This window comes from Serratia sp. MMO-28, from assembly GCF_037199905.1.
Classification (GTDB): domain Bacteria; phylum Pseudomonadota; class Gammaproteobacteria; order Enterobacterales; family Enterobacteriaceae; genus Chania; species Chania oryzae.
In genome coordinates this window covers 56704-172046 of record NZ_JBBCVB010000007.1, presented here as the reverse complement: position 1 = coordinate 172046, position 115343 = coordinate 56704, and the positions used below count along the sequence as shown (strand labels likewise).

102 protein-coding genes, 11 tRNA genes, 1 other RNA gene, 1 pseudogene and 1 riboswitch (2 of these 116 only partly in view) are annotated in these 115343 nt (G+C 54.1%); of the genes and pseudogenes, 44 read left to right on the top strand and 71 right to left on the bottom strand.

Features of this window, described 5'->3' with window-relative positions; genetic code table 11:
• The 4 genes in view from hlyD to WG891_RS08540 are tightly spaced (at most 9 nt apart) and all read left to right on the top strand, a layout consistent with a single transcriptional unit that may run on beyond the window.
• Positions 1 to 357 carry the 3' end of a secretion protein HlyD gene (gene hlyD, locus WG891_RS08555; RefSeq protein ID WP_337262117.1) on the top strand. It extends 627 nt beyond the left edge of the window, so 357 of the gene's 984 nt are visible here — the last part of the coding sequence; its start codon lies beyond the left edge, outside the window; it ends in the stop codon at positions 355 to 357.
• Between the two features lie 9 nt (positions 358 to 366).
• Positions 367 to 2103, top strand: a complete 1737-nt coding sequence (locus WG891_RS08550) for an ATP-binding cassette domain-containing protein (protein WP_337262116.1) — start codon at positions 367 to 369, stop codon at positions 2101 to 2103.
• Positions 2100 to 3236: an ABC transporter permease gene (locus WG891_RS08545; RefSeq protein WP_076940971.1), complete on the top strand. Its 1137-nt coding sequence runs from the start codon at positions 2100 to 2102 to the stop codon at positions 3234 to 3236. Before WG891_RS08550 ends, WG891_RS08545 begins: the two co-directional genes overlap by 4 nt.
• 9 nt (positions 3237 to 3245) lie before the next feature.
• Positions 3246 to 4352: an ABC transporter permease gene (locus tag WG891_RS08540; protein ID WP_076940970.1), complete on the top strand. Its 1107-nt coding sequence runs from the start codon at positions 3246 to 3248 to the stop codon at positions 4350 to 4352.
• 93 nt (positions 4353 to 4445) lie between these two features.
• Here the strand turns inward: WG891_RS08540 and WG891_RS08535 are convergent, their stop codons facing one another.
• The 6 genes from WG891_RS08535 to moaA all read right to left on the bottom strand — a co-directional run bounded on the left by WG891_RS08535 (position 4446) and on the right by moaA (position 8204).
• A complete protein-coding gene (locus WG891_RS08535; RefSeq protein ID WP_076940968.1) occupies positions 4446 to 5153 on the bottom strand; it encodes a Bax inhibitor-1/YccA family protein in 708 nt (235 codons plus the stop codon).
• A gap of 250 nt (positions 5154 to 5403) precedes the next feature.
• The gene (gene moaE / locus WG891_RS08530) at positions 5404 to 5856 is read right to left on the bottom strand and encodes a molybdopterin synthase catalytic subunit MoaE (RefSeq protein WP_337262115.1); all 453 of its coding nucleotides are present in this window, start codon (positions 5854 to 5856) and stop codon (positions 5404 to 5406) included.
• Positions 5857 to 5858: 2 nt separating this feature from the next.
• Positions 5859 to 6104, bottom strand: coding sequence for a molybdopterin synthase sulfur carrier subunit (gene moaD / locus WG891_RS08525; RefSeq protein WP_337262114.1), 246 nt, complete (start codon positions 6102 to 6104; stop codon positions 5859 to 5861).
• A complete protein-coding gene (moaC, locus tag WG891_RS08520; RefSeq protein ID WP_337262113.1) occupies positions 6101 to 6580 on the bottom strand; it encodes a cyclic pyranopterin monophosphate synthase MoaC in 480 nt (159 codons plus the stop codon). Before moaC ends, moaD begins: the two co-directional genes overlap by 4 nt.
• 3 nt (positions 6581 to 6583) lie before the next feature.
• Positions 6584 to 7096: a molybdenum cofactor biosynthesis protein B gene (moaB, locus tag WG891_RS08515; protein ID WP_076940961.1), complete on the bottom strand. Its 513-nt coding sequence runs from the start codon at positions 7094 to 7096 to the stop codon at positions 6584 to 6586.
• 121 nt (positions 7097 to 7217) lie between these two features.
• A complete protein-coding gene (gene moaA, locus WG891_RS08510; RefSeq protein ID WP_337262112.1) occupies positions 7218 to 8204 on the bottom strand; it encodes a GTP 3',8-cyclase MoaA in 987 nt (328 codons plus the stop codon).
• Positions 8191 to 8332: riboswitch (molybdenum cofactor riboswitch) on the bottom strand. Its footprint overlaps the gene before it by 14 nt.
• Positions 8333 to 8593: 261 nt before the next feature.
• On the opposite strand from moaA, the gene WG891_RS08505 reads away from it, so the two are divergent.
• Positions 8594 to 9514: a gluconeogenesis factor YvcK family protein gene (locus tag WG891_RS08505; RefSeq protein ID WP_337262111.1), complete on the top strand. Its 921-nt coding sequence runs from the start codon at positions 8594 to 8596 to the stop codon at positions 9512 to 9514.
• A gap of 1 nt (position 9515) precedes the next feature.
• Here WG891_RS08505 and WG891_RS08500 read toward each other — a convergent pair whose 3' ends face one another.
• From WG891_RS08500 to WG891_RS08490, 3 genes are all read right to left on the bottom strand, one after another.
• Positions 9516 to 9761, bottom strand: coding sequence for a VF530 family protein (locus tag WG891_RS08500; protein WP_337262110.1), 246 nt, complete (start codon positions 9759 to 9761; stop codon positions 9516 to 9518).
• Positions 9762 to 9858: 97 nt separating this feature from the next.
• Positions 9859 to 11871 carry an excinuclease ABC subunit UvrB gene (gene uvrB, locus WG891_RS08495; protein ID WP_337262109.1) on the bottom strand — a complete coding sequence of 671 codons (2013 nt, stop codon included), beginning with the start codon at positions 11869 to 11871 and terminating at the stop codon, positions 9859 to 9861.
• 595 nt (positions 11872 to 12466) lie between these two features.
• A complete protein-coding gene (locus WG891_RS08490; protein WP_337262108.1) occupies positions 12467 to 12706 on the bottom strand; it encodes a hypothetical protein in 240 nt (79 codons plus the stop codon).
• Between the two features lie 284 nt (positions 12707 to 12990).
• Here WG891_RS08490 and WG891_RS08485 point away from each other — a divergent pair, with 284 nt between their 5' ends.
• Complete coding sequence (locus WG891_RS08485; protein WP_337262107.1) at positions 12991 to 13701, top strand: ABC transporter ATP-binding protein; 711 nt, start codon at positions 12991 to 12993, stop codon at positions 13699 to 13701.
• Positions 13702 to 13710: 9 nt separating this feature from the next.
• Here WG891_RS08485 and bioD read toward each other — a convergent pair whose 3' ends face one another.
• From bioD to bioB, 4 genes are read right to left on the bottom strand one after another with little or no spacing between them, the layout of a single operon-like run.
• A complete protein-coding gene (bioD, locus tag WG891_RS08480; RefSeq protein ID WP_337262106.1) occupies positions 13711 to 14397 on the bottom strand; it encodes a dethiobiotin synthase in 687 nt (228 codons plus the stop codon).
• Positions 14390 to 15157, bottom strand: coding sequence for a malonyl-ACP O-methyltransferase BioC (bioC, locus tag WG891_RS08475; protein WP_337262105.1), 768 nt, complete (start codon positions 15155 to 15157; stop codon positions 14390 to 14392). Before bioC ends, bioD begins: the two co-directional genes overlap by 8 nt.
• Positions 15141 to 16292 carry an 8-amino-7-oxononanoate synthase gene (gene bioF / locus WG891_RS08470; protein WP_076940947.1) on the bottom strand — a complete coding sequence of 384 codons (1152 nt, stop codon included), beginning with the start codon at positions 16290 to 16292 and terminating at the stop codon, positions 15141 to 15143. The genes bioC and bioF overlap by 17 nt, the downstream gene beginning before the upstream one ends.
• Positions 16292 to 17329 carry a biotin synthase BioB gene (bioB, locus tag WG891_RS08465; protein ID WP_337262104.1) on the bottom strand — a complete coding sequence of 346 codons (1038 nt, stop codon included), beginning with the start codon at positions 17327 to 17329 and terminating at the stop codon, positions 16292 to 16294. Before bioB ends, bioF begins: the two co-directional genes overlap by 1 nt.
• A 91-nt stretch (positions 17330 to 17420) precedes the next feature.
• Between bioB and bioA the strand changes: the two genes are divergently transcribed.
• Positions 17421 to 18695: an adenosylmethionine--8-amino-7-oxononanoate transaminase gene (gene bioA, locus WG891_RS08460; RefSeq protein WP_337262103.1), complete on the top strand. Its 1275-nt coding sequence runs from the start codon at positions 17421 to 17423 to the stop codon at positions 18693 to 18695.
• Positions 18696 to 18774: 79 nt separating this feature from the next.
• Complete coding sequence (locus tag WG891_RS08455) at positions 18775 to 19257, top strand: kinase inhibitor (RefSeq protein ID WP_337262102.1); 483 nt, start codon at positions 18775 to 18777, stop codon at positions 19255 to 19257.
• Between the two features lie 142 nt (positions 19258 to 19399).
• Here the strand turns inward: WG891_RS08455 and WG891_RS08450 are convergent, their stop codons facing one another.
• From WG891_RS08450 to pgl, 4 genes are all read right to left on the bottom strand, one after another.
• Entirely contained in the window at positions 19400 to 19774 is a 375-nt protein-coding gene (locus WG891_RS08450; protein ID WP_337262101.1) for a hypothetical protein, read from the bottom strand.
• Positions 19775 to 19971: 197 nt separating this feature from the next.
• Complete coding sequence (locus WG891_RS08445; protein WP_337262100.1) at positions 19972 to 20361, bottom strand: lysozyme inhibitor LprI family protein; 390 nt, start codon at positions 20359 to 20361, stop codon at positions 19972 to 19974.
• Positions 20358 to 22652: a pesticin C-terminus-like muramidase gene (locus tag WG891_RS08440; RefSeq protein WP_337262099.1), complete on the bottom strand. Its 2295-nt coding sequence runs from the start codon at positions 22650 to 22652 to the stop codon at positions 20358 to 20360. The genes WG891_RS08445 and WG891_RS08440 overlap by 4 nt, the downstream gene beginning before the upstream one ends.
• 345 nt (positions 22653 to 22997) lie before the next feature.
• Positions 22998 to 23993: a 6-phosphogluconolactonase gene (gene pgl / locus WG891_RS08435; protein ID WP_337262098.1), complete on the bottom strand. Its 996-nt coding sequence runs from the start codon at positions 23991 to 23993 to the stop codon at positions 22998 to 23000.
• Positions 23994 to 24168: 175 nt separating this feature from the next.
• Between pgl and WG891_RS08430 the strand changes: the two genes are divergently transcribed.
• Positions 24169 to 24990 (top strand): pyridoxal phosphatase, encoded by an 822-nt coding sequence (locus WG891_RS08430; protein ID WP_337262097.1) that lies wholly within the window; start codon positions 24169 to 24171, stop codon positions 24988 to 24990.
• A gap of 36 nt (positions 24991 to 25026) precedes the next feature.
• On the opposite strand, the gene modC is transcribed toward WG891_RS08430, so the two are convergent.
• The 4 genes from modC to WG891_RS08410 all read right to left on the bottom strand — a co-directional run bounded on the left by modC (position 25027) and on the right by WG891_RS08410 (position 27849).
• On the bottom strand, positions 25027 to 26094 hold the full coding sequence (gene modC / locus WG891_RS08425; protein WP_337262096.1) for a molybdenum ABC transporter ATP-binding protein ModC: 1068 nt from the start codon (positions 26092 to 26094) through the stop codon (positions 25027 to 25029).
• Positions 26095 to 26784 (bottom strand): molybdate ABC transporter permease subunit, encoded by a 690-nt coding sequence (modB, locus tag WG891_RS08420; protein ID WP_076940933.1) that lies wholly within the window; start codon positions 26782 to 26784, stop codon positions 26095 to 26097. It abuts the gene before it with no gap.
• Positions 26781 to 27554, bottom strand: a complete 774-nt coding sequence (modA, locus tag WG891_RS08415) for a molybdate ABC transporter substrate-binding protein (protein ID WP_337262095.1) — start codon at positions 27552 to 27554, stop codon at positions 26781 to 26783. The genes modB and modA overlap by 4 nt, the downstream gene beginning before the upstream one ends.
• A 151-nt stretch (positions 27555 to 27705) precedes the next feature.
• Positions 27706 to 27849, bottom strand: a complete 144-nt coding sequence (locus WG891_RS08410; RefSeq protein WP_076940928.1) for an AcrZ family multidrug efflux pump-associated protein — start codon at positions 27847 to 27849, stop codon at positions 27706 to 27708.
• A gap of 179 nt (positions 27850 to 28028) precedes the next feature.
• On the opposite strand from WG891_RS08410, the gene modE reads away from it, so the two are divergent.
• The 9 genes from modE to gpmA all read left to right on the top strand — a co-directional run bounded on the left by modE (position 28029) and on the right by gpmA (position 37140).
• Positions 28029 to 28820 (top strand): molybdenum-dependent transcriptional regulator, encoded by a 792-nt coding sequence (modE, locus tag WG891_RS08405; protein ID WP_337262094.1) that lies wholly within the window; start codon positions 28029 to 28031, stop codon positions 28818 to 28820.
• Positions 28821 to 28910: 90 nt separating this feature from the next.
• Complete coding sequence (gene modF, locus WG891_RS08400) at positions 28911 to 30383, top strand: molybdate ABC transporter ATP-binding protein ModF (RefSeq protein WP_337262093.1); 1473 nt, start codon at positions 28911 to 28913, stop codon at positions 30381 to 30383.
• A gap of 119 nt (positions 30384 to 30502) precedes the next feature.
• On the top strand, positions 30503 to 31075 hold the full coding sequence (locus WG891_RS08395; protein WP_337262092.1) for a cysteine hydrolase family protein: 573 nt from the start codon (positions 30503 to 30505) through the stop codon (positions 31073 to 31075).
• Between the two features lie 195 nt (positions 31076 to 31270).
• Positions 31271 to 32092 carry a CPBP family intramembrane glutamic endopeptidase gene (locus WG891_RS08390; protein ID WP_337262091.1) on the top strand — a complete coding sequence of 274 codons (822 nt, stop codon included), beginning with the start codon at positions 31271 to 31273 and terminating at the stop codon, positions 32090 to 32092.
• Positions 32093 to 32367: 275 nt separating this feature from the next.
• A complete protein-coding gene (galT, locus tag WG891_RS08385; protein ID WP_337262090.1) occupies positions 32368 to 33417 on the top strand; it encodes a galactose-1-phosphate uridylyltransferase in 1050 nt (349 codons plus the stop codon).
• Positions 33417 to 34568, top strand: a complete 1152-nt coding sequence (gene galK / locus WG891_RS08380) for a galactokinase (protein ID WP_337262089.1) — start codon at positions 33417 to 33419, stop codon at positions 34566 to 34568. Before galT ends, galK begins: the two co-directional genes overlap by 1 nt.
• Entirely contained in the window at positions 34562 to 35605 is a 1044-nt protein-coding gene (gene galM, locus WG891_RS08375) for a galactose-1-epimerase (RefSeq protein ID WP_337262088.1), read from the top strand. Before galK ends, galM begins: the two co-directional genes overlap by 7 nt.
• Positions 35606 to 35800: 195 nt before the next feature.
• Entirely contained in the window at positions 35801 to 36139 is a 339-nt protein-coding gene (locus WG891_RS08370) for a PsiF family protein (RefSeq protein ID WP_337262087.1), read from the top strand.
• Between the two features lie 248 nt (positions 36140 to 36387).
• Positions 36388 to 37140, top strand: coding sequence for a 2,3-diphosphoglycerate-dependent phosphoglycerate mutase (gene gpmA, locus WG891_RS08365; RefSeq protein WP_156293694.1), 753 nt, complete (start codon positions 36388 to 36390; stop codon positions 37138 to 37140).
• Between the two features lie 71 nt (positions 37141 to 37211).
• Here the strand turns inward: gpmA and aroG are convergent, their stop codons facing one another.
• The 28 genes from aroG to sdhC form a co-directional block, all read right to left on the bottom strand.
• The gene (aroG, locus tag WG891_RS08360) at positions 37212 to 38264 is read right to left on the bottom strand and encodes a 3-deoxy-7-phosphoheptulonate synthase AroG (RefSeq protein WP_337262086.1); all 1053 of its coding nucleotides are present in this window, start codon (positions 38262 to 38264) and stop codon (positions 37212 to 37214) included.
• A 289-nt stretch (positions 38265 to 38553) separates the two neighbouring features.
• Positions 38554 to 39279: a nicotinamide riboside transporter PnuC gene (gene pnuC, locus WG891_RS08355; protein WP_337262085.1), complete on the bottom strand. Its 726-nt coding sequence runs from the start codon at positions 39277 to 39279 to the stop codon at positions 38554 to 38556.
• 32 nt (positions 39280 to 39311) lie between these two features.
• Positions 39312 to 40373 carry a quinolinate synthase NadA gene (gene nadA, locus WG891_RS08350; RefSeq protein WP_337262084.1) on the bottom strand — a complete coding sequence of 354 codons (1062 nt, stop codon included), beginning with the start codon at positions 40371 to 40373 and terminating at the stop codon, positions 39312 to 39314.
• A 299-nt stretch (positions 40374 to 40672) separates the two neighbouring features.
• Positions 40673 to 40799, bottom strand: a non-coding RNA gene (locus WG891_RS08345) — RtT sRNA.
• A tRNA-Lys gene (locus WG891_RS08340) sits at positions 40795 to 40870 on the bottom strand. Before WG891_RS08340 ends, WG891_RS08345 begins: the two co-directional genes overlap by 5 nt.
• Before the next feature lie 7 nt (positions 40871 to 40877).
• Positions 40878 to 40953: transfer RNA gene (locus tag WG891_RS08335), tRNA-Val, on the bottom strand.
• A gap of 95 nt (positions 40954 to 41048) precedes the next feature.
• Positions 41049 to 41124, bottom strand: a tRNA-Lys gene (locus WG891_RS08330).
• Between the two features lie 96 nt (positions 41125 to 41220).
• Positions 41221 to 41296, bottom strand: a tRNA-Lys gene (locus WG891_RS08325).
• A gap of 97 nt (positions 41297 to 41393) precedes the next feature.
• Positions 41394 to 41469 (bottom strand) — tRNA-Lys (locus WG891_RS08320).
• A gap of 364 nt (positions 41470 to 41833) precedes the next feature.
• The gene (gene cpoB, locus WG891_RS08315; RefSeq protein WP_337262083.1) at positions 41834 to 42622 is read right to left on the bottom strand and encodes a cell division protein CpoB; all 789 of its coding nucleotides are present in this window, start codon (positions 42620 to 42622) and stop codon (positions 41834 to 41836) included.
• A gap of 9 nt (positions 42623 to 42631) precedes the next feature.
• Positions 42632 to 43141, bottom strand: a complete 510-nt coding sequence (gene pal, locus WG891_RS08310; protein WP_076940904.1) for a peptidoglycan-associated lipoprotein Pal — start codon at positions 43139 to 43141, stop codon at positions 42632 to 42634.
• 44 nt (positions 43142 to 43185) lie between these two features.
• Positions 43186 to 44478 (bottom strand): Tol-Pal system beta propeller repeat protein TolB, encoded by a 1293-nt coding sequence (tolB, locus tag WG891_RS08305; RefSeq protein WP_076940903.1) that lies wholly within the window; start codon positions 44476 to 44478, stop codon positions 43186 to 43188.
• Between the two features lie 193 nt (positions 44479 to 44671).
• A complete protein-coding gene (gene tolA / locus WG891_RS08300; protein WP_337262082.1) occupies positions 44672 to 45862 on the bottom strand; it encodes a cell envelope integrity protein TolA in 1191 nt (396 codons plus the stop codon).
• A gap of 78 nt (positions 45863 to 45940) precedes the next feature.
• A complete protein-coding gene (tolR, locus tag WG891_RS08295; RefSeq protein WP_076940899.1) occupies positions 45941 to 46369 on the bottom strand; it encodes a colicin uptake protein TolR in 429 nt (142 codons plus the stop codon).
• 12 nt (positions 46370 to 46381) lie between these two features.
• Positions 46382 to 47065 (bottom strand): Tol-Pal system protein TolQ, encoded by a 684-nt coding sequence (gene tolQ, locus WG891_RS08290; RefSeq protein ID WP_076940897.1) that lies wholly within the window; start codon positions 47063 to 47065, stop codon positions 46382 to 46384.
• Complete coding sequence (gene ybgC, locus WG891_RS08285; protein WP_076940895.1) at positions 47062 to 47466, bottom strand: tol-pal system-associated acyl-CoA thioesterase; 405 nt, start codon at positions 47464 to 47466, stop codon at positions 47062 to 47064. Before ybgC ends, tolQ begins: the two co-directional genes overlap by 4 nt.
• A gap of 131 nt (positions 47467 to 47597) precedes the next feature.
• On the bottom strand, positions 47598 to 47894 hold the full coding sequence (gene ybgE / locus WG891_RS08280) for a cyd operon protein YbgE (RefSeq protein ID WP_076940893.1): 297 nt from the start codon (positions 47892 to 47894) through the stop codon (positions 47598 to 47600).
• On the bottom strand, positions 47894 to 48007 hold the full coding sequence (gene cydX / locus WG891_RS08275; RefSeq protein ID WP_076940892.1) for a cytochrome bd-I oxidase subunit CydX: 114 nt from the start codon (positions 48005 to 48007) through the stop codon (positions 47894 to 47896). The genes ybgE and cydX overlap by 1 nt, the downstream gene beginning before the upstream one ends.
• Positions 48008 to 48024: 17 nt before the next feature.
• Positions 48025 to 49164 carry a cytochrome d ubiquinol oxidase subunit II gene (gene cydB, locus WG891_RS08270; RefSeq protein ID WP_076940890.1) on the bottom strand — a complete coding sequence of 380 codons (1140 nt, stop codon included), beginning with the start codon at positions 49162 to 49164 and terminating at the stop codon, positions 48025 to 48027.
• A gap of 14 nt (positions 49165 to 49178) precedes the next feature.
• The gene (cydA, locus tag WG891_RS08265) at positions 49179 to 50747 is read right to left on the bottom strand and encodes a cytochrome ubiquinol oxidase subunit I (RefSeq protein WP_337262081.1); all 1569 of its coding nucleotides are present in this window, start codon (positions 50745 to 50747) and stop codon (positions 49179 to 49181) included.
• Positions 50748 to 51523: 776 nt separating this feature from the next.
• Positions 51524 to 52396 carry a succinate--CoA ligase subunit alpha gene (gene sucD, locus WG891_RS08260; protein ID WP_076940887.1) on the bottom strand — a complete coding sequence of 291 codons (873 nt, stop codon included), beginning with the start codon at positions 52394 to 52396 and terminating at the stop codon, positions 51524 to 51526.
• On the bottom strand, positions 52396 to 53562 hold the full coding sequence (sucC, locus tag WG891_RS08255) for an ADP-forming succinate--CoA ligase subunit beta (RefSeq protein WP_076940885.1): 1167 nt from the start codon (positions 53560 to 53562) through the stop codon (positions 52396 to 52398). Before sucC ends, sucD begins: the two co-directional genes overlap by 1 nt.
• Positions 53563 to 53674: 112 nt before the next feature.
• Positions 53675 to 54895 carry a 2-oxoglutarate dehydrogenase complex dihydrolipoyllysine-residue succinyltransferase gene (gene odhB / locus WG891_RS08250; protein ID WP_076940883.1) on the bottom strand — a complete coding sequence of 407 codons (1221 nt, stop codon included), beginning with the start codon at positions 54893 to 54895 and terminating at the stop codon, positions 53675 to 53677.
• A 144-nt stretch (positions 54896 to 55039) separates the two neighbouring features.
• Positions 55040 to 57847, bottom strand: coding sequence for a 2-oxoglutarate dehydrogenase E1 component (gene sucA, locus WG891_RS08245; RefSeq protein ID WP_337262080.1), 2808 nt, complete (start codon positions 57845 to 57847; stop codon positions 55040 to 55042).
• Between the two features lie 402 nt (positions 57848 to 58249).
• Positions 58250 to 58966: a succinate dehydrogenase iron-sulfur subunit gene (locus WG891_RS08240; RefSeq protein WP_337262079.1), complete on the bottom strand. Its 717-nt coding sequence runs from the start codon at positions 58964 to 58966 to the stop codon at positions 58250 to 58252.
• A gap of 16 nt (positions 58967 to 58982) precedes the next feature.
• Positions 58983 to 60749, bottom strand: a complete 1767-nt coding sequence (gene sdhA, locus WG891_RS08235) for a succinate dehydrogenase flavoprotein subunit (RefSeq protein WP_337262078.1) — start codon at positions 60747 to 60749, stop codon at positions 58983 to 58985.
• A complete protein-coding gene (gene sdhD, locus WG891_RS08230; protein WP_337262077.1) occupies positions 60750 to 61097 on the bottom strand; it encodes a succinate dehydrogenase membrane anchor subunit in 348 nt (115 codons plus the stop codon).
• Complete coding sequence (gene sdhC / locus WG891_RS08225) at positions 61091 to 61480, bottom strand: succinate dehydrogenase cytochrome b556 subunit (RefSeq protein WP_337262076.1); 390 nt, start codon at positions 61478 to 61480, stop codon at positions 61091 to 61093. Before sdhC ends, sdhD begins: the two co-directional genes overlap by 7 nt.
• A gap of 633 nt (positions 61481 to 62113) precedes the next feature.
• On the opposite strand from sdhC, the gene WG891_RS08220 reads away from it, so the two are divergent.
• On the top strand, positions 62114 to 63403 hold the full coding sequence (locus WG891_RS08220; RefSeq protein ID WP_076940871.1) for a citrate synthase: 1290 nt from the start codon (positions 62114 to 62116) through the stop codon (positions 63401 to 63403).
• Positions 63404 to 63460: 57 nt separating this feature from the next.
• Here WG891_RS08220 and nei read toward each other — a convergent pair whose 3' ends face one another.
• From nei to WG891_RS08160, 12 genes are all read right to left on the bottom strand, one after another.
• Positions 63461 to 64252 carry an endonuclease VIII gene (nei, locus tag WG891_RS08215; RefSeq protein WP_337262075.1) on the bottom strand — a complete coding sequence of 264 codons (792 nt, stop codon included), beginning with the start codon at positions 64250 to 64252 and terminating at the stop codon, positions 63461 to 63463.
• 67 nt (positions 64253 to 64319) lie between these two features.
• Complete coding sequence (gene pcp, locus WG891_RS08210) at positions 64320 to 64964, bottom strand: pyroglutamyl-peptidase I (protein WP_337262074.1); 645 nt, start codon at positions 64962 to 64964, stop codon at positions 64320 to 64322.
• Positions 64965 to 64972: 8 nt separating this feature from the next.
• Complete coding sequence (locus tag WG891_RS08205; protein WP_337262073.1) at positions 64973 to 65980, bottom strand: DUF979 domain-containing protein; 1008 nt, start codon at positions 65978 to 65980, stop codon at positions 64973 to 64975.
• Entirely contained in the window at positions 65977 to 66708 is a 732-nt protein-coding gene (locus tag WG891_RS08200) for a DUF969 domain-containing protein (RefSeq protein WP_337262072.1), read from the bottom strand. Before WG891_RS08200 ends, WG891_RS08205 begins: the two co-directional genes overlap by 4 nt.
• Positions 66709 to 66857: 149 nt before the next feature.
• Entirely contained in the window at positions 66858 to 67595 is a 738-nt protein-coding gene (gene pxpA, locus WG891_RS08195; protein ID WP_076940864.1) for a 5-oxoprolinase subunit PxpA, read from the bottom strand.
• On the bottom strand, positions 67585 to 68517 hold the full coding sequence (pxpC, locus tag WG891_RS08190) for a 5-oxoprolinase subunit PxpC (protein ID WP_337262071.1): 933 nt from the start codon (positions 68515 to 68517) through the stop codon (positions 67585 to 67587). Before pxpC ends, pxpA begins: the two co-directional genes overlap by 11 nt.
• Positions 68511 to 69167: a 5-oxoprolinase subunit PxpB gene (pxpB, locus tag WG891_RS08185; protein WP_337262070.1), complete on the bottom strand. Its 657-nt coding sequence runs from the start codon at positions 69165 to 69167 to the stop codon at positions 68511 to 68513. Before pxpB ends, pxpC begins: the two co-directional genes overlap by 7 nt.
• Positions 69168 to 69301: 134 nt before the next feature.
• Positions 69302 to 70045, bottom strand: coding sequence for a type 2 GTP cyclohydrolase I (locus WG891_RS08180; protein ID WP_337262152.1), 744 nt, complete (start codon positions 70043 to 70045; stop codon positions 69302 to 69304).
• 291 nt (positions 70046 to 70336) lie between these two features.
• Positions 70337 to 71317, bottom strand: coding sequence for an MBL fold metallo-hydrolase (locus WG891_RS08175; protein WP_337262069.1), 981 nt, complete (start codon positions 71315 to 71317; stop codon positions 70337 to 70339).
• Between the two features lie 22 nt (positions 71318 to 71339).
• Positions 71340 to 72764: a deoxyribodipyrimidine photo-lyase gene (gene phrB / locus WG891_RS08170; protein ID WP_337262068.1), complete on the bottom strand. Its 1425-nt coding sequence runs from the start codon at positions 72762 to 72764 to the stop codon at positions 71340 to 71342.
• Positions 72765 to 72779: 15 nt separating this feature from the next.
• Positions 72780 to 73733: a YbgA family protein gene (locus tag WG891_RS08165; RefSeq protein WP_337262067.1), complete on the bottom strand. Its 954-nt coding sequence runs from the start codon at positions 73731 to 73733 to the stop codon at positions 72780 to 72782.
• A gap of 134 nt (positions 73734 to 73867) precedes the next feature.
• Complete coding sequence (locus WG891_RS08160; protein ID WP_076940854.1) at positions 73868 to 74074, bottom strand: DUF2517 family protein; 207 nt, start codon at positions 74072 to 74074, stop codon at positions 73868 to 73870.
• A 430-nt stretch (positions 74075 to 74504) separates the two neighbouring features.
• Between WG891_RS08160 and WG891_RS08155 the strand changes: the two genes are divergently transcribed.
• The 6 genes from WG891_RS08155 to kdpE all read left to right on the top strand — a co-directional run bounded on the left by WG891_RS08155 (position 74505) and on the right by kdpE (position 82435).
• On the top strand, positions 74505 to 74594 hold the full coding sequence (locus WG891_RS08155; RefSeq protein WP_037398280.1) for a K(+)-transporting ATPase subunit F: 90 nt from the start codon (positions 74505 to 74507) through the stop codon (positions 74592 to 74594).
• A complete protein-coding gene (gene kdpA / locus WG891_RS08150) occupies positions 74594 to 76282 on the top strand; it encodes a potassium-transporting ATPase subunit KdpA (RefSeq protein ID WP_337262066.1) in 1689 nt (562 codons plus the stop codon). The genes WG891_RS08155 and kdpA overlap by 1 nt, the downstream gene beginning before the upstream one ends.
• Positions 76283 to 76304: 22 nt before the next feature.
• Positions 76305 to 78374 carry a potassium-transporting ATPase subunit KdpB gene (gene kdpB / locus WG891_RS08145; RefSeq protein WP_337262065.1) on the top strand — a complete coding sequence of 690 codons (2070 nt, stop codon included), beginning with the start codon at positions 76305 to 76307 and terminating at the stop codon, positions 78372 to 78374.
• A gap of 18 nt (positions 78375 to 78392) precedes the next feature.
• Positions 78393 to 78962 carry a potassium-transporting ATPase subunit KdpC gene (kdpC, locus tag WG891_RS08140; RefSeq protein WP_337262064.1) on the top strand — a complete coding sequence of 190 codons (570 nt, stop codon included), beginning with the start codon at positions 78393 to 78395 and terminating at the stop codon, positions 78960 to 78962.
• Positions 78963 to 79038: 76 nt separating this feature from the next.
• Complete coding sequence (gene kdpD, locus WG891_RS08135; RefSeq protein WP_337262063.1) at positions 79039 to 81732, top strand: two-component system sensor histidine kinase KdpD; 2694 nt, start codon at positions 79039 to 79041, stop codon at positions 81730 to 81732.
• 13 nt (positions 81733 to 81745) lie between these two features.
• A complete protein-coding gene (gene kdpE / locus WG891_RS08130; RefSeq protein ID WP_076940845.1) occupies positions 81746 to 82435 on the top strand; it encodes a two-component system response regulator KdpE in 690 nt (229 codons plus the stop codon).
• 60 nt (positions 82436 to 82495) lie between these two features.
• Here the strand turns inward: kdpE and pgm are convergent, their stop codons facing one another.
• The 5 genes from pgm to WG891_RS08105 all read right to left on the bottom strand — a co-directional run bounded on the left by pgm (position 82496) and on the right by WG891_RS08105 (position 89490).
• The gene (gene pgm / locus WG891_RS08125) at positions 82496 to 84139 is read right to left on the bottom strand and encodes a phosphoglucomutase (alpha-D-glucose-1,6-bisphosphate-dependent) (RefSeq protein WP_337262062.1); all 1644 of its coding nucleotides are present in this window, start codon (positions 84137 to 84139) and stop codon (positions 82496 to 82498) included.
• A gap of 76 nt (positions 84140 to 84215) precedes the next feature.
• The gene (seqA, locus tag WG891_RS08120) at positions 84216 to 84755 is read right to left on the bottom strand and encodes a replication initiation negative regulator SeqA (protein ID WP_337262061.1); all 540 of its coding nucleotides are present in this window, start codon (positions 84753 to 84755) and stop codon (positions 84216 to 84218) included.
• A 453-nt stretch (positions 84756 to 85208) separates the two neighbouring features.
• The gene (locus tag WG891_RS08115) at positions 85209 to 85883 is read right to left on the bottom strand and encodes an autotransporter outer membrane beta-barrel domain-containing protein (protein WP_337262060.1); all 675 of its coding nucleotides are present in this window, start codon (positions 85881 to 85883) and stop codon (positions 85209 to 85211) included.
• A complete protein-coding gene (locus tag WG891_RS08110) occupies positions 85828 to 88512 on the bottom strand; it encodes an autotransporter outer membrane beta-barrel domain-containing protein (protein ID WP_337262059.1) in 2685 nt (894 codons plus the stop codon). The genes WG891_RS08115 and WG891_RS08110 overlap by 56 nt, the downstream gene beginning before the upstream one ends.
• Before the next feature lie 561 nt (positions 88513 to 89073).
• Positions 89074 to 89490: a hypothetical protein gene (locus tag WG891_RS08105; protein ID WP_337262058.1), complete on the bottom strand. Its 417-nt coding sequence runs from the start codon at positions 89488 to 89490 to the stop codon at positions 89074 to 89076.
• A gap of 638 nt (positions 89491 to 90128) precedes the next feature.
• Between WG891_RS08105 and WG891_RS08100 the strand changes: the two are divergent.
• The 6 genes and pseudogenes from WG891_RS08100 to fur all read left to right on the top strand — a co-directional run bounded on the left by WG891_RS08100 (position 90129) and on the right by fur (position 95593).
• Positions 90129 to 90762: pseudogene (locus WG891_RS08100) on the top strand (LuxR C-terminal-related transcriptional regulator).
• The gene (locus WG891_RS08095; RefSeq protein ID WP_337262057.1) at positions 90759 to 92549 is read left to right on the top strand and encodes a hybrid sensor histidine kinase/response regulator; all 1791 of its coding nucleotides are present in this window, start codon (positions 90759 to 90761) and stop codon (positions 92547 to 92549) included. Before WG891_RS08100 ends, WG891_RS08095 begins: the two are co-directional and overlap by 4 nt.
• Positions 92550 to 92659: 110 nt before the next feature.
• Complete coding sequence (gene ybfF / locus WG891_RS08090; protein WP_337262056.1) at positions 92660 to 93421, top strand: esterase; 762 nt, start codon at positions 92660 to 92662, stop codon at positions 93419 to 93421.
• Between the two features lie 313 nt (positions 93422 to 93734).
• Positions 93735 to 94022, top strand: a complete 288-nt coding sequence (gene ybfE / locus WG891_RS08085; protein ID WP_156293567.1) for a LexA regulated protein — start codon at positions 93735 to 93737, stop codon at positions 94020 to 94022.
• Positions 94023 to 94282: 260 nt separating this feature from the next.
• Positions 94283 to 94822, top strand: coding sequence for a flavodoxin FldA (gene fldA / locus WG891_RS08080; protein WP_337262055.1), 540 nt, complete (start codon positions 94283 to 94285; stop codon positions 94820 to 94822).
• A gap of 324 nt (positions 94823 to 95146) precedes the next feature.
• Complete coding sequence (fur, locus tag WG891_RS08075; protein ID WP_337262054.1) at positions 95147 to 95593, top strand: ferric iron uptake transcriptional regulator; 447 nt, start codon at positions 95147 to 95149, stop codon at positions 95591 to 95593.
• Positions 95594 to 95783: 190 nt separating this feature from the next.
• Here fur and WG891_RS08070 read toward each other — a convergent pair whose 3' ends face one another.
• From WG891_RS08070 to nagE, 4 genes are all read right to left on the bottom strand, one after another.
• On the bottom strand, positions 95784 to 98447 hold the full coding sequence (locus tag WG891_RS08070) for a beta-N-acetylhexosaminidase (protein ID WP_337262053.1): 2664 nt from the start codon (positions 98445 to 98447) through the stop codon (positions 95784 to 95786).
• 189 nt (positions 98448 to 98636) lie between these two features.
• Complete coding sequence (gene chiP / locus WG891_RS08065; RefSeq protein ID WP_337262052.1) at positions 98637 to 100082, bottom strand: chitoporin ChiP; 1446 nt, start codon at positions 100080 to 100082, stop codon at positions 98637 to 98639.
• 596 nt (positions 100083 to 100678) lie between these two features.
• Entirely contained in the window at positions 100679 to 102343 is a 1665-nt protein-coding gene (gene glnS, locus WG891_RS08060) for a glutamine--tRNA ligase (protein WP_337262051.1), read from the bottom strand.
• Positions 102344 to 102532: 189 nt separating this feature from the next.
• Entirely contained in the window at positions 102533 to 104569 is a 2037-nt protein-coding gene (gene nagE, locus WG891_RS08055; protein ID WP_337262050.1) for an N-acetylglucosamine-specific PTS transporter subunit IIBC, read from the bottom strand.
• Positions 104570 to 104949: 380 nt separating this feature from the next.
• Between nagE and nagB the strand changes: the two genes are divergently transcribed.
• The 12 genes from nagB to WG891_RS07995 all read left to right on the top strand — a co-directional run bounded on the left by nagB (position 104950) and on the right by WG891_RS07995 (position 113638).
• Positions 104950 to 105750 carry a glucosamine-6-phosphate deaminase gene (nagB, locus tag WG891_RS08050; RefSeq protein ID WP_337262151.1) on the top strand — a complete coding sequence of 267 codons (801 nt, stop codon included), beginning with the start codon at positions 104950 to 104952 and terminating at the stop codon, positions 105748 to 105750.
• Between the two features lie 17 nt (positions 105751 to 105767).
• Positions 105768 to 106922: an N-acetylglucosamine-6-phosphate deacetylase gene (gene nagA, locus WG891_RS08045; protein WP_337262049.1), complete on the top strand. Its 1155-nt coding sequence runs from the start codon at positions 105768 to 105770 to the stop codon at positions 106920 to 106922.
• Between the two features lie 136 nt (positions 106923 to 107058).
• Positions 107059 to 108279 (top strand): DNA-binding transcriptional regulator NagC, encoded by a 1221-nt coding sequence (gene nagC / locus WG891_RS08040; protein ID WP_337262048.1) that lies wholly within the window; start codon positions 107059 to 107061, stop codon positions 108277 to 108279.
• Positions 108280 to 108401: 122 nt separating this feature from the next.
• Positions 108402 to 109154 carry an HAD-IIA family hydrolase gene (locus WG891_RS08035; RefSeq protein ID WP_076940813.1) on the top strand — a complete coding sequence of 251 codons (753 nt, stop codon included), beginning with the start codon at positions 108402 to 108404 and terminating at the stop codon, positions 109152 to 109154.
• A 215-nt stretch (positions 109155 to 109369) separates the two neighbouring features.
• Positions 109370 to 110833 (top strand): carbohydrate-binding protein, encoded by a 1464-nt coding sequence (locus WG891_RS08030; RefSeq protein ID WP_337262047.1) that lies wholly within the window; start codon positions 109370 to 109372, stop codon positions 110831 to 110833.
• Between the two features lie 324 nt (positions 110834 to 111157).
• Positions 111158 to 112822, top strand: coding sequence for an asparagine synthase B (gene asnB / locus WG891_RS08025; RefSeq protein ID WP_337262046.1), 1665 nt, complete (start codon positions 111158 to 111160; stop codon positions 112820 to 112822).
• A gap of 217 nt (positions 112823 to 113039) precedes the next feature.
• Positions 113040 to 113116 (top strand) — tRNA-Met (locus WG891_RS08020).
• A 7-nt stretch (positions 113117 to 113123) separates the two neighbouring features.
• A tRNA-Leu gene (locus tag WG891_RS08015) sits at positions 113124 to 113208 on the top strand.
• Positions 113209 to 113237: 29 nt separating this feature from the next.
• A tRNA-Gln gene (locus WG891_RS08010) sits at positions 113238 to 113312 on the top strand.
• A gap of 47 nt (positions 113313 to 113359) precedes the next feature.
• Positions 113360 to 113434, top strand: a tRNA-Gln gene (locus WG891_RS08005).
• Between the two features lie 36 nt (positions 113435 to 113470).
• Positions 113471 to 113547: transfer RNA gene (locus WG891_RS08000), tRNA-Met, on the top strand.
• A gap of 16 nt (positions 113548 to 113563) precedes the next feature.
• Positions 113564 to 113638: transfer RNA gene (locus WG891_RS07995), tRNA-Gln, on the top strand.
• A gap of 91 nt (positions 113639 to 113729) precedes the next feature.
• On the opposite strand, the gene ubiF is transcribed toward WG891_RS07995, so the two are convergent.
• Positions 113730 to 114911 carry a 3-demethoxyubiquinol 3-hydroxylase gene (ubiF, locus tag WG891_RS07990; protein WP_337262045.1) on the bottom strand — a complete coding sequence of 394 codons (1182 nt, stop codon included), beginning with the start codon at positions 114909 to 114911 and terminating at the stop codon, positions 113730 to 113732.
• Between the two features lie 197 nt (positions 114912 to 115108).
• Between ubiF and miaB the strand changes: the two genes are divergently transcribed.
• Positions 115109 to 115343: the 5' portion of a tRNA (N6-isopentenyl adenosine(37)-C2)-methylthiotransferase MiaB gene (gene miaB, locus WG891_RS07985; RefSeq protein WP_337262044.1), read on the top strand. The gene runs 1190 nt beyond the window's last position; 235 of the gene's 1425 nt are visible here — the first part of the coding sequence; the start codon lies at positions 115109 to 115111; its stop codon lies beyond the right edge, outside the window.

Genomic DNA, 115343 nt, shown 5'->3' with positions numbered 1-115343 from the left:
TCTGCCGCTACCGTGCTGACGCGAGCGGTTGAGCCAGGCACCATGCTCGGCGCAGGCAGCACGGTGTTTACCCTGTCGCTGACCCAGCCGGTATGGGTACGCGCCTATATCAATGAGGCCAGCCTGGGTAAAGCGGTTCCGGGAACGGAACTGCGTATTTATACCGACAGCCGCCCTGGTAAGCCCTTCCACGGCAAGATTGGCTTTGTCTCCCCAACCGCCGAATTTACGCCAAAAAGCGTCGAAACCCCGGATTTGCGCACCGATCTGGTTTATCGCCTGCGGGTGATTGTCACCGACGCCGACGACGCGTTACGCCAAGGTATGCCGGTCACCCTGCGCTTCACACAACCCTGAGGAAAGGTGATGGAACAGGCACATACCATTGAACTGGTGGCGTTGGAAAAGCGCTTCCCGTCACTCGCCAAACCGGCGGTTGCCAGCCTGACCACCACTTTGCGCAGCGGCGCGGTCACCGGGCTGGTCGGCCCCGACGGCGCGGGCAAAACCACCCTGTTACGCATGCTGGCCGGGTTGCTGAAGCCCAGCAGCGGCCAACTGCGCGTCGCCGGGCTGGATCCGATCGCAGAAGACCGGCAACTGCACGCCATTCTCGGCTATATGCCGCAAAAATTCGGCCTGTATGAAGACCTGACGGTGATGGAAAACCTGACGCTGTACGCCGATCTGCGCGGCGTCATCGGCGATCTGCGCAAGCAGACCTTCGAGCGGTTGCTGGCCTTTACCGATCTGACGCGCTTCAACGAGCGCCTGGCGGGCAAACTTTCCGGCGGCATGAAGCAGAAACTCGGGTTGGCCTGTACGCTGCTTGGCCAACCGCAGGTGTTATTGCTGGACGAGCCCGGCGTCGGCGTCGACCCCATCTCGCGCCGCGAACTGTGGCGCATGGTGCATGAACTGGCCAACGACGGCATGCTGATCCTGTGGAGTACTTCGTATCTGGACGAAGCGGAACAGTGCCGCGAAGTCTTGCTGATGAACGAGGGCGAATTACTGTTTAGCGGCGCGCCGCAGGAGCTCACCCAACGCATGGCCGGGCGCACCGTGCTGATTAGCGCACCGGCAGGCAGCCACCGGGCGCTGCTGCAACGGGCGATCTGCCTGCCAACCGTCAGCGATGGCGTGATCCAGGGGAAATACCTGCGGCTGATCCTAAAACCCGGCGAAGATCACCGCCAGGTCTTGCACGATCTGGATCTGCCCACGGCTGAACTCACCGAGGCGGAGCCGCGCTTTGAAGATGCCTTTATCGACTTGCTCGGCGGCGGCCCCAACAGCGCCTCGGTGCTGGCGGAGATTATGCCCAACGTGGAAGGCGATGGCACGGAAACGGTGATTGAAGCACAGGGGTTAACCAAAAAATTCGGCCACTTCGCCGCCACCGATCATGTGGATTTCAAGGTGCAACGCGGGGAAATCTTTGGCCTGCTCGGGCCTAACGGGGCCGGTAAGTCCACCACCTTCAAAATGATGTGTGGCCTGCTGGTGCCGAGCAGCGGCAAGGCGCTGGTGCTGGGGATGGATCTGAAAACCAGCTCCGGCAAAGCGCGCCAGCACCTGGGTTATATGGCACAGAAGTTCTCGCTGTACGGCAACCTGACGGTGGCGCAGAACCTGAAGTTTTTCTCCGGCGTGTATGGCCTCAGCGGCAAGGTGCAGCGCGACAAAATCCATGAGATGTCTACCGCCTTCAACTTCGGCCCGATCCTCAACCAGACGCCGGACTCACTGCCGCTCGGTTTTAAACAGCGGCTGGCGCTGGCCTGCGCGCTGATGCATGAGCCGGATATTCTGTTCCTTGATGAACCCACCTCAGGGGTGGATCCCCTCACCCGCCGCGAGTTCTGGTTGCACATCAACGGCATGGTGGATAAAGGCGTCACGGTGATGGTCACCACCCACTTTATGGACGAAGCGGAGTACTGCGATCGTATCGGGCTGGTGTACCGTGGCAAAATTATCGCCGCCGGTACGCCGGACGATCTCAAACAGCAGATCGCCAGTGCTGACAACCCCAATCCTTCAATGGAACAGGCGTTTATCGAGCTGGTGCAGGGTTACGATCGGGAGGAAACCTCATGAGCGATAACAGCGGCTTTTCCTGGCGGCGCCTGCGTGCGTTGTGTTTGAAAGAAACGCGGCAAATCCTGCGTGACCCAAGCAGTGGCCTGATCGCCTTCGTCATCCCGCTGATGCTGCTGTTTATTTTCGGCTACGGCATCAATCTGGACTCCAGCAAACTGCGTTTGGGGATCCTGCTGGAGCAGCACAGCGAAGACGCGCGCGATCTGGCCAACGCCTTTGCCGGTTCGCCCTATATTCAACCGACCATTAGCGATAACCGCCAGCAGTTGATGCAAATGATGCAGGCGGGCAGCATTCGTGGGCTGGTGGTGATCCCGAGCGATTTCGCCGAGCATATGGCACGGCCGTCCGATCGCGCTCCGTTGCAGGTGATTACCGACGGCAGCGAACCCAATACCGCCAACTTTGTGCAGGGCTATACCCAAGGGGTTTGGCAGATCTGGCAGCAGCAGCGCGCCAGCGATGGCGGGCGGGAAGATAAACCGCTGATCGAGATCCAGATGCGCTACTGGTTTAACCCGGCGGCGATCAGCCAGCACTTTATTATCCCAGGGGCGATCACCATCATCATGACGGTGATCGGCGCGATTCTGACCTCACTGGTGATCGCCCGTGAATGGGAGCGCGGCACCATGGAGGCACTGCTGTCCACGCAGGTGACGCGCAGCGAACTGCTGCTCTCCAAGCTGGTGCCTTACTACTTCCTCGGCATGATCGCTATGGTGTTGTGCATGGTGGTTTCGGTGTTTGTGCTCGGCGTGCCCTACCGGGGTTCGTTGCTGATCCTGTTTGTGATCAGCAGCCTGTTCCTGGCCAGCACCCTCGGTATGGGGCTGCTGATTTCCACCCTCACCCGTAACCAGTTCAACGCGGCGATGGTGGCGCTGAACGCCGCTTTCCTGCCTTCGATTATGCTTTCCGGCTTTATTTTCCAGATCGACAGCATGCCCGCGATCGTGCGCGCGGTGACCTATATCATCCCGGCTCGCTACTTTGTCAGCACGCTGCAAACGCTGTTTCTGGCGGGCAATATCGGCAGCGTTCTGCTGGTTAACCTGCTGTTTCTGATCGCTTCTGCGGTAGTGTTTATCGGCCTGACCGCCTGGAAAACCCCACGTCGGCTGGATTGAGGAGAGAATATGTTTCACCGCCTCTGGACTCTGATCGTCAAAGAAATGCAATCGCTGCTGCGCGATCCGCAAACCCGCGCCATTCTGGTGATGCCGGTGATCCTGCAGGTGCTGCTGTTCCCGTTCGCCGCCACGCTGGAAGTGACCAATGCCACCATTGCGGTGTACAGCGAGGACAGCGGTCAGGCATCGATCGAGCTGACCCAGCGCTTTGCCAAAGCTAAAGCGTTTTCACACGTCCTGCTGCTGCGCAGCCCGCAGGAGATCAAACCCACCATCGATAACCAGAAAGCGCTGCTGCTGATCCGCTTCCCGGCCAACTTCTCGCGCGATATCGCCAGCGGCAATACGGCGGCGTTGCAGCTGATCCTGGATGGGCGCAACTCCAACAGCGCGCAGATCGCCGCCAACTATGTGCAGCAGATTGTGCAGGATTATCAGAACGAGCTGATCGGCGGGCGCGCCAAACCTAATAACAGCGAACTGGTGGTGCGCAACTGGTATAACCCGAATCTGGATTACAAGTGGTTCGTGGTGCCTTCGTTGATTGCGATGATCACCACCATCGGCGTGATGATTGTCACTTCGCTTTCAGTGGCGCGTGAACGTGAGCAAGGGACGCTGGAGCAGTTGCTGGTGTCACCACTGACCACCTGGCAGATCTTTATCGGCAAAGCGGTACCCGCGCTGATCGTCGCCACTTTCCAGGCATCGATCGTGCTGTTTATCGGCATCTTTGCCTATCAGATCCCGTTTGCCGGTTCGCTGCTGCTGTTCTACGCCACCATGCTGATTTACGGGCTTTCGCTGGTCGGATTCGGGCTGCTCATTTCGTCACTGTGCGCCACGCAACAGCAGGCATTTATCGGCGTGTTCGTGTTTATGATGCCGGCGATCCTGCTTTCCGGCTATGTTTCGCCGGTAGAGAATATGCCGGTGTGGTTGCAGCATCTCACCTGGGCTAACCCTATCCGCCATTTCACCGATATCACCAAACAAATCTACCTCAAGGACGCCAGCTTCAGCATTATCTGGCACAGTCTGTGGCCACTGCTGGCGATCACCGCCACTACCGGCAGCGCGGCGTATGCGATGTTCAGAAGGAAGATTGCTTAACCAAGAAAAAAGGGTATTCAGCGAGCTGTCACCGAATACCCTATGGATTGCGAACCGCAGCCAACAACGCTGCGGCTTGAAAGACGAGAGGAATCAGCGGCGGTTGCCCAGAATACGCAACAACATCAGGAACAGGTTGATGAAGTCAAGATACAGCGTCAACGCGCCTACGATGGCGTATTTGCGAAAGCCGTCGCGGTCGTCAGCATTCAACTGCTCGCCCAGGGCCTTCAGTTTTTGCGTGTCATACGCGGTCAAACCGACAAACACCACCACGCCGATATAGGTAATCGCCCAGGTCAGCGCCGGGCTTTTCAGCCAGATGTTAACCAGCGAAGCCAAAACAATGCCGATCAGCCCCATAAACAGCATGCTGCCAAGGCCGCTCAGATCGCGCTTGGTGGTGTAACCGTATAAGCTCATAGCACCGAACATCCCGGCGGTGACCACGAAGGTGCTGGCGATCGACGCGCCCGTATACACCAACAGGATACTGGACAGAGTGAGCCCGGTTAACGCCGAATAAAGCATAAACAGCCCGGTGGCCGCCGTGCCGCTAAGGCGGTTCACCATGCCGGAAATCACAAACACCAGCCCCAACTGGGCAATAATCAGGCCGAAGAACGTAATCTTGCTAGAGAAAATAAAAGACATGATCGCTTCACTTTGTGAAGCATACCAGGCCACAAAAGCGGTCAACAGCAAACCACAGGTCATCCAGCCATAGACCTGCGCCATATATGCCTGAATGCCGCTGTTGGCACGCTCAACGATCGAACCATTACGTGGATATCGGTCCATGACGGTTACCTTTTACATGTGAACTAAGTTTTGGGGAAACACCCCTGCCAGTAGTAAGCGTATCACAGAAAACGTTATGCGGAACCGGCAAAGGTATTGATTTATACTCGTCATACTTCAAGTTGCATGTGCGTTAGCTGCGCTCGTTCACCCCAGTCACATAGTGTTCTATGCTCCTGGGGCTTCACTCCCTTGCCGCCTTCCTGCAACTCGAATTATTTAGAGTATACTTCCGCTGTTGATACGGGATTTACCAACGCTTTGCGGCCTGCCGATCGGAATCACGGGCTTCAACCCAGCGCTCACCTTGATCGGTGGCTTCACGCTTCCAGAACGGCGCGCGGGTTTTCAGATAATCCATAATAAACTGCGCAGCTTCAAACGCTTGGCTGCGGTGCCCGCTGGTCACGCCAACCAGCACAATCTCATCACCGGGGAACAGATCGCCGACGCGGTGGATCACCGTCACCCGCTGCAACGGCCAACGTGCGCGCGCTTCGGCCACAATTTCTGCCAACGCTTTTTCGGTCATGCCGGGATAATGCTCCAGCGACAATGCGCTGACGCCATCCCCCAGATTATGGTTACGCACCTTGCCGGTGAAGGTGACCACCGCACCATCATCGTCACACTGCGCCAACCATAGGTACTCTTCGCCGACGCTGAACGGGGCCACGCCCACGCGGATACGGGTATTTTCCACGTTTAGCCCCCGGTGACCGGTGGGAAAAACGCCACTTCGTCGCCCGCCTGCAGCGGATGTTCACTCGCGACCAAGGATTGGTTGACCGCCATCAGCAGCTTGCCAGACTCCAGCGCCAGCGCCCAGCGCTCTCCGCGCTCGCACAGCGCCTTGCGCAACGACTCGACCGTTGGATATTGCGCCGGTACGGCCAGGGTTGCAGTGCCCACCAGTTCACGCACCTGGGCGAAAAAAAGAATATTGATCATAGCTCCACCTTGAAATCACCGGATTTGCCGCCGCTTTTCACCAGCAGCCGTACCGGCCCGATCACCATGTCTTTCTGCACCGCTTTACACATGTCGTAAATGGTGAGCGCCGCCACCGAAGCGGCGGTGAGTGCTTCCATTTCCACCCCGGTTTTCCCGGTCAGGCGGCAGCAGGTTTCGATACGCACGCGGCTATGTTCCGGCTGTGCCTCAAGCTGCACTTCAACTTTGCTCAGCATCAACGGGTGGCACAGCGGGATCAGTTCCCAAGTGCGTTTCGCCGCCTGAATACCGGCAATGCGTGCGGTGGCAAACACATCCCCTTTGTGATGGCTGCCGTCGATTATCATCGCCAGCGTTGTAGCATGCATTGCAACAAAAGCCTCGGCGCGCGCTTCACGCACCGTCTCCGCTTTAGCAGAAACATCCACCATATGGGCTTCGCCAGCGGCATTGATATGGGTTAACTGGGTCATAAATTATTTCTTCATATGGGGCAGGAAGTTGCACGGACGATGTCGGGCATCCAACTGCTCTTCAATAATGCGCTCCCACGCGGTGCGGCAGGCGCGGGTGGAGCCCGGCATGGCAAAGATCACCGTCTGGTTGGCAATACCGGCCAAAGCACGCGACTGAATGGTGGCTGTGCCTATCTCTTCAAACGACACCATGCGGAACAGCTCACCAAACCCTTCCACTTCGCGATCAAACAGCGGCAACAGGGCTTCAGGTGTGTGATCACCCGCGGTAAAACCGGTGCCGCCGTTGATTAACACCGCCTGCACCGTCTCGCTGGCAATCCACGCAGAAACCTGCGCACGGATCTGGTAAATATTGTCTTTGACGATGGCACGCGCCACCACCTGATGCCCGGCTTCCTGTGCGGCGTCCTGCAGGTATTGGCCGGAGGTATCTTCCGCTTCGCTGCGGCGATCCGAGACGGTCAGAATAGCAATCTTTGCCGGAATAAATTCGCTGCTGGTCTGGCTCATAGTTAAATGTGCTCCCCTATTATGGATACCCGCTAGGTTTCAAGCCGTAGCCTGACAAAGGGATCGGCGCATAGCCCCTCACCCTAACCCTCTCCCCCAGGGAGAGGGAACTTGGTTAGTATCAGCCACCGATAAACGATAAGTTCTGCGTGATCCCGCTGTTGCCCTGATGCAAGAAATGCGTCTGCTTTTTAGTACGCAATCCCCCCTGAATCCGCATCTTCAACTCTTCGAGCTGAGCGTCATCCGCCAGCAGATCGCGCAGGGTAATGCCCTGTTCACCGAACAGGCACAGATGCAGATTGCCAATGGCAGAGACCCGCAGCCGGTTGCAACTGGCACAGAAATCTTTCTCATAAGGCATGATCAGCCCAATCTCGCCCTGGTAGTCCGGATGGCTGAACACCTGCGCCGGGCCGTCGCTGTAGCCGCGTGCCAAACGCTGCCAGCCCTGTTGTTCTAACTGTTGGCGGATCACGTTGCCGGAAATATGGTGCTTGCGGAACAGCTCACTGCCTTCGCCAGTTTCCATCAGCTCAATAAAACGCAGTTGGATCGGGCGATCTTTAATCCAGTGCAGAAAGGCGGCCAGTTGCTGGTGGTTAACGTCACGCATCAGCACCACGTTGACTTTCACCTTGTGGTAACCGGCGGCAAAAGCGGCGTCGATACCTTCCATCACCTGACGGAATTTGTCCTGCCCGGTGATGGCGTGAAACTGGCGCGGATCGAGGCTGTCAACGCTGACGTTAATCGCCGTCAGGCCCGCATCGCGCCAACGGGCGACGTCACGCGCCAGGCGGTAACCATTAGTGGTCACTGCCAGCGTGCGGATCGCCGGGTTTTCGCGCACGGCGGCGACGATCTCGGTAAAATCGCGGCGTAACGACGGCTCACCACCGGTCAGGCGTACCTTTTCGGTACCCAATTCGGCAAAAGCGCGGCTGACGCGGCGAATTTCATCCAACGAGAGGAAGGTATTGGGATGGCCGCTCGGTTTATAACCGTCCGGCAGGCAATAGGTGCAACGGAAGTTACACACGTCGGTAATCGACAGGCGCAAGTAATAAAACTTGCGCTCAAAAGCATCAATGAGTTGCGGTACCATAACACCTTCCAAATACGGGAGATGCGAGCGTTTCCACTCTGCACCCTGGTGGCTGACTTCGCCACGGCCCAGGCACCCTATTGTTCGTGGAACAACGTAGGCACAAAGGCTAGGAGTTTGGATTTCAATCCTGATTACCCGAGGTAACCTGAATGAAACCGTGGTTTTCAACAGAATTCTAGCGCGAAACAAATGCGATAGCCATCGCGCAATTTCGCTATATAATTTTATATACAGCGATTACTGCAGCGCCAAGTCTGGTTATCCATACTAAACATCTCTTACGCCGGCGAATTGATTATAATCACGCAAATCACACTCTTTTTCGCGTTTCACCGCCAAATCCGCTACGTTATGCGGGCAGTTAACGCCCAGTATTAAGGAATTTTATGCGCAATCGAACCCTTGCCGATCTCGATCGGGTGGTGGCATTAGGTGGCGGCCATGGTCTTGGCCGCGTGATGTCGTCTCTGTCGTTTTTAGGATCCCGCTTAACCGGTATTATCACGACAACCGATAATGGAGGCTCTACCGGCCGTATCCGCCGTTCCGAAGGGGGGATCGCCTGGGGGGACACCCGCAACTGCCTGAACCAGTTGATTACCGAACCGAGCGTGGCATCTGCAATGTTCGAATACCGTTTCAGCGGTAATGGCGAACTGGCGGGGCATAATCTGGGGAATCTGATGCTGAAAGCCCTGGATCATCTCAGCGTGCGCCCGCTGGAAGCGATCAATCTGGTACGCAACCTGTTGAAGGTCGACGCGGCGCTGATCCCAATGTCGGAACAACCGGTGGACCTGGAAGCACACGATCACGAAGGCCATCAGATTTATGGCGAAGTAAACATCGATCAACTGGCGCAGATGCCGCAGGAACTGATGCTCTCCCCGCATGCGGTGCGTGCCACGCGTGAAGCAGTAGATTCCATCGCGCAGGCCGAACTGATCCTGATTGGGCCTGGCAGTTTTCTCACCAGCCTGATGCCGCTACTGCTGCTTGAGGATCTCACCCAAGCGCTGCGCCGCAGCAGCGCCAGCATGATCTATATCGGTAATCTGGGCCGTGAGCTGAGCGTGGCCGCAGCCGCACTGACGCTCAAGCAGAAACTGGAACTGATGGAAGAGAAGATCGGCCGGAAAATGATTGATGCAGTGGTGGTGGGCCCGCATATCAACACCGACGAAATGCACGATCGCATCGTGGTAAAACAGCCGCTGGAAGCCGCCGACGTCCCTTACCGCCACGATCGCCAGTTACTGCGCCAGGCGCTGGAGCAGGCGCTGGTGCAACTGGCTACCCGCACCTAGATCAGTCCCTGCCGCGATGCCAAGGGTTATCGCTGACGGTGCTGATATAGAGATCTTCCACCTGCTTGCGCGCCCACGGCGTGCGGCGTAAAAACTTCAGGCTGGACTTGATGCTCGGATCGCTGCTGAAGCAGTTGATGCGGATGCGTTCAGCCAGCCCGCTCCAGCCATAATGCTCCACCAGCGTGTTCAGTAATTGTTCCAGCGTAATGCCGTGTAGCGGATCTTTTGATGAATGTGCAGTCATGATCGGCAGCTCGTCTCAGTAATCGGGGCGCATACCTTAATCAGCAAACTCGCAGGCGGCAAGGAGTTTATCCCCGCCGCCGTTCACACAGGCATACTTATGAAATCGCAATAAACTGCTCGCGCAGTTGATGAATCTCGTCACGCACCGCAGCCGCCTGTTCGAACTCCAGGTTTTGCGCATGAGAATACATCTGGCCTTCCAACTCGCGGATTTTCTGCTCCAGCGCTTTTGGTGTGAGGTGCTGGTAGCGAGCCGCGCTTTCCGCCGCCTTGCCTTTCCCTTTGTGTTTGCCGCGTGAACTCGGCTGCCCCAGTTGCATAATATCGGCAACCTTCTTGTTCAGCCCCTGCGGGACAATACCGTTGGCTTCGTTATGCGCCTGCTGCTTGGCACGGCGGCGTTCGGTTTCCCCTATCGCCTTGGCCATGGAGTCGGTAATGCGGTCACCGTACAGAATCGCCTTGCCGTTGAGGTTACGCGCCGCACGGCCAATGGTCTGAATAAGCGAGCGTTCCGAACGCAGGAAGCCTTCTTTGTCTGCGTCCAGGATCGCCACCAGCGACACTTCCGGCATATCCAGCCCTTCCCGCAGCAGGTTGATCCCCACCAGCACGTCGAACTCGCCAAGGCGTAAATCACGGATGATTTCGACACGCTCTACGGTGTCGATATCGGAGTGCAGATAACGCACCCGTTCACCGTGTTCCTCAAGGTATTCCGTCAGGTCTTCCGCCATCCGCTTGGTCAGCGTCGTCACCAGCACGCGTTCGTTGATCGCCACCCGCTTGCGGATCTCGGAAAGCAGATCGTCAACCTGGGTAGCAACCGGGCGGACCTCCACTTCCGGATCCAGCAGCCCGGTTGGGCGCACCACCTGATCGATAATATCGCCACCGGATTTCTCCAGCTCATATTTGCCCGGCGTAGCGGAGACGTAGATGGTTTGCGGTGCCAGCGCTTCAAACTCTTCAAAGCGCATCGGCCGGTTATCCAGCGCCGAAGGCAGGCGGAAGCCGTATTCCACCAGCGTTTCTTTACGCGAGCGGTCGCCTTTGAACATCCCGCCGATCTGCGGGATGGTAACGTGCGATTCATCCACCACCAGCAGGCCATCGGCGGGCAGATAGTCAAACAGCGTCGGCGGCGGCTCGCCCTCGCCGCGCCCGGAGAGATAGCGTGAGTAGTTTTCGATACCCGAGCAATAACCCAGTTCGTTCATCATCTCCAGATCAAACTGGGTACGCTGCGTCAGCCGCTGCTCTTCCAACAGCTTATTGTTGGCCAGCAGCACTTTACGCCGCTGCTCCAGTTCCACCTTGATCTCTTCCATCGCCTGCAGGATGCGTTCCCGCGGTGTGACATAGTGGGATTTCGGGTAGATGGTGAAACGCTGCACCACCTGCTCGATCTGGCCGGTGAGCGGATCAAACAGCGACAGGCGTTCCACTTCCTCATCGAACAGTTCAACGCGCAGCGCCAGCTCGTCCGACTCCGCCGGGAAGATGTCGATCACTTCCCCGCGCACGCGGAAGGTGGCGCGCTGGAAAGCCTGATCGTTGCGGGTATATTGCAGCTCGGCCAGGCGGCGCAGGATCGAGCGCTGATCGATGATCATGCCTTTGGTCAGGTGCAGCATCATCTTCAGGTAGAGATCGGGATCGCCCAAACCGTAGATGGCGGAAACCGAAGCCACTACCACCACATCACGCCGCTCAAGCAGCGCCTTGGTGGCCGAAAGACGCATCTGCTCGATATGCTCGTTCACCGAGGCATCTTTCTCGATAAAGGTATCAGAACTCGGAACGTAGGCTTCTGGTTGGTAGTAATCGTAGTAGGAGACAAAATATTCCACCGCATTCTCGGGAAAGAACTCTTTCATCTCGCCGTAAAGCTGTGCCGCCAGGGTTTTGTTCGGCGCCAACACCATGGTTGGCCGGTTGAGATCGGCGATCACGTTGGCGATGGTAAACGTCTTGCCCGATCCGGTCACCCCCAGCAGGGTCTGGTGAGCCAAACCATCTTCCAGCCCCATTTCCAGTTTGCGGATAGCTTCTGGCTGATCGCCAGCCGGGGCAAAATCCGAGTGCAGTTTGAAAATTTTGCTCATATATACCCTAAATCATTCAAGTGGCAGGAAGGCGGCGGGGAAGTGCCTACTGGCAACGGCTCCTAAGTATGGGAAACCCTAACGATCTGCGCCAGCGCTTATGATACTGGATATAAAACCAGCTTCAAGCGGATTTGTCGCTTTAACGTGCGTTAACGCGCCAGCAGCGCACCGGCAGGGTTACAGTAGGGTGACATTTTTATTGTCAACCGCCATTTTATCCCCAGACTCGCGCAATAATTAACATTTCGATGGCATTCCGGCCAAAAATGATGCACCGAGCATCAGACGGCTATGGGTTTGCTTGATTTTAGTTAACTTATTGATAGTTATTGGTTTTAAAAAAAAGACGAGAATGCGGACAACGCGGACACAACCCGCGCCCGCTCTCTGTTTAGGCCGCTTTTCTAAGTATCATGCACAAGGTTATCCACAGGAATAGTGGATAACTCACACCACCCCACGGGGGGCGGGAGTTACAGAAAGAACGCTTTTCTCGTTAAAACGTCGCCTAAGGCGATTTTTTAGTTATTTTTTCACAAAAATATGGCTTTGGTTATGACAATTAATACTAAAAGGATCCGCACTCAGGAACTTATTTTCCGCTCTGTTCACTGCGGAACCCTTTGCTGCCATAAGCCGCTTGGCCACTTGCACCATTTGCTATCAACGTCGCACCACAAAAGTGCAAGCGGGCACTCAGTTCGTCAGGCTTCTTTCTCACCGCCACCGCCTGGCGCCCCACCAGCGCCACCTCGGCAATTAACAAAAAAATAACATCCTTCTTTTGCGCTAAGCTCCTAAAGTTGGCCTGGGAATTGCTCAATTCTTTCACACACCGCGCCACCACTCCCGATGCTGGCAGGAGCGCTAACGGAAAAATCATCGACTGCACGCGGTGAGAAAATCGACATTGGCATCTAAAATAGGCAATAGCAGCAATAAGCCGCCAATAGCGGCCATTTTCAGCTATCTTGCCTGGGCTTTTACCCCCCTATTCGGGCACATTGCATGGCATTTTGTTCTGGAGATCACCACACTTGGGAGAGAAACCGCTGACATCGCCGGAGGGGATCACCCCATCCACCAGTGAACACGCCTCTTTGGGGAGAATGCCAAATGCTAAGTTTACGCGCAGTGAATCAATACTATGGGCATCACCATACGTTGTGGGATGTGAGCCTCGAACTGCCACGCGGGCAATGCACCACTCTGCTGGGCCGCAACGGCGTGGGTAAAACTACGCTGGTCAACTGCATTATGGGGCACCTGCCGATTGTCAGCGGTAGCATGACCTGGCAATTGGCCGATGAACCTCCACAGAATCTGTTGCAGCAGCCGATGGAAAAGCGGGCGGCGCTGGGTATCAGTTACGTACCGCAGGGGCGGCAAATCTTTTCGCAACTGAGCGTGGAAGAAAACCTCCAGATAGCCCTCCTGGCCGGGCGCGACAGAACCCGGCGGATTCCAGCCATGATCGATAGCCTGTTCCCGCATCTGCGAACCCTGCTGCTGTATCGCGCCGGGGATCTGTGTGGCGATGAACAGCAGCAATTGGCGATCGCCCGTGCGCTGGTGCTGGAACCGGCGTTGCTGATCCTGGATGAGCCCATCACCGGCCTGTCACCTTCGCAGGCGAGCGAGATCGGCCATCTCATCCGCAGGCTGAACCACGAATGGGGCATGACCATTTTACTGGTAGAACACAGGCTGCCGTTTGTGCGCCACGTGGCGGATCGTTTTTGCCTGATGGATCAGGGCCGCAGCGTCGCCAGCGGCCCCCTGGAACAGTTAGATGAGGAGTTGATTAATACTTATCTTGCGGGATAAACCCGCCGCTCAGCCCCGCGCTTGCAAAGCCGCAAGATCGAGATATTGCCCCAGCGCCTGTTGCTCTATCTGCGGCAGGTGCGGGATCTCCCCCAGCAGCGGTGCTGGCAGCATACGGCGCAGCGTGGCGAGATACTCAGCGTGGCGCTTGCCGGGCTCGGTGACATCATTGGCAATCCAGCCAGCCAGGTGCAGCCCCGCCTGCTGAATCGCCTGCGCCGTGAGCACAGCATGGTTGATGCAACCGAGCTTGATGCCCACCACCAGGATCACCGGCAACTGCTCCTGTTGCACCCAGTCAGCAAAGGTGTGCTGCTCAGAAAGCGGGGTAAACCATCCGCCCGCGCCTTCCACCAACAGCCAGTCGGCACGCTGCTCGAGCTGGCGTAAACCGGCTGAAAGCTGCGCCAGCGCGATCGGGCGATTTTCAGCCAGGCTGACAATATGCGGCGACGTCGGCTCTGCAAAGGTGTAAGGATTCACTTCGGCGTAAACCAGCGGCACGCTGCTGTTTTTCTGCAACGCCAGCGCATCCGCGTTACGCAGGCCATCCGCCGTCATCTCGCTGCCGGACGCCACCGGCTTATAACCCGCACAGCGTAACCCGGCAGCGCGGGCAGCCTGCAACAGTGCGCTGCTGGCCACAGTTTTGCCCACTTCAGTATCGGTTCCGGTCACGAACCAGCGCTCAATCACGATAAATCACTCCATAAATCAGATGATAACTGAGTGGAAACAGGCCGCGATGGCGAGGATAAGCCGCCTGCAATGCCGCTAGCCGCTGGCGGGAAAGCAAGCCCGCCTCACGCCCTTGGTGCAAATGCGTAGCACCTATTCCTTTCAGCGAACGCATCAGCGCCATCACGTCCGGGTATTCGAGGGTTTGCCACTCGGCTTGCAGACGGTGGCGATAAGCGCCACAGGCGGCAGCGATGCGCGCCAGGGGCAGGAAATCATTCACATGGCGTTCACCGTCCACCTGTTGCCAGGCATCCCCCAATTGGTGCAAAGAACCTGCCGCCAGCGTGGAAAACAGAATCACACCACCGGGCCGCGTCACGCGGTACAGCTCCGCCAGAGCACGTGGCAGATCGCCGCACCATTGCACCACCAGGCTGCTGAAACTGATATCGACCGCCGCCGTGGGCAGCGGGATCTGCTCAATATCCCCTAACAGGTAGCGATCTGCCGCCTGCCCTTGACGGGCGAAGGCCAGCATGCCCGGTGCCAGATCGAGCGCCGTCACCTGCTTGCCCTGATCGCGCCAGCGGCGGCTGAAATAACCGGTACCGCAACCCGCATCCAACAGTTGCTGCCCGGGATGGTTCAACCCCATCCCCAGTAAGCGTTCACCCACCTCACGCTGCAACAGCGCTGCGGCATCGTAGCTTTCCGCCGCGCGGCTGAACGCCGCAGCCACTGCCGGTTTATTCACCCCATCACCGGCTAACGTCATGCAGCACCTCCAGCAGGCGATCGATATCCTGCGGCTGATGGGCCGCCGTGAGAGTGATGCGCAACCGCGCGCCGCCCGGCGGTACCGTGGGCGGGCGAATGGCGCTGACCCACAGCCCCTGTTCACGCAGGCGCTGCGCCAGATCGAGCGCTCGCTGGTTGTCCCCCACCAGCAGCGGTTGAATGGCAGTATCGGAGTCGGTTAACGTTAAGGGCAAACTCGCCACCCCGGCACGAAAACGCTGAATATGGTGCTGTAACTGGCTGCGCAACGCCTCCCCTTGCTGGACACAGCTTAACGCCGCCTGCAAAGCACAGGCCTGCGCCGGAGGCATCGCGGTGCTGTAAATCAGATGGCGGGCAAACTGCAGCAGATATTCCGCCAGCGGTTCATCGCATAAGATCGCCGCACCGCTGACGCCAAACGCCTTGCCAAAGGTCACCACCAGCACTTCCGGGTGCACCCCTTGCTGCCAGCAGCTGCCACGCCCCTGTTCACCGCGCACGCCAATACCGTGCGCATCGTCCACCATCAGCCAGGCTCCGGCGTGCTGCGTCAGACGGTGCAGTTCAGCCAGTGGCGCGCTGTCGCCATCCATGCTGAATACGCCTTCGGTGATCGCCAACTGTTGGCCAGCGCAAGGTTTCTCTAGCAATGCGGCCAATGCCTGCGGCTGATTATGGCGAAAACGCCGCAGTTGCGCCGGTGAGTGAGCGGCCGCTTCCAAGATTGACGCATGGCAGAGCTTATCCGCCAGCATGCGATCGTCGGCCTGCATCAACGCGGCCAGCAATGCCTGATTGGCGGCATAGCCGGAGATAAACAGCAACGCGCGCGGGTAACCGAGCCAATCTGCCAGCTGTTGTTCCAGCTCATGGTGCGGCTGGCAAAAGCCGGTGACATGGCCTGAACCGCCGCTGCCAACGCCGTAGCGCGCGGCGCCCTGCTGCCAGGCGGCGATCACTGCCGCATGTTGGCTAAGCCCCAGATAGTCATTGCCCGAAAAATTAAGATAGCGCTGCTCGTTAAGCAGCAGATAGCGGCCATTGCCACCCTGATTGACCTGCCGCTGACGGTAAGCGGCGGCACGCTGCCGCTCGCCCAAGGCCTGTTCGATACGTTGTTGCCAGCTCATTACGGTGCCGCGTTGTAGAACTCAGCGTTATCGGCATGCAGTAACTGCTCGGCCAACACCTGCTGTTGCTGATTATCGCCATGTGCGGTGGCAGTTTGTTGCGGATTCAGCCCCAGTTTACGGAACAGTTGCCGATCTTTATCTTCGTCCGGGTTGGGCGTAGTGAGCAGTTTGCAGCCGTAGAAGATCGAGTTGGCACCGGCCATAAAGCACATCGCCTGGGTCTGCTCGCTCATCTGCTCACGGCCAGCGGACAGGCGCACATAGGACGATGGCATCATAATGCGCGCAATGGCAATGGTGCGGATAAAATCAAAGGGATCAACGTCAGCATTATCGGCCAGCGGCGTACCTTTGACTTTCACCAGCATGTTGATCGGCACGCTCTCCGGTGGCTTGGGCAAATTCGCCAGCTGTACCAGCAGCCCGGCGCGATCGTTCACCGTCTCACCCAGCCCGACAATGCCGCCAGAACAGACTTTGATGCCCGCTTCACGCACCTTATCCAGCGTGTCCAAACGTTCCTGATAGGTACGGGTGGTGATGACATTGCCGTAAAACTCCGGTGAGGTATCCAGATTGTGGTTGTAATAATCCAGGCCAGCTTGCGCCAGGCGTTCAGCCTGAGTCGCCTCCAACGTGCCCAACGTCATACAGGTTTCCATACCCAGCGCTTTTACCCCTTGCACCATCTGTTGCAGATAAGGCATATCGCGCTCGTGCGGGTTTTTCCAGGCGGCACCCATGCAGAAACGGGTGGAACCGGCGGCCTTGGCCTGACGCGCGGACTCCAGCACCTGTTCCACCTGCATCAGCCGTTCAGATTCCAGCCCCGTTTTATAGCGTGAACTCTGCGGGCAATACTTACAATCTTCTGGGCAGGCACCGGTCTTGATCGACAACAGCGTGCTAACCTGCACCTGCTGCGGATCGAAATGCTGACGGTGAACGGTTTGCGCTTCAAACAACAGTTCAAGCAGGGGTTTATCAAACAGCGCCTGGGCTTGCGCGGTTGTCCAGTGAATGCGATCGGCCATTGACGGCGTCTCCAAAGAGAAGAAAAAGTGTCGTCAGTGTAAATATTGCGGATATACTGTCAACCATTCTATTTTGTTTTGGTTTACAACAATGTCCCTCTCTGATGACGATCTCGCCTTCGATCAGCGCCATATCTGGCACCCCTACACCTCCATGAGCCATCCGTTGCCCTGTTATCCGGTTGAGTCAGCGCACGGCGTTGAGCTGCAGCTGGCGGATGGCCGCCAGTTGATCGACGGAATGTCATCCTGGTGGGCTGCGATCCACGGCTACAATCATCCACAGTTGAACCAGGCGGCAGCGCAGCAACTGGAGAAGATGTCGCACGTGATGTTCGGCGGCATTACCCACCCCGCGGCGATTGCGCTGTGCCGCCAACTGATCGCCATGACGCCAGAAGCCTTGCAATGCGTGTTCCTGGCCGATTCCGGCTCTGTGGCGGTGGAAGTGGCGCTAAAGATGGCGCTGCAATACTGGCAGGCGCGCGGAGAGCGGCGGCAGCGGATACTGACCCTGCGCCACGGCTATCACGGCGATACCTTCGGTGCCATGTCGGTGTGCGATCCCGATAATTCCATGCACAGCCTGTATCAGGGCTATCTCGCGCCACACCTGTTTGCCACCGCACCCCAGCGCCGTTTTGATGAACCCTGGGATGAGCAGGATATCGCCCCCTTCAGCGCATTGCTGGAGCAGCACAGCGGGGAGATCGCCGCCGTGATCCTGGAACCCATTGTGCAAGGGGCCGGTGGTATGCGGATTTATCACCCCACCTATCTGCAACGGGTGCGTGAACTGTGCGATCGTCACCAGATTTTGCTGATCGCCGATGAGATCGCCACCGGCTTTGGCCGCACCGGCAAGCTGTTCGCCTGTGAACATGCGGGCATCGTGCCGGATATTCTCTGCCTGGGTAAAGCGCTGACCGGCGGCTATATGACTCTATCTGCCACCCTGACCACCCGTTCGGTCGCGGAAACCATCAGCAACGGTGCGGCAGGCTGCTTTATGCATGGGCCAACCTTTATGGGCAACCCGTTGGCCTGCGCGGTCGCCAGCGCCAGCCTGAACCTGCTGGCAGAGAACCGCTGGCAGCAGCAGGTCGCAGCTATCGAGTCTCAACTCAGGCAACAGCTAATGCCTTTGGCTGCTTTGCCGAAAGTGGCGGATGTGCGCGTTCTGGGGGCGATTGGCGTGGTGGAAATGCGTGAACCGGTGAATGTAGCGGCATTACAGCGCGAATTTGTTGAACGCGGCGTGTGGATCCGGCCCTTTGGTAAGCTGATCTACCTGATGCCGCCTTACATTATTACGCCGGAGCAGCTCACGCGCCTGACGGCGGCAATCGCCGCCGCGGCAGAATAACCCGCAGCGATAGGGTTGGATTGTTCAGGCAAAACAATCTAATTTAAACGCTCTGCACTTTCGACAACAGGGAGTCACTATGGCTTTTCGTTTGTACAGTCACGATCTGCAAGACGGCGCAAAAATGCCGGAACGGCAGGTATTTAACGGTATGGGTTACCATGGCGATAATCTTTCGCCCCATCTGGCCTGGGATGGCGCACCGCAGGGCACCAAAAGCTTTGTGGTGACGGTGTACGATCCCGATGCCCCGACCGGCTCCGGCTGGTGGCACTGGGTCGTGGCCAATATTCCGGCTCAGGTGCATGAACTACCTCAGGGGGCCGGTTCCGGCATGCCTGGGTTGCCAGCAGGTGCCGTGCAGACCCGCACCGACTTCGGCAAGGCAGGTTATGGCGGTGCGGCACCGCCGCAGGGGGAAAGCCATCGTTATCAGTTCACCGTCCACGCGCTGGACGTGGAAAACATTGAGGTCGACGAAGGCGCGAGCGGTGCAATGGTGGGTTTCAATATTCACTTTCACAGCTTGGGCAGTGCCACGCTGACCGTGATATACAACTGACATTCTTACACGGTAAGTTGCAGGTGTGTTAATTACACATTTTCCTGCAACTTTTACATGGCTCTTTTTCGGCGATTTCTCTCGTTTATAGAGCAAGAGGTTATGCACTGAACAAAAGGACCTCAAGAAGATCTTTTTGATATCACTGTTTTGGCCCTATACCTGTACCCGTTGGTTTTATTGAGTCAGAGTGAATCCAACCACTAACTTGCTCGCCATTTTTTTTAAAGTACATAATAGATGAAAAGCCTTTATAATCTGCATAAGCATTAACCAAATCACCTTTGACAATAAATAATCCTTTTATTTTACAACCCTCATCAGGAGCACTATAAAAGTAAACTTTCTTATTACCACTGACTACATAGCCTGATTCATTTGATGAAATGATAGATTGATATCTCTCAGCCAAGGAATTAATTTCATCACACCCAGCCCACGATAAAAACGATGTAATGAGAAATAACAATGCATACCTCACAATACCCCCCCTTTGCATAGCCCAGATATGTAGCATATCCTGCTCGTTGAAGCCCTCTAGACAAGTCACAAGGGTCGGAGTACTCAAACAAATTCCCCTTAAACGTTAAACACTTCCAACAATATACGCAGAACCGAAGGATATAAAGAGGAGCATCAAAAGATCCCCCCAAAAACGAGATCATTAGCGTATATTTCACCTCAACATAAAAGTGACAAAACAAGGTGAACACTCTAAATACTATTGATTATCTTTGCTAATTCCTCAGTTCTTTTATCCGACATTTCAACTACACACTGATTAATTGTAGTTTCATATGCTTGACTCACTTTATCTATTTGAAAAGCATAAACTTCACAATTACTATCTCTGAATTTTATCCATACACGCTGAGAAACTTTAACTTTATTCAAGTAAGTATCTCTTAAATCACCATGGCTCGAATATACAGATTTAATCTTGGATATTAATAATTCATATTGTTCATTTAACTTGCTGTCAGCGACGTTTTTTTTCTCTTTAGAACATAAATATACCTGATTACTATTATTAATATCATCACAAAAACTTTCGCAAAAAGCGAAAGGTGAAAAAAATAAAACAATTAAAATATACTTTTTCACTCTGCACTCTCCAGATATCTCACTCGATGTCTACCTTCCTCATATTGAGAAATGGCAGGAGTGTTTCTTATGTAATTAATCAGCTCTTGCTTGTCATTATTTGAACCAGCAAGCATTGGCCTAGGCCCTTGAGTAAAGCCCTGATAGACGAAATCAACTAATACCTCTTGTATCGGTATATCCAACTCATCCCACTCTTTTGCACTAACTACATCACGAGTCCAGGATTTATAATTATTAATGGCTCTTTCAATATATTTAGGGTATACAATGTCAAAAAGTGATTCTTGTTGAGAAAGTGTTATTTCCCCGATATCAACTTTATTTTCAGAAACAAAATCCCTAGCTCTCCCACCTTTTAATCCAGCCCCGTTAGATATTTTACTTGCTTGAGTGCTTTCGATACCAGAAGCTATCATGTCGTTGTATACTTCAACTCTAGAACGCCCTCCCATATCATAGCCTCGCCCTAATGTAACGCCAGACAAATCATTCCCTGGCCAATGAATTACACGGCTATAATAGATAGATGATGGAACATTATTTCCCTCTGCGTCATATGTTAACTTACCTTTTATTTCTCTCTTTCTAGGCTTTGAACTGACAGCCTCCAAAAAAGACACTGGATGCAAATGCCACAACGCCTCTCCACTGCGGAGCTCTGACACATGCTTCATCCACACCATCGCGTTGATATGCTGCCGGTTGTATTCCGCATCACCCGGAAAACGCTTAGCCATCTCCGCCAGCGTCCCCTGCCACAGCGCCGAACTCGCATCATGAACCCATTCGCTGTGATGTTTCACAATAAACCGCTGCAGCTGATCCTGGATATGTTTTTCCCGGCAATGCAGATGCTTCCAAAGCTCACTGTTAGAGATCTTCCCGTCTCCGTCCAGATCCATCTGTCTCAACAGCCGTTGATACCCTTCCGACACCGCGGCCGAGTACATCCCTTTTGTGTTGCTGTCCGCCTGCACCTTCAACCGTTCAAACACATCCCGGAACCACGGCTCCTGCCTCGCCTTCAACACATCCTGCGGCGGCGCATCCTCCGCCAGCAATACAAAACCCCGCTTGGCCAGGTCAAACTGATTGATGACCGTCACTTCGCCAGCAGGTAGCCAGGAATTTTCACCCGCGATGTAGTACCAGTCCTTCCCCTCCACCGTCTTTTTGTCGGACTTACTCATAGGGGTAAACCGATCTTCATGGGTCGTTAACGGATCATCCTCTTCACCACACACTACAAACCGGTTTTCACTCTCACTGTACATATACCGCGTTTTCCCAGCCAGTGACCGGACAAGCGGCTCTCCCTTCGTCACTCCCGCCTTGTTGGCCACAAAATCCGGCAGCCGGCTGTCCTGACTGAACACTTCCAGATGGCAAAAGTGATACGGGGCTTCAAAGGGCGATTCATGCCGCCCCATATGCCCGATAACGTCACCGGCGTTCACCCGGATAGCCTCATCCCCCTTCAGCGTCACCACCTCATTGAGAATCCCTTTCTTTCGCGCAGCCTCCATCCATACCGGCACCGACCGCTGCTCTCGCTTCAGGTATTTGGCCAGCCCGGACACCCACCCCGTCATGCCAGCTTCAACGGTCGACGTTCTCCCCTCCGGCACTGTTTTCACCCGCATGAACACAAACGGGGCCACCTTGCCATTCAGGAAGAAATTCGCTTCCTCCAGGATTTCCACCACACTGCCACGCGCCAGAACAGCCTGGCTCTCGACCGGAACGGCATAAGGGAGCCGCCCCTCCGTCGATGTCGGAATAGCCGCGCCTTGGGGCAATCCACTGCGTACCCACCCAAGAGTTGGGTTGTCCTGCCGTACTTTCAGCGAACTCGCCGCCACCTTGGCGGTCGGGTTAGCCCCCACGCCATACACCGACAACGGAGCCAACTGCACCCACAGCGTGTAAAAATCCAGCGCGTTATCCGGCTTCTCCACATCGGGCGTACAGGTCGATTTGATCAGCACAAACGTTGACGTGAAGCGAAAGGCTTTCGGGAGGGAATTGTGCTTGTACGCCGCTGTCAGATAATCATCATTTAGCCGGTAAGCGACAATGTGGCCATCGGTCATCGCTTTCAGACCGCTATGGCCCTGACCGCTCGGGTTGTACACACCACCGGCATAGAAACGGTCATTCAGGTGGATCCCACCGTGCCAGTGGCCCTGCTGTTTGAACAACCAGAAAGTATCCCCCTGGCTTCCCTGCAACGCCGACATCAACTCACCAGCAGATGAATAGCCCTCAACGGGCAGAACCATTTTCATGCCACCAACTCCTGTAAAAAACGTCCCTAGCTAACATCCGTAACTATGTAGACATGTCCAGACGCACCCACGCTAATACTTTCTAAACTAAGAACATCTGAGTTTCAAGCTACTGACAAAACCTGTTACTAGAGAGAACATCTCAATGGTGTCACAGCGGTATAAACCGTCAACACCGAAAGCTGGCTTGAGCGACTTTAATGTTGTTTTACAGTTAGGCCTAAGAGTATGCTCTATCCTATCCCTAAGAGCACAAAACCCACACATATCAGGTTAAAAGACTTCTTTATCACCAACCTCCAGGGTTCAGCACGCTGAACCCTGGAAATGTCACAACCGGTTTGATTATTTAGCCAGCACGCTCACCCACATCGGGCCTTTGCCTACCGGATAACGCGCCAGCATAGTCAGCACACCGCGATCTTGATCGATGGCACAAACTTCAACATGGCCGGATTTCTGGCCGGCAGAAATCACGAAACGCCCGCTGTGATCGATATTAAACCCGCGCGGCTGCTCTTCCGTTGGATGATACCCCACCACCGCAATGCGGCTTCCGTCTGCGGCAACGCTGAAGATAGTCAGAATACTGGCGGTCCGATCGCTGACATACAGGAAGCGGCCATTCGGCGTGATATGAATATCGGCCGCCCAACGGGTGCCGGTAAAATCGGCCGGCATCGCATCCAGCGTTTGCACCAGGGTATATTTGCCGCCGTGTTCACCAATGGCGAACACGTCTACCGTGCCGTCCAACTCATTCACACAATAGGCAAACTGATGGTTCGGGTGGAACGCCATATGACGTGGGCCAGCACCGGCGGCAGTTGGCACCGCTTCCTGAGCATGTGGCGTCAGTTGGCCTTCCTGGCTCAGATCAAACAGGCGGATGCGATCTTCTTTCAGGCACGGTATCAACAGCAACTGGTTGGTGGGATCGATATTCGCCGAGTGCGGCGCGGTCAGGCCATCGATCTGCTGAATCGGCGCGGTGACGACGCCGTCGCGGCCAATCGGGCTGACGCTGGCGCAGTTGCCGCTGTAAGAAGCGGAGAACAGGTAACGCCCCTGCAAGTCGGTGGAAATATGGGTCGGGCTCCCCGGCAGAGGTGCCATACCCGCTTCCTGTAGCGAACCATCAGCCTCAATGCGGTAGCTGACGATGCCAAACGCCGGGCGCACGCCAACGTACAGGTGGGTTTTGTCGGGGTGGATCGTCATCGGTTGCACCTGCCCCGGTGCATCGACCGTTTGCAGCAGCGACAGCGCCCCTTGGTCGTCTAACTGCCAAACGTGGATCTGCTGGCTTTCCGGGCTAGCAACATAAACGATTTGCTTCATTCGCGCTCCTTAAATGAGAAAGAGTAACCGGTTTCAGTTTTTACGGTTTGCTCTAGCTTACCTGACATCTGTCACATAACAACCCCGCGATGGGCAGGAAAACCGCGCGGTTTTATCGCGCGGCTATCCGTTGTACCATTCGAGTAATTTTCTTGCCAACAACCATGAGATCGCTATGAGCTACCGTGTTATTGCCCTTGATTTGGACGGCACCCTGCTGGACAACCAGAAACGCATCTTGCCGCAGTCGCTGGCCGCCCTGGCGGAGGCACGCGCCGCCGGGATCCAGGTGGTGATCGTCACCGGCCGCCACCATGTTGCTATCCACCCCTTCTATCAGGCACTGCAGATCGACACACCTGCTATCTGTTGCAACGGCACCTACCTGTACGATTTCCAGCAGCAAAAGGTGCTGGCCGCCGATCCGCTGGCAAAAGATCAGGCCAAGCTGGTGCTGCAGATGCTGAAACAGAGCGGCATCCACGGCTTGATGTATGTGGATGATGCCATGCTGTATCAGGAAACCAGCGGCCACGTGACACGTTCCCTGGCATGGGCAGAAACCTTGCCGCTGGCACAGCGCCCGACGCTGTTGCAGGTCAACAGCCTGGTTCAGGCCGCCGACGAGGCGCAGGCGATCTGGAAGTTCGCCACGTCGCACGGCGATATCCCGGCCTTACACCACTTTGCCGAAACCGTGGAAAAAGAGCTGGGCCTGGCCTGCGAATGGTCATGGCATGATCAGGTGGATATCGCCCAAGGCGGTAACAGCAAAGGCAACCGCCTGCAGCAGTGGGTGGAATCACAGGGCCTCAGCATGGCCCAGGTAGTGGCATTTGGCGATAACTACAACGATCTGAGCATGCTGGAAGCCGCTGGCCTGGGGGTCGCGATGGGTAACGCCGATGATGCCATCAAACAACGTGCCGATATGGTGATCGCCGATCACCTGCAACCCGGTATCGCTGAAGTGATCCGCACGCGGGTGCTTGGCTAGTCAAATGCCGCCCTCTTCTGCCAGAAGAGGGCGGCTTTAACGCCCTTCGCGGCTGATCGACACGCTCTTGATCTGTGCATACAGCCACTGCCCTGGCTTGATCAGCAATTCATCACGCGCCCAGGGCGTGATGCGTGCCCACAAGACGTTTTCCCCCACCGCAAGCTTCACTTCCACCTGCCCATCAACCTCCAAACACTCCACCACCTTGGCGGGCAGAATATTACGGATACTGCTATTAAGCGGCGGTTGCAGCACCAGCGAAACATCGGCGGCGTTGATGCGAATACGTAACTGCGTGCCCACAGGCGCATCAATAGCGCTCACCCACAGGCGCCGATCGCCCAGCGCCAGCGCGGTCATGGCGTAATGCTGGTGATGTTCAATCACGCTGACGCGCAGCACGCTGCTCTGATCTTCGCGCTGTAACCAAGGGCGCAGTGCGCTGCTGGCCCACACCTCTTCCAGCCCGCCAAATGCGCGCACCTGGCCGTTATCCAGCACCATCACCTGTTCCGCCAGGCGCAGGATCTCGTCCATGCTGTGGCTGACGTAGAGGATCGGGATATTAACGTCCTGCGCCAAGCGCTCTAGATAAGGCAACAGTTCACGCTTGCGCGGCAGATCGAGTGAGGCCAGGGGTTCATCCATCAACAGCAGTTCCGGCGCGGTCAGCAGCGCCCGGCCGATCGCCACACGCTGTTTTTCACCACCGGAAAGCGTGAGCGGCAAGCGGTTAAGCAGTGGCGCAATCCCCAGCAGCTCAACAATGCTGTCGAATTGGCTGCGCATGCTGGCCGCCATGCCGTATTGCAGATTGCCACGCACGCGATAATGCGGGAACAGGCGCGCATCCTGAAAAACGTAGCCAACGCGGCGTTTTTCCGGTGGCAGACATACACCGCTGGCGGTATCCACCAGCGTGCGGCCATTGAGCACAATGCGCCCCTGCTGCAGGCGCGTCAGGCCGCCGATGGCGTTGATCAACGAGGTTTTACCCGCGCCGGAAAGCCCGAAGATCGCAGTAATACCCTGCGCGGGCAGATGCGCCTGCACATTGAGGTTGAGATCGCCAAGCCGCTGGGAGAAATCCAGTTCTAACATCTATAACCCCATACGCTTGCGGCCCCAGCGGGCCAACCATTCGGAAACCAGCAGCGCCGCCAGCGCCAGCACAATGGCAATCACGCACAGGCGTGCCGCCGCCGCCTCTGCACCCGGCGTTTCTATCAGGGTATACATCGCCAGCGGGATGGTGCGGGTTTCACCGGGAATATTGGAAACGAAGGTGATGGTTGCGCCAAATTCGCCCAAAGAACGGGCGAAGGCTAATACCACGCCGACGATAATCCCGGGCAGCGAAAGTGGCAGCGTGATGGTGAAAAACACCCGCCACGGATGAGCCCCCAGCGTGCGGGCCGCCTGTTCCAAACGGGTATCCACCGCCTCCAGCGCTAGCCGAATCGCACGCACCATCAGCGGAAAAGCCACCACGGCCGAAGCCAGCGCCGCACCGCGCCAGCTGAAACTGAAGCTGAAGCCAAACCAGTCGTACAGCCGTTCACCGATAAAGCCACGGCGGCCCATAGCGATCAGCAATAAGTAACCCACCACGACCGGCGGCAATACCAGCGGCAGATGAATGATGCTGTCCAGCAAGGATTTGCCAGGGAAATGACAACGCACCAGGATCCAGGCCATCAGAATGCCCAGCGGTAAACTGCAAATCACGGCCAGGCTGGAGACTTTCAGGCTCAGCGCAACCGCCTGCCATTCATATTCGCTCAATATCATTTACGCGGGGTAAATCCATAACGTTGGAAAACAGCCGCCGCTTCCGGGCCTTTTAGATAGCTGTAAAAAGCGCTGACGCTGGGGTTTTGACGATCTTTGACGATCGCCATGGGGTATTCAACCGGCTTATGGCTGCTGGCCGGGAAGATGCCGACCACGTTCACTTTATCACTGGCAATCGCATCAGAACCATACACAATCCCAAGCGGTGCTTCTTCACGCTCCACCAACGCCATCGCGCTGCGCACGTTGTTGGCTCGCGCCAGTTTCGGCTCCAGCATCGCCCAGGCACCCAGATTCTGTAAGGCTTCTTTAGCGTAAAGCCCTGCCGGGACGTGATCCGGATCGCCCACCGCCAAGCGGCCACCGTTCAGTAATTGGGCCCAATCTGTGGTTTTATTAATGTCGATTTTATTCTGTTTAGCCGATTTAGCGGCGATCAGCACCAACTCGTTACCCAGTAAGGTATAGCGGCTATCGTTGACCATTTGCTGTTTATCGATAACGTAATCCATCCACTGCTGATCGGCAGAGATAAACAGATCGGCCGGTGCTCCCTGCTCGATCTGACGTGCCAGCGTTGACGAAGAAGCAAAAGAGGACACCACCTGCACCTCTTTGCCTTGCTGATATTGGCTGGCGATCTCCTGCAGCGCGTTAGTCAGCGAAGCGGCGGCAAACACGGTAACTTTCTCCGCCGCCGAAGCCTGTGTCGTCAACCCCAAAGCCAATATCATGCCGCCAAGCCACTTGATCCCTTGTTGTTGCATTGTTTTCTCCGCAAGTTAACCACCGACACCTATCGTTATATAAAAAATAATATAACGTTGAGCGGAACATTGTCATGCGGTTTATCGGCAAAGCGAGAGGTATCTTGAGAAACGCCCGCTGAAATACATCAGCGGGCATTGGAGATGGGGATTAGCTGCGTTTTTCTTTTGAATGGCCCACTTTGGAGAAGACGTTAAATACTTCTGCCAGAGCATAGATCAGGCCCAGGATCACGGCCATCACGACCGGTACCATGACCACGGCAAACAACAGACTTTTCAATAATTCCAACATAGTAGTCTCACTTCACTGCTCATTTAAACGGCTGCGTATGCTTTACTGTAAACCAAAAAGCGTGCGAAAACCCCGTTATTTTAAAGGCTGGGGGAAATTTAGCACCTGCGAAACGTGCTCACTTGGTGCTGGCGCGCAAATCGGCGACAATAGCCTTTTCGCCGTTGATGGAACCTATCATGCAGGCCGAGATCCTCCTCACCTTAAAACTTCAGCAGAAACTGTTCGCCGATCCGCGCCGCATTGCGCTGCTAAAGCAGGTTGAGCATACCGGCTCGATCAGCCAAGGAGCCAAGCTGGCGGGGATCAGCTATAAAAGCGCCTGGGACGCCATCAACGAAATGAATCAGTTAGCGGAACAGACGGTGGTAGAGCGCGCAACCGGCGGCAAAGGCGGTGGCGGTGCGCAGGTGACCCACTACGGCCAGCGGCTGATCCAGCTTTACGATCTGCTCGGCCAGATCCAGCAAAAAGCCTTCGATGTGCTGCAACAGGACAACCTGCCGCTCGACAGCCTGCTGGCGGCGATCGCCCGTTTCTCGCTGCAAACCAGCGCCCGTAATCAGTTCTTCGGCACCGTGATTGAACGCGATCACCAGCAGGTCCAACAGCATATCAGCCTGCTGCTGGCCGACGGCCACACGCGCCTGGCGGCGGCCGTTACCCAGCAAAGTGCCGATCGGCTGCACCTGGTTCTGGGGAAAGAAGTGCTGGCGCTGATTAAAGCCCCGTGGGTTAAACTCAGCACCGATCCAGCCCTCAATGGGCTGGCAGATAATGTGCTGGAAGGCAGGGTCGCCAGCATTCAGCCCGGCAGCGAACACAGCGAAGTGCTGGTGACGTTGAAAGGAGGCGAAACCCTGTGTGCCACGCTGGCCAATCAGGAACTGGCACAGTTGAAGCTCAGCCCCGGCACGGCGGTCCATGCGCTGTTCAATGCCGATCGGGTGATTGTTGCCACGTTGTGTTAAACGCAACGTGATGTTGCAGTATTGTCGATTGACATCTTTTCCCCATGCGCCTATTTCTAAAGCAAATAATTGCAGAACAGGGAATAAATGATGTCGTTGTTGCACATTTCGCAAGGTTCATTCCGTTTAAGCGACACCCGCACACTGTGGCTGGAGCAACTGGAGATTCAATCCGGCGACAGTTGGGCGTTTGTCGGTGCCAATGGCAGCGGTAAATCAGCCTTGGCCCGTGCGCTGGCGGGTGACTTGACGCTCTTACAGGGCAAGCGTCAGAGCGATTTTCGCGACGTTGTGCGCATTTCGTTTGAGCAATTGCAGAAACTGGTCAGCGACGAATGGCAACGCAATAATACCGACCTGCTCAGCCCCGATGAAGACGACACCGGCCGCACCACGGCAGAGATCATTCAGGAAGAGGTGCAAGATCCCGCACGTTGCCAGCAGTTGGCCGCTCAATTCGGTATTACCCCCCTGCTTACGCGCCGCTTCAAGTATCTCTCCACCGGCGAAACCCGCAAAACGCTGCTGTGCCAGGCCCTGATGTCGCAGCCAGATTTGCTGATCCTGGATGAACCGTTTGATGGCCTGGACGTTGGCTCGCGGGCTCAGTTTGCCACCTTGTTAGCCGAACTGTCACAGCAGGGTTATACGCTGGTGCTGGTGCTCAACCGCTTTGATGAGATCCCGGATTTTATTCAACAGGTGGGAGTTCTGGCGGATTGCACCCTGACCAGCCAAGGGCACCGCGAGCAGGTGATGGCAGACGCTCTGGTGGCCCAATTGGCGCACAGCGAAAATCTCAGCGGCCTGACGCTGCCGGAAACCGAGGATCCGACGCAGAAAAACCCACTTCCCGCCGATCGACCGTTGATTGTGCTGCGCGACGGCGTGGTGAGTTACAACGACCGCCCGATCCTCAACCAGCTCAGTTGGCAGGTGAATCCCGGCGAGCACTGGCAGATTGTCGGCCCGAACGGGGCCGGTAAGTCTACGCTGCTCAGCCTGATTACCGGCGATCATCCGCAGGGCTATAGCAACGATCTGACGCTGTTCGGCCGCCGACGCGGCAGCGGTGAAACCATCTGGGACATCAAGCGCCATATCGGTTACGTCAGCAGCAGCCTGCACCTGGATTACCGCATCAGTTCCAGCGTGCGTAACGTGATCCTGTCTGGCTTTTTCGATTCAATCGGTATCTATCAGGCGGTTTCCGATCGCCAGCAGAAACTGACTACGCAGTGGCTGGCGCTGCTCGGGCTGGGGGGATCTCAGGCTGACGCCCCGTTCCACAGCCTCTCCTGGGGCCAACAGCGGCTGGCGCTGATCGCCCGCGCGCTGGTCAAGCACCCGGCACTGCTGATCCTCGATGAACCTTTGCAGGGGCTGGATCCGCTGAACCGCCAACTGGTACGGCGTTTTATCGACGTTCTGATCCAGCAGGGCACCACCCAGCTGCTGTTTGTCTCGCACCATGCCGAAGATGCACCGCAGTGCATCACCCATCGCCTGACGTTTGTCCCTGAAGGTGATAGTTACCGCTATCAGTACGATAAGCTGGCATAAAACACAGGAATGAGTGGCGATCCCACTCATTCGATGACATATCCGGCAACACTTCCCCGCAACACATCACACTTAGCCTTTTATCATAAAGGTATGCCGAGTGATTGTCTGGAGAGGATATGTCCGCCGCACTGATTATTATTGACCTGATCGAAGATCTGGCTGGCCCGAAAGGGCGGGCCAATCACTGCCGTGAACAACTGCTGGCACAGAACGTCATCGCCCACACCAATGCGGCAGCCGCTTACGCGCGGATACGTAAAATCCCGGTCATCTGGGTGCGCGTCGGTTTTGCCGATGACTACCACGATATTCCGCCCCACTCACCGTTGTTTAACCATCTCAAACAGATTGGCGCACTGCGTTTGAACAACGGCGGTTGCCACTGGCTAAGCGGATTAGAGGTAAAACCGGAGGATTTGCAGTTCGAAAAAAAAGCAACCTCCGCCTTCGCCGGTAACAATTTGTTAGCGTGGTTACAGCAACACCGCTGCCACCATTTGTTACTGGGCGGCATCAGTACCTCATTGGCGATCGAAAGCACCGCACGTCAGGCGCACGATGCCGGTTTCCAGGTGACGATATTGCAAGATCTCTGTGCAGCGCAGACGGAAGAGATTCACCAACAGAGCCTGGAAACGTTGCTAAACCTTGGCAGAGTCATACGTTCACCTGCCTGGATGAAGGGGTGAAGGCCAGGCTGTCTCCCTCAGCACTGCTGGCCTCAGCGGGGTTACAGCCTGGATTTAAGCGCACTTTTCATCCTTCTCCCAGCCTTTGCATTGATTTCGTTGTGCTACTATCCCACTTAGCGCTCATTTTAGATCATCAACACGCCGAGCCTTCGGCATTGAGCGCCGTGTGTCTATTTTAGAGGGATAACAACTATGTGGGGCGTCCTCTCGGCTTCCTTGTTTTTTTTACCATTTAACCGACTGTTTGCCTGGATCCTGTTGGCCGCCGCGACGGGAATGGGGATCTACCATCACATTCTCACGCCACTCAGCCTCGCTTGTCTGGCGCTGATCGCCATTGCCGTCTGGTTACACCACCAATATCGTAAGCAGCGCGCTGTTGCACTGATTCTGGAAATCTTGCTGGTGGCCTGCTCTCTGGCGCTGTTTTATCACCTGATACCGGGCTTCAATAATCCGTTGATGGTAGAACAGGAAAAAGTCGGCCCATTGAGCGCCACCTATTCCCTGTATTACAACTTCGACAAGGCCTTGGTGCCTTTCCTGCTGTTTGCCTGCCTGCCAACGCTGTTCAATGCGGGCAAGGCAGATAAGCAAGTGGCTACCCGTGCTTGGGTGATCCTGGTGCTGTGCGTTCCGGCTTTGCTGTTGTTGGCCGTCGCCCTCGGTGGCCTAAAGATCGAACTGCATATGCCGCCTTGGATCCTGGCGTTTATGATGGCCAACCTGTTCTTCGTCTCACTGGCCGAAGAAGCCCTGTTCCGTGGCTATTTGCAGCAGCGCATCCGTCAGTGGCTGGGCGCTTACCCGGCGTTAATCATCACCGCCCTGCTGTTTGGTGCTGCGCATTTTGCCGGTGGCATGCTGATGGTGGCTTTTGCCACGCTGGCCGGGGTGATTTACGGCTTGGCCTGGATGTGGAGCGGCCGCCTGTGGGTGCCGGTTCTTTTCCACTTTGGCCTTAATCTGACGCATCTGCTGTTCTTCACTTATCCGCTCTACCAGCATCCGTAACCCTTCTGGCTGGCAGGATTTTCCCTGCCGGCTAACGCGGTGAAAGCGTTACCACTTTTTTTCTCTGCCTCAGGATCCTTCTACCAACAATGCTGTTGTTATTGAGATAATCATTGAGTGTAAGCGATTTCATTATTGGCGATAGATCACCTTTTTCTTTCCCCAGGCGTGCTATGTTTCTTCGCATTATTTTCCGCAAAGTGCCCGTTCATCATCGGCCACGCAGAAAGTGAAAGCGATTACATAACACCGCACAGGTAGATGAAGGAAGCGTTATGCCCGATTTTAACCCTATCGATCACCCACACCGCCGTTTCAACCCGCTCACAGGCCAATGGGTGCTGGTGTCTCCACACCGGGCCAAACGCCCATGGCAAGGCCAGCAAGAATCCCCCACGCAGGAAATGCTGCCCGAGCACGATCCCGATTGTTTTCTATGCCCCGGCAATCAACGCGTCACCGGTGATAAAAATCCCGACTATCCAGGCACCTATATTTTCACCAATGATTTCGCGGCATTGATGCCCGATACACCGCTGGCACCAGAAAGCCGCGATCCGCTGATGCGCTGCCAAAGCGCACGCGGCGTCAGCCGGGTGATCTGCTTCTCCCCCGATCACAGTAAAACCCTGCCACAGCTTTCATTAGCGGCGTTGGAGCAGGTGATCGCCACCTGGCAGGAACAGGCCGCCGATCTTGGCCGCAGCTACCCCTGGGTGCAGGTATTTGAAAACAAAGGCGCCGCGATGGGCTGCTCGAACCCTCATCCGCATGGTCAGATATGGGCTAACAGCTTCCTGCCCAACGAAGCCGAACGAGAAGATCGCCTGCAGCAGGACTATTTCCACCAACACCATTCCCCCCTGCTGGTGGATTATGTGCAGCGTGAACAGGCCGACGGCAGCCGCACGGTGGTGGAAACTGAGCACTGGTTGGCGGTGGTGCCTTACTGGGCGGCGTGGCCGTTCGAGACCCTGCTGTTGCCAAAGGCGGCGGTGCAACGCCTCACCGATCTCACGCCAGCGCAGAGCAGCGATCTGGCGGTCGCCCTGAAGAAACTCACCAGCCGTTACGACAATCTGTTCCAGTGCTCTTTCCCCTATTCGATGGGCTGGCACGGCGCGCCATTCAACGCCGCCGATAACCGCCATTGGCAGTTGCACGCCCATTTCTACCCGCCGCTGCTGCGCTCCGCCACGGTGCGCAAATTTATGGTGGGCTACGAAATGCTGGCAGAAACCCAGCGCGATCTGACCGCTGAACAGGCCGCAGAACGCCTGCGTGCCGTCAGTGATATTCATTATCGTGAAGCCGGAGTGAAATAATGAGCCTCAAAGACCATACCCAAGCCCTCTTTACCCAACACTTTGGCTATTCCCCCGCCCTCACCGTTCAGGCTCCGGGGCGGGTAAACCTGATTGGTGAGCACACCGATTACAACGACGGCTTTGTTTTGCCCTGCGCCATCAATTACCAGACGGTGATCAGCTGCGCCCGGCGTGACGATCGCCAGATCCGCGTTCTGGCCGCCGACTACGATAATCAGCAGGATCTTTTTTCACTGGATGCCCCCATCGTCAGCCACGCTAACCTGCGCTGGGCAGACTATGTGCGCGGGGTGATAAAACACCTGCAACTGCGCGATGCCCATTTTGGCGGTGCCGATCTGGTGATCGCGGGCAATGTGCCGCAGGGGGCCGGGCTCAGTTCATCGGCCTCGTTGGAAGTCGCCGTCGGCCAGGCCATGCAGGCGCTGTACCAATTACCGCTCGATGGCGTAGCCTTGGCGTTGAACGGCCAGGAAGCTGAAAACCAGTTTGTCGGCTGTAACTGCGGCATTATGGATCAGCTGATATCGGCACTGGGCAAGCAGGATCACGCGCTGCTGATCGACTGCCGCTCGCTGGCAACGCGCGTGGTGCCAATGCCGAAGAACGTGGCGGTGGTGATTATCAACTCTAACGTCAAACGAGGGTTGGTCGACAGCGAATACAATACCCGCCGTCAGCAGTGTGAAGAAGCAGCGCGCTTCTTTGGCGTTAAGGCGCTGCGCGACGTCAGCCCGGATCTGTTCTTTCCGATCCAGCACGAATTAGACCCGATCGTCGCCAAACGGGCGCGCCATGTGATCAGCGAGAATGAGCGGACTCTCGCCGCTGCCGACGCGCTGGCCGCAGGCGATCTCAAACTGATGGGGAAACTGATGGCTGAATCACACGCCTCAATGCGTGATGACTTCGAAATCACCGTTCCGCCGATCGATACCTTGGTTGAGATTGTTAAACATACTATTGGCGATCGCGGTGGTGTGCGCATGACCGGCGGCGGTTTTGGCGGCTGCATCGTGGCGCTGATGCCGTCAGAGCTGGTTGAAGCGGTACGCAGCGCAGTGGCACGGGAATATCCGCTGCGCACCAACGGCCTGCAGGAAACTTTCTATGTATGCCAAGCCTCACAAGGAGCCAGCAGATGTTGACAGATTCATCCTCAAATGCGCCCGACGGCCAGCCGTTTATTCTCACCACCCTGCGTAATAGCGCAGGCATGACGGTCACGCTGATGGATTGGGGCGCGACCTGGCTTTCCGCCGTGCTGCCGCTCAAGTCGGGTGAAAAACGCGAGCTGCTACTGGGCTGCCAAACAGCGGCGGATTATGTACGGCAGCATGCCTATCTGGGGGCGACCGTTGGGCGCTATGCCAACCGCATCGCTTACGCCAGGCTGCTCATCGACGGCAAACCGCATCCGCTGGTGGCAAATCAGGGAGAACACCAGCTACACGGTGGGCCGGAAGGCTTCCATGCTCGCCGCTGGCAGATCGTGGCTCAGAATGAACAACAGGTGGTGTATCAGTTGCATTCAGCAGATGGCGAGCAGGGCTTTCCCGGCAATCTGGACGTAACGCTGACATACCGGCTGACCGCCGATAACCGGCTGGAGATCGGCTATCAGGCCCAGGTTGATCGCGCATGCCCGGTCAACCTGACCAACCATGCCTATTTCAACCTGGACGGCGCGGGCCACGACGCGCGCCAACAACGCCTGCAGCTGTTTGCTGACCGCTATCTGCCGGTTGATAGCGAAGGCATTCCCTGTGGCGACTTAACCGAAGTTGCCGGTACCGGGATGGATTTTCGCCAGCCAAAAACGCTGCTGCAGGATTTTCTGCGCGATCGCGATCAGCAACGCGTCAAGGGTTATGACCATGCCTATCTGTTGCACCGCACCTGCAACCGGCTGGAAAGCCCGGCGGCGCACCTGTGGTCGGCCGACGGCAACGTTGAATTGACGGTGTTCACCACGGCCCCAGCGCTGCAACTGTACAGCGGTAATTATCTGGCTGGCACACCGGCACGTGACGGCGGTACTTACGCCAGCTATGCCGGTATAGCGCTGGAGAGTGAATTTTTACCGGATAGCCCGAACCACCCGGAATGGCCACAGCCGGATTGTTGGCTCCAGCCCGGCCAACGTTATCAGAGTGCCACGCATTATCAGTTTAATCCTATTTGACTCGCCATGCCCCTTGCCACGCGGCAAGGGGCGATATCGTTATAAATACTTACCCTTTTACTCAGCCTCCCCACTCGCCGTGACCTTTCCTTATTCCAAACCCAGAACTAAAATCAGACGACGGTGATAAGCACTGCTCCTGTGCTCAGTCACAACTTCGGCCCTCAAGGCCGCTTAATCGCTGAAGGAACACCTATGCGTCTGATTACTGCACTTCCATTACTGGCTGGTTTAATGTTGAGCACCAATCTGATGGCTGCCGATACCGCAGCAAAAACGCCCTCTCCGGCACAGGCCGCCCAGCAGAAACGCATGACCGAATGTAATCAACAGGCTTCCAGCCAATCGCTGAAAGGTGCTGACCGTACCACCTTCATGAGCACCTGCCTGAAGTCCGAAGGGCATAAAACAGAAAAGGCCCTCACTCCACAGCAGCAGAAAATGAAAAACTGCAACGCTGATGCTGCTCAAAAAAGCCTGAAAGGTGATGAACGTAAAGCCTTTATGAGCAACTGCCTGAAAAAATCTGCCTGATCGTATTAACTCTTCGGCGCGTTTGGGTTCATCTCATGCGCGCCGTTGTTTTTCCTCGCAGGTCAAACGGCACGATGGCGTGCTTTCCTCATATACCTAAGCGGTAAAAAATTGACTATGGTTAAACCAGATACCCACTAGCAGAGCGGCATGAGGTATGACGGGTATATCGATTGCCGAGCCACTAGTCGCAGTAATATAATGATTCTCGTTATCATTCAATTGTCAGATTATTGAGGAGTTAAGCTATGGCTGTAACTAAACTGGTTCTGGTACGTCACGGCGAAAGCCAGTGGAACAAGGAAAACCGCTTCACCGGTTGGTATGATGTTGATTTGTCTGACAAAGGCCGTACCGAGGCAAAAGCTGCGGGTAAACTTCTGAAAGATGAAGGTTTCTCTTTCGATTTTGCTTACACCTCGGTGCTGAAGCGCGCCATCCATACCCTGTGGAATATTCTGGATGAACTGGATCAGGCGTGGTTACCGACTGAAAAATCCTGGAAACTGAATGAACGCCATTACGGTGCGCTGCAAGGCCTGAACAAGTCTGAAACCGCTGAAAAATACGGCGATGAGCAGGTGAAACAGTGGCGCCGTGGTTTTGCCGTGACGCCACCGGAGCTGAGCAAAGAAGATGAGCGCTATCCTGGCCACGATCCGCGCTATGCAAAACTCAGTGATAAAGAACTGCCTACCACCGAGAGCCTGGCGCTGACGATCGACCGCGTGATCCCTTACTGGGACGCCGAAATCCTGCCGCGCATCAAAAGCGGTGAGCGCGTGATCGTTGCCGCACACGGTAACTCGTTGCGTGCTCTGGTGAAATACCTGGATAACCTGAGCGAAGATGAGATTCTTGAGTTGAACATCCCAACCGGCGTGCCGTTGGTGTATGAGTTCGACGAAAACTTCAAACCAATCAAGCGTTATTATCTGGGCAATGCCGACGAGATCGCGGCCAAAGCGGCTGCGGTAGCCAACCAGGGCAAAGCGAAGTAATTTTCGCTGCTGAATGCGAGAAGCCCCCGGTGATAAGAGCCAGGGGCTTCTTTTTTAGCTGATGCCGAGAATCAGCCGCGGCGCGCCTTCACCGCTGCGGCCAGTTCACGCAATACGGTTTCGGTATCTTGCCAGCCGATACACGCATCGGTCACGCTTTTGCCGTAAACCAGCGGTTCGCCGCTTTCCAGGCTCTGGTTCCCTTCCACCAAGTGGCTTTCGATCATCACGCCGATAATGGCTTTTTCACCACCACGGAGTTGCTTGCAGACATCGGCACTGACATCGATCTGCTTCTTAAACTGCTTGCTGCTGTTGGCATGGCTGAAGTCGATCATCACCTGCGCTGGCAGACCCGCTTTCGTCAATCCTTCTTTCACTTCTTTGACATGCGCAGCGCTGTAGTTCGGCTCTTTACCGCCACGCAAGATAATGTGGCAATCACCGTTACCGCCGGTGTTAACGATCGCCGAATGACCCCATTTGGTCACAGACAGGAAGCAATGCGGCGCGCTGGCAGCGTTGATGGCATCAATCGCCACTTTGATGGTGCCATCGGTACCGTTTTTGAACCCTACCGGGCAAGACAGGCCGGAAGCCAGTTCTCGATGCACCTGAGATTCTGTAGTACGTGCGCCGATAGCGCCCCAGCTCATCAGATCCGCCAGATATTGCGGGGTGATCATATCGAGGAACTCACCCGCTGCCGGCAGGCCGCTGTCATTGATATCCAGCAGCAGTTTACGTGCCAAACGCAGGCCATCGTTAATCTGGAAGCTGTTGTCCATCTGCGGATCGTTGATCAGCCCTTTCCAACCAATGGTGGTACGTGGCTTTTCAAAGTAAACACGCATCACCACTTCCAACTCGCCGCGCAGTTCCTGCCGCAGTTTCAGCAGGCGCGCCGCATACTCTTTTGCCGCTTTGGTATCGTGAATCGAGCAAGGGCCAATCACCACCAACAGGCGATCGTCATTGCCACGGAGGATTTTGTGAATCGCATTGCGTGCCTGTGACACCGTCTCCGCTGCCTGTTCGCTGGCTGGGAACTTCTCCAGCAGAGCCACTGGGGGCAGAAGTTCCTTAATTTCTTTAATGCGCAAATCGTCGTTTTGGTAATTCATAACTTTTCCATTCGGTATCGGGAGGTGTATTTCACAGCATTCAGCATGAGATCCCAACAATCTAGCCTGTGAAACTGGCGCTGTAAATCACCTTTAGGCCAGTGAGCAAGGTAAACACGGACGATCGCCGTATTCTTCCTGTACGGGGCAACATGACATTTCTTGTAAATACAGTCAGTCGTGGGTGCCTGCTGCCGTTTATCGCCGTAGCAGGCTGACTGGACAGCGGCTTGCCTTTTAGCTGAGGGGTTGAACTCAGGAGCCTCACTCCTGAGTTCTCATTGCGGCATTATACTGCGGAAGACAGCGGACGTGAATGATTCCGAGCAGCACTGCGGATCCACAACCAGGAACCGTTAAGCGCGATCAGCGTCAGAATAACGTATTCCAGCGCCATGGCGTAAACGCCCTGATAGGCAAAGATCGCCACGCTGATCACGTCAATAACCACCCACAACAGCCAGTTCTCAACGTATTTACGCGTCATCAGGATCATCGCGGCAATCGACAGCACCATCATCGTTGAATCCCAGAACGGGAAAGCATCCGGCTGCAATTCTGGCATTTGCACGCTCAGACCAAGTGCTTGCATCACCGTTACCGCAATCTGTGTCAGAGAGGCGAATACGCGATCGATATTAAAGGTCATCAGAGCAATACCGGCGATGCATACCGCACCCCACATCAGCGCTTTAGGCAGCGACAGCCAGCGGATCTTCAGCTCCGCCTGATGGTCCTGCGTCTGACGGCTCCAGGCATACCAGCCGTAAATATTGGCCACGAAGAAAAACAGCTGTAGCAACAGGCTGGCATAAAGCTGGATCTGGAAAAAGATGACGGCGAATAGCGTCACGTTAATCAAGCCAAACAGGTAGTTGATGATTTTCTCTTTGCTGGCATACCAGATGCACAACAAACCAAACAGCGTACCTATGGCCTCAATCCACGAGAGATCGTATCCCCCAGCGCCAAGCGGAATATGCACCAGGATATTGCTGGTACTGAAAAAACTCATCTTGCCATCCTTATCAAATAGTTAACCGGCAATCAGGCGTTCCCTTTCACCGGCATTTTCAACTGTGCGGCAAACGCCAGCATGCGATTGAGCGGAATCAGCGCCTTTTCACGTATTGCGCCATCGACAAAAATTTCATGCTGGGCCCCCCCCTGTTCCAACCCTTCAGCAATCGCTTTCAGGCCATTCATCGCCATCCATGGGCAATGAGCACAACTGCGGCAGGTGGCTCCCTCCCCGGCGGTTGGCGCCTCAAGCAGCTCTTTACCCGGGCAGGCCTGCTGCATTTTATAGAAAATACCGCGATCGGTGGCGACAATCAGTTGCTGATTTGGCAAAGCGATCGCTGCCTGGATCAGTTGGCTGGTAGATCCCACGGCATCGGCCAGATCGACAATCGCCTGAGGCGACTCAGGGTGCACCAATACCGCGGCATCCGGGTATAGCGCCTTCATCCGCATCAGCGCCTGGGTTTTAAACTCGTCATGAACGATACAGGCCCCTTGCCAGCACAGCACATCGGCGCCGGTCTGTTTCTGCACATAGTGACCAAGATGACGATCGGGCGCCCATATGATTTTCTCACCCAGGCTATCGAGATGCTCTATCAGCTCAACCGCAATGCTGGAAGTTACCACCCAGTCAGCACGCGCTTTAACCGCCGCAGAGGTATTGGCGTAAACCACCACGGTACGATCAGGGTGGCTATCACAAAATGCCTTGAACTCCGCTTCTGGACAACCGAGATCGAGCGAACATTCAGCATGCAGCGTCGGCATCAATACCTGTTTTTCCGGGCTGAGGATCTTGGCAGTTTCCCCCATAAAACGCACCCCAGCGACCAGCAGGGTTGAAGCCGGATGGTTGCTGCCAAAACGCGCCATCTCCAGTGAATCAGCCACGCAGCCACCGGTCTCTTCTGCCAATGCCTGAATCTCTGGATCGGTATAGTAGTGGGCCACCATGACGGCATCACGCTGTTTGAGCAAGGTCTTGATCTTTTGCCGATAGAAAGCCTTCTCGGCAACGTCCAACGGCACCGGTTTCGGCGGGAAGGGATACACCGCCGCGTTGACATCAAACATTTCACTCATCGCTGTTGTCTCTGTGCTAGGCTGTTCGTCCGCTAATCCGGTAATACTTTACCTGTCGCAAACGCTTCGTTTTATATACTAAACAAAATACCTAAATTTTAACAAAAAGTCGTGATGTTTTTCGATTAATGGCAGATTTTGTTTAATGAATTAAAAAATCGAGAGTAATGCGAGAAACTGAAGTCAGTGAAGTACGGGCTCTCACTCGCATAGTGAGTCTGCAAGCGGATTAGGGAACTAAACATAGTGAACGTGATGCATATGCGAAAAAAGCGCCAAAAGGCGCTTTTTTCTGAATTTGGTGGGTCGTGCAGGATGACTCGGCTTCGCCTCGCCCTTCGGGCCATCGCTTGCGCGATGTTGTCTCGCGATGCTCGACACGAACCTTTACGATTCTACTTTTTACCAATTCATTAAGAATTGGTGGGTCGTGCAGGATTCGAACCTGCGACCAATTGATTAAAAGTCAACTGCTCTACCGACTGAGCTAACGACCCGCAGAAGTGGTGGGTGATGACGGGCTCGAACCGCCGACCCCCTCCGTGTAAAGGAGATGCTCTACCAACTGAGCTAATCACCCACTGCTGTGGTTACTGCCAAACGCCTTGCCGTGTGACTTGAATCTTCATGATTCTTATCTTTCACGATTCTACTTTTTACCAATTCATTAAGAATTGGTGGGTCGTGCAGGATTCGAACCTGCGACCAATTGATTAAAAGTCAACTGCTCTACCGACTGAGCTAACGACCCGCTGCTGTGGTTTACTGCTAAATCTTTAATCGCGCAACGCGAACCTTTACGGTTCCCATCCTTCACGATTCTACTCTTTACCAATTCATTAAGAATTGGTGGGTCGTGCAGGATTCGAACCTGCGACCAATTGATTAAAAGTCAACTGCTCTACCGACTGAGCTAACGACCCACTGCTGTGGTTTGCTGCTGTGTTTCTTTACCGCCCGGCTCGAACCTTGACGATTCTCATCCTTTGCGATGCCACTCTTTACCAATTCACTGAGAATTGGTGGGTCGTGCAGGATTCGAACCTGCGACCAATTGATTAAAAGTCAACTGCTCTACCGACTGAGCTAACGACCCACTGTCGTGGTTTACTACTGACGGATACAGAAGGAAAATCTGCATCGAAGAAAACTGGAGTGGCGAACAGGATAACTTGGTTTTGCTCTACTCACTATTGCTTACACAACGGTGCTTCGCTAATACCAGGCTCTAAACTGCAGCCAATTGATTTGAAGTCAACTGCTCTATTCAAGTGAGCTAACGACCCAATTTCCTTGCTGCTTTAACATCTTGCAAGATGTCTTGGCAACGGCGGCATATATTACTAATTTATCTTGGCAGCGCAACCTAAATTTTGGCGCTATAGGTTCAACTGCTGGTTCTTCACGCGAATGAGCCCAGAAATCGGTCAAAACGACTAACATCTGGGCTCAGTTTTTACCTACAGGCTGGCCGCGCGTTTCTTTGCCTGCTTGGCCGCGTCGCTGGTTGGGTATTGTTTGATCACCTGCTGGTAAACGGCTTTGGCTTTATCAACCTGGCCTTTTTCCTGCATGATCACGCCCACTTTAAACATGGCATCTGGTGACTTGGGTGATTTTGGATAATTCTTCACCACCACCGCATAATAGTAAGCCGCATCCTCTTTTTTGCCTTTGTTGTAAAACAATTGGCCAAGCCAATAGTTGGCATTAGGAAGGTACGTCGAGTTCGGATACTGTTTTACGAAGGCTTGGAAAGCGGAGATCGCCTGATCGTACTGTTTTTTTTCCAACGCCAATGAAACAGCAGCATTATAGTCGCTGTTCTCATCACCGCTGCTCGCCGGAGCGGCTGACTCAGCCGCAGGCGCACTGCCAGCCGGAGCCGCCGTCGCTGCGGCACCCGCGGTTGCCGCACCTGTGGAATTCTGTGCGCCACTCTGGCTGAGACTATCCATCTGCTGATAGATCTGCTTCTGGCGTTCAACCACCTGATTCAACTGGTACTGACTTTCCTGGATCTGCCCACGGAGCGTATCAATATCGCGTTGATTGTCAGAAAGCTGCTGCTGAAGTTGGTTTAAAAGCTGGCTCTGAGCGTTACTGATACGCTCAAGTGAAGTGACACGGTCCTCGACCGAGCCGGAGCCGACATTACTGATTGGCGCTTGGGCAGTAGCGGCCCATGGGACCGCTACGCCAACCAGTAACGACAGACCCAACAGGTGACGTCTGAAGTTACTGTTCATGCGATTCTCTTAGTAAACCAGAACGGCACGACGGTTTTTAGCCCAAGCTGCTTCGTCGTGGCCCAATACTGCTGGTTTCTCTTTACCGTAAGAAACGATAGAGATCTGGTCGGCAGAAACGCCTTTACCTTGCAGGTACATTTTCACTGCGTTAGCACGACGCTCGCCCAGAGCGATGTTGTATTCTGGCGTGCCGCGCTCATCCGCGTGACCTTCAACGGTCACTTTGTAAGATGGGTTGTTACGCAGGAATGCAGCGTGCGCATCCAGCATCTGAGAGAACTCAGAGCTGATGTCATATTTGTCAAAACCGAAGTAAACGATATTGTTTCTCTGCAGTTCTTGCATCTGCAGACGCGCTTGTTCTTCGGAAGACAGGTTGCTGCTGCCATTTTCCATACCAGTGCCAGCGCCCATACCAGATTGGTCGTTGTTCGCGCTTTTGTTAGAACTACAGGCCGCCACAGCCAGAACTGGCAGTGCCAGCATAAGCGCTTTCAGCACTTTGTTCAGTTGCATTTCTTTGATCCTTTTATAGTTTGCTATACATATTTACACATGCATCACAGATACGGCGACCAGGCAGGCGATTTGACCTGTCCATCAGTTGCCGGAAGACGCGCTTTGAAACGCCCATCAGTCGATACCAACTGCAGGACGGAGCCCATACCTTGTGTGGAGCTATAAATCACCATAGTACCGTTTGGTGCGATACTTGGCGTTTCGTCCAGTTGCGTGTTCGTTAATACCTGAACAGCCCCTGAAGTGAGATCTTGCTTGGCGATATGCTGAGCACCATTGTTGGAACTCACCATCACCAGGAACTTACCATCCGGGCTTACATCAGAGTTCTGATTCTGAGCACCTTCCCAAGTCAGCCGTTGTGGAGCACCGCCGCTTGCGCTGATTTTATAAATCTGAGGACGCCCCCCCTGATCGGAGGTATAGGCCAAAGACTGGCTATCTGGGAACCAGCTAGGTTCGGTATTGTTGCTGCGGCCGTCGGTGATCTGACTGATCTGGCCTGAGCCCAGGTTCATCACATACAGATGCAGGCTGCCGCTCTTCGACAAAGCAAAGGCAATACGGCTGCCGTCTGGTGAGAACGCAGGTGCCCCGTTGTGACGAGGGAAAGAAGCGACCTGTTGGATAGCGCCGTTAGCCAGGGTTTGGATCACCAGCGCTGAACGGCCACTCTCGAAGGTAACATAAGCCAGTTTGCTGCCATCGGGTGACCAGGCTGGCGACATCAGTGGCTCTGGGGAACGGTGTACGACAAACTGATTGTAGCCATCATAGTCGGATACACGCAGTTCATACGGGAATTGCCCACCGTTGGTCTGCACCACATAAGCGATACGCGTACGGAAAGCCCCTTTGATACCGGTCAGCTTTTCAAACACTTCATCACTGGCAGTATGAGCAGAATAACGCAACCATTGCTTGGTCACCTTATACTGATTTTGTGCCAGAACGGTGCCTGGAGAACCTGAGGTATCCACCAACTGGTAGGAGATCAGATAGCTGCCATCAGCGCCGGGTTGCACCTGGCCGACAACGACGGCATCAATGCCCAATGCAGTCCAAGCCGCCGGTGTTACTTCAGACGCCGTGGCCGGTTGCTGCGGCATACGCGCCACATCGATAGGGTTGAATTTGCCACTGTTGCGCAGATCTGCGCCAACAATCTGGCCAATATCTTCTGGAGGCGTACCTGGACCCGCCCATTTAAACGGCACCACACCAATTGGGCGAGCAGAGTCGACCCCCTGGGTGATTTCAATGCGGACTTCCGCGTGCAGCACGGATGCCCACAGGACTAACAAACCTAACATTACTCGAAATGCCTGCTTCATCTCATCTCCCTTATCCAGGCGGGATGCCTGCGATAAATTAGCAGAATTTTAACAAACCAACGCAAACAAAACTACGTTTACCCAAAGAATCTCGAATTTTCAGCCAACAACGCTGCAAACTTAGAAACAATGAATAAAAATCCCTGTTGGTTACCTTAGTACATCCTTGCTCTTTACTCAGTTATAACAACCATTATTGCGGCTTAAATGTAAGAGGAGCATTCTTAAACGCTTCGTACACAGCCTGGTTCGGTGGTTTAGGAATATGAGCCTGCTTGGCAGCAGCAATTGCAGCCTGACACAGTGCAGGATCTCCCCCCTCAGCCTTAACATCAATCAGCAAGCCATCTGGTGCCAATTTAATACGCAAGTCACAGGTCCTACCCTTGTATAAATCAGCATCATAAAACTTGTTCTGTATTGCAGACGTAATCTGCCCCAAGTAACCATTAATATCTGCACCACTGGCACCTGCAGCCTTAGCATTCCCCTGCCCGGCAGGTTTACCGTCGCCTTTGGCCTTAGCTCCGCCACCTTTCGGCGCATTTTTACCATCCGCCAAATCACCAAACAAGTTGTCTACATCAGCAGACTGTTTAGCCGCCTCAGCCGCCTTTTTCTTGGCATCCGCTGCTTTTTTCGCTTCCGCAGCCTTCTCAGCAGCGGCGGCTTTTTTCGCCTCCTCTGCTGCCGCTTTCTTCTCGGCTTCAGCAGCGGCCTGTTTCTCTGCCGCCTCAGCGGCTTTCTGTGCTGCAGCCTCTTTCTTCGCCTCTTCTGCCTGTTTCTTGGCAGCCGCCGCTGCAGCGGCTTCTTTCTTGGCTTCAGCTTCGGCTTTCTTTTGTGCCTCTGCCTGCGCTTTGGCTATTTTATCCGCCTCGGCTTTGGCTTTTGCTGCAGCCTGCTCAGCCGCTTTCTGCTGTTCTTTCGCCTTAGCGGCGGCAAGTTCTGCGGCTTTCTGCTGTTCAGCAGCCTGCTGCTGTTGCTCGGCTGCCTTTTTCTGCTGTTCTGCCTGTGCTTTGGCATCCTGTGCGGCTTTTTCCTGCGCAGCCAGGCGTTCCTGCTCAAGTTCTTTCAAGCGCTGTTGTTCCGCAGCCTGTTTCTGCTGCAGCTCTTCTGCCTGCTGCTCCGCCTTTTTCTGACGTTGCTTTTCGGCACGCTGTGCATCGCTGCTCTGCTGTTGCTGGCGATTATACTGCTCCACCACAGCCCCAGGATCGACCATCACTGCACCGACGACGGAACCGTCGCCGCCACCGCCGGCACTCATTTCGGCGTTTTCGTGCAGCGATCCCCAAATCAACAGGGCAATCAATATGATGTGCAGAACCACCGAAACAATAACGGCGCGGTTCAGCTTATCGTTTTGCTCAGTTGCCTTTACCAAAATAGAGTCCCAAAAACTGGTGCTTAAACGGGGCTTCTGCCCTATCAGGCAGAAACCGGGTTGCCTCTCACCTTACGGTCAGATTGGCTGGGTCATCAGCCCCACGGAAGCGACGCCCGCCTGATGGAGAATATTCAATGCCTTGATAATCTCATCATAGGGTACTTCCTTTGCCCCACCGATCAAGAAGACCGTCTTCGGATTCGCCGCTAAACGCGATCTGGCTTCAGCCGCAACCTGTTCAGGCGGCAAAAACTCCATGCGGTTATGATCTACCACCAAGGTATATTGCCCCACGCCGGAAACCTCTAAGATCACCGGCGGATTATCATCGCTGGACACCGTTTTGGAATCCGTGGCGTCAGGTAAATCCACCTCAACGCTCTGGGTGATAATGGGTGCGGTTGCCATAAAAATCAGTAACAACACCAATAACACGTCCAACAGCGGGACAATGTTGATTTCTGACTTCAGCTCACGACGGTTACGACCACGAACTTTCGCCATGCTACCTCCTACTTATTTGCTGTCGCTGGAGAAGGCCTGACGATGCAGAATAGCGGTAAACTCTTCCATAAAGTTGTCGTAATTCTGCTCAAGCTTGTTAACACGCTGGTTAAGACGGTTGTAAGCCATAACGGCAGGGATCGCGGCAAACAGGCCAATCGCGGTAGCGATCAACGCTTCGGCGATGCCTGGAGCGACCATCTGCAAGGTGGCTTGTTTGACTGCCCCCAAGGCAATAAAGGCGTGCATGATCCCCCACACGGTACCAAACAGACCGATATACGGGCTGATGGACCCTACGGTGCCGAGGAAAGGAATATGGGTTTCCAGGGTTTCCAGCTCGCGATTCATCGAAATGCGCATCGCACGTGAAGCGCCTTCGATCACCGACTCCGGCGCATGGCTGTTGGCACGGTGCAAACGGGCAAACTCTTTGAAACCCGCATGGAAAATTTGCTCTGAACCCGTCAGGCTATCGCGGCGTGCCTGGCTTTCCTGATACAAGCGGGAAAGCTCGATACCGGACCAGAATTTGTCTTCGAAAGCTTCGGCGTCACGCGTGGCCGCATTCAGAATGCGAGTCCGTTGGATGATGATTGCCCAAGAGGCCACTGAGAAACCTATCAAAATCAACATGATAAGCTTAACCAGCAGGCTTGCCTTCAAGAATAAATCTAGGATGTTCATGTCAGTCACTGCTTAAACTCCGCGACAATAGACTTAGGAAGCGCTATTGGCTTCATTTGGTGTGGATCAATGCATGCAATCAACACATCGGCCTGACTCAAAAGAGTGCCGTCAGAATTAACAATGCGTTGAGCAAACGTGAGAGAAGCCCCACGCATTGAGGTGATTTCACTCTGCACTTCCAGCAGGTCATCGAGACGAGCCGGTAACAGGTAATCCACCGTCATGCGCCGGACAGCAAAAGCGACATGTTCACTGAGCAGCTGCTGTTGATGAAAGTTATGCTGACGCAGCATCTCTGTGCGCGCTCTTTCATAAAAGGCGACGTAGCGGGCATGGTAAACCACACCGCCGGCATCGGTGTCTTCGTAATAGACACGGACCGGCCATCGAAACAACGTATTACTCACGATACTTCCAAGCCAATGCAATTTAACGTTGCTACTATACGCAAGACAGATCGGGTTGGGAATGGGTTACCGGATGGGAATGAAAATAATTATGGGCCTGAATGGCCCATAACACGCGGATATACCGCAGTTTATAAAGAAACGTAAAGTAATCCTGCGGCCAGGATCACAATCGCAGGCAGCGGCGTAAAAAACGCACGCCAGAACGCATTCTGAGGCCGAAAACCAACACCGTGTACCATGCCCGCACACACCGCCCACATCAGCAGGATACCCTGCCAAATCTCCAATGAACTGGTGCGTGCCGCAAAGCGGCTGGGATCCCAGAATATGCACCCCGCTAAAATCAACGCCAGTACCATTGAAAGGGCCCGAATTGGGCCCTTATCGGTGATAGCGTACAGTTTATCAATGAGCGATAAACTCATTACTTACCGTCTTGCTGTACTTGTGAATCTTCAATGTGCTCAAGCGCCAGAGCCGTAATGATACCGAAGGCACAGGCAAGAAGCGTTCCGAGGATCCAGGCAAAATACCACATGGTTTAGCTCCTTTTGCTTAGTACAGTGAATGCTTGTTGTTTTCGATGAACTTCTTATCCAAGCGCCCAAACATTTTGTAGTACGACCAGCAGGTGTACGCCAGAACGATTGGCACGAAGATAATCGCCACAATGGTCATCACTTTCAACGTCAGCAGGCTGGAAGTCGCATCCCACATGGTTAGACTAACGTTAGGCACGGTGCTTGAAGGCATGACAAACGGGAACATGGTTACCCCAGCCGTCAAGATCACACAGGCGATCGTCAGCGATGAAGTCAGGAATGCCATAGCGCCTTTCTCCAGACGGGAGAACAGGATAGTGAACAATGGCAAGACCACGCCCAGTGCCGGTAGCGCCCACAGAATCGGATACTTGTTGTAGTTGATCAGCCAGGCACCAGCCTGATGAGCCACTTCTTTGCGCAGCGGGTTAGATTCCGCCGCAGTATCCAGAACTGAGGTGACCACGAAACCATCAATACCTTTCACCAGCCATACGCCTGCAAGCAGGAAGCACACAGCCATCACCAGAGTGGCAATCTGTGCCGCAGCGCGTGATCGCAGGTGGAGTTCACCTGTGGTACGCATCTGCAGATAGGTTGCACCCTGGGTTACCAGCATCATCAGGCTGACAATCCCTGCCAACAGAGCAAACGGGTTAAGCAGTTGGAAGAAGTTGCCGGTGTAGAACAGGCGCAGATATTCGTTAACGTGGAACGGAACCCCTTGCAGCAGGTTACCGAATGCCACACCGAATACCACGGCAGGCACAAAGCTGCCGATAAAGATGCCCCAGTCCCACAGGTTACGCCAACGGCTGTTTTCCAGCTTAGAGCGGTAGTCAAAACCGACCGGGCGGAAGAACAACGCGGCCAACACCAGGATCATCGCTATGTAAAAACCTGAGAACGCAGCGGCGTAAACCATTGGCCAAGCGGCAAACAGCGCCCCCCCTGCGGTGATCAGCCACACTTGGTTACCGTCCCAGTGTGGTGCGATTGAGTTAATCATTACCCGGCGTTCAGTATCGCTTTTGGTGAGTACAGGCATCAGGATACCGACGCCCATATCAAAACCATCCGTTACCGCGAAGCCGATCAGCAATACGCCAACCAGAACCCACCAGATAAATCGTAGTACTTCATAATCAAACATAAGTGGACTCCTGTTTAGCGCGCTTCCTGCACGGCGGCAGTCGGTTGTTCAAAATGATAGCGGCCAGTTTTCAGGCTGCTTGGACCCAGACGCGCAAACTTGAACATCAGGTACATTTCAGCCACCAGGAACAGGGTGTACAAGCCGCAAATCAGCCCCATCGAGAACAGTATATCGCCTGCGGTCAGCGAAGAAGTGGCCACTGCGGTTGGCAGCACCTCACCTATCGCCCACGGCTGACGACCATACTCTGCCACGAACCAGCCTGCTTCTACTGCAATCCAAGGCAATGGAATGCCGTACAGCGCTGCGCGATGCAGCCATTTCTTCTCACCGATACGGCCACGCAATACGCTCAAGAATGACATACCGATAATGAACAGCATGATCACGCCACAGGCCACCATGATACGGAATGCGAAATACAGCGGTGCAACACGTGGAATCGAATCGTTGGTTGCTTGCTGAATCTGTGCTTCTGTCGCGTCGGTGACGTTTTCAGTGTAACGCTTCAACAACAGACCATAACCCAAGTCCTGCTTGATATTATTGAATTCCGTACGCACTGCTGGATCGGTATTGCCACCACGCAGGCTTTCCAGCAACTGGTATGCCTTCATACCGTTACGGATACGAACCTGGTGCTGAACCATCAAATCCCGCAAACCGATAACCGGGGTATCAAAGGAGCGAGTCGCAATCAGGCCGAGTGCCCATGGGATCTGGATAGCAAAAGAGTTCTCCATTCGCTCCTGGTTCGGAATACCGAACAGGGTGAATGCCGCCGGTGCCGGTTGAGTATCCCATTCGGCTTCAATCGCAGCCAGTTTGGTTCTCTGTACGTCACCCATTTCGTAGCCAGACTCATCGCCCAGCACAATAACGGAAAGGATCGCAGCCATACCAAAGCTCGCAGCAATAGCAAAAGAGCGCTTGGCAAACGCAATATCACGGCCTTTCAGCAGGTAGTAAGAGCTGATCCCCAGAATAAACATGGCACCGGTGGTGTAACCTGACGCCACGGTGTGAACAAACTTCACCTGTGCAACCGGGTTGAGTACCAGTTGGGAGAAGCTGACCATCTCCATACGCATGGTTTCAAAGTTGAAATCAGACGCAATCGGGTTCTGCATCCAGCCGTTGGCAACCAGTATCCACAACGCAGACAGGTTTGAGCCAAGAGCCACAAACCAGGTCACCGTCAGGTGCTGTATTTTGCTCAGACGATCCCAGCCGAAGAAGAACAGCCCGACCAGCGTTGATTCGAGGAAGAACGCCATCAGACCTTCGATGGCTAGCGGAGCCCCGAAGATATCACCGACGTAGTGAGAGAAATATGACCAGTTGGTCCCGAACTGGAACTCCATGGTCAACCCGGTGGCCACACCCAGGGCGAAGTTAATTGCAAATAACTTACCCCAGAATTTGGTCATGTCTTTATAAATTTGTTTGCCGGACAGGACATATACCGTTTCCATAATTGCTAACAAAAACGCCATACCCAGCGTTAATGGAACAAATAGAAAATGGTACATCGCCGTTAAGGCAAACTGTAAGCGCGACAGTTCGACAATATCAAACATCTTGACTCCTTGCTCCTCGCAGGAAGACTCCGACTTGCGGTTATCGGTACAGCTCCGTAAAGAGTAACCGGTAACGCCCCGCAGTGAATGCCCTTAAAAAAACAACAAATTTGATCCCACTTGCCCGCTTTCAACTGCACGTTCGTCCCCAAGCCAGAGAAGCCTAGAGCAAAACGCACCTATGAAAACCGACAGCGGGTAACAAATGCAACAAGATCAACCATCCCTAATTACACAATGGCATGATACTCGCCAAATCCCATACAATAAATAGGTTTTTACGTGACGTGGCTTAGACTTTTGGCGACAGGTCAAAAAGAAGCCAAAAGAGGTATTTCAGCTTATTTTGATCTAGAACAATTTAAGCCTATCTGCATATTATTTCCAGATTCTATTGCATGTTTTCACGTAATTTTCTTGGCAGTATGTTGCATAATAGTTTAATTGTTTTTATTGATATTATTGTGTTAAATAAATGTAATTTAAAACAGCTATTATTGTGTTAACTGAAGATCTTCACTCGATATATATTAACTTTTTATTTCCAATAATTAATTGCAGTGATTCAAATCACAAATAAACTTTAGGTTTATTAATCATAGACCGTGTTGGGAGCTTGATCCCAAATAACGTAAATATAGGATTATGTCCATGGCAACGGCATGGATTCCAGTGAGAAATCACTCTTTTAAGCACACAGTGGCAATGTTTAAGGATAAAAAAGGCCACCCATCGGGTGGCCAAACATGTCGAGATACTGTTTTTATCGGGAAATATTAGCGATTCAATACGGCTTTCACTGCATCACCGATGTCAGCCAGGCTGCGTACGGTTTTGACCCCTGCCGCCTCCAGCGCCGCGAACTTCTCATCCGCGGTGCCTTTACCGCCGGCAATGATGGCACCCGCGTGCCCCATACGCTTGCCTTTAGGCGCGGTAACACCGGCGATGTAGCCAACAACCGGCTTGGTCACATGATCTTTGATGTAAGCTGCCGCTTCTTCTTCCGCACTACCGCCGATCTCGCCGATCATCACGATCGCTTCAGTCTGCGGATCTTGCTGGAACATCTTCAGGATGTCGATAAAGTTGGAACCAGGGATCGGGTCACCACCAATACCTACGCAGGTTGATTGGCCCAGACCCGCATCGGTAGTTTGCTTCACCGCTTCATAGGTCAGCGTACCTGAGCGGGAAACGATGCCGACTTTACCTGGCAGGTGGATATGGCCCGGCATGATACCAATTTTACATTCGCCAGGCGTGATCACACCTGGGCAGTTCGGGCCGATCATGCGTACACCCGCTTCATCCAGCTTCACTTTCACCGTCAGCATATCCAGCGTTGGAATACCTTCGGTGATAGTGATGATCAGCTTAATGCCAGCGTCGATCGCTTCCAGGATAGAATCTTTACAGAACGGGGCTGGAACATAGATAACCGAGGCCGTTGCACCGGTCGCTTCAACCGCTTCACGCACGGTGTTGAACACCGGCAGGCCCAGATGCACAGTGCCGCCTTTGCCCGGCGTAACACCGCCGACCATTTTGGTGCCGTAAGCAATCGCCTGTTCGGAGTGGAAAGAGCCTTGGCTACCGGTGAAACCCTGGCAAATGACTTTAGTATTCTTATCAATCAAAATGGACATTATTTACCCTCCACTGCCGCAACAACTTGCTGAGCCGCATCAGTCAGGCTGGTTGCAGCAATGATATTCAGACCGCTGTCCGCCAGTTTCTTGGCGCCCAGCTCGGCGTTGTTCCCTTCCAGACGTACAACCACCGGGACATTAACCCCAACTTCAGCAACCGCGCCAATGATACCGTCAGCGATCAGATCGCAACGCACGATACCACCGAAAATGTTCACCAGAACCGCTTTCACCTTGTCGTCAGACAGGATGATTTTGAACGCTTCAGTGACGCGCTCTTTGGTTGCACCACCACCTACGTCGAGGAAGTTGGCAGGTTCACCACCGTGCAGTTTCACGATGTCCATGGTACCCATGGCCAGACCGGCACCGTTCACCATGCAACCGATGTTACCGTCCAGAGCTACATAGTTAAGCTCCCACTGAGCCGCACGGGATTCACGCTCATCTTCCTGAGAGGGGTCGCGCATTTCACGCAATTCAGGCTGGCGGAACAAGGCGTTACCATCGGCACCCAGTTTGCCGTCCAGGCAAATCAGATCGCCCTGTTTGGTAATCACCAGCGGGTTGATCTCAACCATCGCCAGATCGCGCTCCAGGAACAGCGTTGCCAACCCCATAAAGATCTTGGCAAACTGGCTGACTTGCTTACCCGTCAGACCCAGTTTGAACGCCAGTTCACGCCCCTGATAAGGCTGTGGCCCCGCCAGTGGGTCGATGGTCATTTTGTGGATCAGTTCCGGGGTTTCTTCCGCAACTTTTTCAATCTCAACGCCACCTTCAGTGGACGCCATAAACACCACGCGACGCGTACCACGGTCAACTACTGCGCCCAGATACAATTCTTTGTCGATATCGGTTGCTGCTTCCACCAGGATCTGGTGAACCGGCTGCCCCAGCGCATCCGTCTGGTAAGTCACCAGGCGCTTACCCAACCAGGCTTCAGCAAAAGCGCGGATATCTTCTTTGCTGTTAACAACTTTAACACCGCCAGCTTTACCACGGCCGCCAGCATGAACCTGACATTTAACCACCCACGGGCCGGAGCCGATTTTAGATGCGGCTTCTTCTGCTTCACGCGGTGTGGTACAGGCGTAACCGGTTGGTGCTGGCATGCCATACCGAGCAAACAGTTGTTTTGCCTGATATTCGTGTAAATTCATGATGTTCTATCCATTCAGGTCTGAAAAATTTTAGCCTGTTACCTTCAAGCGACTGAGTACAGGCCACATAGCACAGAGTGTGGGTGCGGCAATTACCGCACCCAGGCAGGGATTAAACGTCTAACAGCAGGCGAGCAGGATCTTCCAGCATCTCTTTAACAGTCACCAGATATCCCACAGACTCACGGCCATCGATCAGACGATGATCGTAAGACAGAGCCAGATACATCATCGGCTGAATCACAACCTGACCATTGACTGCCATCGGGCGATCTTTAATGGCGTGCATGCCCAGGATCGCGCTCTGCGGTGGGTTGATGATCGGGGTGGACATCAGTGAACCGAATACGCCGCCGTTGGTAATGGTGAAATTACCGCCGGTCAGCTCTTCCACCGTCAATTTACCGTCACGGCCTTTGACCGCCAGCTCTTTGATTTTCTTCTCGATATCCGCCATGCCCATGGTGTCTACGTCGCGCAATACTGGGGTCACCAGCCCACGAGGGGTAGATACCGCGATGCTGATATCGAAGTAGTTATGGTAAACCACATCCGAACCATCGATAGAAGCATTCACTTCAGGGAAGCGCTTCAGAGCTTCGACTACCGCTTTGATGTAGAAGGACATAAAGCCCAAACGTACCCCGTGGCGTTTCTCGAAAGCTTCACCGTACTGCTTGCGCAGATCCATGATCGGCTGCATGTTGATTTCATTGAAAGTGGTCAGCATTGCGGTGCTGTTCTTCGCTTCCAACAGACGCTCGGCCACACGCTTACGCAGGCGGGTCATCGGCACTCGTTTTTCACTCCGGCCGCTCAACGCAGGCTGCGGTGCAGCTTCTGGTGCGGCAACGGCAGGCTTATCTGCTTTCTTGTGGCTCGCCAAATAGGCTTCCACGTCTTCACGGGTGATACGCCCACCGACACCGCTGCCTTTGATCGCCGCAGCATCGAGATCGTGCTCAGCAATCAGACGGCGGATCGCCGGGCTAAGTGAATCGTTGTTCTCTTCTTCCAGGCTCGCGGTTGCGCGCTGTGCCGGAGTCGCTTCTTTGCTCTGCGTCTTCTCTACAGTCGGTTTGCCAGAGCTATCGCCTGGACGGATACGACCGAGAAGTTGACGGGAAGTGACGGTCGCGCCCTCATCTTCCAGAATCGCATCAAGGAACCCTGCTTCACTCGCCGGTACTTCCAACACCACTTTATCAGTTTCGATCTCGACCAAAACTTCATCACGGTTTACCGCATCGCCGGGCTTTTTATGCCACGTGGCTACGGCCGCATCAGCAACCGATTCAGGAAGATCAGGAACCAGAATATCTACGCTACTCATTAAGCTTTCCCTTAAGTTTTTTACCCTTCATCTTTCAAGTTGCCGCAGCGGGGTTGGTTGCGTTTTGTCCCCAGGCCCTTAGCTATCCAAGCGCCTGGGGAGTCATACAGTTACCACCTTGCAGCCCTCTGAAATCGAGGGATATTAATCAATATTCAGCGCATCATTCACCAGAGCCTGCTGCTGCTTCTGGTGTACGGACAGATAGCCAACCGCAGGAGAAGCGGAGGCCGGGCGTCCGGCGTAACGCAAAGAAGCCCCAAATGGGATCACTTCACGGAAGTTGTGCTGGCTACAATACCAAGCGCCCTGGTTCAGCGGCTCTTCCTGGCACCAGACGAAGTCATGCACATGGGCATACTGTTCCAGCACCGCCTGAACAGCCTGGTGCGGGAATGGATACAGTTGCTCAATGCGCACGATCGCAACGTCTTTCTGGTCATTCTTGCGGCGCTGTTCCAGCAGATCGTAATAAACCTTACCGGAACACAGCACGACGCGTTTCACCGCCTGCGGATCCAACTCGTCGATTTCACCAATAGCGGGTTGGAAAGTGCCATTTGCCAGTTCTTCCAGAGAAGAAGTCGCCAACGGATGACGCAACAACGATTTCGGTGACATCACCACCAACGGACGGCGCATTCCACGCAGCGCCTGACGACGCAGCATATGGTAGACCTGCGCCGGGGTAGACGGGATGCACACCTGCATATTCTGTTCTGCACACAGTTGCAGGTAACGCTCCAAGCGCGCAGAGGAGTGCTCTGGCCCCTGACCTTCGTAACCGTGCGGTAACAGCATCACCAGGCCACACATCCGCCCCCACTTCTGCTCGCCAGAACTGATGAACTGGTCGATAACCACCTGCGCACCGTTGGCGAAGTCGCCAAACTGTGCTTCCCAGATGGTCAGGGTACGAGGCTCCGCAGTGGCATAACCGTATTCAAACGCCAAAACGGCTTCTTCAGACAGTACGGAGTCCCAGACTTTGAACTCCCCCTGCCCGCTGTGAATGTTAGCCAATGGAACATAAACCGAACCATTTTTCTGGTTGTGCACTACGGCATGGCGGTGGAAGAAGGTGCCACGACCGGCATCTTCACCAGAGATACGGATCGGGATGCCTTCATCGGCCAAAGTGGCGTAGGCCAGCGTTTCCGCCGCGCCCCAGTCAAATGCTTTATTACCTGCCGCCATCTCGGCACGGTCACCGTAGATTTTCGCTACGCGTGACTGCATTTCGATCGCTTCAGGTATAGTGCTGATACGACGCCCCAGTTCCTGCAGGCGCTTCATATCAACCTTGCTCGGAAACTCTTCGTCCCACTCGTGGTTCAGATACGGCGACCAGGTAAAGGAGTGCAAGTTCATTGGACGCCATTCTTCAACCACACAATCACCGCGATCGAGTGCATCGCGATACAGGTTGACCATTTCGGTGGCGTCTTCAAGGGTAGCAACCCTTTGCTCGGTCAAAACGTCGGCATAAATCTTGCGTGGCGTCGGGTGTTTTTTGATCTTCTGGTACATCACCGGCTGGGTTGCACTTGGCTCATCGGCCTCGTTATGCCCGTGGCGACGGTAACAGACCAGATCGATCATGACGTCACGTTTAAAGGTATTACGGAAGTCCAACGCCAGGCGGGTAACAAAGGCTACCGCTTCAGGATCGTCAGCATTCACGTGGAAGATCGGAGCCTGTACCATCTTGGCGATATCGGTACAGTATTGGGTAGAGCGTGCATCCAACGGATTGGAGGTGGTGAAGCCAACCTGGTTGTTGATGACGATACGCACCGTACCACCGACTTCATAACCACGCGCCTGAGACATGTTCAGCGTTTCCTGAACCACGCCCTGGCCGGTAATGGCTGCATCACCGTGGATGGTAATTGGCAGCACCATATTGCTGCGTGCTTCATCCAGACGATCGCGACGGGCACGCACAGAGCCCATCACCACCGGGCTGACGATCTCCAGGTGTGACGGGTTGAACGCCAGCGCCAGGTGAACCATGCCACCTTCCGTTTCCACGTCGGAAGAGAAGCCCTGGTGATATTTCACGTCACCGGTGCCCAGGTGTTCTTTATGCTTACCGGCAAACTCGTCGAACAGATCGGCTGGTTTTTTACCCAGCACGTTGATCAGCACGTTCAGACGACCACGGTGAGCCATACCCAACACCACCTCACGAGTACCGTTTTTACCCGCATGGCGTATCATCTCTTTCAGCATTGGCACCAGAGCGTCGCCACCTTCCAGCGAGAAGCGCTTCGCCCCTGGGAATTTAGCACCGAGATAACGTTCCAGGCCTTCGGCTGCGGTCAGTTCGCTCAAGAAGCGACGCTTCTCTTCGACAGAGAAACTGGCCTTCCCCACTACCGACTCAATGCGCTGCTGGATCCAGCGTTTTTCTTCGGTATTGGTAATGTGCATATACTCCGCACCGATCGAGCCACAATAGGTCTGCTTCAGCGCGGTATACAGTTCGCCTAACTTCATGGTTTCTTTGCCAATGGCAAAAGAACCCACGTTGAAGGTTTCCTGGAAGTCGGCTTCACTCAGGTTGTGATAGGCAAGACTCAGATCGGGAACTCGCTCCTGTTTCCACAGGCCGAGTGGATCGAGGTTTGCATGCTGATGCCCACGGAAACGGAAGGCGTTGATCAGTTGCAATACCTTGACCTGCTTGGCATCGGTTTCAGGATCGTTGATGGCGGTGTTGTAACGCGCAGAATCTTTCGCCAGGCGGCGGAAATAATCTCGCGTTTGGGAGTGGAGCTGATCGGGTTTAACACCCGTGGTTGGTAGCTGTTGAAAAATGGAACGCCAGCTATCTTCAACGGAACTCGGATCGGTTAAAAAGTCTTCATAGAGCTGCTCTATGTAGGACTGGTTCGCGCCCGCCAGATAGGAGGAATCCAGCCAGGCCTTCATTGCGCCGTTCTGCATTATGATCCCTTAAGCTTTAAAGCTTCAGTTTTCGCCGTGGTTAACATAATTACCGTGATGGTACGGTTTGCCGTAAAAACGGTTCACTCGACGTGCTTATACCCGTCGTCTTTCACGTTGCAGCGTTGTTGGCTTCACCTAGTCACCCCAGTCACTTACTTGAGTAAGCTCCTGGGGATTTCTATGCTTGCCGCCTAGCTGCAATTTGAAATCCATAGGGTAAATAGCCTGATACAGCTTAAATGCACGTTCTGTTTTGGACCTTGCGGCCCCTTACAAGGAACCTCTAAAACCTGACGATCCATCCTGATTGCCCAACACGACAATCCTGCGTCAGTTTTTAGAGGTTCCCTCTCTTAGAATGTGCGCCGGAACATGGCCCGGCGCAGCATCTCATTCCATTTATGCGCCGCGTTGCAGCAGCATAGACTTGATATGACCGATGGCACGCGTCGGATTCAAGCTCTTAGGGCATACACTGACACAATTCATAATGCTATGGCAGCGGAAAACACTGAAAGCGTCGTTCAGATCATCCAAACGTGCTTCAGTTTCCGTATCACGGCTGTCGATCAGGAAGCGGTACGCTGCCAACAGACCTGCCGGGCCAACAAACTTGTCAGGGTTCCACCAGAACGATGGACAAGAGGTTGAACAACAGGCGCACAGGATGCATTCGTACAAACCATCCAGCTTAGCCCGGCTTTCCGGCGACTGCAGGTGCTCACGCGCCGGCGGGTTTTTGCCATCGTTCAATAAGAACGGCTTAATCTTTGCATATTGGGCATAAAATTGCCCCATATCGACGACCAGATCACGCACTACCGGCAACCCCGGCAATGGACGGATCACAATCTTGTTATTGCCTTTGCGCAATGACGAGACAGGCGTGATGCAGGCCAGGCCATTTTTACCGTTCATATTGATACCGTCTGAACCGCATACCCCTTCACGGCAGGAACGGCGGAACGACAGGGTCGGATCTTTTTCTTTCAGTTGGATTAACGCATCCAACAGCATCATGTCGCGCCCTTCTTCCGCTTCCAGGGTGTAATCCTGCATATGCGGGGCGTCGTCGACATCCGGATTATAGCGATAGATAGAAAATTCGAGTTTCATCAATCAGGCTCCGCAATTAGTAAGAACGCACTTTCGGCGGGAATGCCGCGCGCAGTTTCGGTTGCATATTCACTTCACGACGCGTCATGCTTTCCGATTGCGGCAGATACAGCGAATGGCACAGCCAGTTGGCATCATCACGATCCGGGTAGTCGAAGCGGCTATGGGCGCCACGGCTCTCGGTACGGAAGTTGGCCGACACAGCGGTGGAATAGGCCGTTTCCATCAGGTTATCCAACTCCAGGCATTCAATACGCTGGGTGTTGAATTCGCTCGAGGTATCATCCAGACGTGCGTTCTTCAGACGTTCACGGATCACTTTCAGCTCTTCCAACCCTTTCGCCATCGCATCACCTTCACGGAACACCGAGAAGTTGTTCTGCATGCAGGATTGCAGCGCTTTACGAATCTCAACCGGATCTTCACCTGAACGGGTATTATTCCAGCGGTTCAGACGATCCAACGAGGCTTCTACATCAGAATCGCTGGCATCACGGCTTTCACCCTGCTCGGCCAGTGATTCCTGCAAGTGCAGCCCGGCAGAACGGCCAAACACCACCAGATCCAGCAGCGAGTTACCGCCCAAGCGATTGGCACCATGTACCGACACGCAGGCGATTTCCCCCACGGCGAACAACCCTGGGATCACCACATCTTCGCCTTTCTCGTTCACGGTTAATGCCTGACCGGTCACCTTGGTCGGGATACCGCCCATCATATAGTGGCAGGTTGGGATAACCGGGATCGGCTCTTTGACCGGATCGACGTGAGCAAAGGTGCGGGATAATTCCAGAATACCCGGCAGACGGGATTCCAAAACGTCTTTGCCCAGATGGTCCAGTTTCAGCTTGGCGTGTGGGCCCCATGGGCCGTCGCAACCGCGGCCTTCACGGATTTCAATCATGATCGAACGGGCAACCACATCACGGCCCGCCAGATCTTTTGCGTTAGGCGCATAGCGTTCCATGAAACGCTCGCCATGTTTGTTCAGCAGGTAACCACCTTCACCACGGCAACCTTCGGTGACCAAGACACCGGCACCGGCAATACCCGTTGGGTGGAACTGCCACATCTCCATATCCTGCACCGGCACACCGGCACGCAGGGCCATCCCCACGCCGTCACCGGTGTTGATATGGGCATTGGTGGTGGACTGATAGATACGGCCCGCACCGCCAGTAGCCAATATGGTTGCCTTGGCTTTGAAATACACCACTTCACCGGTTTCAATGCAGATGGCAGTAGTACCCACTACCGTACCGTCCTGGTTTTTCACCAGATCCAGCGCATACCACTCAGAGAAGATAGTGGTGTGGTTTTTCAGGTTCTGCTGATACAGGGTATGCAGCAAAGCGTGGCCGGTACGGTCAGCCGCTGCGGCGGTACGTGCCGCCTGTTCGCCACCAAAATTCAGTGACTGGCCGCCAAACGGACGCTGATAAATACGGCCATCATCCAGACGGGAGAATGGCAAGCCCATATGTTCCAGTTCCAGAATCGCTTCCGGGCCGGTTTTACACATATATTCGATCGCGTCCTGGTCACCGATATAGTCGGAACCTTTCACCGTGTCGTACATGTGCCATTCCCAGTTATCTTCATGGGTATTACCCAGCGCAACGGTGATACCACCTTGGGCAGACACGGTGTGGGAACGGGTCGGGAATACTTTGGACAGCAGGGCGCAAGTCGACCCCGCTTGGGAAATCTGCAGTGCGGCACGCATACCTGCGCCACCCGCACCAATAACAACTGCATCAAACTCTCTGACTGGCAGTTTCATTTAAGCACCCCACACTACGATTGTTCCGTACAGTAAATAGACCAGCAACGCGATCACGATCGCAAGTTGCAGCACCAGGCGTAACGCCAATGGTTTGATATAGTCCGTCAGCACCTGCCACATCCCGACCCAGGCGTGAACCAGAATCGACAGCAATGTCAGCAAGGTGAATACTTTCGTAATTGAGGTGGCGAAGAAACCGCGCCATATTTCATAGGTGATGCCTGGAGCGGTGACGACAAAGCCCAGGATATACAAAACGTACAGGGTAATGACGATAGCGGAAGCACGCAGTAACAACCAATCGTGTACACCGTTACGCCCTAATGCGGAAACGTTGCCTACCATACGAGGACTCCAGCCAGAATTGACAGCACGACGGTCAGACCGAACGCCACTTGGGCCGAACGGGTACCTGCGGCTAAACTCTCTTCGATATAGCCAAAATCCATTAACAAGTGACGTATGCCACCGCAAATGTGATAGGCCAGCGCAGTGAGGATCCCCCAGAAGATGAATTTGACAAAGAAGCTATTCATGATGGAGGCAGCGTGCAGGAAGCCCTCTTGAGAAGAGAGAGACAAACCCAACAGCCAGAGAAGGATACCCACGGCAACGAAGGTAATTACGCCAGAGACTCGGTGTAAGATGGACGCTATCGCAGTTACGGGAAACCGGATCGTTTGCAGATCCAGGTTGACAGGTCTTTGTTTTTTCACGGTTTTGCCCACACAGCTCTTATTATTTTCCTTCCTCCGGGCCTGGGTGGGGATCAGACAGCGTTAAGAGCCAAAACCCTTACACGTCACGCGCTCAAACATCGACTTCCAATGTGCTCAAACGGCGCGTAGTTATAACGCTGGGTGCTCCTACTTCAGGGTTATCCGGAGACCTGGCGGCAGTATAGGAGGATCACATTCTTATTACAATTCCCATACAATCCCTTTGGGGACATTTCCCTCGAACAGTGATTCAGATCACGATTTTCACATTTCACACTAAATTAATTATCTGATTTGACAAGAGATCAACATTTCCATTACAAATAGGGTAGCAATCAGCCCTATGATGCGCTACCGGTCAACAGATACACTTCCCCCTATGCTTAAGTTATGCAACAGTGTATCTGGCTAGCACTCCGAACATGTTGTAGGTAATGATTAATAGAAAATAACGAATCCCGAAGAATCGTTAGCAACTGGCCCCCATCTCTCTCGCCGGTTAGCACTCTGTACCCTACCCGCGCATTTGCGCAGTCGCTCACAGAGTTAGCGTCCGCACCCTATTATTGCGGGCAACCTGCCGAGATTTAAGGTATTTCAGTTGTTAGAGGTTTTTAAAATAAGGCGCTAAGGAGACTGTAAATGACTGATAAGAAAGCGACGCTAAGTATCAACAATGGCGAAGCTCCGATCGAACTAGGCGTGCTCACCCCAACACTAGGCCCTGATGTCCTTGACGTGCGCACCTTGGGCTCCAAAGGTTATTTCACATTTGATCCCGGCTTTACTTCTACCGCTTCCTGCGAATCCAAAATCACCTTTATTGATGGTGACAAAGGTATTCTGTTGCACCGCGGCTTCCCTATCGAGCAGTTGGCAAAAGAATCCTCCTATCTGGAAGTGTGCTACATCCTGTTGTACGGCGAAGCCCCGACCAAAGCAGAATTTGAGACCTTCAAAACCACCGTTACCCGCCACACCATGATCCACGATCAGATCACCCATCTGTTCCGTGGTTTCCGCCGTGACTCACACCCGATGGCGGTGCTGTGCGGCGTAACCGGTGCGCTGGCCGCGTTCTATCACGACGCGCTGGATGTTAACAACGAACGTCACCGTGAAATTACCGCGTTCCGTTTGCTGTCTAAAATGCCGACCGTGGCGGCAATGTGTTACAAATACTCTATCGGCCAACCTTTCGTCTATCCGCGTAACGATCTCTCTTACGCCGGTAACTTCCTGCGCATGATGTTTGCCACGCCGTGCGAAGAATATGTGGTGAACCCGGTGCTGGAACGTGCGATGGATCGTATTCTGATCCTGCATGCCGATCACGAGCAGAACGCCTCAACATCGACCGTCCGTACCGCCGGTTCCTCTGGTGCCAACCCGTTTGCCTGTATCGCGGCCGGTATCGCTTCTCTGTGGGGGCCAGCGCACGGCGGTGCCAACGAAGCCGCCCTGAAAATGCTGGAAGAGATCAAAACGGTTGAGCACATTCCAGAATTCATCAAGCGCGCCAAAGACAAGAACGATTCCTTCCGCCTGATGGGCTTCGGTCACCGCGTGTACAAGAACTACGATCCGCGCGCCACCGTGATGCGTGAAACCTGTCATGAAGTGCTGAAAGAGCTGAACAAGAAAGACGATAACCTGCTGGAAGTGGCGATGGAGCTGGAACACATCGCGCTGAACGATCCGTACTTTATTGAGAAGAAACTGTATCCGAACGTCGACTTCTACTCTGGCATCATCCTGAAAGCCATGGGTATTCCGTCTTCCATGTTTACCGTTATCTTCGCCATTGCCCGCACTATCGGCTGGATCGCCCACTGGAACGAAATGCACGACGAAGGCATCAAGATCGCCCGTCCGCGCCAGTTGTATACCGGTTATGCCGAGCGTGAGTTCAAATCGCAGAACAATAAATAAGTTCATTGTTCCTTGCATACCATGCCGCCCACCTCAACCTGGGCGGCTTTTTATTGGCTATTTCTGGCACCCTGGGCACCAATAAAATGGCCGTGATGACAGAACCGTTTTCTCAATCATCGCCCCGCATCTTGGGCAAGGCTCACCACTGCGGTGAAACACATTGAAGCGGAACAAACTGCCATGATGGCGGTTATCATCCGCCTGGCCTCGGGTTTGATATGACAACCGGGGAATATCCAGCAACGCCTGCGCCAATCGGCGCACCTCTTCTGCGCTTAAGTCACACGGCTTATGCTTGGGTGCCAATTGCGCCTGCCACAAGATTTCAGCACGCAGATAGTTACCCAGCCCTGCCAAAAAGGTTTGATCGAGCAACATTCCCCCCAATTGCCGCTTGCAGAATTTGGCAGACAACAAGCGCTGTTCAACCTGCGCCACCGTTAACGCCATATCCAGCACGTCTGGCCCGATGCGGTTTAAGAACGGATGCTGCTCAATTTCACCGCGCGGTGCGAGCGTAATATCGGAAGCGCTGTACAGTAAAATCGCCCAATCGGCGGTTTGCAGCCGCACGCGCAGATCGCGTTTGGTTTCTGGCGTCTCCCCAGCTTTCACCACTTTCCACACGCCGTAAAGCTGGTTATGGCTGTACATCGTCACCCCATTAGAGAAATCGGTTAACAGAGCCTTTCCCCGCGGTTCGATAGCGGTAATACATGCGCCAATCAAATCAGCCTGATAGTGTTTCAGTTGGGGAAAAGCAAACCAGACCTCCGTCAGCGTTTGGCCAATCATCACCGCCGCCAGTTTATCTGCTGCCCGGCGAATCTCCGGTCCTTCCGGCATACCCTACTCCTTGATTGAAAAGGGCCCTGCATACGGGGCCCTGAGATTTCAACTGCTGGGAAACGCCTTAATGCGTTGCTCCCCCCGCCACTTTCAAATCCTGTTCAACCTGCAGCGCAACCAAAATAGCCAGCTCCAATGCAATCAACAGGGTTTGGGCGTCCATACTCGGTGCGCCAGGGTGGAACGCAGCCTGTTCCGGCAGATACGGGATATGAATAAAACCGCCCTTCACCGCCTGCTGCCCGGCTAAACGGTGCAGTAAACCGTACATCACGTGGTTGCACACATAGGTTCCGGCGGTCTGCGAAACTGAAGCAGGAATACCAGCTTCACGCAGCGCATTCACCATCGCCTTGATGGGCAAAGTGCTGAAATAAGCCGCCGGCCCTTGTTCAACAATAGTTCGATCGATTGGCTGTTGCCCGTGGTTATCGGGTATACGCGCATCGTCGACGTTAATCGCGACCCGCTCCAGGGTAATATCAACGCGCCCACCCGCTTGACCGACCGCCAGCACCAATACCGGCTGCAATTCGTCAATGGCTACGTTCAGCACCGTTAACGCTTCACCAAACACGCAAGGCAACTGGCGCGCAACCACGCGTGCTCCGGCCACCTCCCGTTGGTCAAGCTGCTTCACCACTTCCCAGGAAGGATTCACACGTTCGCCGCCAAAGGGTTCAAAACCGGTAATCAATACTTTTTGCATATCCGCTCCTACAGGAACATCAGGAAATAAAGCAGGAAAACGTTCACCAACAGCAAGGTTACCCCGGTTGGGATCTGAGCCTTGATCACCGCGTTCTTGTCTGGCAACTCCAGTAATGCCGCAGGCACAATGTTGAAGTTAGCCGCCATTGGCGTCATTAGCGTACCGCAGTAGCCAGAGAACATGCCGATTGCCGCCATCACCGCCGGGTTACCGCCGTGCTGCAGCACCAGGATCGGGATACCAATACCAGCAGTGACGATCGGGAACGCGGCAAACGCGTTGCCCATCACCATGGTCAGCACAGCCATACCAATAGCGTACACCGCCACGGCGATGAAACGGTTATCTACCGCCAGATATTCCTGCGTCAGATGTGCAATCGCCGTTCCAACACCGGCAGTGGTGAACAACAGCCCCAACGTAGCCAGAATCTGCGGCAAAATAAACGCCCAGCCGATGGAATCCAGCAGGCGACGCGCTTCCTGAACCGGCTGCAGAGCTTTCTCATGGGTCATCTTCACGGCGATGAGCAGGCCCAACACGCAGCCGACCATCATTGAAAACAACGTAATCAGCGTGGCGTGGTTACCACTGCCAAACACCGCGCTTTGCAATGCAGGAATATTGTTGAACAGCAGCACGCCGATCACCGTCACCACCGGAATGGCCAGCGCGGGGACAAACAGACGATTACCCAACCTTTCAGCGCTGGCTTCGCGCTCCTGCGGGCTACGCTGATGGTAACTGCCCAAGCGAACACCGCCGCAACCGGCGATCAATGCCATCACCACCACCAGCACACCTACCACAATGTGCAACTGGCGTTTAGCATCGGCACCGCTGCCGAACAATCCGTAGGTCCAGTCACCCACCAGGAAGATCAGGCCGTACAACATCCAGAACAGGCCGGTAGTCACACGACGCGGGTTGGCGCGATCGCGGAACGACATCACTGCGACGATCAGTAAGACGGCACCGGCCAGCCAGTAGAGATATTGTTGCTGGAAATTCATTTGCTAGCTCCTTTCGCCTGCAGCGCCGCCTGATTGAGTTTGCTCAGTTCTGCGGTAAGTTGCTTATCCATGCGATACAGGCGGAAGGCGTGGATCAGGAAGGCAAAGATCGCCGTCGGGATCCCCCACAGTGCAATATGCAGCGGTTCAGTCTGGATACCACCAGACTCCAACATAAAGTTATGCATGAAGATAATCGCCCCAAAAGCAACGAAGATATCCTCACCAAAGAACAAACCGACGTTATCCGTCGCCGCAGACATCGCACGCAGCCGATGGCGTACGCGTTCAGGCAGTTCGCCGTAGCGGCTCTCCGTGGCCCCTTCAGCCATCGGTGCCAGCAGCGGGCGCACCATCTGCGGATGGCCGCCTAGGCTAGTCAGCCCCATCGCGGCGGTGACTTCACGCACGAACAGATAGACGATCAGCAAGCGCCCGGCAGTAGCACTTTTGATTTTGGCGATCCACGCCTGCGCACGTTCTTTCAACCCGTGGCGCTCCAACAGGCCGATAACCGCCAGCGGCAACAGCAGGATCAACGGCAGATTGCGGGTGTTGATAAAGCCCTCACCCAGTTTTTCCAGAATCACGTCTAGCGGCATCAGTGCCGCCAGCCCGGTGATAATCCCGGCGACGATCACTACCAGCACCGGGTTAAAGCGTAAAATGAAGCCAACCACGATGGCGGCAATACCAATGAGTGGCCAGAGGTTTACTGTTTGTTCCATAGTTTTCATCCCTTATATATCCTTCATACTTCAAGCTGCTTGAGTGTTGGCTGTGCCCTCTCGCCTACAAGCAACGCGCGTGACGTGGATATAGATTGTGTTTGCTGTGTTTCTTGTTTTTATCTCAATACGGTCTTAACCACGGCACATTAACCCGCACTGACGCGGATCTGCTGTTCGGCAAAGCTCTCACGCAGTTTACGGGCATACGCTAACGCATGTTCACCATCACCATGCAGGCAAACCGTTTCGGCCTGAACGGCGGCCCAGGCTCCTGTCACCGTACGTACTCGGTGATGGCGCACCATCTCCAGCGTTTGCTCCAGAGCCAGCTCATCACTGGCGATCAACGCGCCTTGTTGACCACGCGGTACCAAGGTACCGTCGGCCTGATAGCCGCGATCGGCAAACACTTCCTGCCTTGTCGCCAGCCCCAGTTTTTGCCCGGCACGAATCAGTTCGCTGCCTGCCAAGCCAACCAAACGCAATGCAGGATCCACCGCCAGCACGGCGCGAGCAATGGCATCAGCCAGTTCGGGCTCCACCGCGGCCTGGTTATACAGCATGCCGTGGGGCTTCACGTGCACCATCACACCGCCTTCGGCACGTGCGATCGCCGCCAGCGCACCGAGTTGATAAACCACCTGTGCGTAAACCGTTTCCGCAGGCAACTGCATGCGGGTCCGGCCAAAGTTTTCCCGATCGGGGAAACTTGGGTGTGCACCGATAGCCACCCCGTATTGCAGCGCCCAACGCACCGATTGACGCATGGTTTGCGCATCACCGGCATGGAAACCACAGGCGATATTGGCGGAGCTGACCAGTTGCAGCAACGCCTCATCATTGGCACAGCCTTCGCCGAGATCGGCGTTTAAATCAACGATCATTTAACCCCCAGGCTATCTGTTGAATAAAGTGATCCTGCTCAGCCTTGGCACGCTGCGCCTCAGCCAAAGTACAAGGGATAAAGTGGATAACTTCGCCGAGGCGAATCTGCGCCAGATGGTAGAGATCGGCCTCGATCACGCAGGCAATACGCGGGTAACCGCCAGTGGTCTGCGCATCGGCCATCAGCACGATCGGCTGGCCGTTATGTGGCACCTGAATCACTCCCGGCAATAACCCATGGGAGAGCATTTCACGCTCGGTCGTTCTTGTCAGGGCGATGTTGCCATGCAGACGATATCCCATCCGGTTACTCTGCGGGCTAAGCTGCCAAGCCTTGCGCCAAAAGGCATCCTGTGCCTCTTTGCTGAACTCGCCGTACTCAGGCCCCGGTAACGCGCGGATCCGGTTGTTGAACAGCAGTTGCTTCACGCCCAGGCTGTTGATCGGTAATTTGCGGCTGCTCCCCAAAGGTAAAACGTCACCCTCTTTCAGTGGCCGCCCATCAAACCCACCGAAGCCCGCTTTCAGATCGGTACTGCGCGACCCCAGCATTTCGGGCACCGCAATCCCACCGGACAGCGCCAGGTAACTGCGCATGCCGCGTTTCGGCATTTTCAGCGTCAGCTTTTGGCCTTTTTTGACCGGATAACGCCACCCGGTCCACAGAGGTTTCCCGTCTAGCTGCGTATCACAACCGGCACCGGTCAGGGCGATCCAGCCATGTTGGCTAAACTCGGCGCTGAACTGCCCGAGCGTGATCTCCAATCCAGCGGCATCTGGCATGTTGCCCACCAGCAGATTGGCAATTTTCAGCGCGGGGACATCCAGCGCACCGCCCTGGCTAATCCCCAAGCGGCGAAAGCCGTTGCGCCCCAGGTCCTGAACCGTGGTGTAAATACCCGCACGCAGAATCTTCAACATACCCCCTCCTTCTGCGGCACAAAGCGCACGTTGTCGCCAGGGCGCAACAGCGTCGGTGGCATTTCATTGGGATTAAACAGGGCCAGCGGCGTGCGGCCAATCAGTTGCCAGCCACCGGGTGTGACGAGCGGATAAATTCCCGTCTGGCCGCCACCAATCCCCACCGAACCGGCAGCAACCGACAAGCGCGGCTCTGCACGACGCGGCATCGCCAAGCGTTCTGGCATGCCCCCCAAATAGGTGAACCCCGGCTGGAAACCGAGGAAATACACCACATAGGTTACCGAGGAATGGCATTCCACCACCTGCTGCGGCGTCATCCCGGTGTACTGTGCCACTTCGTGCAGATCGGGGCCATCCACCCCGCCGTAGATCACCGGTATATCCACATCGCGGGATTCCGGCACCAGGCTCTCTTTACCTTCCCAACCCTGTTGCAACAGCGCTAGCATGGCTTCGGCATCGGCCTGCGGCGTATACAACAGCAGTGTCAGGTTATTCATACCTGGCACCACTTCACGCACGTCAGCATGATGGTTTAACTTTTCCGCCAATGCCCAAATACGTTGCTGACTCTGCAACGTAACCGGGGGCGCCAATTCAAGCACTACTGCTCTTTCCCCTAACAGATAATATCGTGCTCGCTGCACCCTGCTCTCCTTAACTGATTACAAAACGCATCAGTTATGCGTGACGGCAGCCCGGCTGTCAATAGAACAACCCTTGTTAAAATAAGGGATTAGGGTTATTTTCGGGTTCGGCCAAGCGAACCCGAGGAAGGAAATCAGGCAGGATTCGGGATATCGATAAAGGTCACGTCAAAGCCATAATGCTGCGCCAGCCACTCACCAAGCGCCTTGATACCGCCGCGTTCGGTAGCATGGTGGCCAGCGGCAAAGAAGTGCACACCCATTTCCCGTGCCGTATGGATGGTTTGTTCAGAAACCTCACCGCTGATAAAGGCATCAACGCCGAATCGTGCGGCGCTGTCGATAAAGCTCTGGCCACCACCGGTGCACCAGGCCACGTTGCGAATATGCTCAGGCGCATTATCACCACAATGCAGCACCGCTCGCCCCAGGCGGCTTTCGATACGCTGTTGCAGCTCGCTGCCACTTAGCGGTTGCTCAAACTCACCGTATGGCAGCAAAGACTCAACCTCACCCTGCACGCGGATCCCCAGCATCTGGGCCAGTTGGGCGTTATTGCCCAACACCGGATGTGCATCCAGCGGCAAGTGATAGCCATACAGGTTGATATCGTTGCTCAACAGCGTTTTCAGCCGGTTACGCTTCATGCCGCGCACCGACGGCGCTTCGTTTTTCCAGAAATAACCGTGATGCACCACAATGGCATCGGCCTGGTGTGCCACGGCGGCATCAAGCAGCGCCTGGCACGCCGTAACCCCTGTGACAATGCGCTGCACCTGCGCGCGCCCTTCCACCTGCAGGCCGTTTGGCGCATAGTCCTGAAAAGCAGCGCAGTTCAATTCGGTGTTGATCAGATTTTCCAGATCGAGGTTGTTCATCATTATCTCACTTTTTATACCCTATGGATTTCAAGATGCAGGTAGGCGGCAACTGAGCGACAAATCGGTCAGAGACCGATTTGAACAGCGCTTGCGCTGGCCCATATGGGGGAGCCTCAGCCATGAGGCTCATCATCCCTAGGAGCTTACAGAAGTCAAGTGACTGGGGTGAGTGACAAATCTGCGAAAGCAGATTTGAACGCTGCTTGCAGCGGTCCCGAAGGGACGAGGCCCAGCATGGGCCGAGTAACGCAGCCAACACCCCTGCAACTTGAAAGACGACGGGTATATTCAAAATTGTTGCCGGTCGCCCTGCTCCATCAATATAAACTTCACCCCCAGTTCGTTGCCCTGCTCCAGTTGCTGTTTGATGGTGGCACGCACATCCTCGCCCTGCTTCAGGCTGGGTTTGATATGACCGATCACCACCGGCAGATCTTGCAGCGAGCCATCTCCCCCGCTGTATTGCTGCAGGTTTTTCAGCTCTTTCAGCAGCCAGGCGGGCGTTAGATGGCCATAGAGCGATTTATCTTCCACGCCGTTAGGGTAAGAGGTTTCGATAATCATGCCTTTCAGCTGCTTCTGCTCAATCAGCGGCCCCAGCACGCGCCAGATGCTGTCTAAATTGCGTGACTGTTCCAGCGCATCCGGGCCGGTATCACCAAAATAGGCAAATGAGCCTTCACGGTCAGAAACCAACAGCATTGAAGAAGGGTAACGATCGTGGCTGAGTGGATACATCACCCCGCTCAAACCGGTCAGCCCCAGGGTAAAACGTTGTTGCGGCCGCACCGTTTGCAGGCGGTAGGTGCCCAGCCGTGCGCCATTGCCCGCATCGGTGAAGTTGGGCCAGGCCTTCCAGTTAAAATAGTGGTTACGCAACGTCAGGACGGTATCCGCCTGCGCATAAAGGGTTTTCTTGCTGTCTTGCGGCGAGCCGATAATCAGCCCGGCGACATGGTCCAAGTGCGCGTGGCTGATAAAGTAGCTGTCGATCAGTTGGCGGAACACGTACCCTTGCGGCGTATAAGGGGCCGCCAGTTCAGGCGTCACCTGCGGGAAGCTGCCCTTTTGCAGCCCCTTGGCGATCCCCGGCAGCAGCGAACCGGCATCAAGTGCCAGATAGCGCGTTTGGTTATCGCTACGGATCAGGTAAGAGGTCAGATTGCCATCGCTGACGCCGCCGTCGACGCCCAGCGCCACTACGTCAAAGCCGGCCATCGCCAGGGCGGAATAGCCGCTCAGGCACAAAGCCAGCATTTTTTTCATCATCAGGAAGCTCCTTGCTGTTGCCTTAATTACCCCCTCGCTTGGCCGCTTCGAAGGCCGCCAGCGTATCCAGCCGGGCCTGCTTGTGATCGACAATCGGCAGCGGATAATCCAGCGCCCGTTGCTGTTTTTCTGCCCAGCGATGAGGTTGGTGAATGTCATTGTCCGGTACACCCGCCAGTTCAGGCAACCATTTACGGATAAAAGTGCCTTGCGGATCAAAACGTTCACCCTGGGTGGTCGGATTGAAAATGCGGAAATAAGGTGCGGCGTCGGTACCGGTTGAAGCGGCCCACTGCCAGCCACCGTTATTGGCAGCCAGATCGCCATCCAGCAGTTGTGACATGAAATAGCGCTCGCCGGCACGCCAGTCGATCAATAAATCCTTCACCAAGAAGCTGGCGCTGATCATCCGTAAGCGGTTATGCATCCAGCCGGTTTGATTGAGCTGACGCATAGCGGCATCAACAATCGGGTAACCGGTCCGCCCCTGCTGCCAGGCCAATAGTGCCTTGTCATCGGCTTTCCAGGTTACCCTATCGGTCCACTCAATAAAGGGACGGTGCTTGCATAACGCAGGATGTGCCACCATCAGATGGCGATAAAACTCGCGCCAGATCAGTTCGTTCAGCCAGCAGAAAGCGCCACTCTCTGGGTTCTCCAACACTTCTGGGCATTCGGCGCGCAGCCGGTTGAAGCACTGGCGCGGCGACAACACGCCGATAGCCAGGTAGGGTGAAAGGCTACTGGTACCGGCAATCGCAGGCAGATCGCGTTGCTTGGCATAATCCTGTACCTGCTCGCGGCAAAACGCGCGCAGCCGCTGCAGCGCCGCCTCTTCACCCGCCGGGTATGCGGCCCCCACCTCTGCCTGGGGATAGTTGAACTTCTCGGGTTCAGCCAACGGCAGCACGTCACCACGTGCGGGCGGAGCAGGCAATGAACGGACATCAGACTCCGTCAGCCGCTGGATAAATGCCCGACGAAACGGGGTATAGACCTTGAACATCTCACCATTGCCGGTCAGCACACTGCCCGGTGGCAACAGCAGACTGTCATCAAAACTGTGGCAAATCACCTTGCCCGCCAGTTGTTGCTCAAGCCGGGCATCACGCTGCCGCTCATTGATTTCATACTGGCGGTTGTAAAACAGTGCGGTGACCTGCCGCTGCTGGCAGAAATCCACCAGCCAGGTGAGCGAATCGGCAAAGTCGTTGCACTGATGGTAAACCAGTTCAATGCCGCGTGCCGCCAGCGCCTGTTGCACCTGTAACAGGTTGGCGTGAATAAAGGCCGCCTGGCGCGGGGCCATCTCATGCTGGCGCCACTGCCCTGGGGTGGCAATGAACACCGCCACTACCTTGGCATCGGCATCGCTACAGGCCGCATGCAGCGCTTTATTGTCGGTAATACGCAAATCGTTACGCAACCAGATCACATGGGTGGTCATAACATTCCTTGTTGATTAATGGCCATAACGTAAACGCAGCGCTTCAGGGTATGGCTCAAAATAGCGCTGCTGCGCCAGATAACTGTCAGGATATTCAGCCATATAATGCTTTAACAGGGTGATAGGGGCCAGCAAGGGCTGCATCCCTTGACGGTAGCGATCGATGAGTTGCGCCAGTTCCTGACGTTGAGCGGAACTGAGCTGACGGCGGAAATACCCCTGCACATGCATCAGCACGTTAGTGTGGTTACGGCGGGTGGCTTTGTGCTTGAGCAACGCCATCAGGCGGGTGCGGTACTCCACGGCAAACGCCTCCAGCGACGCCCACTTTTCAATGCCTGCGACAAAACGCCCCAGTTCGCGGTACTCGGGCTGTGAATGGGCCAGCAGTGAAAGTTTATAACGGCTGTGGAAAGCGATCAGCCCGCCGCGCGTCAGGCCTTTACGCCACAGCATGTTCAGTTCATAGAGCGCAAACACCCGCTCGACAAAGTTCTCCCGCAGCACCGGATCGTTCAGGCGGCCATCTTCCTCCACCGGCAGCCACGGCATCTGGCGCATCAGTTCGGCGGTAAACAGCCCAACGCCGCTTTTACGCGCGCCTTCGCCATTCTCACCGTACACCTTGACCCGTTCCATACCGCAACTGGGCGACTTGGCGCAGACGATATAGCCACATAAATCCTGTAGGGTAGCGACACGCTGCTCGGAGAACTGCTGCATCTTGTCGGTAACATCTACCGTGCTGTCATTACTGTTGCACAACACCGTCTCTTGCTGTTTTTTCATCAACCGCAGAGCAGGCCGTGGCGCGGGTAAGCCAATCGCCATTTCTGGGCAGATGGGTTCAAAGCGCACATAAGGGGCCAGTTGTTCCACGGCAAACTCCAGCCGTTTATGGCCACCATCAAAACGTACTCTGCCGCCTAATAGGCAAGCGCTGATCCCTACTGGAATTTTATCACTCATATTTTTACGCCCCAGAATGGTGGATGATGCAAAAAGTGTAGAGGAATTCGCGCGTTAGTACGACTCAATAACGCATAAACAAAAAACCCCCGCCAACATTGACGAGGGTTTTTAGTGCGGTACGTTAAAAGTAATCAATAAAAATCACCAGACGCGGCTTCTGCCTGCTGCAACCAGACCGGTTTATCACTGGTTTTGGCCCAGACGCGGTGCAGATAGCTGTAAAAACGGGCGCGATCGGTACGGAACAGCATCACTGGTAGAGTCACCAGTAACGCCAGAAGCACAGCACTGCGGCGCAGGAAGATCCGATGTAATGGATAAGCGTGATAGTTAGACATGCGAACCTCCTTGGCAACACCTACGGCGGAACTATCAGGAAACCGTACGGGCGTATAACGTTAAATAAGACAATTTGAAAGTTGGACAAAATTTTAGCGCAATTTTTGTAACTTTACTACTCATCCGACCACTATTTTGCTCAAAAAAATCGCAAAAATTACGCTGCATCGTAATTTTGTTACATGAAGGTTAATCACAAACTCAAATCTGGTTACTTAATGGTTACCTCTCGATAACGGGTTTTCCCCTCGAAAAGAACAACCGCAAAGCGGACGATGGCGATCGTTACCTGCATTACCCTCTGCTTTTTTGCTTTAATTTCAGCCATTTTTATACTTTTTTTACACCGCCCGGCGCTATTTTTTCATCTTCTTTCCACCCTACTCCCTACACTCAAGCTATCAAAAACCACACCTCTGGAGGTGTCCCGTGAGTTTCAGCGTTATTGGTGGTGCGCTGCTGGTTCTGCTGCTGTTGGGCTATCTGATTTATGCCCTGTTTAATGCGGAGGATTTCTAATGGCAGCTTCAGCCTTCTTACTGATCGCCAGCTTTATGCTGGTGCTTCTATTGTTAGCTCGCCCTCTGGGCGGCTTTATCGCACGCCTGATCGAAGGTGAACCGCTGCCGGTGCTGCGTCACGTTGAGCATGCCGTCTGGCGCTGTTGTGGTAATGACACGGCAGAAATGAACTGGTGGCAATATGCCTTGGCTATTCTGTGGTTCAACCTGCTGGGTTTGGTGCTGCTATTTGCGTTGCTGATGGCTCAGGGCTCATTGCCGCTTAACCCGCAAGGGTTCTCCGGGCTGTCTTGGGATCTGGCGCTTAATACCGCCGTCAGTTTCGTCACCAATACTAACTGGCAAGCCTATAGCGGTGAAAACACCCTCAGCTATCTCAGCCAGATGGCTGGGCTGACGGTGCAAAACTTCCTGTCTGCGGCTACCGGCATTGCCGTGGCCTTTGCCTTGATCCGCGCCTTTGCCCGCCGCTCCAGCGCTACTATCGGTAACGCCTGGATCGATATCTTGCGCATTACCCTGTACGTGCTGTTGCCGTTGGCGCTGCTCATCGCGCTGTTTTTTGTCAGCCAAGGCTCACTGCAGAACCTCTTGCCTTATCTGCATCTGCACACGTTGGAAGGCGCGCAGCAAACGCTGCCAATGGGGCCGGTGGCTTCGCAAGAAGCGATCAAAATGCTCGGCACCAACGGCGGTGGTTTCTTCGGCGCCAACTCCGCACATCCGTTCGAAAACCCGACGGTGTTGACCAACTTCGTGCAGATGCTGGCGATCTTCCTGATCCCTTGCGCACTGTGCTTTGCCTTTGGTCAGGTGGCCGGTGAAAACCGCCAGGGCCATGCGCTGATTTGGGCGATGGCGCTGATCTTCGTGCTGGCGGTGATCGTGGTGATGTACGCCGAGCTGGCAGGTAACCCGCATCTGAGCGCACTCGGCAGCGCCAGTAACATCAACATGGAAGGTAAGGAGTCACGCTTCGGTATTCTTGCCACCAGCATGTTCTCGGTGGTCACCACGGCCGCGTCCTGCGGTGCCGTTAACGCCATGCATGACTCTTTCACCCCACTGGGCGGCCTGGTGCCGATGTGGTTAATGCAGATCGGTGAAGTGGTGTTTGGCGGTGTCGGTTCCGGCCTGTATGGCATGCTGCTGTTCGTGCTGCTGACGGTGTTTATTGCCGGGTTGATGATTGGCCGCACCCCGGAATACCTGGGCAAAAAGATTGATGTCTATGACATGAAAATGACCGCGCTGGCGATCCTGGTCACTCCGACGCTGGTACTGCTGGGAACCGCACTGGCGATTGCTACCGATGCAGGCCGTGCCGGTATTCTCAACCCTGGCGCACATGGTTTCAGCGAAGTGCTGTATGCCCTGTCCTCTGCCGCCAACAACAACGGTAGCGCCTTTGCAGGCTTAAGCGTCAATACGCCGTTCTATAACCTGCTGCTGGCCTTCGCCATGTTCGTCGGCCGTTTCGGGGTGATCCTGCCGGTGTTGGCCATTGCCGGTTCGCTGTGCGTCAAAAAACGCCAACCTGCGGGTAACGGTACGTTGCCCACTTACGGGCCGTTGTTTATCGGCCTGCTGATCGGCACCATCCTGCTGGTCGGTGCATTGACCTTTGTTCCAGCGCTGGCGCTGGGCCCGGTAGCCGAGCATTTGCAGCTTTGGTTGGCAAACTAACAGTCATAGAGAGAATAAAACGATGACTCGTAAACAACGTGCGCTGTTTGAGCCAGCATTGGTGCGAACTGCGCTGATTGATGCAGCGAAAAAGCTGGATCCGCGTGTGCAATGGCGCAACCCGGTAATGTTCGTGGTGTACATCGGCAGTATCCTGACCAGCGCCATCTGGTTGACGATTCTGGCCGGGAAAACCGACGGGAGCGCGGCTTTCACCGGCAGTATCTCACTGTGGCTGTGGTTTACCGTGCTGTTTGCCAACTTTGCCGAAGCCTTGGCCGAAGGGCGCAGCAAAGCTCAGGCCGAAAGCCTGAAAGGCACTAAAAAAACCAGTTGGGCGAAGAAACTTGCCAGCGCGAAACGCGACTCTGCCAGCGAGAAGGTGTCTGCCGAAAGCCTGCGTAAAGGGGATATTGTGCTGGTAGAAGCCGGTGACACCATCCCGTGCGACGGTGAAGTGCTAGAGGGCGGGGCCTCGGTGGATGAAAGCGCCATTACCGGCGAATCCGCCCCGGTGATCCGCGAATCCGGCGGCGACTTCTCTTCGGTCACCGGTGGGACACGCGTGCTGTCTGACTGGCTGGTGGTACAGTGCAGCGTGAACCCGGGTGAGACCTTCCTCGATCGCATGATCGCCATGGTAGAAGGGGCTAAACGCCGTAAAACCCCCAATGAGGTGGCGCTGACTATTCTGCTGATTGCCTTGACCATCGTCTTCGTGTTGGCAACCGCCACCCTGTTCCCTTACTCACAATACAGCGTGGAAGCGGCAGGCAGCGGCACCGTGGTCTCCATCACGGTACTGGTGGCGTTGCTGGTTTGCCTGATCCCTACCACCATTGGTGGCTTGCTGTCCGCCATCGGCGTGGCCGGGATGAGCCGCATGCTGGGGGCAAACGTGATCGCCACCAGCGGCCGGGCGGTAGAAGCGGCGGGTGACGTCGATGTGTTGCTGTTGGATAAAACCGGCACCATCACGCTGGGTAACCGCCAGGCCTCCGAATTCCTGCCTGCGCCGGGCGTTAAAGAGCAGGAGTTGGCGGATGCCGCGCAGCTCTCTTCACTGGCGGATGAAACCCCGGAAGGCCGCAGCATTGTGGTGCTAGCGAAGCAGCGCTTCAACCTGCGTGAGCGCGATTTACAGGCGCTGAACGCCACCTTCGTGCCCTTCTCTGCGCAAACCCGCATGAGCGGTGTCAACGTACAGGATCGGATGATCCGTAAAGGGGCCGTCGACGCCATTCGCCGCCATGTGGAATCGAATAACGGCCACTTCCCGCGCGCCGTTGACGATCTGGTGGAAAGCGTGGCACGCACCGGCGGCACACCGCTGGTGGTGGCCGAAGGGCCGCGCGTGCTGGGCGTTGTGGCGCTGAAGGATATCGTCAAAGGTGGTATCAAAGAACGCTTTGCCGAGCTGCGCAAAATGGGCATCAAAACGGTGATGATCACCGGGGATAACCGCCTGACCGCCGCCGCCATTGCCGCCGAAGCGGGCGTGGACGATTTTCTGTCAGAAGCCACCCCTGAAGCCAAACTGGCGCTGATCCGCCAATATCAGGCCGAAGGCCGCCTGGTTGCCATGACCGGTGACGGCACCAACGATGCCCCAGCGCTGGCACAGGCAGACGTGGCGGTGGCCATGAACTCCGGTACCCAGGCGGCCAAAGAGGCAGGTAATATGGTGGATTTGGACTCCAACCCCACCAAGCTGATCGAAGTGGTGCATATCGGCAAACAGATGCTGATGACGCGCGGTTCGCTGACCACCTTCAGTATCGCCAACGACGTGGCAAAGTACTTTGCCATTATTCCGGCAGCATTTGCCGCCACCTATCCGCAACTGAATGCGCTGAACATCATGAACCTGCATTCACCGTCATCCGCCATTATGTCGGCGGTAATTTTCAACGCTCTGGTGATCGTGTTCCTGATCCCGCTGGCGCTGAAAGGGGTGAGTTATAAAGCAATGAGCGCAGCGGCACTGCTGCGGCGCAACCTGTGGCTGTATGGCTTGGGCGGCCTGCTGGTGCCGTTTGTCGGCATTAAGCTGATCGATCTGCTGCTAACCGTGCTGCACATGGCCGGTTGAGATAATGAGGAAATGATGATGTCTTACTTACGCCCTTCACTGGTAATGCTGCTCCTGCTGACGCTGATCACCGGCATCGCTTACCCGCTGCTGACCACCGGGCTGTCACAGCTGTTGTTCAGCAGTACCGCCAACGGCTCGCTGTTATACCAAGGTGACAAAGCGGTCGGCTCGGCCTTGATCGGCCAGAACTTCGCCAAACCGGAGTATTTCTGGGGCCGCCCTTCAGCGACTGCCGATTCGGCCTATAATGCCATGGCATCCGGTGGCAGCAACCTGGCGACGACCAATCCGGCGCTGGATAAAGCCATTGCCGAACGGGTGAAACAACTGCGTCAGGCGAACCCGGCCATGAGTGGCCCTATTCCGGTCGATCTGTTAACCGCTTCCGGTAGCGGGCTGGATCCGCAGATCTCCGTGGCCGCCGCGCGGTATCAGTTAACTCGCGTAGCCAGCGCCCGCCAATTACCAGAAGCGCAGATCGCCAAGTTGATTGAAGAAAACACCGAAGGCGCCACCCCCAATTTTATGGGGGAATCGGTGGTTAACGTGCTGAAACTGAATCTGGCACTGGATGCGCTGAAATAACCGCAGGCGTGTAAAAACTATCTGTCAGGGTTCGGCATGCCGAACCCGCTTTGCGTTGGTATAAAAGGAACTCGTCATGGTGGATGAAGAACAGCAACGCCCCGATCCCGACAGCCTATTAGCGTTAGCCAATGAAAAACCGCGCGGTAAGCTGAAAGTCTTTTTCGGTGCCTGCGCCGGGGTAGGTAAAACCTATGCGATGCTGCAAGAGGCGCAGCGCCAGCGCGCCCAGGGGCTGGATGTGCTGATTGGGGTGGTGGAAACCCACGGCCGCAGCGAAACCGCCGCGTTGCTGGAGGGGCTGGCTATACTGCCGCAAAAGCGTATCCAACACCGGGGTCGGTTAATACATGAGTTCGATCTCGATGCAGCACTGGCACGCCATCCGGCCCTGATCCTGATGGATGAATTGGCGCACAGCAATGCGCATGGTTCACGCCATCCGAAACGCTGGCAGGATGTGGAAGAGTTGCTGGATGCCGGTATTGATGTGCTGACCACCGTTAACGTGCAGCATCTGGAAAGCCTTAACGACATCGTGGGTGGCGTGACCGGGGTGCGCGTCAGAGAAACGGTGCCCGATCACGTCTTTGATGAGGCCACCGAAGTGGTGCTGGTGGACTTGCCGCCGGACGATCTGCGCCAGCGGCTGAACGAAGGCAAAGTCTATATTCCCGGCCAGGCCGAACGGGCCATTGAGCACTTTTTCCGTAAAGGCAACCTGATCGCCCTGCGCGAGCTGGCGTTACGCCGCACGGCCGATCGCGTCGATGACCAAATGCGCGCTTTTCGCGACAGCCAAGGGCAGGAAAAAGTCTGGCATACCCGCGATAACATCCTGCTGTGTGTCGGCCATAACAGCGGCAGCGAAAAGCTGGTACGCATCGCCGCGCGGCTGGCTGCCCGGCTCGGCTGTCACTGGCATGCGGTATATGTGGAAACCCCTAAGTTACACCGCTTACCGGAAAACCAACGTCGGGCGATTCTGCGTGCGTTACGGTTAGCACAAGAACTCGGGGCAGAAACCGCCACCCTCTCCGATCCCTCTGAGGAACGCGCCGTGCTGCGCTATGCCCGTGAACATAACCTGGGCAAGATCATTATTGGCCGCCGCAGTGAGCAACGCTGGAAAATACGCAGCAGCTTTGCCGATCGCCTGGGGCACCTCGGCCCGGATCTCGATCTGGTGATCGTCGCCTTGGAAAACGATGCCCCACTGCCGCCAAGCAAAGAACATGATAACCGCACCTTTAGTGATAAATGGCGCTTCCAACTGCGTGGTTGCGCAGTGGCCGTAGCGCTGTGTGCCACCATTACGCTGCTTTCCCAGTGGCTATTGCCACGTTTTGACTCGGCCAACCTGGTGATGGTTTATCTGCTGGGTGTTGCCATCGTCGCCCTGTTTTTTGGCCGCTGGCCATCGGTGTTTGCGGCGATAATCAACGTCGCCAGTTTCGATCTGTTCTTTGTGCAACCGAGATGGTCACTCGCCGTCAGCGATGTGCAATACCTGCTGACGTTTGCCGTGATGCTGAGTGTGGGTATCACCATCGGTAACCTGACCGCCGGAGTGCGCTATCAGGCTCGGGTAGCGCGCTACCGGGAACAGCGAGCTCGACATTTGTATGAGATGTCTCGCGGGCTCAGCCAGGCACTGAACGGTGAAGATGTCGCCAAAACCAGCAGTCATTTCCTTTCCAGCAGTTTCCAGGCAAAAACCCTGCTGCTCTTGCCGCAGGAAGACGGCTCGTTGAAGCAAATGGCAGGAGAAGAAGGCGGCATGCTGTCGGTAGACGAAGCCATCGCCCGCTGGAGTTACGACAAAGGCCTGCCAGCAGGTGCCGGTACCGATACGCTGCCCGGCGTGCCTTACCAGTTGATACCGCTCAGGACGTCAAAGCAGACCTTCGGCCTGCTGGCGATCGAGCCCACCAACCTGCGCCAACTGATGGTGCCGGAGCAACAGCGCCTGCTGCAAACCTTTGCCGTGCTGATCGCCAGCGCACTGGAACGCCTGCATCTGGCGCGCAGTGCCGAAGCGGCCAAGCTGGATGCCGAACGCGAGCAACTGCGTAACTCTTTGTTGGCCGCGCTCTCGCACGACTTGCGTACGCCGCTCACCGTGCTGTTCGGCCAGGCAGAAATCCTGACGCTGGATCTGGCCGCCGAAGGTTCCAGCCACGCATCACAGGCCAACCAGATCCGCCAGCAGGTGTTGAGCACCACCCGGCTGGTGAATAACCTGCTGGATATGGCACGTATTCAGTCCGGTGGCTTTAACCTGCGCAAAGAGTGGCAGTCGTTAGAAGAGATCGTCGGCGCATCGCTGCATATGCTGGAACCACTGCTGACCCTGCACGAAATCAAAGTTGAGCTGCCAGCAGAAATGGTGCTGATCAATTGCGATGGCAGCCTGTTGGAGCGAGTATTCACTAACCTATTGGAAAACGCCAATAAATATGCCGGAGCAGATGCTATTATCGGTATCCGCGCGCGCCTGCTGCCGGAATGGCTGGAAGTGGAAGTGTGGGACAACGGCCCAGGCATCCCGCCAGAGCAGAAGCAGCTTATTTTTGATAAGTTCTCCCGTGGTAATAAAGAATCGGCTATTCCCGGTGTCGGTTTGGGGTTAGCGATTTGCCGTGCCATTATTGAAGTGCACGGTGGCCGCATTTGGGCAGAAAACGGCGAGAATGGCGGTGCCAGTTTCCACTTTGTGTTACCGCTGGAAACCCCACCCGAGCTGGAAGGTGAAGGCTTTGACTTATAGATGATGAGGCACTGTGACCACAACGCCAACCAATATTCTGATTGTTGAAGATGAGAAAGAGATCCGTCGTTTCGTGCGTACTGCGCTGGAAAGTGAAGGGTGGCGGGTATTTGAAAGCGAGACCTTGCAGCGGGGGCTGATCGAGGCCGGCACGCGCAAACCGGATCTGATTATCCTCGATTTGGGGTTGCCAGACGGTGACGGGTTGAACTATATCCGCGATCTGCGGCAATGGAGCGCCATTCCGGTGATCGTACTTTCAGCCCGCCATGCGGAAGAAGACAAGATCGCCGCGCTGGATGCCGGGGCCGATGATTATCTCAGCAAGCCTTTCGGGATTGGTGAACTGCTGGCCCGGGTGAGAGTGGCATTGCGACGCCACTCCAGCAGCCAGCAGGAGAGCCCGCTGGTGACTTTCTCTGAGATTACCGTCGATCTGATCAACCGCCGCGTGCTGCGCAACGATGAAGATCTGCACCTGACGCCCATCGAATTCCGTTTATTGGCCGAACTGCTGGCCAACTCAGGCAAAGTGATCACCCAGCGCCAGTTATTGAGCCACGTTTGGGGGCCGAATTACGTTGAGCACAGCCATTATCTGCGTATCTATATGGGCCACCTGCGGCAGAAACTGGAGGCCGATCCGGCGCGGCCCAGACATTTGCTGACTGAAACCGGCGTCGGTTATCGCTTTATGCCCTGAAACCACATGCATGAAAAAAGCGCTGTAACAACAGCGCCTTTTCAGCATCAGAGCAAGAGATTATTTGGCTGAAGCTAATACCGCACTGACGATCTCAACCGCTTCATGTTCGATCTTCTCGCGGTGCGCAGCGCCGAGGAAGCTTTCGCAGTAGATCTTATAAGCTTCTTCAGTGCCTGAAGGGCGGGCAGCAAACCAACCGTTGTCAGTCATCACTTTCAGCCCGCCGATCGAAGCGCCGTTACCCGGTGCCGCGGTCAAACGCGCAGTGATCGGATCGCCAGCCAGCATGCTGGCTTTGACCATCTCAGGTGACAACTTGGACAATGCCGCTTTCTGTGCAGAAGTGGCCGGTGCCTGCAGGCGGTTGTAACTTGGTGCCCCAAAACGCTCGGCCAACCCATCATAGTGGTGTTGCGGGTTATCACCGGTTACGGCGGTAATTTCTGCCGCCAGCAAGCACATGATAATCCCGTCTTTATCGGTGGACCACGGCGTACCGTCGAACCGCAGGAACGATGCGCCAGCGCTTTCTTCACCACCAAAGCCGAAGCTGCCGTCGAACAGACCATCAACGAACCATTTGAAGCCGACCGGCACTTCCACCAGCTTACGGCCCAGATCCGCCACCACGCGGTCAATCATCGCGCTGGAAACCAGCGTTTTGCCCACGGCAACGTCCGCACCCCAGCGTGGACGATGCTGGAACAGGTAATTGATGGCAACGGCCAGATAGTGGTTCGGGTTCATCAGGCCTCTTGGCGTGACGATACCGTGGCGGTCGTAGTCAGGATCGTTGGCAAACGCCAGATCAAACTTATCGCGCAGCGCCAATAGGCCAGCCATGGCTGACTCCGACGAACAGTCCATACGGATAATGCCGTCGTGATCGAGGTGCATAAAACGGAAAGTCTGATCGATGGAATCATTCACCAGCGTCAGATCCAGCTTGTAATGCTCAGCAATGCGCTGCCAGTAAGCAATCCCGGAACCCCCGAGCGGGTCGACCCCCAGTTTCAGGCCAGCACGCTGAATGGCTGGCATATCAACCACTTCAACCAAACCTTCAACGTACGGCTGCACCAGATCCTGCGCATGCAAATGACCGCTGTTCCAGGCTTGCGCCAGCGTCTGGCGTTGCACACCCTGCAGTTTAAGCTCCAACAGCTCGTTGGCACGCTTTTCAATCACTGACGTCAGATTAGTGTCGGCCGGGCCGCCGTTAGGCGGGTTATATTTGATGCCACCGTCTTCTGGCGGGTTGTGCGATGGGGTAATAACGATGCCATCGGCATGTGCACCGCCCTTGCGGTTGTAGCACAGGATTGCGTGTGACACCGCTGGCGTTGGGGTAAAGCCGTTGTTCTCTTGAACTACTACATCTACACCGTTGGCCGTCAGCACTTCCAGCACAGAGATGAACGCAGGTTCAGACAAAGCATGGGTATCTTTACCAACATAGCATGGGCCAGTGGTGCCCTGCTGGCGGCGCACTTCAGCAATCGCCTGAGCGATAGCCAGAATATGGGCTTCATTGAAGCTTTGGCGCATCGCACTGCCGCGATGGCCTGAGGTGCCGAATTTTACCGCATGAGCAGCATTGCCTGCTTCCGGCTGCAGCACGTAGTATTGTGATGTTAGCTGGGCTACGTTGATCAAATCACTTTGCTGAGCAGGTTGCCCGGCACGTGGGTCATTCGCCATCGACTCTCTCCCTAATGCCCGAACTGCAGCCGGGCAATGTGTCGCTGACGGCCACCGTTACGGGCTGTTTGCTAAATTAGACAGTACCGCAAACTTTCTCGATCAGTTCCGCCGGGAACTGCATCGCCTGCATGATATTTTCGATCATGCTGCGCTTGCGGCCGGTATTGGTATTGGTAATTACCCAGTAAGGCGTGCCCGGAACGTGTTTCGGTTTAGTATGCGTTCCATTCGCCAGCAGGGTTTGCTGATCGCCGGCAAAATAGGTACGGGTACGGCCATGCAATGCATCGGTCGCCGCGGTAAAACCCACTGCATCAAGCGTATACAATGTGGAAAGTACCAGCATAAAACGATTTACAGCTTTGCTCTGTTCGGCGTATTCATCGGACAGCAACAGTTCACGCACGGCACGTACGCGATCGCGCGGAGGTTGCCCCACAGCGGCAGGCTCCAGCGCCTTAGCGCCCGCAGCAACGGGTGCAACGCGCACCGGCGGCTGACCAGCGGTAAACTTCAACATACGCCGTAAAATATCGGACGCACTTTCACCAATATGCTGCGTGTGGCTGGCAATATAGCGGTAAAGTTCCTCGTCGACTTCTATAGTTTTCATCTTTATCCAAAACAATAATTCAATTGATTTTTATAATGTTTGACGGTCATTAAAGAAAATCTCAATGCTGACCTACATTTTTCCAACCATCTGGTTTTACGATATTTCACTGCTTTGGCGTAGATTAACAGACTCTAGAGGGCCAGCCAACTTCCCCCGCTGCGACATTGGGTGGTCAGCACACGTTTCCACACAAGAATACGAGTGCTAACCCGCGGCGGTAAAAAATATCACTGTTCTGCTCTTATCTGGCATATCGCACTACCACAAAATGAACTCTTCTTTGTACTGGCTCGGGATAGGGGCAGGATGCGCTTTGATGACGTTGCCGCAACGCTGTACAGATCGAAAAATGGGGCACCAGTGGGTGCCCCATCATGGCCCGGCATACTCAGCTCAGGGCTAAAAGACTCTGTTAGCGTTAACCGCCCTGATTTCAGGGCTGGTTATTGATCAGAAGCTGTACCTCAGGCCCAGTTGACCATTAACGTCACGGAAGTCATTACTGCCCCGCTGGACCCCAATATTACCCGCAGCGCTCCAACCTTTGCCCAGCACAAACTGAACGCCAGCTTTAGCTTCATACACATTGTTAGCCAGTTTATGGTTAACTTTCGTATCATTCATCTCAACGGTCGCGTCGTTACCCCCTGACCACCAATTCAACTGTAAGAACGGTTGAATCTGATTAGCCTTGGGATCCAGTGCATTGCTGAACAACCGCACGCCAAGACGGGTAGTGGTCTGATTTTTGCGCTGTTCCGCAATCCGGGTACCGTTTTCCTCTGTATGACCATCACCATTGTAGCGGGTAAAAATCACCTGCCCTTGTGGTTCCAGATACAGACCGCGTCTCATGCCCTCATACAATGGCAATGCATAGCCCAGTTCCAACGATCCGCTCCAGGTGTTGGACTTATACTCTTCGCGAGCCAGTCCACTGCCTTGGACGTCATTGTCGTAGCGACCATACTGCAACCAGCTATCCAGATAGAGCCCAACTGGCGATGAGGCATTCTGGTACCAGGTACCGTAAGCACCAAAGCTGGTTCCCGTAACTTTGCCTTTAGCATTACGCCCGCTCAGATCGGAAATCGCTTGGGTATCGGCGCTGCCATAACCTAACATGATCCCATGTGTGCAACCGGCTTGCGCCAAGAGCATGCTGCAATTCACCACCAATCTGCATCACGTCCAGATCCGTCTCAACCGACAGTTGCTCGCCAACCCTGCCTGCATCCAGATTATTACGATGCCCACGGATCCAAACCGCCCCGTTGCCCTCTTTCCCTACAGCGCCCAACCCAGGCTCACCCATACGATCGGAACGAGTATGATCGAACATATGCACCGCTGCATTCTGGTTATTCAAATAGGCAGCCGCATCAACGCGTAGTAAAGAGGGTGAGTTCCCTGACTGTGGAGCCAATGGATCTGTAGCCCCAGGCGCAGGAGTTTCAGGCTGAGGTGGCACCAAGGGAACGGGTGCTTCTGGTGTGGGTACTTCAGGTTTAGGAACTATAGGCTTAGGCGGTTGTGGCGTACTCACGGCCTCTGAACGCAAGTACCAGTTACCGTTGGCAGGATCCTGCGCTCCCCCTTTGTGCAGCAGATACTCGTAAGCGCCCGCGACAACCGGTTTTTGCAGGTTAAATACGCCGTTGGACTCTTTAGCGACGCTGATAACCTCAATCCCCTCAACCGTTTTAGCGCCTTGCCCCCCGACGTTATTAACCTGTAACCAAGATTGACCACTGCTGCTGCCGGTGATCACCAGACGATCGGTAACCGAGTCATCGCCCCCAAGTACCGTATTCAGCCTCAGCGTGCCTCCTTCGCCTTTATAGCTGCCGTCGCCGCCGCTAAAGAAAGTGGCATTAGACAGAGTCAGTGTCATCCCAGCTTTGTTTGCACCGCCCAGATTGACAACCCCCGCATTATTCAGCCCGCTGAAATAGGCGCTGAAACCCGCCAGATCCAGCGTTCCTGCCTGCCCAACGCTGAAAACGGCGGGGCTAAAAAGGTTGGCACCAAAACCATTTGCTACCCCCGCCTGCAAAGTTCCCGCCACAACGTTCACTTGACCACCGATCATATTATCTTTGGACATCAGGCGTGTAACCCCGGTTCCTAGATGATTGATGGTGCCCATGCCGCTTAGCTTGGGGGCGAAATCCTGATTATCCGAGTAGTTGAAATTTAAAATACCGCGGCTGTGAAGAAAAACGCTGGGGGCTTCCAGAGTGCCCGCTTTGCCGCCCGTACCGATGTTGAGCACAGCCTGCTTAATCGAACCGTCACCGATTCGAACTTCCCCAGCACTGTTTACCTTCACCAAACCACCGTCGGCGATGGTCAAGGTGCCGTCACCGTTAGCCCCACCAATATTGATATATCCGGCCGATAGTAACGACCCTTGATCCTTGACCAGAATGCTACCGCTGGCAGGCGAGGTGCCAATGGAAACGCCACTGTATTTATCTGAACCCGTGCTGGTCACCTGAGCACCATCAGCGATGGTCAGGCTGCCGATACCATATACGCCGACATTCAGTACACCAACCTTAATTGAAGAGGTTGCACCGCTTACCACGGCGCTGCCTTGGCTGTTAACCCTCGAAGCGATATCAAGCCCTGCGGCCTCAAGGCTTCCGCCATTGATGACCTGTAGTTGCCCTTCCCCTCCATTACCCACCGTCAACACTGAGGACTTCCAGGTAGAACCGGTACCAGAAACCAGCAGCGTCCCTTTTCCACCCGCACTGTCCCCCAGATAATTTCTGTAAGAACCGCCGTCAAACACGGCACCGTCGGTAATACTGACCTTGCCCTCTCCTTGTTCGCCAGCCCGAATAACTACCCCACCTGGGGAAGACACCACCGATCCCACACCGGAAATATTCAGCTCACCATAGGCACCAGCCTGGGTTCCCAAATGTATCTCTTCTGTGCCCGCTTTGGCACCGTTGGACACATTCATCACCCCCTTGCCACCGTAGCCTACATACATGCTCGAGGAACCGTACTTGTTGTGATAAAGCTGGCTCCCTGCACCGTCAACATTAATGGTTCCCTGCCCCGTGGCACCATAGCCAACGATTACCTTGTCGAAGGTATCCAGTACAAACTTACCGCTGTCAGAAATGTTGAATTCACCGATTCCTTGGTTACCAACCATTACCTGATGGCCCAGGAGCTGGGAATTAGCCCCCATGATATTCAGCGTGCCTTTGGCGCCTTCATTTACCCCCAATTCAATAAATGAAACGTCCAGCGTCGCGGCATCAAACACCGAAACCTTGCCCTCTCCGGCGACACCAACTTTAAGATTCTGACCATAAAGAGGATCGTAGTTGTAGAGAGTCCAACGGGAGTTCGCTCCTGAAATGGAAGCCTCCCCTACAGAACCGGCTTGCCTTGCCAGATAGCCAGCACCGACCGTAGTCGCTTTAGCCCCTTCACTGATAGTGAGCTTGCCTGAGCTAATGTCACCGATTACCAAATCCACTCGGTTCCCTGTTTTCCAACCGTCTGGCTTAGTGCCCGGTACGGTTTCTTCTGTACCGCCGTCAATCACGATTTCGGCTGCACTGGCGCAGCCTACGGAACCGACCATACCGGCCATGGCCAGAAGCAGGCCGGGGGCAATAGCGACTTTGCGGTGTTGAAGGGATTTACCGCCACTGCGGGAGAGTTCAGAAACGGGCACCAGAGAACCCGTGCGGCGGTGGCGTACCAGACGATAAACTTTATTCATACAGAGCAACTCCTCCAATGAGTTTAATAAAATGCTCAGATGTTATTAGATTAATTATTTTTACAACCACAGAAATAAAAAACTCCCGTTTAAGGAAGCTACGCTAAATTATTTTCACATATGCATCAATCATTAACGGAGCATGTTAATAACCATAGAAAACCATTATATCATTAGCCATTTTAAGCTATTTATTAACATCTTACTCAGACAGACAAGAGAAATTCACGCGTATACATTAAAAAACTTATAATTCAATCCAATTGCTCGCTGCGAGAAATAAATTACTTCTTCTGCCTAACAAGAAAGAGTGGTTTTATGCGGCGTAGAGTCTGATTAATCACCACCTATTTTCAGGAAATCAAAGAAAATAACCATGTAGAGACGTTACATCTCAACTTTATTCTTTCCCTTCAGCGGTAATCATTGTGATGACATTAATATTTTCTAAAAATTTCAAAGCATTTATCGAAGCTCCCAGCAAAAGATTGCTGGGAGCTTAATTGACGCTCCATAACGAGTTATCATTGACCGCTAGGCCCACCTCAAAGGCAGTATCAACTACATGTGCCACCGATCAACGATGCCAGTGCTATCGAAAGTGATATAAAGAAAATCCGAATGGTATTCCGTATTTCCTGATACTTTAGCGGATGCCTTGTTCGCACTGTCTGCGGCATCCGATGCCGAGCTAGCCAGGCCAAGAGCACTGGAAACGGCACTTGCCCCGGGGATATAGCCAGCAATAGATGAGGCTGCGCTCAGATTACCTCTTACTTTATACTCCCATCGCACCTCGCCACCAGAATCAGCAGACTGATCATCCGGCACACCGTAAATTGCCTGAACCTGCGCCTTGGTTGTCTGTTTAGGTATAATATGTGCCTTTACATACGATGCACTGAATTTATCTTCCCCCATGGAACTGCAGCCGGCAAGCAGCAAGACCACCATCACACTCCATAAATACATGCGCATATCTTAATCCATTTGATAAACTATTTATTAATGCTAATAACCGAAGTCATCAGCTGTTTTCTTTGCATTAATGACTGTAAGCCAGCAAATCCATATTTATGTATAAAAACCCAAATGCACTGAACGGATAACATCAACAGAATAGAGTCGCTATATACAGCCATTTTATTTAAATAATATGAAAAAAATACTCGCTTATTAAAGCAGGCTGTTATTAACGCGTTGAAATGGTACGAACATAATCCCAAAAGCACAACCCTACTGAAGTAGGGTTTATTTGAAGCAAGAGTACCTTTAATCTAGATGCAACTTTAGCCTGAATATCTGTGCCATCCTATACCCACTTACTTCAAGTTACATGTGTGTTAGCCTTCCTTGATTTATTCAGTACTGGCTGGAATCAGTTCCTGAAGACTCACTGCGTCACACTCTTACCTGCAATTTGAATTTACTAGGGTACTGGCTTAGGTTTTATCTGCGCTGAGCCTATTGGACGGGCCTGTTATTTGTTCTGCTTATTATACACACAAAATGCTGCCACTCGTGTATCTTAACGAGTCGGCATGCCTCAGATAAAAGTGGACCATGACATGCCTAAGTCAACGCGAACGTTACATTGGTGACAAAAGGAGAGTGACGTGAGTAAACCTTACGCTTTAGTCGTTGACGACCACCCGTTGGTGGCCGGGGGCATAGCGGCATTTTTAGGCACACATTGTGGTTACCAACATGTATACGTCGCCACCAGCCGCCAGGAATGTGATGATTTGATCGAACAGAAGGGTCCCCCACAATTGCTGGTCTTGGATTTCTGGTTAGCGGATGGGACGGCTCTTCAATTAATCAGAAAACTTCCACAGGAAAATCCTAATATTCGTCTGCTGGTGATCAGCGGGGATGAAAATAATAATGTTCAACACAAAGCCCGTGAAATGGGAGCACACGGTTTTTTTTCATAAGCACGACTCACCACAGATCTTCAACCAAGCCGTTACGGCGTTGCAAAACGGGCAATTCTGGTTCCCAGATACCTCAGAACCATCGTCATTATCCTCATCAACCGTTAATTATCAGGAGTTTGGGCTGACCCAACGGCAGGCAGAAGTACTGACAATGATGCTCCGGGGATTTTCAAACAAAAGGATCGCCATGACCTTGGCCGTGTCTGAACAGACGATCAAAGAACACATTACCGGTATTCTCAGCAAGCTTGGCGTCAGCAACAGGGTCGAGGCTATCACGTTACTTCAGGGACGACGCTTCACAGTATGATAAATATCCTCAGTGATAAAGCTCCTCAGGGCATCAAGCCGCACTCGCAGCTCCGTTTATTAAACAATGTCCTAGCGCGATTGGTTTTTAGTATCAATGCTGTGCCTTTTGTCGGTATGGTGTTTGCCATTTGGCTCTATAAACTGCAACTCCCTTTAACCCCCATCATCTGTTGGATTGTTCTCTACCTTATTGCCGCCGTACTCGTCAGGATTTGGCATTACCGCTATCGCCAAAAACTGGGGACAACGGCTGACACCGCCATGCTGGCTCAGTGGTTACCTTGGGTGAATCGGGTAGCTTTGCTGCACGGTATCGGTCTGTCTTCGCTGATGATCGTGACAGCCATGAGCCAATCCTTTGATTTCACTCTGCTGCTCAATATCAGCATTGCTGCTATCATCGCCGCCAACGCGACACACCTTACCCCGCTACTGGGCGCATTCCAGCGCTTCTTCATCAGTTGCTGGGGAATATTGCTGGTACTGATCCCTTGGCGTTCGGGTGACGTTTGGCCAATCATCTTCTTGCTTAATCTGCTGTATGCCTTTGCCATTTACCGTCATGCCTTGACCTCACATGCCTTCTTCCTTCAGCAGGTGAAGCTGGAAGAGGACAGTATCTTATTGGCTGAGAAATTCCGCGTGGCAAAGGAAGAAGCGGAACAAGCATTACATGATAAAAACCTGTTCCTCACCACGGCTAGCCACGATCTTCGCCAACCGATTCACGCGATGGGATTTTTGATTGCAGCGATCGTACACAAGAATCGCGATCCCCTGCTGAATCCGCAACTCCATGATCTGCAGGAAAGTGTGCGTTCATTACACTTAATGTTCAACTCACTGTTAGACCTGACAATCATAGAAAATAATGCTGTCAATGTTCCGGCAACAGAAGTGGAATTAGTGCCATTAATCAACTCTATCGTCACTCTGTTTCGTGAAGAGGCGAATAACCGAGGCTTAACGCTACGTGCGCGATTTCCCCAGCAACGCTGCGTTGCTTTAGGCGATCTCTCGCTGCTCAAGCAGTCATTAATCAATCTGACGCACAACGCACTGCGCTATACGCAACAAGGTGGGGTGCTGATCTCTGTTCGCCCGCGTGGTAAAGAGTGGTTGATCGAGGTCTGGGACACCGGGATCGGCGTTGCGGACGCTGAAAAAAGCCAGATTTTCTCCCCCTTCTATCGCCCCGAGCTTGCCTGGCGTATAGACAGTGCCGGGCATGGACTGGGCCTGGCGGTGGTAGCAAGATGCGCGAAACTGATGAAAGTACAGTGCGGAATGAGCTCGATAGAGGGAAAAGGCTCACGTTTTTGGATGCGCGTGCCGGCCAGCGACACCGTGACGGCCCGGGCTCCATTAGCCGTTCAGCAGAAATCGTTATCCGCGCCACACAGAATGCTTACCGGAACCTGTCTGGTCGTCGACGATGATCCGCTGGTCACCGCCGCCTGGGCCAGCTTGATGCAGGCTTGGGGGGTAACGGTACGCTGCGTTGCTTCTGCCAACGAAGCTTTTACCCTGCTTGAAAGTGGTTTTTCTCCACAGGCGATTTTGTGCGATCAGCGCCTGCGCTCGGGTGAGAGTGGGTTCGATATTTTGCAGGAGTTACTCCACCGCTTCCCACAGGCCTGTGGCGCCATGGTCAGCGGCGAGTTTAATTCGGAGATATTGCAACAAGCGGAAAAAGAAGGCTACCTGGTGTTATCCAAGCCCTTGGAACCCTCGCAGCTGCATGCATTGCTTTCACAGTGGCTTTCCCCTGAACAAAATCGATGATTAGCCTCAACAACGTGCGGCTTGCAAGATCACCATGACATTCATCAGGCGGGCCGAGCTCTGCCTAATCATGATATTCTAGCGGGATGTCTTTAAGTCACGAACTCACCATGAAACTACATTATCAACTTTTAGCTTCTAACGCTCCCACGCTACCGGTGGTGTTGATCCACGGCATGTTCGGCAATCTGGATAACCTTGGCGTACTGGCTCGCGATCTGAATCAACAGCATCGGGTCATCAAAGTCGATCTGCGCAATCATGGCCTTTCGCCGCGTGCTGAAGAGATGACTTACCCGGCAATGGCGCAAGATCTGCTGACGCTGCTGGACGACCTGCAGGTGGATAAGGCCATCGTTATCGGCCACTCCATGGGGGGCAAGGCCGCTATGGCGCTGACCGCGATAGCGCCGGAGCGCATTGCACAGCTGATCGTCATCGATATCGCCCCGGTAGCGTATGACGTGCGCCGCCACGACAAGATTTTTACCGCTCTGCAGGCGGTCACCGCTGCCGGTATTACCCAGCGGCAAGCGGCAGCACAGCTCATGCGCGAATATCTGGACGAAGAAGGCGTAATCCAGTTCCTGTTGAAGTCTTTCAATGCCGGAACTTGGCGCTTCAACCTGCCAGTCCTGATCGCACAATACGAAAGCATTATCGGCTGGCAAGAGGTGCCTGCCTGGCCACATCCAACGCTTTTTATCCGCGGTGGGCTTTCGCCTTATGTGCAGGATCAATACCGCGAAAGCATTGCCCGTCAATTCCCTCAGGCCCGGGCTTACGTCGTTGCGGGCACCGGCCATTGGGTGCATGCGGAAAAACCGGACGCCGTGTTGCGGGCTATCCATCGCTTCCTGGATGATGTCTGAGTCAAAATGGTGAAAAAACGTGCTAAAGAGAATGAGTTAGCACGTTTCTGGCTAAGTTAGGCATTGTCGTTGCTCCATCTGCTGGGGTAATATGGCGCGCTATTTCCGACGCCTTTCAGGCTGCAACCTCGTGGGCTGCATATGGCCTGAAATCCTGTGGGATATAATTTTGCCACCCTGTCCAACGAGCAAATCTGTGCTTGGCTGGGGGTAAATTTGGGTTAGGGTTTATTAGCCCGAATGGTGTTAACTGAAGCGTCTTGAAGCGCAAACGCGCTTTTGGATACAAACTCCCTTGCAGTAGTCCGCAACAATGGCAAAAGAACAAACGGATCGCACGACGCTGGATCTGTTCGCAGATGAACGCCGTCCAGGGCGCCCGAAAACCAACCCGCTTTCCCGTGATGAGCAGCTTAGAATCAATAAGCGCAATCAGCTACGGCGTGACAAAGTGCGTGGATTGCGGCGCGTGGAGCTGAAAATCAACGCAGACGCCGTGGATGCTCTGAACAGGCTGGCGGACCAGCGCAACATCAGCCGCAGCGAATTGATTGAACAAATGCTGCTGGCAAAACTGGCGGAAGAACAACCAGAACAATGATCTTGGCAGCCGCACGCGCGGCGCGGCGTTAAGGATGACGCCAGATCAACACCGCTTGCAGTCATTCCCCAGGCATCGCATAAATGCGATAAAACCCCAGAGCAGATTTCTGGCATGATAGACATTTACTGGCAAGAGAGAGTCCCCAGGTTGAACTCTTGCCTTGATCTTACGTAATACGATCCCCAAAGAGTTCGTTGTTGCAGGTAAGCAACCGGCAGACTCCAGGTATCTCATTGAATTAAAAGGTTATCTGTACTATGGCTCATGTAGGCATTTTCTTTGGCAGCGATACTGGCAATACCGAAAACATTGCCAAGATGATCCAGAAAAATCTTCAGCAAAAGTTTGGCAAAGAGGTCGCTGAGATCCGCGACATCGCCAAAAGCAGCAAAGAAGATCTGGAAGCTTTCGACATCCTGCTGCTCGGCATCCCAACCTGGTACTACGGTGAAGCACAGTGTGACTGGGATGATTTTTTCCCAACGCTGGAAGACATCGACTTCAACGGTAAGTTAGTCGCCCTGTTTGGTTGTGGTGACCAAGAAGACTATGCAGAATATTTCTGCGATGCGATGGGTACCATCCGTGACATCATTGAACCACGTGGTGCCGCGATCGTCGGCCACTGGCCAACAAAAGGCTACCACTTCGAAGCCTCTAAAGGCTTGGCAGATGACGATCACTTCGTCGGCCTGGCGATTGACGAAGATCGTCAGCCAGAACTGACCAATGACCGCGTAGATGCCTGGGTCAAACAAATCAGTGAAGAACTGAGCCTGGCCGATATCGTCGGCTAAGCCCTCCAGATATTGCACAAAGCCCTGCAAAGCGCATAGTATTGGCTGCAGGGCTGCCATCGGCATCACGTATTAGAGCAATAGAAGCTACAAGTCTGTAACTTCCCGCACCATCACGGTAGACTGAAGTATCGGTTTATCCCATCCATCAAGACGTTGCATGTACTCTATGCAACAGTGCAGATATACCTTTGTTAACAACCGACGGTTTCTATTTAGGGCAAGCGGTTCTATAATGAGACGCAATTAACTCTTTTTGTGCCGACCGATGCCATAGGCGAAAACGCCTCAACTTGATTAGCATAGTAACAGGACTGAATCCGCATGACTGACAACAATAACGCATTGAAGAAGGCCGGCTTAAAAGTCACGCTTCCGCGACTCAAAATCCTGGAAGTCTTGCAAGATCCGGCATGCCATCACGTCAGTGCGGAAGATCTGTACAAAAAACTGATAGATATGGGTGAAGAAATCGGCTTGGCAACGGTTTACCGCGTGCTGAACCAATTTGATGATGCGGGCATTGTGACGCGTCACAATTTTGAAGGCGGGAAATCCGTGTTCGAACTCACCCAACAGCATCACCATGATCACCTGATTTGCCTGGATTGCGGCAAAGTGATCGAATTCAGCGATGAATCTATCGAAGCGCGTCAACGTGATATCGCCAAGCAGCACGGCATCAAACTCACCAATCACAGTCTGTATCTGTATGGCCATTGTGAAGTGGGTGACTGCCGCGAGAACGATACGCTGCACGACAAAAGATAGCTCTACTGACCAGAATTGAGGAACCGCCCGCGAAACGGCGGTTTTTTTATGCCCGTAATTTACAGGCAAAAAAATCCCCGGACCTGCCGGGGAAAACAACGGCTAAACATAACTCTCTTGCAACACTTCTTTCAGACACAGGACACATTTGCAGCCCATCCGCCGACACGCAGATGGGCTATTTTTTAGCTTAGGCTTTTACTGGCTCAGCACGGCTGAAGCGCTTACCGTCTGGGCTGATAGCACGAACTTGAACATCATCCGCTACGGCCGGGCGTGCGCGATCGTCGTAACGCTGCCACTGTTTGCCACCGTCGGTAGAATATTCAATCCCCAGGCCTGGCAGGGCGATGTTGGCCTCCAGCTTACCATCGACAATGCGTGCCCCTGGGACTGGCAGACGGTAGCTCACGCCGCCTTTATCCAGCTTGGCCAGTTCGCGTTGCCCGATCAGGTTGGCAAAACGCAGCCAATCTTTCTCCAAGGTTTTGGTATCAACCTGATGGGTTTCGCCGCCTTTATACTCGCGACCCGCTTTATAATCCTGCTCCCAACTCGCACGGTGCCAGGCACGTTCTGCGACAGACAGCGCGCGTGGGAAGATCATGTACTCCATTTGCGGATCGGTACGCACAACCTCACTCCACAGCTGGGCGGAGAGACCATAGGCACCCGGCCACGGTTTGTCGCTCTTGGCGCTGAAGTGGTTGCCATCTCGGTCAACCGAAGTTTCAGCATTTTGCGGCAGGTTGTTTGGCGCAAAGCTGAAGATCTTCTGCTCATCGCTGAAACGCGTGCCCCAGTAGTAACCATGCTCGTCTGGGGTCACTTCATACGGGAAGTCCATATAGACATAGTCCGGGTTAGAGATCACCACGTCATAGCCTTTGTTCGCCCAGTCGTTAGCCGAGTCGAAACCGCCCCAGTACAGGGTATCCCAGAAGTTCACCGCAACATTCTTGGTGGCGAAGGCTTTTGAATCTTTGGCATCTTTCAGGCCATCCTGCCACGCCTGCATTCTGTCAATGCCGTGCGCTTTCACCAGTTGGCTGACCTCCAGGCCGAAGTAGCTTGGCAAGTGTTCCATATCTTCCACTTTGCCTTCTTTAACGATCGCCTGACAAACCTGAGACTTGGCCCATGGTTTGTCTTCTTTGCTCAGATCAAGAATGCCCTTGCCCGCTTCCGGCTTCTTCACGTCGGTATAACCGGCACCTAAGCGGATGTTTTTCGCTTCATCCCCACCAAAATGCCAGGTTTGCAGCGGCTGACCGGCTTCTTTGTGCATCTGGGCAACTTCGCCAATCACCTTATCTACAAAGTTCTTGGATGAGTCCAGGCACGGGTTCAGGTAGCTCTGGCGGTTAAAATACTGCACCGAGGTGGTATTAGAGGTATCGGTCGGATCCACCAGACGGAACTCATTCGCCTCTTTCTCTTTGCCTTCAGCCAGCAGTTTCTTGTAGCGCGCTTCCATGGAAACAATCGCTGCACGGGCGTGCGCAGGCATGTCGATCTCAGGGATCACTTCAATCTGGCGTGCCTGAGCATATTTAACGATGTCGATATAATCCTGACGGGAGAAGAACCCACCGTGCGGTTCTGGGCCTGAGCCGTATTGCGGTAGCAGACAGGTGGTTTCGCTCAGATCGTGGCAGCGCTGCCCCCCCACCGCGGTCAGTTCCGGCAAGCCTGGGATCTCAATACGCCAGCCTTCATCGTCCGTCAGGTGGAAGTGGAATTTGTTCAGCTTATAGGCCGCCATCTGATCCAGCAGGCGCAGCACCGCATCTTTATGGTGGAAGTTACGCGCAACGTCCAGGAAGATGCCGCGGTACTGGAAGCGTGGTGCGTCTTTAGCATCCAACGTCGCGATCTTCTTGCTGCCATCAGACGGGATCAGCGACAGGATAGATTGCAGGCCATAGAACACCCCAGCCTGATCGAAACCGGTAACCACCGCCCCTTTCTCACCAATCTTCAGTTGGTAAGCGCCAGAAACGGCCAGATCGCCTTTAAATGCAGCCGGCTGAATGTCGGTTCTGATCGGATAACCACCAGCATGGTTTGCCACACCCAGCAGTTCAAAACGCTGGGTTGCCGCATCTGCCGCCGGTTTGGTCAAAGCGCTCAGGTCCAGCGCCACGCCTTTGCTCAGATCAACATCCTGTTTATGAACGTTAACCTCCATCGGCGTAGGGATGATCTGGCCGCGCAATGCCGCCGCTGGCAGCACTTTCAGATCCTGGTTCTTGGTGAAGCGGCTTTCAGGCACCATCAGAATATTATGGTCATCCTTGGTGCGTTTCCACTGGTCACCGGTAAATGGCGCAACAAACTGGTGTACATCTTCGGTATCGGTATTCGCCAGGATCTTAGGCTTGGCATCGCCCGAAGTGGCATACCAGCGCGGTAAGAAGTCACTGTGGAACAGTTGCCAGTATTCAGCAATAATCGGAATTTCAACGGCCTGATTAGCCGGGAAGCTGGTAAATTTGTCGGTAGGTTCCAGCTTGTACAGATCGCCGGTGATATGGGTAATTTTGAACTGCTCATTATCCACTTTCAGCGTCTGGCGTGGGCTGTGGAAATAAATCGCCCAGTCTTTATCCTTGATTTCCTGCCCTGCGTTAGTCAGGGTAATCAATACCTTATTACAAGATGCCCAATCGGCACCCAGCTTGGCGCAATCGACGCCATTATCCGCAGCACGGTTGTCCTGCATCTTCAGATTCACTTTCAACTGGCTGAGTTGATCAACCACCTGCTGGTTAGCCATAGCTGAACCCACACTGCCAAATAGCCCGACGGTGGCTGTCAGAGCTGCGAGAGCACTCATCTTGAACTTGTTCATCTTCAACCTCTTCGGTTATCAGTCATTATTATCGCGAATCTCTAGGCAAAGTTTGCCGCTGCACGCCATCTCAAAGCATTGCTGCTCTGGCTGCGGGCGGCGATAGGCGCTGGATCAGGCCACAGCAGCCAATAATGAGACTCGCGTTAAAGCATTATTTCCCCGGCAGCCTTGCCACCGGGGAAAGCATTAGAAGATCGTGAATGGCGCAATAACGATGAACTTGACGTCTTTTTCATCCTGGAAAATGTTGCCGAAGCCACCACTCCAGCTAGGCAGATCGGAATGGTTGTTGTATTGCGTGAAGTGCAGCTTGAAGGATGTGCCTTTAGCACGGCCGTCCTGCAGGGTATACATGGCATCCAGGCTGTAAGCGCTCTCACGCAGACGCTGGCTCTGATCGTAAATCGGGTTGGAGCTTGGCCTCGCATCCCAGGCATAAACATAAGAGGCACCGACAGACATGCCAGCCAGATCCCATTTGCTCAGGTCATACACCACGCCGCCGTAAACCGCTTTTTCGCCGTTGGCGTTGAAGTCGGAACGGTTATCCCACCAGATATCGAGACGGCCATTAGAAGAGGCGTAAGTCGGGGTCATACGCTGCAGGAAATAACCCTGGTTACCCTCCGCTTTAACCATGGTGCCTTCCAGACGCCAGTTGAACTGGCCGGTGGTATAACCGAAGGTCAACGCCTGCAGCCATGCCAAACCGTCGTAGATGCTGTTTGGATCGTTCTGGTTGCTGATACGATCTTCAGCACCGTAGAACTGATAGCTGGTGGTCAACGGGCTGCCCGCCACATCAAATTTGTAGGAAGCCTTGGTGAAATACTGATTCACGTAGCCTTGTGCCTGCCCGAAAGCGGCTTCCAGCACCAGCTCGTTTTTGAAGTCGTATTTAGCGCCCAGCGAGTGCAGGTAGGAAACGCTGGTTTTTCTGTCATTCTGACGGAAATCATCCATCTCCAGGTGCCAAGGCGCTTTGTACTTGTCAGTCCACATGTAGGAGAAGCTCAGAGCACCGGAATCACCGTAGTCAAAGTGGGCCCCCGCTTCAGCCCCTTGGTAAGTGCCTGGCATAAAGCTCCAGTGTGGTGCAAGCAGCGTCTGACCACTTGGTTGGATATAACCCGCACGAGCCCACATCGGGCCATATTTGAATTTACCAGCGGCTTTATACAGGCTGATGCCGCTTTTATCGCCAGAGTAGTCTTCATCATAGGTACGGTTGCGGCTGGAGAAGGCGATTTCGTTAGGGTGGCCACTTTCTTTGGATTCGGCGATTTCAATGGCGCTGAAGGCCCCGACATCCAGGCCGAACATATCCATGGCATAGCCGGAGGTAAAATCCAGGCTCAGGTTGGCAGTGGCGTGCGACAGGTTGGTAGTATAAGAGTTGTAGTTAGGGTTCTTCACCGTCACTTTCGTGCCATCGGGTAAGGTTTCTTCTTTCGTTTCATTGAGATCTTTGCGATCGCGTTGACGTTGCCAGTAATAAACCCCACCGGTCATCGTTGAATCATCGATAAACCCTGCCGCTTGCGCTTCAGGCGCCATAGCAAACCCGGTTCCTAACAATGCACCCGCGATAGCGAGTACCAGCGTTTTACGCTGAGCACCATGCGTACCCATAAGAAAATTCCTCTTTGACTTGACTTTAAAAGTGCGTCCGCCGGTGTTCACCACAGCCCTGCTCGGACGCTAATAAAAACCCAATCGGGTAAAAATTCTGCTGGCAGGAGAAAATTCCGCTCAGCTTTATTGCTATCGCTAGACTATTTTTCGCGACGCGAATTATCAAATGAAAAGTGAGAGAGAATTGTCAAAGTATGACAAAGAGCACATATCGATGAGATTTTGTTACATGAATCGGCAATCTCTGTTTTTGAATAAAAAATTCAATAAAATCAGAATAAATGTCGATATCTCAGTGAATCACTTAAGACACGAAAGGTTTCAGCCTGACAAAAACAACTACTTATAGGAAAAAATGAGAGCGCTCTATAAATGATATTAATTCGCATCGCGAATATATAACAAGGAGCATATCAGCAGTACAAAATATCAATGCAGGCGTAATTTGCAGAGAAAGACGAGAAAAAAAACCACGTTATAGGCAAAAAAGAAAGGTTGCAGAAGGGAATGCCGGAGATGAAAAATCGGATTATTTTAAAAAATAAAAAAAGCGCAGCCTGAGCTACGCTTTACGCTGACGCCTGAATGAACGTTTACTCGCCCGTTTTAGCCCAGGTATCACGCAGGCCAACGGTGCGGTTAAACACCAGCTTCTCGGATGAAGAGTAACGGTTATCTGCGCAGAAATAGCCTTCACGCTCAAACTGATAGGCTTTCTCTGGCTGTGCTGCCGCCAGGCTCGGCTCGACAAAACCGTGCTTAATCACCAACGATTCAGGGTTAATGGTCGACAAGAAGTCTTCTGCCGCTGCCGGGTTCGCCACGCTGAACAGGCGATCGTACAGACGGATTTCCGCAGGCAGTGCATGTGCCACAGACACCCAGTGGATCACGCCCTTCACCTTGCGGCCATCGGCCGGATCCTTGCTCAGCGTCTCAGGATCGTAAGTACAGAAGATGGTGGTGATTTCACCTGCAGCATCTTTCTCAATACGCTCGGCCTTAATCACATAGGCATTACGCAGACGCACTTCTTTACCTAGCACCAGGCGCTTGTACTGCTTGTTCGCTTCTTCACGGAAGTCGGCACGATCGATGTACACTTCACGGCTGAATGGCACCTCACGGCTGCCCATTTCCGGCTTGTTCGGATGATTAGGCATGGTGACCCTCTGTACATCATCCGTCATATTTTCAATGATGACTTTCACCGGATCCAGCACGGCCATGGCCCGTGGGGCATTCTCATTGAGATCGTCACGAATGCAGGACTCCAACGCCATCATCTCAACGTTATTGTCTTGTTTGGTCACACCAATACGCTGGCAGAACTCGCGGATAGAGGCTGCGGTATAGCCGCGGCGACGCAGGCCGGAAACGGTCGGCATACGCGGATCGTCCCAGCCTTCCACCACCTTCTCGCTCACCAGCAGGCTCAGCTTGCGCTTTGACATGATGGCGTACTCAAGGTTGAGACGCGAGAACTCATACTGGCGCGGATGGCAGGCAATAGTGATGTTATCCAATACCCAGTCGTACAAGCGGCGGTTGTCCTGGAACTCCAGCGTACACAGCGAATGGGTGATCCCTTCCAGCGCATCGGAAATGCAGTGGGTGAAATCGTACATCGGGTAGATGCACCATTTGTTGCCGGTCTGATGGTGCTCAGCAAACTTGATGCGATAGATCACCGGATCGCGCATCACAATGAACGGCGAAGCCATGTCGATTTTGGCACGCAGGCACAGGCTGCCCTCGGCAAACTCGCCGTTGCGCATCTTTTCGAACAACGCCAGATTCTCTTCCACCGAGCGGTTACGGTAAGGGCTGTCCTTACCTGGCGCGGTCAGGGTGCCGCGATATTCACGGATCTGCTCAGGCGTCAGCTCATCGACATAGGCCAAGCCTTTGCCAATCAGTTCAACCGCATACTGGTGCAGTTGATCAAAATAATCTGAAGAGTAACGAACGTTGCCGCTCCACTTGAACCCCAACCACTCCACATCATGTTTGATCGAATCAACATATTCGATGTCTTCTTTTGCCGGGTTGGTGTCATCGAAACGCAGGTTACACTTGCCTTGGTAATCCTGCGCAATGCCAAAGTTCAGGCAGATGGATTTCGCATGGCCGATGTGCAAATAACCGTTCGGCTCTGGTGGGAAGCGGGTCTGTACCGACGTATGCTTCCCGGACGCCAGATCTTCATCAATGATCTGGCGGATAAAATTGGTTGGGCGGGCTTCTGCCTCACTCATGTCATTATTCCTCTAATGCAAAGCGCTACACATAACCGCCTATGTTCCAACAAGCCACGTCCGGAAACAACCGTTAGTTTCACGAAAATAAGCCGCACCGTACAAAAACAAAAAAGCGGGAAAAGATCGCTCTTCTCCCGCCAAGGTTACGGCTCGTTTACCCCCCGAAATAACTCGGGGGAAACAGGCTTACTTTTGAATCTCGAACAGCTTGGTCTGGCCAGCCACCACGTGGCCGCTTGCCAACGCCGTCAGGCCTGCATAATCATCGGCATTACTGACCACCACCGGGCTGATCATTGAGCGCGCATTGGCATTCAGGTACTCCAGATCCATTTCCAGAATCGGCTGACCTGCTTTCACTTCTGCACCCTCTTCCACCAGGCGTTTAAAGCCCTGGCCATTCAGCGCAACGGTGTCGATACCCATGTGCACCACAATTTCCGCACCTTTGTCCGTTTCCAGGCAGAAAGCATGGTTGGTGTTGAAAATTTTCACCACGGTGCCATCGGCTGGCGCAACAACGGTCCTGTCGGTTGGGCGAATCGCCACACCGTCACCCACCGCCTTGCTGGCAAAGGCTTCGTCCGGCACCTGATCCAACGCGACGACGCCACCGGTTACTGGTGCCACCAGCACTTGGAAAGACGCTTTCGGTGCATTAGGCACGGCCTGCGGCTTCACTTCTGCAGCAGCAACTGCGGCAGGGGCTGCCGTGGCAGCGACCGGGCCTGCAGCCACGATATTACGCATTGCGCTGGCAATCAGTTCGGCACGGGTGCCAACGATAATCTGTACGCTTTGCTTGTTCAGGCGGATCACCCCGGAAGCACCCAGACGTTTGGCAATGGCATCGTTAACCAGCGCAGAGTCCTTCACGTTCAGGCGCAGACGGGTAATACAGGCATCAATACCGGTCAGGTTGTCGGAACCACCGATAGCGCCGATATAGCGACGAGCCAGCGTTGTGGTTTCGTTTTCTTCTTTACCTGAGTCGCTGTTCACATTCACGTCATAACCGTCGGTTTCGTCACCGGCAACCGCCAGCTCACGGCCTGGAGTCATCAGGTTGAATTTGCTGATAGTGAAACGGAACACCACGTAGTAGATAACGAAGAACACCAGGCCTTGCAGGATCAGCATGTACCAGTGGGTCGCCAGCGGGTTGCGCGTTGACAAGAACATATCCACCAGACCGGCGCTGAAACCGAAACCGGCAATCCACTGCATACTGGCGGCGATGAATACGGAAATACCGGTCAGCACGGCGTGGATCACATACAGTACCGGAGCCACGAACATGAAGGAGAATTCCAGCGGTTCGGTGATACCGGTAAAGAAGGCCGCAAAGGCCCCTGCCAGCATAATCCCCAGTACTTTAGCTTTGTTCTCAGGACGGGCGCAGTGATAAATCGCCAATGCCGCACCCGGCAAGCCGAACATCATGATTGGGAAGAAACCTGCCTGATAACGGCCGGTGATACCGACGATGCCCTTACCAGATTCGATGGACTGCTGCCCACCCAGGAAGTTAGGGATATCGTTAATACCGGCAACGTCGAACCAGAATACGGAGTTCAGCGCGTGGTGCAGGCCCACCGGGATTAACAGACGGTTGAAGAACGCGTAGATACCCGCGCCAACGGAACCCAGTTTCTGGATGTGCTCACCAAAGTTCACCAGGCCGCTGAAAACCACCGGCCAGACGTACATCATGATGAAAGCAACCACAATCATCAGGAAGGAGATCAGGATCGGTACCAGGCGACGGCCGCTGAAGAACGACAGCGCCTTCGGCAGCTCAACGCCGCTGAAACGGTTGTAGACCTCGGCGGAGATGATCCCTACCAGAATACCGACGAATTGGTTCTGAATTTTACCGAAGGCAGCAGGCACCTGATCGACCGGGATTTTCTGGATCATGGCCACCGCACCCGGTGAACAGAGGGTAGTTAACACCAGGAAACCAACAAAGCCGGTCAGCGCTGCGGCACCGTCTTTGTCTTTTGACATACCATAGGCCACACCCACGGCGAACAGCACTGCCATGTTGTCGATGATGGCCGCACCGGATTTGATAAACAATGCTGCCAGAGCGTTGTCGCCGCCCCAACTCACAGGGTCAATCCAGTACCCGACGCCCATCAAGATGGCGGCGGCAGGTAGCGTGGCGACCGGAACCATCAAGGCCCGGCCTACCTTTTGCAAATAACTAAGAATGTTCACCTTTTCCCCCTATTCGTCCGCGGACGGACCCTATTAGTAGTTTATTGAGAAAACTCACTACCTTTTAGAAATTAAATAACGCCTGGCACGTAACAGACGGTATCCCACTGAGTTTAATGGTGGGATAGAGTCTCTTCATGCGGAGTGTAAAAAAATTATTTCGTATCGCAAATTAAAACCTCATTTTTTGTGAGTTACATCACCAAAAAGCAGTCTTAAGCTGCCACATTGCTAGCCATCGCACAAAACTTATTTTATCATTCAAAAAATCAAAGGGCGCTGACGTTTAACGCGAGCTTCGCAAAGCTGGGTTACGCTTAAGGTTCCAGCTCTGACCCCATCACAGTATAGCCACAGTTTATTTTACCAAGAGGTGTATGATGAGACTTATCCCACTGAAAGATACTGCACAAGTCGGCAAATGGGCTGCACGCCACATCGTTCAACGCATCAACGCATTCCAACCGACGGCCGAACGCCCATTTGTGCTCGGCCTGCCAACCGGCGGTACCCCACTTGAAGCCTACAAGCATCTGATTGCCATGCATAAAGCAGGTGAAGTCAGCTTCAAGCACGTGGTAACCTTCAACATGGACGAATATGTTGGCTTGCCGCAGGAACACCCTGAAAGCTATCACACCTTTATGTACAGCAACTTCTTTAACCACGTTGATATCCCGAGCGAAAATATCAACCTGCTGAACGGCAATGCGCCAGACGTGGACGAAGAGTGCCGCCAGTACGAAGCCAAGATCAAGTCCTACGGTAAAGTTCACCTGTTCATGGGGGGCGTGGGCGTCGACGGGCACATCGCCTTTAACGAACCGGCCTCTTCTCTGTCTTCACGTACTCGTATCAAAACGCTGACGGAAGAAACCCGCATTGCCAACTCCCGCTTCTTTGGCGGCGACGTCAGCCAGGTACCGAAATACGCACTGACCGTGGGCGTAGGCACGCTGCTGGACGCGGAAGAAGTGATGATTCTGGTCACCGGCCGTGGCAAAGCACAAGCGCTGGAAGCCGCCGTTGAAGGCTGCGTCAACCACATGTGGACCATCAGTTGCCTGCAGTTGCACGCGAAATCCATCGTGGTCTGCGATGAGCCTTCCACTATGGAGCTGAAGGTGAAAACCGTTAAATATTTCCGTGAATTAGAAGCGGAAAGCGTTAATAGTCTTTAATTTTTGCAGGGGGCTACATGTTCGCTTTAACCCAATGCCGGATTTTTACCGGCCATGACGTGCTTGATGACCACGCGGTAGTGATTGCTGATGGTCTGATTGAACGAGTCTGCCCACTGGCTGAGTTGCCTGCTGGCATTGAAACGCGCGATCTGGGTGGCGCCATCCTAGCCCCCGGTTTTATTGACGTTCAGCTTAATGGTTGTGGCGGTGTGCAATTCAACGACTCGCTGGAAGCCATCTCGGAAACCACGCTGGAAATCATGCAGCGTGCCAACGAGAAATCGGGCTGCACCAGCTACCTGCCGACGCTGATCACCTGCAGCGACGATTTTATGAAGCACGGCATCAACGTGATGCGCGCTTACTTGAAAAACAATCCGAATCAGGCGCTTGGCCTGCATCTGGAAGGGCCATACCTGAGTCCGGTCAAGAAAGGGACTCACAACCCGGCGTTTATCCGCAAACCAACCAGCGAGATGATCGACTACTTGTGTGCCAACGCAGACGTGATCGGCAAAGTGACGCTGGCACCGGAAATGGTTGAGCCTCATTTCATCAAGCAACTGAGCGATGCCGGTATCGTAGTTTCCGCTGGCCACTCAAACGCCACCTACGATCAGGCACGTATCGGTTTCGGCGCGGGGATTACCTTCGCCACGCATCTGTACAACGCCATGCCATACATTACCGGGCGTGAACCCGGCCTGATGGGGGCAATTTTTGACACGCCAGAAGTCTACACCGGCATTATTGCCGATGGCCATCACGTCGCCTGGGCGAGTATCCGTAACGCCAAAAGGGTAAAAGGTGATAAATTGGTACTGGTCACCGACGCCACCGCCCCTGCAGGCGCGGAGATTGATCAATTTATTTTTGCTGGCAAAACAATATACTATCGCGATGGCTTATGCGTTGATGAAAACGGCACCCTGAGTGGCTCCGCACTGACCATGATCGAAGCGGTGCAGAACAGCGTGGAGCACGTGGGGATTGCACTGGACGAAGCGCTGCGGATGGCGACTCTGTACCCGGCACGTGCCATTGGTGTTGCACAACGCTTAGGCACGATTGAGGCTGGGAAGGTGGCAAACCTGACCGCATTTACCCGTGATTATAAGATCACTACAACCTTCGTTAACGGTAACGAGGTTTATACCCCGCTTACTTGAAGCCGCAGCGTTGTTGGCTGCGGGCGCTCACCCCAGTCACATAGCTATCTATGCTCCTGGGGACTCGCGCCCTTGCCGCGTAGCTGCAACTCCAAGTCATGTGGGTATCATTCACAGACAAAGAGTAAAATTATTGATGAGCACTGGCGGACAGGCACAAATAGGGAACGTTGACTTAGTCAAACAACTCAACGGCGCGGCAGTTTACCGTTTGATCGACCAACAAGGCCCGATCTCGCGGATTCAGATTGCTGAACTCAGCCAGCTAGCCCCCGCCAGCGTCACTAAAATTACTCGCCAACTGTTGGAGCGCGGGCTGATCAAAGAAGTCGATCAGCAAGCCTCCACCGGTGGCCGCCGTGCTATTTCCATTGTTTCTGAAACCCGCCAGTTCCACACCGTCGCCGTGCGCCTTGGCCGCCATGACGCCACCATTACGCTGTACGACATGAGTGGTAAATCGCTGGGTGAGGAACACTATCCCCTGCCGGAACGCACCCAGGAGACACTGGAAAACGCACTGTTCAATGCTATTGAGCGATTTATTGAAAATTACCAGCGCAAGCTGCGTGAGCTGATCGCCATCGCCGTGATCCTGCCTGGCCTGGTCGCTCCAGCCAAAGGGGTGGTGCACTATATGCCGCACATCAGCGTCAATAACTGGACGCTGGTCGATAATCTTCAGCAACGTTTCAACGTCACCAGTTTTGTCGGTCATGATATTCGTAGCCTGGCACTGGCGGAACATTACTTCGGTGCTACCCGTGACTGTGAAGACTCCATTCTGGTGCGCCTGCACCGCGGCACCGGCGCGGGGATTATCGTTAACGGGCAAATCTTCCTGAGTAATAACGGCAACGTGGGTGAGATCGGCCATATTCAGATCGATCCCCTCGGTGAACGCTGCCACTGCGGCAACTTTGGCTGCCTGGAAACCGTCGCAGCCAACGCGGCGATTGAGCAGCGCGTGCGCCATTTGCTGACGCAGGGCTACCCAAGCAAATTAACCTTAGACGACTGTAATATTGCGGCGATCTGCAAAGCGGCCAACCGTGGCGATCTGCTGGCAAGCGAAGTGATCGAGCACGTCGGCCACTATCTCGGTAAAGCGGTGGCGATCGCGATCAACCTGTTCAACCCGCAAAAAGTGGTGATTGCCGGTGAAATCACCGAAGCCGACAAGGTGTTGTTACCAGCGATCCAAGGCTGCATCAATACGCAGGCGCTGAAGGATTTCCGTAAAAATCTGCCGGTGGTTACCTCTGAACTCAATCATCGCTCGGCGATCGGTGCTTTCGCGCTGGTCAAACGGGCCATGCTCAATGGTGTGCTGTTACAGCGGCTGTTGGAAAGCTAAATTCCCCCCGGCACTAGTGCTAGCTGCGCATTTTGCCTGCAACTCTACCTAAAAGATTTCAGGTTACTGCCAATCCTGCAGTAACTTGAAAGGCAAAAGGTCAATCATGAGAAACAGCAACAATGATGATTAAAAACGTAATATGTGACATCGACGGCGTGCTGATGCACGACAACACCGCTGTTCCGGGCGCAGACCAGTTTCTGGCTCGCATTCAGGAGCAGAGAATGCCACTGGTTATGCTGACCAACTACCCGTCGCAAACCGCGCAGGATCTGGTCAACCGCTTTGCCGCTGCCGGGCTGGAGGTGCCAGAAAGCGCGTTTTATACCTCAGCCATGGCCACTGCAGATTTTCTACGCCGCCAGGAAGGCAAAAAAGCCTACGTGATTGGTGAGGGTGCACTGATTCACGAACTGTATAAAGCCGGCTTTACCATTACCGATATCAACCCGGACTTCGTTATCGTCGGTGAAACCCGCTCATACAACTGGGATATGATGCATAAAGCGGCCTACTTCGTGAATAACGGCGCACGTTTTATCGCTACTAACCCAGATACCCACGGCCACGGATTTGTTCCAGCCTGCGGGGCGCTGTGTGCGCCGATCGAAAAGATCACTGGCCGCCAACCGTTTTACGTGGGCAAACCGAGCCCATGGATTATCCGCGCAGCGCTGAACAAATTGCAGGCCCACTCTGAAGAAACCGTGATTGTCGGTGATAACCTGCGCACCGACATTTTGGCCGGTTTCCAGGCCGGGCTGGAAACCATTCTGGTGCTGACGGGTGTTTCTAACTTGGACGATGTCGAAACCATGCCGTTCCGCCCGAGCCATATCTTCCCTTCAGTGGCGGATATCAATATCTTTTGATCCTCAGGGCGGCGCTCTCAGCCGCTCTATTATTATCCAGCGTGTAAAAAATCAATTAATAACCTCAGATTATTTTCAACGTGAAATTTATTTATCTATGAAGAATAAAGCTTTCATCTTCAGCAGATAAAAAACCGGCATGCTAGTTTCATGCCCGATAACGTTATTCGCGGCATGTTAACTAAATCCTGTTTTCACAAATAACGAGGTTAATGATGACTGATATTCATTCTTCTATTTTAAGCCCCCTCACCGACGACGCCGCAGCTATGCCGGATATGCGCAACAAGAAAATCATGATGGGTTTTTGGCATAACTGGCAGGCAGGTAACAGCGACGGCTATCAGCAAGGCCAATTCGCCAATATGAATCTGACCGATATCCCTGAAGCATACAATGTGGTTGCCGTGGCGTTTATGAAAGGCGAAGGCATCCCCACCTTTAAGCCTTACAACCTTTCCGATGCCGAATTCCGCCGTCAGGTTGGCGTATTGAACCGCCAAGGGCGTGCGGTACTACTCTCTCTCGGCGGTGCCGATGCGCATATCGCATTAAAAACCGGCGATGAAGATAAGCTGAAGGATGAAATTATCCGCCTGGTAGAAACCTATGGTTTCGACGGCTTGGATATTGATCTGGAACAGGCGGCAATTGGTGCCGCCAATAATAAAACCGTCTTACCCATCGCACTGAAAAAAGTAAAAGATTATTACGCCGCTCAAGGTAAAAATTTCATTATCAGCATGGCGCCGGAATTCCCTTATTTACGGACCGCGGGCAGTTACCTGGATTATATTTCCGCGCTAGAGGGGTATTATGATTTTATTGCACCACAATATTATAACCAAGGGGGTGATGGCCTCTGGGTTGATGAAGCCAATGGCGGTAAAGGTGCCTGGATTACCCAGAACAATGACGCGATGAAAGAAGACTTTCTCTATTACCTGACGGAAAGCCTGGTCACCGGCACCCGTGGTTACACCAAAATCTCACCCGCTAAATTTGTTATCGGCTTGCCAAGCAACGTCGACGCAGCAGCGACCGGTTACGTGAGTGATCCGCAGGCGGTCTATCGCGCGTTCAGCCGCTTGGATGCTAACAATCTGTCGATAAAAGGCTTGATGACCTGGTCCGTCAACTGGGATAACGGTAAAAGCAAAACGGGCGTGGCGTACAACGGGGAATTTGCCAAACGCTACGCCCAGTTGATTCAGGGAGGGGTGCTGCCACCGCAGCCAGAAAAACCCAGTGCCCCCACGGCGCTGACCGTTTCCGCCTTGGCGGCAACTTCGGTGCAATTGAGCTGGTCTGCCGCTACCGGCGGTAACCCTGTCGTCAGTTACACCCTTTACCGCAACGGCAATGCTGTTGGCCAGACAGGTAGCCTTAGCCTGCAGGACCGAGGGCTGACCGCCAACACCCAATACAGCTACTTTGTCACCGCGACCGACAGTAAAGGTAACCAATCATTACCAAGCAGCTCGCTGACGGTAAAAACCGCAGACGATGGGACTACGCCACCGAATCCGGGCGTCAGCGAGTGGGAAATCAATCACGCGTATAAAGCCGGCGATCTCGTCACCTATCAAGGCAAGAAATATACCTGTATTCAAACACACACCTCGAATGCAGCCTGGACACCGACCGCCGCCTTCACCCTGTGGCAGTTAAGCGCCTGATAGCCCTTGCGCCTATCCAACCAGAGCGTTGTTGGCGCGGAGGTAAGATCGACTCAATGGATTGCCGGAAAATTTTACCGGCAATCCATCTATTCCCATAAAAATTACACTTTCGCTAATTTTCGACGTATAAAACTGCATATCCGCTAATTACAGCGACTCACGCACTGACTATTTCTCAGCACAACGTTAAAACGCTTGCATCTTCCTCAGGTTTTGACGCATTTTCATCACCAGAAGGCAATAAAACCGCACTATCCTTAATAAAACGGTAATGCCGTAGCCAAACATCACAGCCCAAGAAAAGTCGTTAGGAGAGTTTGTATGTGTTCTATTTTCGGTGTGCTCGATCTGAAGTCCGATCCGGTTGAACTGCGTAAAAAAGCGCTGGAACTGTCCCGCCTGATGCGCCATCGCGGCCCGGACTGGTCCGGCGTTTATGCCAGCGATAAAGCCATTCTGGCCCATGAGCGCCTGTCGATTGTCGACGTGAACAACGGTGCTCAACCGCTGTATAACGCTGCGCACACCCATATTTTGGCCGTCAACGGTGAGATTTATAACCACCAGGCGCTGCGTCAGCAGTTGGGCGATCGTTATGCATTCCAGACCGGCTCCGACTGTGAAGTGATCCTGGCGCTGTATCAGGAAAAAGGCCCGAACTTCCTCGACGAACTGCAAGGCATGTTCGCTTTTGCACTGTACGATGCAGAGAAAGATGCCTATCTGATTGGCCGCGATCATCTCGGTATCATCCCGCTGTATATGGGCCATGACGAGCATGGCAACCTGTTTGTCGCATCAGAAATGAAGGCGCTGGTGCCGGTCTGCCGCAGTATCAAAGAATTCCCGGCGGGCAGCTATCTGTGGAGTCAGGACGGGGAGATCCGTGAATACTATCAGCGTGACTGGTTCGACTTCGACAACGTCAAAGACAACGTGACCGATGCCAACGCCCTGCGTAACGCGCTGGAAGAGGCGGTGAAAAGCCATCTGATGTCCGACGTGCCTTACGGTGTGCTGCTCTCCGGCGGCCTGGACTCTTCGGTGATTTCTGCCATTACTAAGAAATATGCCGCACGCCGTGTAGAAGATGGCGAACGCAGCGAAGCCTGGTGGCCACAGTTGCACTCCTTTGCGGTCGGCCTGGAAGGTTCACCGGATCTGCGTGCCGCGCAGGAAGTGGCTAACCATCTGGGTACCGTGCATCACGAAATCCACTTCACGGTACAGGAAGGGCTGGATGCGATCCGCGACGTGATTTATCACATCGAAACCTATGATGTGACCACCATCCGCGCGTCAACGCCGATGTACCTGATGTCACGTAAAATCAAGGCAATGGGTATCAAGATGGTGCTGTCTGGCGAAGGCGCTGATGAAGTATTCGGCGGTTATCTGTATTTCCATAAAGCGCCAAATGCCAAAGAATTCCATGAGGAAACCGTGCGTAAGCTGCTGGCGCTGCATATGTATGACTGTGCCCGCGCCAACAAAGCCATGTCCGCCTGGGGGGTGGAGGCCCGCGTGCCGTTCCTGGATAAAAACTTCCTCGATGTGGCCATGCGTATCAACCCGAAAGACAAAATGTGCGGCAACGGCAAAATGGAAAAACACATTATCCGCGAGTGTTTTGAATCCTACCTGCCTGCCAGCGTGGCGTGGCGCCAGAAAGAGCAGTTCTCTGACGGCGTAGGTTACAGTTGGATCGATACGCTAAAAGAAGTGGCTGCCCAGCAGGTAAGCGATCAACAGCTCGAAACCGCCCGTTTCCGTTTCCCGTACAACACGCCAACCTCAAAAGAAGGCTACCTGTACCGCGAGATTTTTGAAGAGCTGTTCCCACTGCCAAGCGCGGCTGAATGTGTTCCTGGCGGCCCTTCAGTGGCCTGTTCATCAGCTAAGGCCATTGAATGGGATGAGTCTTTCAAAAAGATGGACGATCCCTCTGGCCGTGCCGTTGGCGTTCACCAGTCGGCCTATCGGTAACGTTCTGCATTTTTTCTCTCGGCGGGCCTCAGGCCCGCCTTTTTGTTGCTGTTTTCATGCGGTAATTGCCTTAATTGACGTTTTTATCGGCAACCTGTTCACAACCCAGACAAACGACACCTTCAGGCGCTTTTTCGGGAAAAAACTTGTTGACGCAAAACGGCCATATACGCATAATGCGCCCCGCAACGCCGATGAAGGTTGCGCGAAAAAAGATGGCTACGTAGCTCAGTTGGTTAGAGCACATCACTCATAATGATGGGGTCACAGGTTCGAATCCCGTCGTAGCCACCATCTTTTTGCGGGAGTGGCGAAATTGGTAGACGCACTAGATTTAGGTTCTAGCGCCGCAAGGTGTGCGAGTTCAAGTCTCGCCTCCCGCACCATTTTCTTTCATCGCGTGTTTAACAGCAGGTGGGGTATCGCCAAGCGGTAAGGCACCGGTTTTTGATACCGGCATTCCCTGGTTCGAATCCAGGTACCCCAGCCATCTTTTTCAGGATGGGGCGCTGTGAAGTAAAAAGTTGATTGTGTTATTGGGGTATCGCCAAGCGGTAAGGCACCGGTTTTTGATACCGGCATTCCCTGGTTCGAATCCAGGTACCCCAGCCATTCAACACTGTTGACCAGTAACATGAGCAGTGAAACGGCTACGTAGCTCAGTTGGTTAGAGCACATCACTCATAATGATGGGGTCACAGGTTCAAATCCCGTCGTAGCCACCATGCTGTATGCACCATTTGGGGTGTCGCCAAGCGGTAAGGCTCTGGTTTCTGATACCAGCATACCCAGGTTCGAATCCTGGCACCCCAGCCAAATTCAGAAAAGCTCACTTCGGTGGGCTTTTTGCTTTTCTGCACGGCCATGCGCGGCTGGCCCAGTCATGCCGGGCCTCACCGAGAAAAGATCACAACCCTAACGCATACTTCAATGCATGTTCTTTCAGCTTGCCCGCCCGCTGCGCCACCATCAGCGCCAGATTGCGTGCCACGCTCAACGGGACCAGATTATTGCTGAAAGCGGTATAGAACAGATCCATACCGCTTTGCATCAGCAGGTTATCGGTACGCCGACGGCGCTGATAGCGCAGCAATACCGCTTCGCTGGCCCAATCCTCCCCCAGCTCACGAGCAGCGCTGATCACATCCAATAAGGCATCCACATCCCGGTATCCCAGATTAACGCCCTGCCCGGCCAACGGATTGATGGTATGAGCAGCATCACCCAGCAACACCAAACCAGGTTGTACATAGCGTTGCGCATGGCGGCGCACCAGAGGGAAAGATCCTGCCGCATGCACTTTTACCGCACCTAACCGCGCCGGGAAGGCCGCCGCGATCTCACGCTCAAGCTGCGCCAACGGCAAAGCCTGTAATTGGCGGATACGCTGTGGGCTGTCGTACCACACCAGCGAAGCCCATTGGTCATATAAGGGTAAGAAAGCGCGTGGCCCAGAAGGGAAAAACTGCTGCCAGGTCACATCCTGCTGCGGCGCGCCAGTTTCTACGGTGATCAACATGCAAGACTGACGATATTGCCAGCCGCTGGTGCCAATCGCGGCCAGTTTGCGCACCTGCGAGTGCGCACCGTCCGCCCCTATCACCAAACGCGCCTGTAGGGTCTCAAACGAGCTTAACGTCACAAGCCAGTGGTCTTCGACGCGCTGCATCGATTGCAGCTTGGCAGGGCAATGGAGCGTTAAATTCTCGCACCGTTCCAACTGCTGCCACAGCGCCAGCTGCAGAATACGATTTTCAACCATGAATCCCAGCTCTGGCAGCCCCAGCGATGCCGCATCAAACGCCACCCGTGAGGTTTCCCACTCCCAGGTTTCCAAGCGGCGATAGGGGGCCAAGCGCATCTGTTCCACCGCCTGCCAGGCACCCAGCTGTTTCAATAAGCCCACAGACGTGCAGCCGATAGCGGAAATCCGCAGATCTGGCGGGGTTTGCCCGTCAAACGCTTCAGGAGCCTGATGCTCCAGCAGCGCCACAGACAACCCGGCCTGCGCCAGCCCCAAGGCCGCCGCTGCGCCAACCATACCGCCACCAACCACCACGGCATCCACCCGTTTTTGAGAAGTCTTCATTTTGGCTATACTTTTCGCTCGATTAAGTGCCGCCCGACCGGTTACGGCATTTTCCGCCAGTGTAACCAATTTTTAATTGGGTTGCAGATCGCATGCGGCCTTCGCTCTGCTGGTCACACCGCCATCAAATGATTACAATACCGCTCCTGCATGACGCTTAACGCATTTTTCTCTTCGCACTGAGTAATGGCAAATCAATGATGAAAAAACTGCATATCAAAACCTGGGGTTGCCAGATGAATGAGTACGACTCATCCAAGATGGCCGATCTACTGGGAAGCACGCACGGTTACGAATGGACTGATAACGTTGAAGATGCGGACGTGTTGCTGCTGAATACCTGCTCGATCCGCGAAAAAGCGCAGGAAAAAGTTTTCGGTATGCTGGGCCGCTGGAAGCTGCTTAAAGAAAAAAATCCAGAGTTGATCATCG

Excerpts from the sequence above, each read along its gene's own strand:
- aroG (WP_337262086.1), bottom strand. The coding sequence starts at position 38,264 with ATGAATTACCAAAACGACGATTTGCGCATTAAAGAAATTAAGGAACTT.
- tolB (WP_076940903.1), bottom strand. The coding sequence starts at position 44,478 with ATGAAGCAGGCATTTCGAGTAATGTTAGGTTTGTTAGTCCTGTGGGCA.
- WG891_RS08450 (WP_337262101.1), bottom strand. The coding sequence starts at position 19,774 with ATGCTACATATCTGGGCTATGCAAAGGGGGGGTATTGTGAGGTATGCA.
- WG891_RS08370 (WP_337262087.1), top strand. The coding sequence starts at position 35,801 with ATGCGTCTGATTACTGCACTTCCATTACTGGCTGGTTTAATGTTGAGC.
- cydA (WP_337262081.1), bottom strand. The coding sequence starts at position 50,747 with ATGTTTGATATTGTCGAACTGTCGCGCTTACAGTTTGCCTTAACGGCG.
- cydX (WP_076940892.1), bottom strand. The coding sequence starts at position 48,007 with ATGTGGTATTTTGCCTGGATCCTCGGAACGCTTCTTGCCTGTGCCTTC.
- WG891_RS08545 (WP_076940971.1), top strand. The coding sequence starts at position 2,100 with ATGAGCGATAACAGCGGCTTTTCCTGGCGGCGCCTGCGTGCGTTGTGT.
- sucD (WP_076940887.1), bottom strand. The coding sequence starts at position 52,396 with ATGTCCATTTTGATTGATAAGAATACTAAAGTCATTTGCCAGGGTTTC.
- fldA (WP_337262055.1), top strand. The coding sequence starts at position 94,283 with ATGGCTCATGTAGGCATTTTCTTTGGCAGCGATACTGGCAATACCGAA.
- WG891_RS08160 (WP_076940854.1), bottom strand. The coding sequence starts at position 74,074 with ATGTCTAACTATCACGCTTATCCATTACATCGGATCTTCCTGCGCCGC.
- sucC (WP_076940885.1), bottom strand. The coding sequence starts at position 53,562 with ATGAATTTACACGAATATCAGGCAAAACAACTGTTTGCTCGGTATGGC.
- WG891_RS08500 (WP_337262110.1), bottom strand. The coding sequence starts at position 9,761 with ATGACTGCACATTCATCAAAAGATCCGCTACACGGCATTACGCTGGAA.
- WG891_RS08205 (WP_337262073.1), bottom strand. The coding sequence starts at position 65,980 with ATGAATTTCCAGCAACAATATCTCTACTGGCTGGCCGGTGCCGTCTTA.
- gpmA (WP_156293694.1), top strand. The coding sequence starts at position 36,388 with ATGGCTGTAACTAAACTGGTTCTGGTACGTCACGGCGAAAGCCAGTGG.
- WG891_RS08030 (WP_337262047.1), top strand. The coding sequence starts at position 109,370 with ATGACTGATATTCATTCTTCTATTTTAAGCCCCCTCACCGACGACGCC.
- nagB (WP_337262151.1), top strand. The coding sequence starts at position 104,950 with ATGAGACTTATCCCACTGAAAGATACTGCACAAGTCGGCAAATGGGCT.
- WG891_RS08115 (WP_337262060.1), bottom strand. The coding sequence starts at position 85,883 with ATGTTAGGTTATGGCAGCGCCGATACCCAAGCGATTTCCGATCTGAGC.
- galK (WP_337262089.1), top strand. The coding sequence starts at position 33,417 with ATGAGCCTCAAAGACCATACCCAAGCCCTCTTTACCCAACACTTTGGC.
- nagC (WP_337262048.1), top strand. The coding sequence starts at position 107,059 with ATGAGCACTGGCGGACAGGCACAAATAGGGAACGTTGACTTAGTCAAA.
- WG891_RS08390 (WP_337262091.1), top strand. The coding sequence starts at position 31,271 with ATGTGGGGCGTCCTCTCGGCTTCCTTGTTTTTTTTACCATTTAACCGA.
- WG891_RS08095 (WP_337262057.1), top strand. The coding sequence starts at position 90,759 with ATGATAAATATCCTCAGTGATAAAGCTCCTCAGGGCATCAAGCCGCAC.
- modA (WP_337262095.1), bottom strand. The coding sequence starts at position 27,554 with ATGCAACAACAAGGGATCAAGTGGCTTGGCGGCATGATATTGGCTTTG.
- bioA (WP_337262103.1), top strand. The coding sequence starts at position 17,421 with ATGTCCCTCTCTGATGACGATCTCGCCTTCGATCAGCGCCATATCTGG.
- seqA (WP_337262061.1), bottom strand. The coding sequence starts at position 84,755 with ATGAAAACTATAGAAGTCGACGAGGAACTTTACCGCTATATTGCCAGC.
- WG891_RS08070 (WP_337262053.1), bottom strand. The coding sequence starts at position 98,447 with ATGAACAAGTTCAAGATGAGTGCTCTCGCAGCTCTGACAGCCACCGTC.
- WG891_RS08505 (WP_337262111.1), top strand. The coding sequence starts at position 8,594 with ATGCGCAATCGAACCCTTGCCGATCTCGATCGGGTGGTGGCATTAGGT.
- modC (WP_337262096.1), bottom strand. The coding sequence starts at position 26,094 with ATGTTAGAACTGGATTTCTCCCAGCGGCTTGGCGATCTCAACCTCAAT.
- moaD (WP_337262114.1), bottom strand. The coding sequence starts at position 6,104 with ATGATCAATATTCTTTTTTTCGCCCAGGTGCGTGAACTGGTGGGCACT.
- odhB (WP_076940883.1), bottom strand. The coding sequence starts at position 54,895 with ATGAGTAGCGTAGATATTCTGGTTCCTGATCTTCCTGAATCGGTTGCT.
- WG891_RS08175 (WP_337262069.1), bottom strand. The coding sequence starts at position 71,317 with ATGATGAAAAAAATGCTGGCTTTGTGCCTGAGCGGCTATTCCGCCCTG.
- pal (WP_076940904.1), bottom strand. The coding sequence starts at position 43,141 with ATGCAACTGAACAAAGTGCTGAAAGCGCTTATGCTGGCACTGCCAGTT.
- WG891_RS08240 (WP_337262079.1), bottom strand. The coding sequence starts at position 58,966 with ATGAAACTCGAATTTTCTATCTATCGCTATAATCCGGATGTCGACGAC.
- ubiF (WP_337262045.1), bottom strand. The coding sequence starts at position 114,911 with ATGAAGACTTCTCAAAAACGGGTGGATGCCGTGGTGGTTGGTGGCGGT.
- WG891_RS08550 (WP_337262116.1), top strand. The coding sequence starts at position 367 with ATGGAACAGGCACATACCATTGAACTGGTGGCGTTGGAAAAGCGCTTC.
- moaC (WP_337262113.1), bottom strand. The coding sequence starts at position 6,580 with ATGACCCAGTTAACCCATATCAATGCCGCTGGCGAAGCCCATATGGTG.
- ybgE (WP_076940893.1), bottom strand. The coding sequence starts at position 47,894 with ATGAGTTTATCGCTCATTGATAAACTGTACGCTATCACCGATAAGGGC.
- pgm (WP_337262062.1), bottom strand. The coding sequence starts at position 84,139 with ATGGCGAATGACCCACGTGCCGGGCAACCTGCTCAGCAAAGTGATTTG.
- ybfE (WP_156293567.1), top strand. The coding sequence starts at position 93,735 with ATGGCAAAAGAACAAACGGATCGCACGACGCTGGATCTGTTCGCAGAT.
- WG891_RS08220 (WP_076940871.1), top strand. The coding sequence starts at position 62,114 with ATGACTGATAAGAAAGCGACGCTAAGTATCAACAATGGCGAAGCTCCG.
- WG891_RS08105 (WP_337262058.1), bottom strand. The coding sequence starts at position 89,490 with ATGCGCATGTATTTATGGAGTGTGATGGTGGTCTTGCTGCTTGCCGGC.
- modF (WP_337262093.1), top strand. The coding sequence starts at position 28,911 with ATGTCGTTGTTGCACATTTCGCAAGGTTCATTCCGTTTAAGCGACACC.
- asnB (WP_337262046.1), top strand. The coding sequence starts at position 111,158 with ATGTGTTCTATTTTCGGTGTGCTCGATCTGAAGTCCGATCCGGTTGAA.
- sdhA (WP_337262078.1), bottom strand. The coding sequence starts at position 60,749 with ATGAAACTGCCAGTCAGAGAGTTTGATGCAGTTGTTATTGGTGCGGGT.
- galM (WP_337262088.1), top strand. The coding sequence starts at position 34,562 with ATGTTGACAGATTCATCCTCAAATGCGCCCGACGGCCAGCCGTTTATT.
- moaA (WP_337262112.1), bottom strand. The coding sequence starts at position 8,204 with ATGGTACCGCAACTCATTGATGCTTTTGAGCGCAAGTTTTATTACTTG.
- bioF (WP_076940947.1), bottom strand. The coding sequence starts at position 16,292 with ATGAGCTGGCAACAACGTATCGAACAGGCCTTGGGCGAGCGGCAGCGT.
- uvrB (WP_337262109.1), bottom strand. The coding sequence starts at position 11,871 with ATGAGCAAAATTTTCAAACTGCACTCGGATTTTGCCCCGGCTGGCGAT.
- kdpD (WP_337262063.1), top strand. The coding sequence starts at position 79,039 with ATGGTGGATGAAGAACAGCAACGCCCCGATCCCGACAGCCTATTAGCG.
- moaB (WP_076940961.1), bottom strand. The coding sequence starts at position 7,096 with ATGAGCCAGACCAGCAGCGAATTTATTCCGGCAAAGATTGCTATTCTG.
- WG891_RS08165 (WP_337262067.1), bottom strand. The coding sequence starts at position 73,733 with ATGAGTGATAAAATTCCAGTAGGGATCAGCGCTTGCCTATTAGGCGGC.
- WG891_RS08410 (WP_076940928.1), bottom strand. The coding sequence starts at position 27,849 with ATGTTGGAATTATTGAAAAGTCTGTTGTTTGCCGTGGTCATGGTACCG.
- modB (WP_076940933.1), bottom strand. The coding sequence starts at position 26,784 with ATGATATTGAGCGAATATGAATGGCAGGCGGTTGCGCTGAGCCTGAAA.
- WG891_RS08540 (WP_076940970.1), top strand. The coding sequence starts at position 3,246 with ATGTTTCACCGCCTCTGGACTCTGATCGTCAAAGAAATGCAATCGCTG.
- kdpC (WP_337262064.1), top strand. The coding sequence starts at position 78,393 with ATGTCTTACTTACGCCCTTCACTGGTAATGCTGCTCCTGCTGACGCTG.
- nei (WP_337262075.1), bottom strand. The coding sequence starts at position 64,252 with ATGCCGGAAGGACCGGAGATTCGCCGGGCAGCAGATAAACTGGCGGCG.
- phrB (WP_337262068.1), bottom strand. The coding sequence starts at position 72,764 with ATGACCACCCATGTGATCTGGTTGCGTAACGATTTGCGTATTACCGAC.
- WG891_RS08535 (WP_076940968.1), bottom strand. The coding sequence starts at position 5,153 with ATGGACCGATATCCACGTAATGGTTCGATCGTTGAGCGTGCCAACAGC.
- pgl (WP_337262098.1), bottom strand. The coding sequence starts at position 23,993 with ATGAAGCAAATCGTTTATGTTGCTAGCCCGGAAAGCCAGCAGATCCAC.
- pcp (WP_337262074.1), bottom strand. The coding sequence starts at position 64,964 with ATGCAAAAAGTATTGATTACCGGTTTTGAACCCTTTGGCGGCGAACGT.
- bioC (WP_337262105.1), bottom strand. The coding sequence starts at position 15,157 with ATGACGTTAGCCGGTGATGGGGTGAATAAACCGGCAGTGGCTGCGGCG.
- WG891_RS08395 (WP_337262092.1), top strand. The coding sequence starts at position 30,503 with ATGTCCGCCGCACTGATTATTATTGACCTGATCGAAGATCTGGCTGGC.
- WG891_RS08180 (WP_337262152.1), bottom strand. The coding sequence starts at position 70,045 with ATGAACAACCTCGATCTGGAAAATCTGATCAACACCGAATTGAACTGC.
- pnuC (WP_337262085.1), bottom strand. The coding sequence starts at position 39,279 with ATGAGTTTTTTCAGTACCAGCAATATCCTGGTGCATATTCCGCTTGGC.
- WG891_RS08110 (WP_337262059.1), bottom strand. The coding sequence starts at position 88,512 with ATGAATAAAGTTTATCGTCTGGTACGCCACCGCCGCACGGGTTCTCTG.
- nadA (WP_337262084.1), bottom strand. The coding sequence starts at position 40,373 with ATGAGTGAAATGTTTGATGTCAACGCGGCGGTGTATCCCTTCCCGCCG.
- tolR (WP_076940899.1), bottom strand. The coding sequence starts at position 46,369 with ATGGCGAAAGTTCGTGGTCGTAACCGTCGTGAGCTGAAGTCAGAAATC.
- WG891_RS08430 (WP_337262097.1), top strand. The coding sequence starts at position 24,169 with ATGAGCTACCGTGTTATTGCCCTTGATTTGGACGGCACCCTGCTGGAC.
- cydB (WP_076940890.1), bottom strand. The coding sequence starts at position 49,164 with ATGTTTGATTATGAAGTACTACGATTTATCTGGTGGGTTCTGGTTGGC.
- galT (WP_337262090.1), top strand. The coding sequence starts at position 32,368 with ATGCCCGATTTTAACCCTATCGATCACCCACACCGCCGTTTCAACCCG.
- sdhD (WP_337262077.1), bottom strand. The coding sequence starts at position 61,097 with ATGGTAGGCAACGTTTCCGCATTAGGGCGTAACGGTGTACACGATTGG.
- kdpB (WP_337262065.1), top strand. The coding sequence starts at position 76,305 with ATGACTCGTAAACAACGTGCGCTGTTTGAGCCAGCATTGGTGCGAACT.
- bioB (WP_337262104.1), bottom strand. The coding sequence starts at position 17,329 with ATGGCCGATCGCATTCACTGGACAACCGCGCAAGCCCAGGCGCTGTTT.
- WG891_RS08200 (WP_337262072.1), bottom strand. The coding sequence starts at position 66,708 with ATGGAACAAACAGTAAACCTCTGGCCACTCATTGGTATTGCCGCCATC.
- modE (WP_337262094.1), top strand. The coding sequence starts at position 28,029 with ATGCAGGCCGAGATCCTCCTCACCTTAAAACTTCAGCAGAAACTGTTC.
- sucA (WP_337262080.1), bottom strand. The coding sequence starts at position 57,847 with ATGCAGAACGGCGCAATGAAGGCCTGGCTGGATTCCTCCTATCTGGCG.
- chiP (WP_337262052.1), bottom strand. The coding sequence starts at position 100,082 with ATGGGTACGCATGGTGCTCAGCGTAAAACGCTGGTACTCGCTATCGCG.
- nagA (WP_337262049.1), top strand. The coding sequence starts at position 105,768 with ATGTTCGCTTTAACCCAATGCCGGATTTTTACCGGCCATGACGTGCTT.
- fur (WP_337262054.1), top strand. The coding sequence starts at position 95,147 with ATGACTGACAACAATAACGCATTGAAGAAGGCCGGCTTAAAAGTCACG.
- ybfF (WP_337262056.1), top strand. The coding sequence starts at position 92,660 with ATGAAACTACATTATCAACTTTTAGCTTCTAACGCTCCCACGCTACCG.
- WG891_RS08035 (WP_076940813.1), top strand. The coding sequence starts at position 108,402 with ATGATGATTAAAAACGTAATATGTGACATCGACGGCGTGCTGATGCAC.
- kdpA (WP_337262066.1), top strand. The coding sequence starts at position 74,594 with ATGGCAGCTTCAGCCTTCTTACTGATCGCCAGCTTTATGCTGGTGCTT.
- pxpA (WP_076940864.1), bottom strand. The coding sequence starts at position 67,595 with ATGATCGTTGATTTAAACGCCGATCTCGGCGAAGGCTGTGCCAATGAT.
- WG891_RS08455 (WP_337262102.1), top strand. The coding sequence starts at position 18,775 with ATGGCTTTTCGTTTGTACAGTCACGATCTGCAAGACGGCGCAAAAATG.
- WG891_RS08440 (WP_337262099.1), bottom strand. The coding sequence starts at position 22,652 with ATGAAAATGGTTCTGCCCGTTGAGGGCTATTCATCTGCTGGTGAGTTG.
- WG891_RS08485 (WP_337262107.1), top strand. The coding sequence starts at position 12,991 with ATGCTAAGTTTACGCGCAGTGAATCAATACTATGGGCATCACCATACG.
- pxpC (WP_337262071.1), bottom strand. The coding sequence starts at position 68,517 with ATGTTGAAGATTCTGCGTGCGGGTATTTACACCACGGTTCAGGACCTG.
- cpoB (WP_337262083.1), bottom strand. The coding sequence starts at position 42,622 with ATGAACAGTAACTTCAGACGTCACCTGTTGGGTCTGTCGTTACTGGTT.
- glnS (WP_337262051.1), bottom strand. The coding sequence starts at position 102,343 with ATGAGTGAGGCAGAAGCCCGCCCAACCAATTTTATCCGCCAGATCATT.